The 115,343-nt window shown below is 60.7% G+C and carries 96 protein-coding genes and 2 pseudogenes (1 of these 98 running past the window's edge); 36 read left to right on the top strand and 62 right to left on the bottom strand.

From position 1 onward, the window contains the following. Positions 1-538: the 3' portion of a DUF3313 domain-containing protein gene (locus DXT77_RS00745; protein ID WP_119426232.1), read on the top strand. Its footprint begins 134 nt before the window's first position; the window shows 538 of its 672 coding nt (coding positions 135-672); its start codon lies beyond the left edge, outside the window; its stop codon occupies positions 536-538. 60 nt (positions 539-598) lie between these two features. On the opposite strand, the gene DXT77_RS00740 is transcribed toward DXT77_RS00745, so the two are convergent. Beyond that, the gene (locus tag DXT77_RS00740; protein ID WP_085708233.1) at positions 599-1,024 is read right to left on the bottom strand and encodes a YciI family protein; all 426 of its coding nucleotides are present in this window, start codon (positions 1,022-1,024) and stop codon (positions 599-601) included. A gap of 132 nt (positions 1,025-1,156) precedes the next feature. On the opposite strand from DXT77_RS00740, the gene DXT77_RS00735 reads away from it, so the two are divergent. The 8 genes from DXT77_RS00735 to DXT77_RS00700 all read left to right on the top strand — a co-directional run bounded on the left by DXT77_RS00735 (position 1,157) and on the right by DXT77_RS00700 (position 14,503). Further along, positions 1,157-1,600, top strand: coding sequence for an SRPBCC family protein (locus DXT77_RS00735; protein WP_119426231.1), 444 nt, complete (start codon positions 1,157-1,159; stop codon positions 1,598-1,600). 131 nt (positions 1,601-1,731) lie between these two features. Next, entirely contained in the window at positions 1,732-2,232 is a 501-nt protein-coding gene (gene tpx / locus DXT77_RS00730) for a thiol peroxidase (RefSeq protein ID WP_085708231.1), read from the top strand. Between the two features lie 175 nt (positions 2,233-2,407). Further along, positions 2,408-3,715, top strand: coding sequence for an MdtA/MuxA family multidrug efflux RND transporter periplasmic adaptor subunit (locus tag DXT77_RS00725; RefSeq protein ID WP_119426230.1), 1,308 nt, complete (start codon positions 2,408-2,410; stop codon positions 3,713-3,715). Next, entirely contained in the window at positions 3,712-6,816 is a 3,105-nt protein-coding gene (locus tag DXT77_RS00720; protein WP_119426229.1) for an MdtB/MuxB family multidrug efflux RND transporter permease subunit, read from the top strand. Before DXT77_RS00725 ends, DXT77_RS00720 begins: the two co-directional genes overlap by 4 nt. Beyond that, a complete protein-coding gene (locus DXT77_RS00715; protein ID WP_119426228.1) occupies positions 6,813-9,920 on the top strand; it encodes an efflux RND transporter permease subunit in 3,108 nt (1,035 codons plus the stop codon). The genes DXT77_RS00720 and DXT77_RS00715 overlap by 4 nt, the downstream gene beginning before the upstream one ends. Then, positions 9,917-11,386: an efflux transporter outer membrane subunit gene (locus tag DXT77_RS00710; RefSeq protein WP_119426227.1), complete on the top strand. Its 1,470-nt coding sequence runs from the start codon at positions 9,917-9,919 to the stop codon at positions 11,384-11,386. Before DXT77_RS00715 ends, DXT77_RS00710 begins: the two co-directional genes overlap by 4 nt. 205 nt (positions 11,387-11,591) lie before the next feature. Next, positions 11,592-13,673, top strand: a complete 2,082-nt coding sequence (locus DXT77_RS00705; RefSeq protein ID WP_119426226.1) for a bifunctional diguanylate cyclase/phosphodiesterase — start codon at positions 11,592-11,594, stop codon at positions 13,671-13,673. 83 nt (positions 13,674-13,756) lie between these two features. Further along, a complete protein-coding gene (locus DXT77_RS00700; protein WP_085708225.1) occupies positions 13,757-14,503 on the top strand; it encodes an SDR family oxidoreductase in 747 nt (248 codons plus the stop codon). 123 nt (positions 14,504-14,626) lie between these two features. Here DXT77_RS00700 and mapR read toward each other — a convergent pair whose 3' ends face one another. The 3 genes from mapR to DXT77_RS00685 all read right to left on the bottom strand — a co-directional run bounded on the left by mapR (position 14,627) and on the right by DXT77_RS00685 (position 18,028). Next, entirely contained in the window at positions 14,627-16,036 is a 1,410-nt protein-coding gene (gene mapR / locus DXT77_RS00695; protein WP_119426225.1) for a GntR family transcriptional regulator MpaR, read from the bottom strand. Positions 16,037-16,168: 132 nt separating this feature from the next. Further along, positions 16,169-17,599, bottom strand: coding sequence for a cytochrome c oxidase accessory protein CcoG (ccoG, locus tag DXT77_RS00690; RefSeq protein WP_119426224.1), 1,431 nt, complete (start codon positions 17,597-17,599; stop codon positions 16,169-16,171). 195 nt (positions 17,600-17,794) lie between these two features. Beyond that, entirely contained in the window at positions 17,795-18,028 is a 234-nt protein-coding gene (locus DXT77_RS00685; RefSeq protein ID WP_119426223.1) for a DUF3203 family protein, read from the bottom strand. Between the two features lie 122 nt (positions 18,029-18,150). On the opposite strand from DXT77_RS00685, the gene DXT77_RS00680 reads away from it, so the two are divergent. Next, positions 18,151-18,651: an MgtC/SapB family protein gene (locus DXT77_RS00680; protein WP_119426222.1), complete on the top strand. Its 501-nt coding sequence runs from the start codon at positions 18,151-18,153 to the stop codon at positions 18,649-18,651. On the opposite strand, the gene DXT77_RS29860 is transcribed toward DXT77_RS00680, so the two are convergent. After that, on the bottom strand, positions 18,652-18,810 hold the full coding sequence (locus DXT77_RS29860; protein WP_167443771.1) for a hypothetical protein: 159 nt from the start codon (positions 18,808-18,810) through the stop codon (positions 18,652-18,654). A gap of 218 nt (positions 18,811-19,028) precedes the next feature. On the opposite strand from DXT77_RS29860, the gene DXT77_RS00675 reads away from it, so the two are divergent. From DXT77_RS00675 to glgB, 3 genes are all read left to right on the top strand, one after another. Beyond that, positions 19,029-21,023 (top strand): alpha-1,4-glucan--maltose-1-phosphate maltosyltransferase, encoded by a 1,995-nt coding sequence (locus DXT77_RS00675; RefSeq protein ID WP_119426221.1) that lies wholly within the window; start codon positions 19,029-19,031, stop codon positions 21,021-21,023. A 169-nt stretch (positions 21,024-21,192) separates the two neighbouring features. Then, a complete protein-coding gene (gene treS / locus DXT77_RS00670; RefSeq protein WP_119426220.1) occupies positions 21,193-24,534 on the top strand; it encodes a maltose alpha-D-glucosyltransferase in 3,342 nt (1,113 codons plus the stop codon). Between the two features lie 2 nt (positions 24,535-24,536). Beyond that, positions 24,537-26,768 carry a 1,4-alpha-glucan branching protein GlgB gene (gene glgB / locus DXT77_RS00665; protein WP_119426219.1) on the top strand — a complete coding sequence of 744 codons (2,232 nt, stop codon included), beginning with the start codon at positions 24,537-24,539 and terminating at the stop codon, positions 26,766-26,768. Positions 26,769-26,813: 45 nt separating this feature from the next. On the opposite strand, the gene DXT77_RS00660 is transcribed toward glgB, so the two are convergent. The 19 genes and pseudogenes from DXT77_RS00660 to DXT77_RS30290 form a co-directional block, all read right to left on the bottom strand. After that, positions 26,814-27,884, bottom strand: a complete 1,071-nt coding sequence (locus DXT77_RS00660) for an autotransporter outer membrane beta-barrel domain-containing protein (protein ID WP_119426218.1) — start codon at positions 27,882-27,884, stop codon at positions 26,814-26,816. Positions 27,885-28,315: 431 nt separating this feature from the next. Continuing rightward, positions 28,316-29,098: an endonuclease/exonuclease/phosphatase family protein gene (locus tag DXT77_RS00655; protein WP_114882679.1), complete on the bottom strand. Its 783-nt coding sequence runs from the start codon at positions 29,096-29,098 to the stop codon at positions 28,316-28,318. Between the two features lie 87 nt (positions 29,099-29,185). Next, positions 29,186-29,947 (bottom strand): PIG-L deacetylase family protein, encoded by a 762-nt coding sequence (locus DXT77_RS00650; RefSeq protein WP_085708214.1) that lies wholly within the window; start codon positions 29,945-29,947, stop codon positions 29,186-29,188. Positions 29,948-30,120: 173 nt separating this feature from the next. Beyond that, a complete protein-coding gene (locus tag DXT77_RS00645; RefSeq protein ID WP_119426217.1) occupies positions 30,121-30,780 on the bottom strand; it encodes a glycosyltransferase family 2 protein in 660 nt (219 codons plus the stop codon). Further along, positions 30,777-31,376: an SAM-dependent methyltransferase gene (locus tag DXT77_RS00640; RefSeq protein WP_119426216.1), complete on the bottom strand. Its 600-nt coding sequence runs from the start codon at positions 31,374-31,376 to the stop codon at positions 30,777-30,779. The genes DXT77_RS00645 and DXT77_RS00640 overlap by 4 nt, the downstream gene beginning before the upstream one ends. Continuing rightward, positions 31,373-32,131, bottom strand: a complete 759-nt coding sequence (locus DXT77_RS00635) for a PIG-L deacetylase family protein (protein ID WP_119426215.1) — start codon at positions 32,129-32,131, stop codon at positions 31,373-31,375. The genes DXT77_RS00640 and DXT77_RS00635 overlap by 4 nt, the downstream gene beginning before the upstream one ends. Next, the gene (locus DXT77_RS00630) at positions 32,128-33,126 is read right to left on the bottom strand and encodes an acyl-CoA dehydrogenase family protein (RefSeq protein ID WP_119426214.1); all 999 of its coding nucleotides are present in this window, start codon (positions 33,124-33,126) and stop codon (positions 32,128-32,130) included. Before DXT77_RS00630 ends, DXT77_RS00635 begins: the two co-directional genes overlap by 4 nt. Before the next feature lies 1 nt (position 33,127). Next, complete coding sequence (gene glgX, locus DXT77_RS00625) at positions 33,128-35,287, bottom strand: glycogen debranching protein GlgX (RefSeq protein WP_119426213.1); 2,160 nt, start codon at positions 35,285-35,287, stop codon at positions 33,128-33,130. 103 nt (positions 35,288-35,390) lie between these two features. Next, positions 35,391-35,711, bottom strand: coding sequence for a DUF2934 domain-containing protein (locus tag DXT77_RS00620; protein ID WP_119426212.1), 321 nt, complete (start codon positions 35,709-35,711; stop codon positions 35,391-35,393). A 29-nt stretch (positions 35,712-35,740) separates the two neighbouring features. Next, positions 35,741-38,515 (bottom strand): malto-oligosyltrehalose synthase, encoded by a 2,775-nt coding sequence (locus DXT77_RS00615; RefSeq protein WP_119426211.1) that lies wholly within the window; start codon positions 38,513-38,515, stop codon positions 35,741-35,743. Beyond that, positions 38,512-40,590, bottom strand: a complete 2,079-nt coding sequence (malQ, locus tag DXT77_RS00610) for a 4-alpha-glucanotransferase (RefSeq protein ID WP_119426210.1) — start codon at positions 40,588-40,590, stop codon at positions 38,512-38,514. Before malQ ends, DXT77_RS00615 begins: the two co-directional genes overlap by 4 nt. Further along, entirely contained in the window at positions 40,587-42,389 is a 1,803-nt protein-coding gene (treZ, locus tag DXT77_RS00605) for a malto-oligosyltrehalose trehalohydrolase (RefSeq protein ID WP_119426209.1), read from the bottom strand. The genes malQ and treZ overlap by 4 nt, the downstream gene beginning before the upstream one ends. Before the next feature lie 18 nt (positions 42,390-42,407). Further along, positions 42,408-43,994 (bottom strand): glycogen synthase GlgA, encoded by a 1,587-nt coding sequence (gene glgA, locus DXT77_RS00600; RefSeq protein ID WP_119426208.1) that lies wholly within the window; start codon positions 43,992-43,994, stop codon positions 42,408-42,410. A 528-nt stretch (positions 43,995-44,522) separates the two neighbouring features. Beyond that, positions 44,523-45,476, bottom strand: a complete 954-nt coding sequence (locus tag DXT77_RS00595; RefSeq protein ID WP_119426207.1) for a D-2-hydroxyacid dehydrogenase family protein — start codon at positions 45,474-45,476, stop codon at positions 44,523-44,525. A gap of 13 nt (positions 45,477-45,489) precedes the next feature. Then, entirely contained in the window at positions 45,490-46,515 is a 1,026-nt protein-coding gene (locus tag DXT77_RS00590) for an alpha/beta fold hydrolase (RefSeq protein ID WP_119426206.1), read from the bottom strand. 85 nt (positions 46,516-46,600) lie between these two features. Continuing rightward, entirely contained in the window at positions 46,601-47,035 is a 435-nt protein-coding gene (locus DXT77_RS00585; protein ID WP_011333971.1) for a YqaA family protein, read from the bottom strand. Continuing rightward, positions 47,035-47,481, bottom strand: a complete 447-nt coding sequence (locus tag DXT77_RS00580) for a DUF411 domain-containing protein (protein WP_119426205.1) — start codon at positions 47,479-47,481, stop codon at positions 47,035-47,037. Before DXT77_RS00580 ends, DXT77_RS00585 begins: the two co-directional genes overlap by 1 nt. A 157-nt stretch (positions 47,482-47,638) precedes the next feature. Beyond that, positions 47,639-48,166 (bottom strand): annotated as a pseudogene (locus DXT77_RS30295) (methyl-accepting chemotaxis protein); the annotation flags it as partial. A 333-nt stretch (positions 48,167-48,499) separates the two neighbouring features. After that, positions 48,500-49,630 (bottom strand): annotated as a pseudogene (locus DXT77_RS30290) (cache domain-containing protein); the annotation flags it as partial. 375 nt (positions 49,631-50,005) lie between these two features. On the opposite strand from DXT77_RS30290, the gene DXT77_RS00570 reads away from it, so the two are divergent. Then, on the top strand, positions 50,006-50,539 hold the full coding sequence (locus DXT77_RS00570) for a hypothetical protein (RefSeq protein ID WP_085731120.1): 534 nt from the start codon (positions 50,006-50,008) through the stop codon (positions 50,537-50,539). A gap of 54 nt (positions 50,540-50,593) precedes the next feature. Here DXT77_RS00570 and DXT77_RS00565 read toward each other — a convergent pair whose 3' ends face one another. The 6 genes from DXT77_RS00565 to DXT77_RS29855 all read right to left on the bottom strand — a co-directional run bounded on the left by DXT77_RS00565 (position 50,594) and on the right by DXT77_RS29855 (position 58,016). Continuing rightward, entirely contained in the window at positions 50,594-51,496 is a 903-nt protein-coding gene (locus DXT77_RS00565; protein ID WP_119426203.1) for a GNAT family N-acetyltransferase, read from the bottom strand. Beyond that, the gene (locus tag DXT77_RS00560; RefSeq protein ID WP_119426202.1) at positions 51,496-52,785 is read right to left on the bottom strand and encodes a phenylacetate--CoA ligase family protein; all 1,290 of its coding nucleotides are present in this window, start codon (positions 52,783-52,785) and stop codon (positions 51,496-51,498) included. The genes DXT77_RS00565 and DXT77_RS00560 overlap by 1 nt, the downstream gene beginning before the upstream one ends. Next, positions 52,769-55,219 (bottom strand): acyl-CoA reductase, encoded by a 2,451-nt coding sequence (locus DXT77_RS00555; RefSeq protein ID WP_119426201.1) that lies wholly within the window; start codon positions 55,217-55,219, stop codon positions 52,769-52,771. Before DXT77_RS00555 ends, DXT77_RS00560 begins: the two co-directional genes overlap by 17 nt. Position 55,220: 1 nt before the next feature. Beyond that, the gene (locus DXT77_RS00550; protein WP_119426200.1) at positions 55,221-56,351 is read right to left on the bottom strand and encodes an acyl-protein synthase; all 1,131 of its coding nucleotides are present in this window, start codon (positions 56,349-56,351) and stop codon (positions 55,221-55,223) included. After that, positions 56,351-57,616 (bottom strand): MdfA family multidrug efflux MFS transporter, encoded by a 1,266-nt coding sequence (locus DXT77_RS00545; RefSeq protein ID WP_119426199.1) that lies wholly within the window; start codon positions 57,614-57,616, stop codon positions 56,351-56,353. The genes DXT77_RS00550 and DXT77_RS00545 overlap by 1 nt, the downstream gene beginning before the upstream one ends. Before the next feature lie 262 nt (positions 57,617-57,878). Beyond that, on the bottom strand, positions 57,879-58,016 hold the full coding sequence (locus DXT77_RS29855; RefSeq protein ID WP_167443772.1) for a hypothetical protein: 138 nt from the start codon (positions 58,014-58,016) through the stop codon (positions 57,879-57,881). A 157-nt stretch (positions 58,017-58,173) separates the two neighbouring features. Between DXT77_RS29855 and DXT77_RS00540 the strand changes: the two genes are divergently transcribed. Next, on the top strand, positions 58,174-58,362 hold the full coding sequence (locus DXT77_RS00540) for a hypothetical protein (RefSeq protein WP_119426198.1): 189 nt from the start codon (positions 58,174-58,176) through the stop codon (positions 58,360-58,362). Between the two features lie 18 nt (positions 58,363-58,380). Here DXT77_RS00540 and DXT77_RS00535 read toward each other — a convergent pair whose 3' ends face one another. Next, positions 58,381-58,758 carry a fe2+ zn2+ uptake regulation protein gene (locus DXT77_RS00535; RefSeq protein WP_119426197.1) on the bottom strand — a complete coding sequence of 126 codons (378 nt, stop codon included), beginning with the start codon at positions 58,756-58,758 and terminating at the stop codon, positions 58,381-58,383. Positions 58,759-59,056: 298 nt separating this feature from the next. On the opposite strand from DXT77_RS00535, the gene DXT77_RS00530 reads away from it, so the two are divergent. Beyond that, a complete protein-coding gene (locus tag DXT77_RS00530) occupies positions 59,057-61,399 on the top strand; it encodes an acylase (RefSeq protein WP_119426196.1) in 2,343 nt (780 codons plus the stop codon). Positions 61,400-61,456: 57 nt separating this feature from the next. On the opposite strand, the gene DXT77_RS00525 is transcribed toward DXT77_RS00530, so the two are convergent. Next, positions 61,457-62,458 (bottom strand): FecR family protein, encoded by a 1,002-nt coding sequence (locus DXT77_RS00525; RefSeq protein WP_119426195.1) that lies wholly within the window; start codon positions 62,456-62,458, stop codon positions 61,457-61,459. Positions 62,459-62,694: 236 nt separating this feature from the next. Beyond that, positions 62,695-67,470: a dermonecrotic toxin domain-containing protein gene (locus DXT77_RS00520; protein ID WP_119426194.1), complete on the bottom strand. Its 4,776-nt coding sequence runs from the start codon at positions 67,468-67,470 to the stop codon at positions 62,695-62,697. A 209-nt stretch (positions 67,471-67,679) separates the two neighbouring features. Here DXT77_RS00520 and DXT77_RS00515 point away from each other — a divergent pair, with 209 nt between their 5' ends. Further along, positions 67,680-68,711: an Ldh family oxidoreductase gene (locus tag DXT77_RS00515; protein ID WP_119426193.1), complete on the top strand. Its 1,032-nt coding sequence runs from the start codon at positions 67,680-67,682 to the stop codon at positions 68,709-68,711. Positions 68,712-68,766: 55 nt separating this feature from the next. On the opposite strand, the gene DXT77_RS00510 is transcribed toward DXT77_RS00515, so the two are convergent. After that, the gene (locus tag DXT77_RS00510) at positions 68,767-69,084 is read right to left on the bottom strand and encodes a YqjD family protein (RefSeq protein WP_016982860.1); all 318 of its coding nucleotides are present in this window, start codon (positions 69,082-69,084) and stop codon (positions 68,767-68,769) included. A 153-nt stretch (positions 69,085-69,237) separates the two neighbouring features. Between DXT77_RS00510 and DXT77_RS00505 the strand changes: the two genes are divergently transcribed. Continuing rightward, positions 69,238-69,492, top strand: coding sequence for a hypothetical protein (locus DXT77_RS00505; protein WP_119426192.1), 255 nt, complete (start codon positions 69,238-69,240; stop codon positions 69,490-69,492). Here the strand turns inward: DXT77_RS00505 and DXT77_RS00500 are convergent, their stop codons facing one another. Next, positions 69,493-70,407, bottom strand: coding sequence for a LysR family transcriptional regulator (locus DXT77_RS00500; RefSeq protein WP_119426191.1), 915 nt, complete (start codon positions 70,405-70,407; stop codon positions 69,493-69,495). Between the two features lie 84 nt (positions 70,408-70,491). Between DXT77_RS00500 and DXT77_RS00495 the strand changes: the two genes are divergently transcribed. After that, positions 70,492-71,415, top strand: coding sequence for a carbon-nitrogen hydrolase family protein (locus tag DXT77_RS00495; protein WP_119426190.1), 924 nt, complete (start codon positions 70,492-70,494; stop codon positions 71,413-71,415). On the opposite strand, the gene DXT77_RS00490 is transcribed toward DXT77_RS00495, so the two are convergent. From DXT77_RS00490 to DXT77_RS00475, 4 genes are all read right to left on the bottom strand, one after another. Continuing rightward, complete coding sequence (locus DXT77_RS00490) at positions 71,405-71,959, bottom strand: GNAT family N-acetyltransferase (protein ID WP_119426189.1); 555 nt, start codon at positions 71,957-71,959, stop codon at positions 71,405-71,407. The genes DXT77_RS00495 and DXT77_RS00490 overlap by 11 nt on opposite strands. Before the next feature lie 53 nt (positions 71,960-72,012). Then, positions 72,013-72,486, bottom strand: coding sequence for an LEA type 2 family protein (locus DXT77_RS00485; RefSeq protein ID WP_119426188.1), 474 nt, complete (start codon positions 72,484-72,486; stop codon positions 72,013-72,015). A gap of 70 nt (positions 72,487-72,556) precedes the next feature. Further along, positions 72,557-74,023, bottom strand: a complete 1,467-nt coding sequence (locus DXT77_RS00480; RefSeq protein ID WP_119426187.1) for a nucleobase:cation symporter-2 family protein — start codon at positions 74,021-74,023, stop codon at positions 72,557-72,559. A 99-nt stretch (positions 74,024-74,122) separates the two neighbouring features. After that, entirely contained in the window at positions 74,123-75,022 is a 900-nt protein-coding gene (locus tag DXT77_RS00475) for a LysR family transcriptional regulator (RefSeq protein WP_119426186.1), read from the bottom strand. A 99-nt stretch (positions 75,023-75,121) separates the two neighbouring features. Between DXT77_RS00475 and DXT77_RS00470 the strand changes: the two genes are divergently transcribed. The 6 genes from DXT77_RS00470 to DXT77_RS00445 all read left to right on the top strand — a co-directional run bounded on the left by DXT77_RS00470 (position 75,122) and on the right by DXT77_RS00445 (position 80,139). Continuing rightward, positions 75,122-76,213, top strand: coding sequence for a polyamine ABC transporter substrate-binding protein (locus DXT77_RS00470; RefSeq protein ID WP_119426185.1), 1,092 nt, complete (start codon positions 75,122-75,124; stop codon positions 76,211-76,213). Positions 76,214-76,242: 29 nt separating this feature from the next. After that, complete coding sequence (speB, locus tag DXT77_RS00465) at positions 76,243-77,202, top strand: agmatinase (protein WP_119426184.1); 960 nt, start codon at positions 76,243-76,245, stop codon at positions 77,200-77,202. Positions 77,203-77,289: 87 nt separating this feature from the next. After that, positions 77,290-78,006 (top strand): YafY family protein, encoded by a 717-nt coding sequence (locus tag DXT77_RS00460; protein ID WP_114882765.1) that lies wholly within the window; start codon positions 77,290-77,292, stop codon positions 78,004-78,006. A gap of 51 nt (positions 78,007-78,057) precedes the next feature. Next, positions 78,058-78,399, top strand: a complete 342-nt coding sequence (locus DXT77_RS00455; RefSeq protein ID WP_085708179.1) for a nuclear transport factor 2 family protein — start codon at positions 78,058-78,060, stop codon at positions 78,397-78,399. 22 nt (positions 78,400-78,421) lie between these two features. Next, positions 78,422-79,540: a cell division protein ZapE gene (gene zapE / locus DXT77_RS00450; RefSeq protein ID WP_119426183.1), complete on the top strand. Its 1,119-nt coding sequence runs from the start codon at positions 78,422-78,424 to the stop codon at positions 79,538-79,540. Between the two features lie 17 nt (positions 79,541-79,557). After that, entirely contained in the window at positions 79,558-80,139 is a 582-nt protein-coding gene (locus DXT77_RS00445; protein ID WP_119426182.1) for a DinB family protein, read from the top strand. A 104-nt stretch (positions 80,140-80,243) separates the two neighbouring features. Here the strand turns inward: DXT77_RS00445 and DXT77_RS00440 are convergent, their stop codons facing one another. Both DXT77_RS00440 and DXT77_RS00435 read right to left on the bottom strand, forming a co-directional pair. Continuing rightward, positions 80,244-80,450: a hypothetical protein gene (locus DXT77_RS00440; RefSeq protein WP_119426181.1), complete on the bottom strand. Its 207-nt coding sequence runs from the start codon at positions 80,448-80,450 to the stop codon at positions 80,244-80,246. Between the two features lie 185 nt (positions 80,451-80,635). Beyond that, complete coding sequence (locus DXT77_RS00435; RefSeq protein ID WP_119426180.1) at positions 80,636-82,882, bottom strand: TonB-dependent siderophore receptor; 2,247 nt, start codon at positions 82,880-82,882, stop codon at positions 80,636-80,638. On the opposite strand from DXT77_RS00435, the gene DXT77_RS29785 reads away from it, so the two are divergent. Continuing rightward, complete coding sequence (locus DXT77_RS29785; protein ID WP_158593083.1) at positions 82,869-83,039, top strand: hypothetical protein; 171 nt, start codon at positions 82,869-82,871, stop codon at positions 83,037-83,039. The genes DXT77_RS00435 and DXT77_RS29785 overlap by 14 nt on opposite strands. Here the strand turns inward: DXT77_RS29785 and DXT77_RS00430 are convergent. Next, the gene (locus tag DXT77_RS00430; RefSeq protein ID WP_119426179.1) at positions 83,029-84,777 is read right to left on the bottom strand and encodes a phosphoethanolamine transferase CptA; all 1,749 of its coding nucleotides are present in this window, start codon (positions 84,775-84,777) and stop codon (positions 83,029-83,031) included. The genes DXT77_RS29785 and DXT77_RS00430 overlap by 11 nt on opposite strands. A gap of 212 nt (positions 84,778-84,989) precedes the next feature. Next, positions 84,990-85,172, bottom strand: coding sequence for a DUF6026 family protein (locus DXT77_RS00425; RefSeq protein WP_085708173.1), 183 nt, complete (start codon positions 85,170-85,172; stop codon positions 84,990-84,992). 272 nt (positions 85,173-85,444) lie between these two features. Here DXT77_RS00425 and gnd point away from each other — a divergent pair, with 272 nt between their 5' ends. From gnd to DXT77_RS00410, 3 genes are read left to right on the top strand one after another with little or no spacing between them, the layout of a single operon-like run. Further along, the gene (gene gnd / locus DXT77_RS00420) at positions 85,445-86,425 is read left to right on the top strand and encodes a phosphogluconate dehydrogenase (NAD(+)-dependent, decarboxylating) (protein WP_119426178.1); all 981 of its coding nucleotides are present in this window, start codon (positions 85,445-85,447) and stop codon (positions 86,423-86,425) included. Then, positions 86,422-87,945: a glucose-6-phosphate dehydrogenase gene (gene zwf / locus DXT77_RS00415; RefSeq protein ID WP_119426177.1), complete on the top strand. Its 1,524-nt coding sequence runs from the start codon at positions 86,422-86,424 to the stop codon at positions 87,943-87,945. The genes gnd and zwf overlap by 4 nt, the downstream gene beginning before the upstream one ends. After that, positions 87,942-88,751: an HAD family hydrolase gene (locus DXT77_RS00410; protein ID WP_119426176.1), complete on the top strand. Its 810-nt coding sequence runs from the start codon at positions 87,942-87,944 to the stop codon at positions 88,749-88,751. Before zwf ends, DXT77_RS00410 begins: the two co-directional genes overlap by 4 nt. 45 nt (positions 88,752-88,796) lie before the next feature. On the opposite strand, the gene nhaB is transcribed toward DXT77_RS00410, so the two are convergent. From nhaB to DXT77_RS00395, 3 genes are all read right to left on the bottom strand, one after another. Beyond that, positions 88,797-90,299 (bottom strand): sodium/proton antiporter NhaB, encoded by a 1,503-nt coding sequence (nhaB, locus tag DXT77_RS00405; RefSeq protein ID WP_119426175.1) that lies wholly within the window; start codon positions 90,297-90,299, stop codon positions 88,797-88,799. Positions 90,300-90,373: 74 nt separating this feature from the next. After that, positions 90,374-91,663: a hypothetical protein gene (locus tag DXT77_RS00400; protein ID WP_119426174.1), complete on the bottom strand. Its 1,290-nt coding sequence runs from the start codon at positions 91,661-91,663 to the stop codon at positions 90,374-90,376. Between the two features lie 280 nt (positions 91,664-91,943). Next, positions 91,944-92,210: a hypothetical protein gene (locus DXT77_RS00395; protein WP_119426173.1), complete on the bottom strand. Its 267-nt coding sequence runs from the start codon at positions 92,208-92,210 to the stop codon at positions 91,944-91,946. Positions 92,211-92,553: 343 nt separating this feature from the next. On the opposite strand from DXT77_RS00395, the gene DXT77_RS00390 reads away from it, so the two are divergent. Further along, positions 92,554-93,879, top strand: coding sequence for a sigma-54 dependent transcriptional regulator (locus DXT77_RS00390; protein ID WP_119426172.1), 1,326 nt, complete (start codon positions 92,554-92,556; stop codon positions 93,877-93,879). A gap of 94 nt (positions 93,880-93,973) precedes the next feature. Here the strand turns inward: DXT77_RS00390 and DXT77_RS00385 are convergent, their stop codons facing one another. From DXT77_RS00385 to DXT77_RS00345, 9 genes are all read right to left on the bottom strand, one after another. Beyond that, positions 93,974-95,281 (bottom strand): transporter, encoded by a 1,308-nt coding sequence (locus DXT77_RS00385; RefSeq protein ID WP_085708165.1) that lies wholly within the window; start codon positions 95,279-95,281, stop codon positions 93,974-93,976. A 46-nt stretch (positions 95,282-95,327) separates the two neighbouring features. Further along, a complete protein-coding gene (locus DXT77_RS00380) occupies positions 95,328-96,074 on the bottom strand; it encodes a hypothetical protein (RefSeq protein ID WP_119426256.1) in 747 nt (248 codons plus the stop codon). A gap of 44 nt (positions 96,075-96,118) precedes the next feature. After that, on the bottom strand, positions 96,119-96,799 hold the full coding sequence (locus DXT77_RS00375; protein WP_119426171.1) for a C39 family peptidase: 681 nt from the start codon (positions 96,797-96,799) through the stop codon (positions 96,119-96,121). 63 nt (positions 96,800-96,862) lie between these two features. Further along, on the bottom strand, positions 96,863-97,852 hold the full coding sequence (locus DXT77_RS00370; RefSeq protein ID WP_119426170.1) for a heme utilization protein: 990 nt from the start codon (positions 97,850-97,852) through the stop codon (positions 96,863-96,865). 68 nt (positions 97,853-97,920) lie between these two features. Continuing rightward, entirely contained in the window at positions 97,921-98,490 is a 570-nt protein-coding gene (locus DXT77_RS00365; protein WP_119426169.1) for an adhesin, read from the bottom strand. A 1-nt stretch (position 98,491) separates the two neighbouring features. Continuing rightward, on the bottom strand, positions 98,492-98,941 hold the full coding sequence (locus tag DXT77_RS00360) for a hypothetical protein (protein ID WP_119426168.1): 450 nt from the start codon (positions 98,939-98,941) through the stop codon (positions 98,492-98,494). A gap of 357 nt (positions 98,942-99,298) precedes the next feature. Further along, on the bottom strand, positions 99,299-99,823 hold the full coding sequence (locus DXT77_RS00355; RefSeq protein ID WP_119426167.1) for an AAA family ATPase: 525 nt from the start codon (positions 99,821-99,823) through the stop codon (positions 99,299-99,301). Next, complete coding sequence (gene pnuC, locus DXT77_RS00350) at positions 99,820-100,383, bottom strand: nicotinamide riboside transporter PnuC (RefSeq protein ID WP_119426166.1); 564 nt, start codon at positions 100,381-100,383, stop codon at positions 99,820-99,822. Before pnuC ends, DXT77_RS00355 begins: the two co-directional genes overlap by 4 nt. Positions 100,384-100,464: 81 nt before the next feature. Beyond that, positions 100,465-102,099, bottom strand: a complete 1,635-nt coding sequence (locus DXT77_RS00345; protein WP_119426165.1) for a methyl-accepting chemotaxis protein — start codon at positions 102,097-102,099, stop codon at positions 100,465-100,467. 304 nt (positions 102,100-102,403) lie between these two features. Here DXT77_RS00345 and DXT77_RS00340 point away from each other — a divergent pair, with 304 nt between their 5' ends. Both DXT77_RS00340 and DXT77_RS00335 read left to right on the top strand, forming a co-directional pair. Then, the gene (locus tag DXT77_RS00340; RefSeq protein ID WP_119426164.1) at positions 102,404-103,234 is read left to right on the top strand and encodes an undecaprenyl-diphosphate phosphatase; all 831 of its coding nucleotides are present in this window, start codon (positions 102,404-102,406) and stop codon (positions 103,232-103,234) included. Then, entirely contained in the window at positions 103,231-103,659 is a 429-nt protein-coding gene (locus DXT77_RS00335; RefSeq protein WP_119426163.1) for a DUF1294 domain-containing protein, read from the top strand. Before DXT77_RS00340 ends, DXT77_RS00335 begins: the two co-directional genes overlap by 4 nt. A gap of 3 nt (positions 103,660-103,662) precedes the next feature. Here DXT77_RS00335 and DXT77_RS00330 read toward each other — a convergent pair whose 3' ends face one another. Further along, the gene (locus DXT77_RS00330; protein ID WP_119426162.1) at positions 103,663-104,022 is read right to left on the bottom strand and encodes an MmcQ/YjbR family DNA-binding protein; all 360 of its coding nucleotides are present in this window, start codon (positions 104,020-104,022) and stop codon (positions 103,663-103,665) included. Then, positions 104,019-104,927, bottom strand: coding sequence for a LysR substrate-binding domain-containing protein (locus DXT77_RS00325; RefSeq protein WP_119426161.1), 909 nt, complete (start codon positions 104,925-104,927; stop codon positions 104,019-104,021). Before DXT77_RS00325 ends, DXT77_RS00330 begins: the two co-directional genes overlap by 4 nt. A gap of 128 nt (positions 104,928-105,055) precedes the next feature. On the opposite strand from DXT77_RS00325, the gene DXT77_RS00320 reads away from it, so the two are divergent. Next, positions 105,056-105,667 (top strand): FMN-dependent NADH-azoreductase, encoded by a 612-nt coding sequence (locus DXT77_RS00320; RefSeq protein ID WP_085708152.1) that lies wholly within the window; start codon positions 105,056-105,058, stop codon positions 105,665-105,667. A 235-nt stretch (positions 105,668-105,902) separates the two neighbouring features. Beyond that, positions 105,903-106,940, top strand: coding sequence for a dienelactone hydrolase (locus DXT77_RS00315; RefSeq protein ID WP_114882809.1), 1,038 nt, complete (start codon positions 105,903-105,905; stop codon positions 106,938-106,940). Positions 106,941-106,943: 3 nt separating this feature from the next. Here DXT77_RS00315 and DXT77_RS00310 read toward each other — a convergent pair whose 3' ends face one another. The 4 genes from DXT77_RS00310 to DXT77_RS00295 form a co-directional block, all read right to left on the bottom strand. Continuing rightward, complete coding sequence (locus DXT77_RS00310) at positions 106,944-108,131, bottom strand: MFS transporter (protein ID WP_119426160.1); 1,188 nt, start codon at positions 108,129-108,131, stop codon at positions 106,944-106,946. A gap of 138 nt (positions 108,132-108,269) precedes the next feature. After that, positions 108,270-109,856 carry an ABC-F family ATPase gene (locus tag DXT77_RS00305; RefSeq protein WP_119426159.1) on the bottom strand — a complete coding sequence of 529 codons (1,587 nt, stop codon included), beginning with the start codon at positions 109,854-109,856 and terminating at the stop codon, positions 108,270-108,272. Between the two features lie 300 nt (positions 109,857-110,156). Beyond that, the gene (locus tag DXT77_RS00300; protein ID WP_158593082.1) at positions 110,157-111,191 is read right to left on the bottom strand and encodes an acyltransferase; all 1,035 of its coding nucleotides are present in this window, start codon (positions 111,189-111,191) and stop codon (positions 110,157-110,159) included. Positions 111,192-111,463: 272 nt separating this feature from the next. Then, the gene (locus DXT77_RS00295) at positions 111,464-112,507 is read right to left on the bottom strand and encodes an acyltransferase (protein WP_119426157.1); all 1,044 of its coding nucleotides are present in this window, start codon (positions 112,505-112,507) and stop codon (positions 111,464-111,466) included. A gap of 569 nt (positions 112,508-113,076) precedes the next feature. On the opposite strand from DXT77_RS00295, the gene lpxO reads away from it, so the two are divergent. After that, the gene (gene lpxO, locus DXT77_RS00290) at positions 113,077-113,976 is read left to right on the top strand and encodes a lipid A hydroxylase LpxO (protein ID WP_085708729.1); all 900 of its coding nucleotides are present in this window, start codon (positions 113,077-113,079) and stop codon (positions 113,974-113,976) included. Between the two features lie 54 nt (positions 113,977-114,030). Here lpxO and DXT77_RS00285 read toward each other — a convergent pair whose 3' ends face one another. Continuing rightward, entirely contained in the window at positions 114,031-114,891 is an 861-nt protein-coding gene (locus tag DXT77_RS00285) for a Ku protein (protein ID WP_119426156.1), read from the bottom strand. Between the two features lie 185 nt (positions 114,892-115,076). On the opposite strand from DXT77_RS00285, the gene DXT77_RS00280 reads away from it, so the two are divergent. After that, on the top strand, positions 115,077-115,343 hold a 267-nt coding region (locus tag DXT77_RS00280), incomplete at its 3' end, for a hypothetical protein (RefSeq protein ID WP_119426155.1).

Raw genomic sequence — 115,343 nt, 5'->3', positions numbered from 1 at the left:
ACCGTCCGGTGCCGAGGTGATGCGCTGGGTCGATCCCAAGCTCGATATCAACAAGTTCACCAGCGTCTATATCGAGCCAACCCAGCTCTATCCCAAGCCTCAGCCAACGGTAAAAATCCCGCAACAGACCCTCAACGGCATCACGGCTTACTATGATCAGGCGCTCAAGCGCGAAGTGGGAAAATCCCTGCCGCTGGCCAGCGGACCCGGCCCGGGTGTGATCGTGGTCCGCGCGGCCATCACCGCCGTCAGCAGCAAGACCGAAGGCCTGCATGCCTATGAAGTGATCCCGATCGCCCTGGTGGCGGCAGCGGTCACGACCGCCAGTGGCAGTCGCGATCAGGAAACCACCCTGGCCACCGAAGCGGTGTTCCTCGATGGCGGTAACAACAAGGTGGTGGCGCAGGTCGTGCGTAAAGGTACGGGTAAACCTCTGGAAAACGATTCTCAGGTCATGAAGGCCGATGACGTGAAAGCCGTGATCGATGGCTGGGCGTCGGACATGCACCAATCCTATCTGAAAATGAAGTCCAGATAAGGCGGGCCTGATGGCCTCCACGGCGTGAGTCGTGGAGGCCGGTTTGCGAGAACGGGGCTGTCAGTGTTTTTTCGCCTGCTCGCGAATCCGTTCTTCCTGCTCGCGCAGTTCCGGGGTGAACTCGGCGCCAAAGTCTTCCGGGCAGAATATCTGGCGAATCTCGATCTCGGCCTCGGTGCCCGGCATTGGATTGGGGCAGCGCTTGACCCACTCGATGGCTTCTTCCTTCGACTTCACGTCCCAGATCCAGTAACCGGCGATCAGCTCCTTGGTTTCGGCGAACGGACCGTCGATGACGCTGCGCTTTTCGCCGCTGAACCGTACCCGGGCGCCCTTGCTGCTCGGGTGCAGGCCATCGGCGGACACCAGAATGCCGGCCTTGGACAGTTCCTCGTTGTAGTTGCCCATGTCGGTCAGCAACTGTTCGCTGGGCATCACGCCGGCTTCGGAATCCTGGCTGGCTTTGACAATGATCATGAAGCGCATGGTGTTTCTCCGTGAGGAATGGGGGGATTCACTGCTTTGTCGAACGGCCAGGGCTTGAATCGACAGCTCGTTAAAGAAAAGATGCAGAACCGCGTTTTAACAAGCATCGCCTTCATACGGAATGTGTCCGCCATGCCCACCCTGGAACTCACCACGCTGATCCCCGATCGCACCCCGGAAGAAGTGCTCGATTTCTGTCTGGAGGGCGTCAATTTCCCGAAGATCTTCCCGGAGCGCGTTACGCCGCTGGGAGATATCGACCTGAACAACCTGCGCATCGAGGAGGGCCGGCAATTTCGTTTCCGGCACTGGATGTTCAACGTGATCCCGTCGAACTGGACGGTGACGATCCGCGAAGTCGGCGACACGCATTTCGTCGATGAAATGCTCAAGGGGCCGCTGCGTGCCTTTCGTCATGAACATCGGGTGGCAGCGGGCGAGGGCGGTACGCTGTACACCGACCGCGTGACTTATTCGGCGATTGGCGGGGCGTTCAGCGAAGGACTGCTGGTGAACGGTTACATGCGACGGATCTTCGAGGCCCGGCATCGCAACATGCTGCAATTGCTCGGTTAGCGCTCAGGGTTGTATCCAATCCTGCGAGTTACACATGACAATTTCAGTTCAGGCATAGGTCGTCGGACAATTTCGTGGTTAACTTCCGCCTCTTGCATGCTTTCCCAACAACGTTAAGAAGGACTCCGTTCATGGCTCAAGTCACTCTCAAAGGCAACCCGGTTCAAGTCAACGGCGAGCTGCCAAAAGCCGGTTCCAAGGCGCCAGCCTTTTCCCTGGTAGCCGGCAATCTGTCCGACGTCACCCTGAAAGACTTCGCCGGCAAGCGCAAAGTGCTGAACATCTTCCCAAGCGTCGACACTCCGACCTGCGCCACTTCCGTGCGCAAGTTCAACGCTCAGGCCAACGAACTGGCCAACACCGTGGTGCTGTGCATCTCGGCTGACCTGCCATTCGCCCAGGCCCGTTTCTGCGGCGCCGAAGGCCTGGAAAACGTACAGAACCTGTCGACCCTGCGTGGCGCCGAATTCATTCAGAACTACGGCGTGGCCATCGCTGACGGCCCGCTGAAAGGCCTGACTGCCCGTGCGGTGGTTGTTCTGGACGAAAACGACAACGTCCTGCACAGCGAACTGGTCAAGGAAATCGCTGAAGAGCCGAACTACGATGCAGCACTCGCCGTATTGAAATAAGCGCTTTTACAATTGTTAACGGCCTGGCTCTGTCCAGGCCGTTTTCATTTGTGTATCAGTGTTTTGGCTCACACCTTGAAACGTAAGTTGAAGGTAAATTGCCGGTAAAGCTGCTTTGCTTTACCCCCACCAGTGCTTATCGTTCAGCCTCCCGTAAAAGAAGCCCACGCGCCCAATGGTTAATCACTCCATGCAATCGTCTTCCCGAAACTCCCGTCGCTGGCTGCTGAGCCTGCTTGTCCTGCTGGTCATCGCCGGCCTGTGCTGGAAATTCTGGCCCGCCGGATCGACCCACAAGGAGGGCGGCGAGAAAGCCGCGGCCGGTCATACCGGTCGTTCGGGGATGATGCGACCGGGCTTCGGCGGGGCGGCAGGTCCGATCCCGGTGCGCGTGGCACCGGCGGTGACCGGTGACTTCCCGCTGTACTACAAGGCCCTGGGCACCGTGACCGCGCTCAACACCATCAACGTGCGCAGCCGGGTCGGCGGCGAGCTGGTGAAGATCTATTTCGAAGAAGGGCAGATGGTCAAGGCCGGTGACCTGCTGGCAGAGATCGACCCACGTCCGTACCAGAACGCCTTGCTCCAGGCTGAAGGCACCTTGCTGCAGAACCAGGCACAGCTGAAAAACGCTCAGGTCGATGTCGAGCGCTATCGTGGCCTGTATAAAGAGGACAGCATCGCCAAGCAAACCCTGGACACCGCCGAAGCACAGGTCGGCCAGTTCCTCGGTACCGTGAAAACCAATCAGGCGGCGGTCAACGACGCCAAACTCAATCTCGAATTCACCAAGATCCGCGCACCGATTGCCGGTCGCGTCGGTCTGCGTCAGCTCGACGTCGGCAACCTGGTGGCAGCGAACGACACTACCTTCCTCGCCGTCATCACCCAGACCCAGCCGATCAGCGTGGTCTTCACGCTGCCGGAAAATACCCTTGAAACCGTGCTGGCCCGCTACCACAGCGGCGCCAAACTGCCGGCCGAAGCCTGGGACCGTGGCGACACGAAAATTCAGGCCACGGGCGTGCTGCAAAGCCTCGACAACCAGATCGACGTGACCACCGGCACCCTGAAGTTCAAGGCGCGCTACGAAAACCGCGATCAGTCGCTGTTCCCCAACCAGTTCGTCAACGTCCACCTGCTGGCCGACACCCTCAAGGGCGTGGTGCTGGCACCTTCGGCCGCGATCCAGTTCGGCACCAACGGCACCTTCGTTTACGCGCTGGATGGCGACAAGAAAGTCACCATCCGCCAGTTGAAAATCGGTGCCAGCGACGGGCAGAACACCGTGATCACCGAAGGCCTGGCCGCCGGCGATCGCGTGGTGCTGGAAGGCACCGACCGCTTGAAGGAAGGCAGTGAAGTGGAAGTGGTCAACGACAGTCAGGATGTACCGACCACGCCGACCGGGCACCTGCAAGGCAAATCTGCCGCCAGTGCTCCTGATGCCGCCGTCACCGACAAGGCCAAGAAGGGCGCATGAACATTTCGCGCCTGTTCATCCTCCGCCCGGTCGCCACCACGCTGAGCATGCTGGCCATCGTGCTGGCCGGCCTGATCGCCTATCGCCTGCTGCCGGTTTCGGCCTTGCCGCAGGTGGATTACCCGACCATCCGGGTCATGACCTTGTACCCGGGCGCCAGTCCGGACGTGATGACCAGCGCCGTCACCGCGCCGCTTGAGCGCCAGTTCGGGCAGATGCCGGGCCTGACGCAAATGGCTTCGACCAGTTCCGGCGGCGCCTCGGTGCTGACCCTGCGTTTCAGTCTCGACATCAACATGGACGTCGCCGAACAGCAGGTGCAGGCCGCGATCAACGCCGCGACCAACCTGCTGCCGACCGATTTGCCGGCGCCGCCGGTGTACAACAAGGTCAACCCGGCGGACACCCCGGTGCTGACCCTGGCCATCACCTCCAAAACCATGCTGCTGCCCAAACTCAATGATCTGGTCGATACGCGCATGGCGCAGAAAATCGCCCAGATCAGCGGCGTCGGCATGGTCAGCATCGCCGGCGGCCAGCGTCAGGCTGTTCGGATCAAGGTCAACCCGGAGGCACTGGCGGCCAACGGCCTGAACCTGTCGGATGTGCGCACGCTGATCGGTGCGTCCAACGTCAACCAGCCCAAGGGTAACTTCGACGGCCCGACCCGGGTGTCGATGCTCGATGCCAACGACCAGCTGACTTCGCCCAAGGACTACGCCAACCTCATCCTGGCCTACAAGAACGGCGCGCCGCTGCGGCTCAAGGATGTCGCGCAGATCGTCGACGGCGCCGAGAACGAGCGTCTGGCGGCATGGGCCAACCAGAATCAGGCCGTGTTGCTGAACATCCAGCGTCAGCCGGGTGCCAACGTGATCGAGGTGGTCGACCGGATCAAGGCGCTGCTGCCGAGCATCACCGATAACCTGCCGGCCGGCCTCGAAGTGACCGTGCTGACCGACCGCACCCAGACCATCCGTGCCTCGGTCACCGACGTGCAGCACGAACTGCTGATCGCCATCGCGCTGGTGGTGATGGTGACGTTCCTGTTCCTGCGTCGCGCCAGTGCCACCATCATTCCGTCCGTGGCCGTGCCGCTGTCGCTGATCGGTACGTTCGGCGTGATGTACCTGGCCGGGTTCTCGGTCAACAACCTGACGTTGATGGCACTGACCATCGCCACCGGTTTTGTGGTCGACGATGCGATCGTGATGCTGGAGAACATCGCCCGCTTCATCGAAGAAGGCGACAGCCCGATGCAGGCCGCGCTCAAGGGCGCGAAGCAGATCGGCTTCACCCTGATTTCCCTGACCCTGTCGCTGATTGCGGTACTGATTCCGCTGCTGTTCATGGCCGACGTAGTAGGGCGGCTGTTCCGCGAGTTCGCCATCACCCTGGCAGTGGCGATCCTGATTTCCCTGGTGGTCTCGCTGACCCTGACGCCGATGATGTGCGCGCGTCTGCTCAAGCGTGAGCCGGAAGAACATGAGCAGGGCCGTTTCTACCGGGCCAGCGGCGCGTTCATCGACTGGATGATCGCCGCCTACGGGCGCAAATTGCAGTGGGTGCTCAAGCACCAGCCGCTGACCCTGCTGGTGGCCATCGGCACTCTGGCGCTGACCGTGTTCCTTTATATGGTGGTGCCCAAGGGCTTCTTCCCGGTGCAGGACACCGGGGTGATCCAGGGCATTTCCGAGGCGCCGCAGTCGATTTCCTTTGCCGCCATGGGCGAGCGTCAGCAGGCGTTGGCCAAAGTGATTCTCGAAGACCCGGCGGTGGAAAGCCTGTCGTCCTACATCGGCGTCGACGGTGACAACGCCACGCTCAACAGCGGTCGCCTGCTGATCAACCTCAAGCCTCACGGCCAGCGTGACCTGACGGCTGCCGAGGTAATCACTCGTCTGCAACCGCAACTGGACAAACTGGTGGGCATCCGCCTGTTCATGCAGCCGGTGCAGGACCTGACCATCGAAGACCGTGTCAGTCGCACCCAGTACCAGTTCAGCATGTCGTCGCCGGACGCCGAGCTGCTCAGCCTGTGGAGCGGACGTCTGGTCGAGGCACTGGCCCGGCGTCCCGAGCTGACCGACGTTGCCAGTGATTTGCAGGACAAGGGCCTGCAGGTGTTCCTGGTGATCGACCGTGACGCGGCTTCACGCCTCGGCGTGTCGGTGGCGAATATCACCGACGCACTGTACGACGCCTTCGGCCAGCGGCAGATCTCGACCATTTACACCCAGGCCAGCCAGTACCGCGTGGTGCTGCAGGCCCAGGCCGGGGAAAAGATCGGCCCGCAGGCGCTGGATCAGATTCACGTCAAGACCACCGATGGAGGACAGGTGCGTTTGTCGAGCCTGGCCCATGTCGAGGAGCGTCAGGCGCAACTGGCGATCACCCACATCGGCCAGTTCCCGGCGGTGATGATGTCCTTCAACCTCGCCCACGGCGTGGCGCTGGGGCATGCGGTAGACATCATCGAGCAGGTGCAGAAGGACATCGGCATGCCGATCGGCGTGCAGACCCAGTTCCAGGGCGCGGCCGAAGCGTTCCAGGCTTCGCTGTCGAGCACCTTGCTGCTGATCCTGGCGGCGGTGGTGACTATGTACATCGTGCTGGGCGTGCTCTACGAGAGCTACATCCATCCGATCACCATTCTCTCGACCTTGCCGTCGGCGGCGGTCGGTGCGTTGCTGGCGCTGCTGCTCAGCGGCAATGACCTGGGCATGATCGCAATCATCGGCATCATCCTGCTGATCGGTATCGTCAAGAAGAACGCGATCATGATGATCGACTTCGCCCTCGACGCCGAGCGCAACCAGGGCATGGCGCCGGAACAGGCGATCTATCAGGCGGCGCTGCTGCGCTTCCGGCCGATCCTGATGACCACGCTGGCGGCGCTGTTCGGTGCGGTGCCGCTGATGCTGGCCACCGGTTCCGGTGCTGAATTGCGTCAGCCGCTGGGTCTGGTGATGGTCGGCGGATTGCTGCTGAGCCAGATCCTGACGCTGTTCACCACGCCGGTGATCTATCTGTACTTCGACCGCCTCGGTCGGCGCTGGGGCCGTGCGCCTTCGGCCGTGGAGCCGGTAGAACAGCCATGAACCTGTCCGGTCCTTTCATCAAGCGCCCGGTGGCGACCATGCTCCTGAGCCTGGCGATCATGCTGCTGGGCGGCGTGAGTTTCGGCCTGCTGCCGGTGTCGCCGCTGCCGCAAATGGACTTCCCGGTGATCGTGGTCCAGGCGAGCCTGCCCGGCGCGAGCCCCGAGGTCATGGCGTCCACTGTGGCCACGCCGCTGGAGCGCTCGTTCGGCGCCATCGCCGGCGTCAACACCATGAGCAGCCGCTCCAGCCAGGGTTCGACCCGGGTCATTCTGCAATTCGACCTCGACCGCGACATCAATGGCGCGGCGCGGGAGGTGCAGGCAGCGATCAACGCTTCGCGCAACCTGTTGCCGAGCGGGATGCGCAGCATGCCGACCTACAAGAAGGTCAACCCGTCGCAGGCGCCGATCATGGTGCTGTCGCTGACTTCGGATGTGCTGGAAAAAGGTCAGCTCTACGATCTGGCCTCGACCATCCTGTCCCAGAGCCTGTCCCAGGTGCAGGGCGTGGGTGAAGTGCAGATCGGCGGCAGCTCCCTGCCGGCGGTACGCATCGAACTCGAACCCCAGGCGCTGAACCAGTACGGCGTGGCGCTGGACGATGTGCGCAAGACCATCGCCGGGGCCAACGTGCGCCGGCCGAAAGGCTCGGTCGAGGATGACCAGCGCCTGTGGCAGATCCAGGCCAATGACCAGCTGGAGAAAGCCAAGGACTACGAATCGCTGATCATCCATTACAACGGCGGTGCAGCCCTGCGTCTGAAGGACGTGGCCAAGGTCACCGACGGCGTGGAAGACCGCTACAACAGTGGTTTCTTCAACGATGACGCAGCGGTGCTGCTGGTGATCAACCGTCAGGCCGGCGCCAACATCATCGAGACGGTCAACGAGATCAAGGCTCAGTTGCCGGCATTGCAGGCCGTGCTGCCGGCCAGTGTGAAGCTGAATCTGGCGATGGATCGTTCGCCGGTGATCAAGGCCACGCTGCATGAAGCGGAGATGACCCTGCTGATCGCCGTGGCGCTGGTGATCCTGGTGGTGTTCCTGTTCCTCGGCAATTTCCGTGCTTCGCTGATCCCGACCCTGGCGGTGCCGGTGTCGCTGGTCGGCACTTTTGCGGTGATGTACCTCTACGGTTTCTCGCTGAACAACCTATCGCTGATGGCGCTGATTCTGGCCACCGGGCTGGTGGTGGACGACGCCATCGTGGTGCTGGAGAACATTTCCAGGCACATCGACGAAGGCGTCAAACCGATGAAGGCCGCGTACCTCGGGGCCAAGGAAGTCGGGTTCACCTTGCTGTCGATGAACGTGTCGCTGGTGGCGGTGTTCCTGTCGATCCTGTTCATGGGCGGGATCATCGAGAGTCTGTTCCGCGAATTCTCCATCACCCTGGCGGCGGCCATCGTGGTGTCGCTGGTGGTTTCCCTGACCCTGACGCCGATGCTCTGCGCCCGTTGGCTCAAGCCGCACACGCCGGGCCAGGAAAACCGCCTGCAACGCTGGAGCCGTCGTACCAACGACTGGATGGTCGGCAAGTACGCCGCCAGCCTCGACTGGGTATTGCGTCATCGGCGCCTGACGCTGTTGAGCCTGATCATCACGGTCGGGGTCAACGTCGCGCTGTACGTGGTGGTGCCGAAGACCTTCCTGCCGCAACAGGACACCGGCCAGTTGATCGGTTTCGTGCGCGGTGACGACGGCCTGTCGTTCAGCGTGATGCAGCCGAAAATGGAGACCTTCCGCCGCGCTGTGCTCAAGGACGAAGCGGTCGAGAGCGTTGCCGGGTTCATCGGTGGCAACAACGGCACCAACAACGCCTTCATGCTGGTGCGCCTGAAGCCGATCAAGGACCGCAATATTTCGGCGCAGAAAGTCATCGAGCGCCTGCGCAAGGAAATGCCCAAAGTGCCTGGCGCGCAATTGATGCTGATGGCCGACCAGGACCTGCAATTTGGCGGCGGACGTGAGCAGACTACCTCGCAGTACAGCTACATCCTGCAAAGCGGTGATCTGGGCGCTTTGCGCGAGTGGTACCCGAAAGTGGTCACCGCGTTGCGCGCCTTGCCGGAGCTGACCGCCATCGACGCCCGTGAGGGGCGCGGTGCGCAACAGGTGACGCTGATCGTTGACCGCGATCAGGCCAAGCGCCTGGGCGTGGACATGAACATGGTCACCGCCGTGCTGAACAACGCTTACAGCCAACGGCAGATTTCGACGATCTACGACAGCCTCAACCAGTATCAGGTGGTGATGGAGGTCAATCCGAAATACGCCCAGGACCCGGTCACCCTCAATCAGGTGCAAGTAATCACGGCCGATGGTGCGCGGATTCCGCTGTCGACCATCGCCCACTACGAAAGCAGCCTGGAAGACGACCGGGTCAGCCACGAAGGCCAGTTTGCCTCCGAAAGCATTTCGTTCGACATGGCCGAAGGCGTGACGGTGGAGCAGGGCAGTGCCGCCATCGAACGGGCGATTGCCAAGGTCGGTCTGCCGGAAGACGTCATCGCGAAAATGGCCGGCACCGCCGACGCCTTCGCGGCCACCCAGAAAAGCCAGCCGTTCATGATCCTCGGCGCGCTGCTGGCGGTGTATCTGGTGTTGGGCGTGCTGTATGAAAGCTACATTCACCCGCTGACGATTCTGTCGACACTGCCGTCGGCCGGGGTCGGTGCGTTGCTGTCGATCTATGTGCTGGGCGGCGAGTTCAGCCTGATCTCGCTGCTCGGGCTGTTCCTGCTGATCGGTGTGGTGAAGAAGAACGCGATTCTGATGATCGACCTGGCGCTGCAACTGGAACGTCATCAGGGCCTGGCGCCGCTGGAGTCGATCCGCAGTGCCTGTCTGCAACGTCTGCGGCCGATCCTGATGACCACGCTGGCAGCGATCCTCGGCGCCTTGCCGTTGCTGCTGAGCCGGGCCGAAGGCGCGGAAATGCGCCAGCCGCTGGGCCTGACCATCATCGGCGGGCTGATCTTCAGCCAGATCCTGACCCTTTACACAACACCTGTGGTTTACCTCTATCTCGACAAGGCCCGCCATCGCTTCAACAAATGGCGTGGCGTACGTACCGATGCCGCACTGGAAACTCCGCTATGAATGACCGTTCGCTTATCCAACTGGCCAGTGTTCGCGGTTCGCGTCTGCTGAGCCTGTCGCTGTGTGTGGCGATGCTCAGTGCGTGCGCCGTCGGCCCGGACTACCAGCGCCCGCAGACCGCCGAAGTCGCCCAATACAAAGAGGCCGAGGGTTGGCGTCAGGCCAGTCCTGCCGACTCCCTGGCCCGTGGCGCCTGGTGGGAACTGTACGGCGACCGTCAGCTCAACGAGTTGATCGAGAAACTCAACAGTTCCAACCAGACCGTCGCCCAGTCCGAGGCGCAGTACCGTCAGGCCCAGGCTTTGGTGCGCGATGCCCGTGGGGCGTTTTACCCGACGCTCGACCTGAGCCTGGGCAAGACGCGCTCCAGCCAGGGCACCGGCAGCAGCAGTTCGAGCCTGAGCAGTTCTTCCAGCGGTATTCGTGACACCTACAACGCCCAGTTGGGCGTGAGCTGGGAAGCCGATGTCTGGGGCAAGTTGCGTCGCGGTCTGGAAGCCAATGAAGCCACCGCTCAGGCCAGCTTCGCCGATCTGGCGGCGATGCGCCTGAGCCAGCAGTCGGAACTGGTGCAGAACTACTTGCAGTTGCGTGTGATTGATCAGCAGAAGCGTTTGCTGGAGTCAACGGTGGAGGCTTACGAGCGTTCGCTGAAAATGACCCGGAACCAGTACAACGCCGGAATTTCCGGTCGTGATGCCGTGGCGCAGGCACAGACCCAGCTCAAATCCACCCAGGGCGATCTGGTGGACCTGATCTGGCAACGGGCGCAGTTCGAAAACGCCATCGCGGTGCTCACCGGCCAGCCGCCGGCACAGTTCAAGATTGCTGAAACCCAGGATATCCCGAAGCTGCCGCAGATACCGTTGAGCCTGCCGTCGCAATTGCTGGAACGTCGCCCGGACATCGCCTCGGCAGAACGCTCGGTCATCGCAGCGAACGCCAATATCGGTGTCGCGAAAGCGGCGTATTACCCGGATTTCAGCCTGAGCATGAGCGGCGGCTATAGCAGCAGTACTTCGCGGGATCTGATCAGTCTGCCGAACCGATTCTGGTCGGTGGGGCCGAAAATGAGTCTGCCGCTGTTCGACGGCGGTCGCCGCTCGGCGGAAGTCGATCGCACCGAAGCGAAGTACGACGAGACCGTGGCCAAATACCGGCAGACCGTGCTCGACGGCTTCCGCGAGGTGGAAAATTACCTGGTGCAGTTGAAGGTGTACGAGGACGAGGCGGCGGTACGCCAGGAGGCGCTGGATGCGGCGCGGGATTCTCTGCGTCTGACCCAGAATCAGTACAAGGCCGGGCTGATTGCCTACATTGATGTGGTGGTGGTGCAGGCGACAGCGCTGAGCAACGAGCGCACCGTGCTCAACATCCTGCAAAGTCGATTGATTGCCAGCGTGCAATTGATCGCGGCTCTGGGCGGTGGCTGGGACGGGCAGCTGGAAACCAGCCAGAATCCCTGACGCTGAATTCCCACGCAAAACGTGGGAATGATCAGTGCCGTGACTGCCGGTCTAGAGCCTTGTCGAACGATCAAACAAGCGTTTCATCGGCTTGATGGCCATTTGATTACTTTGTCAGTGCGTTCTTCTGTGCAATCAGTACAATCGGCGCATTTGGCCCCGCTGAGAACGGAAGCAGTACGGCGGGGTGGTCACGAGAATTCCCATGCTCATCGGTAGTTATTCCTTCACGCTGGTTTTCATTTCGCTGTGTGTGGCGATCCTCGCGTCTTACACCGCGCTCGACCTCACCGGGCGCATCGCCACCGCCAAGGGTCGCGCCGTGCATTTATGGACGGCCGGCGGCGCCTTTGCCATGGGGGTTGGCGTCTGGTCGATGCACTTCATCGGCATGCTGGCATTCAAACTGCCGATCAGCCTGGGCTATGACATTTCGATCACCGCGCTTTCGCTGTTGATCGCGGTGCTGTCCTGCGGCTTTGCCTTGTGGCTGGTCAGCCAGCCGAAACTGCCGGCCTGGCAACTGGCCTTCGGTGCCTTGATCATGGGCGCCGGCATCAGCGCCATGCATTACACCGGTATGGCCGCCATGCGCATGCAGCCAGGCATCGATTACGACCCGACCCTGTTTGGCGCTTCGCTATTGATCGCGGTTGGCGCTTCGGCGGCGGCATTGTGGATTGCCTTCCGCCTGCGTCAGCAATCGCCTTATGTGCGCCTGTTTCGTGCCGGCGCTGCCATCGTCATGGGTATCGCGATTGTCGGCATGCACTACACCGGCATGGCGGCGGCGCGGTTTCCCGATGGCAGTTTCTGCGGTGCGGCGCTCAGCGGTCTGAATGGCAATGGCCTGGATAACCTGGTGCTGATCACCACGCTGGCGGTGCTGACCATTGCGCTGCTGACCTCGATTCTCGATGCCCGCCTCGAAGCGCGAACCGCCGATCTGGCCCATTCGTTGACCGTGGCCAACCGCGAACTCACCCAACTGGCCCTGCACGACACGTTGACCGGCCTGCCGAACCGCATGCTGCTGGACGACCGGATCAATCAGGCGATGAAAAAGGTCAACGAGCAGGGCGGCTGTTTTGCGCTGATGTTCATCGATCTGGACGGCTTCAAACCGGTCAACGACGCGTTCGGTCACCACATGGGCGACCAGTTGCTGAAACAAGTGGCGGTGCGCCTGCGCGAAGACTTGCGCAGTCTCGACACTTTGGCGCGGATTGGCGGTGATGAATTCGTGCTGCTGGTGCGTTTGAGCGAGCCCGACGATGCGCTGGGCCTGGCGGCGCGTCAGGTCGGCTTGATCGCGCAGTCGTTCCGGGTCGCCGAGCATGAGCTGCAGATTTCTGCCAGCGTCGGCATCGCGGTGTATCCGGGCAACGGCCAGAACGCCCAGGAACTGCTGATGAACGCCGACGCGGCGATGTACCACGCCAAGGGCGGCGGCAAGAACGGCTACAGCTTCTTCGACGCCTCGATGAACAGCAACGCCCGCAAGCAACTGCAACTGTTGCAGGACCTGCGCGCGGCGCTCGAACACAATCAGTTCAGCCTGCATTACCAGCCCAAGTTCCATGCTGCCGATGGTCATCCGGTCGGTGCCGAAGCGTTGCTGCGTTGGGAACACCCGCTCCACGGCATGCTGATGCCGGACAAGTTTATCGACCTCGCCGAGAAGACCGGGCTGATCATTCCGATCGGCGAATGGGTGCTCAACGAAGCGTGCCGGCAGATGCGCGAATGGTACGTGCTGGGTTACACCGACTGGCGCATCGCGGTGAACCTCTCGGCCTTGCAGTTCTGTCACACCGGACTGGTGCGCAGCGTGGCCAAGGCGTTGGCCACGCACCACTTGCCGGCCAACAGCCTGACCCTGGAAATCACCGAAACCACCGCCATGAGCGACGCCGACGCGAGCATGACGGTGCTGCAGGAACTGTCCGACATGGGCGTCGACCTGTCCATCGACGACTTCGGCACCGGTTATTCGAGCCTGATGTACCTCAAGCGCCTGCCGGCCAATGAGCTAAAGATCGATCGCGGTTTCGTCCGTGATCTGGAACACGACAGCGATGACGCGGCCATTGTCTCGGCGATTGTTGCGTTGGGTCAGGCACTGGGCCTGCGTATTGTGGCCGAAGGTGTGGAGACCGGCGTGCAGCAGGACTTCCTGACGCAACTGGGCTGCGATTCGCTGCAAGGCTATCTGCTGGGCCATCCGATGCCGGCCGATCGCTTCCTGCAGGATATCGAGCGCGGCAAACAATTGGCGGCGAGCTGAACGGCTGACGCAGGCCATGCAAAACCCCGCAATGACGGTTATTCTTGCCCCGACTGTTACGTGTGCATTGGGGGAAGGCCAGCATGGACAAAGTCATTGTGATCACCGGCGGCGGGCGCGGAATCGGGGCCGCCACGGCGCTGTTGGCTGCCGAGCAAGGCTATCGGATCTGCATCAATTATCAGTCTGACGAACAGGCGGCCCACCACGTACTCGATCAGGTACGCGAGCGCGGCGCCACCGCCATTGCCGTCCGCGCCGACGTCAGCATCGAAGACGAAGTGATCGGCCTGTTTCACCGGGTCGACACCGAGCTGGGCCGGGTCACCGCACTGGTGAACAACGCCGGCACCGTCGGGCACAAATCGCGGGTCGACGAGATGTCCGAATTCCGCATCCTCAAAATCATGAAAACCAACGTCCTGGCGCCGATCCTTTGCGCCAAGCACGCGATCCTGCGCATGTCGCCCAAGCACGGCGGGCAGGGTGGCAGCATCGTCAACGTGTCTTCGGTCGCCGCACGCCTGGGCTCGCCGAACGAGTACGTCGACTACGCCGCGTCCAAAGGCGCACTCGACACGTTCACCATCGGTCTGTCCAAGGAAGTGGCGGGCGAGGGGATTCGGGTCAACGCGGTGCGTCCGGGCTACATCTACACCGATTTCCACGCGCTGAGCGGCGATCCGGACCGGGTCAGCAAGCTGGAGTCGGCGATTCCGATGGCCCGAGGCGGGCGGCCGGACGAGGTGGCGGAGGCGATTGTGTGGTTGCTGTCGGACAAGGCTTCGTATGCCACCGGGACTTTTGTCGATCTTGGCGGCGGGCGCTAAGCTCGATCCTTCTAGTGCCCCGGCCGACCTGATCGCCAGCAGGCTGGCTCCCACAGGAAAATGGATTCCAAATGTGGGAGCCAGCCTGCTGGCGATTGCTATCGATCACGCAACATCTATCCCTCAAAACGACCGCACAATCCGCCCCAACGTCTCCATCGCCTTTTCCGACGCCTCGGTCCACGGGCTGCCGTAGTTCAAACGGATGCAATTCCTGAAGCGCTGGGTCGGCGAAAAAATCGGCCCCGGCGCAATGCTGATGCCCTGCGCCAGCGCCATCTGAAACAACTTCAACGAATCCATCTGCGGTGGTAGTTCCAGCCACAGGAAATAGCCACCCGCTGGTTGGCTCACGCGGGTCTGCGCCGGAAAGTAGCGGGCGATGGCCGCGAGCATGGCGCTTTGCTGTTCTTCGAGGGCGTAGCGCAATTTGCGTAAGTGACGGTCGTAGCCGCCGTGTTGCAGGTAATCGGCAATGGCCGCCTGGGCTGGCATCGAGGCGCACAGCGAGGTCATCAGTTTCAGGCGTTCGATCTTCTGCGCGTAGCGTCCGGCGGCGACCCAGCCGATGCGGTAGCCGGGGGCCAGACTCTTGGCGAACGAGCCGCAGTGCATCACCAGACCTTCGGTGTCGAAAGCCTTGGCCGGTTTCGGCGCCTGCTGGCCGTAATAGAGCTCGGCGTAGACATCGTCCTCGATCAGCGGCACTTGATGGCGTTTCAGCAGTTCCACCAGTTCCTGTTTCTTGGCCTCGGGCATGGTTGCGCCCATCGGGTTCTGGAAGCTGGTCATGCACCAACAGGCTTTGATCGGGTGCCGCTCAAGGGTCTGGGCGAGCACGCCGAGGTCGATGCCGTCGCGCGGGTGCACGGGGATTTCCACGGCTTTGAGCTTCAGCCGCTCCAGCACTTGCAGGCTGGCGTAGAACGCCGGGGCCTCGATGGCCACCAGATCGCCGGGTTCGGTCACCGCTTGCAGGCACAGGTTCAGCGCTTCGAGGGCGCCGTTGGTGATCAGCAGTTCTTCCATCGGCAGCATCAGCCCGCCGACCATGTAGCGCAGGGCGATCTGCCGGCGCAATTGCGGGTTGCCCGGCGACATGTCGGTGACCACCATGCGCGGGTCCATCTCCCGGGCGGCGCTGGCCAGCGAACGTGACAGACGTTGCAGCGGGAACAGTTCAGGGCTGGGGAAAGCAGAACCGAACGGTACGGTGCTCGGGTCCTTGATTGATTCCAGCACCGAGAACACCAGTTCACTGACGTCGACCTTGGTGGATTCGTTGACCGGGCTGCTGATCACCGGCTCCGAGAACGGGCTCGGGGCGTGGGTGTTGACGAAGTAACCGGAGCGCGGGCGGGCGCGGATCAGGCCGCGACGTTCCAGCAGGTAATAGGCCTGGAACACCGTGGACGGGCTGACGCCGTAGGTCTGGCTCGCGTAGCGCACCGACGGCACCCGCTGGCCGGGGCCAAGGACGCCGGAGCGGATCAGTTCAGCGATGTCGTCGGCGAATTTTTCGTAGCGTTTCATCTTGGGTCCGGATTGATTTCTTTCTGGAAGACCGTGTCGCCTTCATTCGCGAGCAAGCTCGCTCCCACAGTTGACCGTATTCCTCTGTGGGAGCGAGCTTGCTCGCGAATGGCCGCGCCGCAGTCTAAGGGATCATCGATTCATCGGCGCAACAAACCGGCTCTTCGCCACGCTATAAACCTCGGGCTCGTCACTGTCGGCAATCTTGAAGCTCAAGGTCTGCGAGCTGCTGGCCGGGCGTTCCGTGGTCATGGCCACCGACACCGGCACATCGACGATCTCGCCCGGGGCCAGGCTCAGTTCGGTCTTGCCTTGGAGCTGGAAGCCGTCGCCATGTACCAGCGTCAGGTTGTAGTCCTGGCGCTGCTGGGTCTTGTTGATGACTTTGAGGGTGTAGATGTTCTCGATCTGGCCCTGTCCGTTCTCGCGGAACAGGCCACGGTCCTTGGTCACGTCCAGCGAGACCATCGGCCGCTCGACCAGGGCCAGGGCGAGGGCGCCGATCATCACCACCAGCACTGCGACGTAGCCGATCAGTCGTGGGCGCAGAAGATGCGTCTTGCCTCCCTGCAACTCGCGCTCGGAGGTGTAGCGGATCAGGCCTCGCGCATAGTTCATCTTGTCCATGATCGAGTCGCAGGCGTCGATGCACGCTGCGCAGCCGATGCATTCCATTTGCAGGCCGTCGCGGATGTCGATACCGGTCGGGCAGACCTGCACGCACAACTGACAATCGATGCAATCGCCGAGACCGGCTTCGGCCGGCTTCACGTCGCGCTTGCGGGGGCCACGGTTTTCGCCACGGGCGGCGTCGTAGGAAATCGCCAGGGTGTCCTTGTCGAACATCACGCTCTGGAACCGCGCATACGGGCACATGTGCATGCACACCGCTTCGCGCAGCCAGCCGGCGTTGATGTAGGTGGCGGCGGTGAAGAACAGCACCCAGAACAGGCTGACACCGCCGATCTGCAAGGTCAGCAGCTCGTCGGCCAGCGGGCGGATCGGGGTGAAGTAACCCACAAAGGTCAGACCGGTCAGCACGCTGATCGCCAGCCACAGGGTGTGCTTGGCCGCACGCCGGGCCAGTTTGTTCAGGCTCCACGGCGCCGCTTGCAGCTTGATGCGCTGGTTACGTTCGCCCTCGGTGATCTTCTCGCACCACATGAAGATCCACGTCCACGAGCTCTGCGGGCAGGTGTAGCCGCACCAGACCCGGCCTGCGAACACGGTAATGGCGAACAGGCCGAACGCGGCGATGATCAGCAGCGCCGACAGCAAAATGAAATCCTGCGGCCAGAAGGTTGCGCCAAAGATGTGGAATTTGCTTTCGGAAAGGTCCCACAACACCGCCTGACGCCCGCCCCAGTTCAGCCACACCGTGCCGAAAAACAGCAGGAACAGAAATCCCGCGCCGCTCATGCGCAAGGTGCGGAACAGGCCGGTGAAGCTGCGGGTGAAAATCTGGTTGTCGCTGGTGGCGTGTTTCGCCTTCATTGGACGCGCCGGTACTTTTTTTATCTGGGGAGATGCTTCTACGGTTCGGACGGGGATTCGTTCGCTCATGGTCGTTCGCTCATCAGCCTCCATCAGGCCGGTGAACTATGAGCGCCGATCTGTTTGCATAACAGACTCAGGTATTTCAATAAAAAGCGTATCAGATGGGTTCTGCGTCCGGCCCTGCGACAACTTGAAGCAGTTGGTGGAGCGGGGCGCAGACGCCTATCCCGGACGGCTGCGCGGAATATTGACCGGGGTCAGTCAAATCACCGAATCACTGTCGGTGGCCTTGAGGTGTTTGCGCCCGTCCTTGGCGCCCGCGACGGTCAGGGCATCGGCTTCGGCCTCGGTGATGTAAATGCGCCGGCCTTCGATTTCCACGGCAGACATGGATTTATCGCTGTCGGTGATGACCGTCAGGTCGCCGCACAGGCGAATCTGTTCACCGTTTTCTGTGGCGAAAAAACAGGTCTGGTTTTCGATGCGCACGGTCATGGGGCTGTCCTTTTTCCAAGGTGTGTTGAAAGGTTAGGGCGCAGCTCCCGGTGATCGTTCTACGCAACCGATTAATGGTCGCTGCTGTCCACCTTCCATGATCCCTTCACAAGGACTGCACGATGAACGCCTGGTGGCATGAAGTGTGGGAAACCCTGCAAACGGAATTCGCCGACATAGGTGATGCGTCGCAACTGACACGGATTACCGTGCGCCTGTTGATGGCGGCAGTACTGGGCGGAATTCTCGGGTTCGAGCGTGAGCACAAAGGCAAGGCTGCCGGGGTGCGAACGCACATGCTGGTGGCCCTCGGCGCGGCGTTGTTTGTGCTGGTGCCGCAACTGTCCGGCTCACAGGCCGACGCCATGAGCCGTGTGGTGCAAGGGGTGATCGCCGGTATCGGCTTCCTCGGGGCCGGCACCATTTTGAAGAATCACGAAGGTGACGAAGGTCACGTCAAGGGGCTGACCACCGCTGCAGGTCTGTGGATGACCGCCGCCATCGGTGTCGCGGCCGGGCTAGGCCGCGAGGCGACGGCGGTGCTCAGTACGTTGTTGGCGCTCGGAATCTTCAATGTCATGCCGCGGATCGTCAAAGTCTTCGAAAGAGACCATGAGCCTTGATCAGACAATCACCGGCGGCATGGTCGACGGTGGCTCTTCCTTGGGCGGCGGCGTGGTGCCTGGCGGCTCCTGTTCCGGGATCGGTTGCGGCTCGGTTTCGGGCAGCACCGGTTTGTCGATGTTCGGATCGGGCGTTTCAGCAGGGATCGGAATCGTCATCAGATGAACCTCCGTGTGGCACATGGCGTGAGAAGTGCTTAAGTGGGTTGACCACTTCTGCGCGAAATCGATCCGATTTTGTGGCGGGGCAAATCCCTGTGAACTTTTGTCGCCGAGGTTCGCTCGGAACCTGAGAGCGTTCATGGTCGGGCACAGGTCCGGCCGTGAGTATCGAACAGGCAAACGAGCGTCCTTGGGGCGTTAAGGAGAGATGCTCAATGACTGCTGAAAAACCCTCCGAACAGAGCTACAACCCGCACATCCCGCTTTCGCAGGCGTTGCTGCTGCCGCGCATCGTCATTGAAAACACCCGGCCGACCCTCGATGGCGGGCAGTTTGCCGTCAAGGCGGTGGTCGGGCGCGAGATCGTGGTCACCAGCAAGATCTTCGCCGACGGTCACGACAAACTGGCGGTGCGCATCCGCTGGCGCGAGGAAGGCGAGGAAGTCTGGCAAAGCGAAGTCATGAGCGATCAGGGCAACAACGGCTGGGAAGGCCGGTTCCGGCCCCAGCGCATGGGCCGCTATCTGTACCTGATCGAAGCCTGGATCGACCAGTTCGCCAGTTTTCAGTACGAACTGGAGAAGAAACACCTGGCCGCCGTCCCGGTCAGCCTGGAGCTGCAAGAAGGCCGCACGATGGTGCAACAAGCGGCCGAACGCAGCGAAGGCCAACTCAGCGAACGGCTGGCGGCGTTGCACCACGAATTGTCCGGCCTGCTCGAAACCGAGCAGGTCACGCTGTTTCTGCACCCGCAAAGTGCGCAGTTGATGGCCGAGGCCGATCACCGCCCGTATCTGAGCATCAGCCCGGAATTTCCGCTGGACGTTGAACGGGAATTGGCCGAGTTCGCCGGTTGGTATGAGCTGTTTCCCCGCTCGATCACCGACGATCCCGCCCGCCACGGCACGTTCAATGATGTGCACTCGCGCCTGCCGATGATTCAGGACATGGGCTTCGACGTGTTGTATTTCACACCGATCCACCCGATCGGCCGCAGTCATCGCAAGGGCCGCAACAATTCCCTGACCGCCGGGCCCGACGATCCTGGCAGCCCTTACGCAATTGGCAGTGAGGAGGGCGGGCACGAAGCGATTCATTCGCAGCTCGGCACCCGCGAGGATTTTCGTCGACTGGTGGCGGCTGCCGCTGACCATGGTCTGGAAATCGCCCTCGATTTCGCCATCCAGTGTTCCCAGGATCACCCATGGCTCAAGCAGCACCCAGGCTGGTTCAACTGGCGGCCGGACGGCACGATCAAATACGCGGAAAACCCGCCGAAGAAATACCAGGACATCGTCAATGTCGACTTCTATGCGCCGGAAGCAATTCCGAGCCTGTGGGTCGAACTGCGCGACATCGTTGTCGGCTGGGTCGAGGAAGGCGTGAAGATCTTTCGCGTCGACAACCCGCACACCAAACCGCTGCCGTTCTGGCAATGGCTGATCGCCGACGTACGCACGTTGCACCCCGAAGTGATCTTCCTCGCCGAGGCGTTCACTACCCCGGCGATGATGGCGCGGCTGGGCAAGGTCGGTTACACCCAGAGCTACACCTATTTCACCTGGCGCAATACCAAGGCCGAACTGGCGAGTTACTTCAGCGAACTCAACGAATCGCCGTGGCGCGAATGCTACCGGCCGAATTTCTTCGTCAACACGCCGGACATCAACCCGGCGTTCCTGCATCAATCGGGGCGCCCGGGATTTCTCATCCGTGCGGCGCTGGCGACCATGGGCTCGGGCCTGTGGGGCATGTATTCGGGGTTCGAGCTGTGCGAATCGGCGCCGGTGCCGGGCAAGGAGGAATACCTCGATTCCGAGAAGTACGAAATCCGCGTCCGCGACTTCAACCAGCCCGGCAACATCATCGCCGAGATCGCCCAGCTCAACCGTATCCGCCGGCAGAACCCGGCGCTGCACAGTCATCTGGGCCTGAAGATCTACAACGCCTGGAACGACAACATTCTGTATTTCGGCAAGCGCAGCGCCGATGGCAGCAATTTCATTCTGGTGGCCGTCAGCCTCGATCCGCATCACCCGCAGGAGGCGAATTTCGAACTGCCGCTGTGGGAAATGGGCCTGCCGGACGACGCCACCACCCACGGCGAGGACCTGATGAACGGCCATCGCTGGGACTGGCACGGCAAGTACCAGTTCATGCGGATCGATCCGGCTTATCAGCCGTTCGGGATCTGGCGGATCACCGCCTGAACACAGATCCCCTGTGGGAGCGAGCCTGCTCGCGAATACGGGCCAACATTCAATACATATGTTGCCTGCCAAATCGAATTCGCGAGCAGGCTCGCTCCCACAGGTTGCTCATCGTTTGCGAGCCAAGTGATCGGCTCACCGTGTTTATAGAATTGAACAGGAGTTTCACATGGCGAAGAAACCCAAGGCAGCCACCTTCATCAAGGACCCGCTCTGGTACAAGGACGCGGTGATCTATCAGGTTCACGTCAAATCCTTTTTCGACTCCAACAATGACGGGATCGGCGATTTTCCCGGCCTGATCGCAAAACTCGATTACATCGCCGAACTCGGCGTCAACACCATCTGGCTGCTGCCGTTCTACCCGTCGCCACGGCGCGATGACGGTTACGACATTGCCGAGTACCGTGGCGTACACAGCGATTACGGGACGATGGCCGACGCCAAACGCTTCATCGCCGAAGCACACAAGCGCGGTTTGCGAGTCATTACCGAGCTGGTCATCAATCACACCTCGGACCAGCACCCGTGGTTCCAAAGGGCGCGCAAGGCCAAGCCCGGTTCGGCGGCCCGCGACTTTTATGTGTGGTCGGATGACGACCAGAAATACGACGGCACCCGGATCATTTTCCTCGACACTGAAAAGTCCAACTGGACCTGGGACCCGGTGGCCGGCCAATACTTCTGGCACCGTTTCTATTCGCACCAGCCGGATCTGAATTTCGATAATCCACAAGTCATGAAAGCCGTGCTGTCGGTGATGCGTTACTGGCTGGACATGGGCATCGACGGTCTGCGGCTGGACGCGATTCCGTACCTGATAGAACGCGATGGCACCAACAACGAAAACCTGCCGGAGACCCACGACGTCCTCAAGCAGATCCGTGCCGAAATCGACGCCAATTACCCGGACCGCATGCTGCTGGCCGAAGCCAACCAATGGCCGGAAGACACCCAGTTGTACTTCGGCGACACCGACGCCGAGGGCGTCAATGGCGACGAATGCCACATGGCGTTCCACTTCCCGCTGATGCCGCGCATGTACATGGCGCTGGCCCAGGAAGATCGCTTCCCGATCACCGACATCCTGCGCCAGACCCCGGAGATCCCGTCCAATTGCCAATGGGCGATCTTCCTGCGCAACCATGATGAACTGACTCTGGAGATGGTCACCGACAAGGAGCGCGACTACCTCTGGAATTACTACGCCGCCGACCGCCGTGCGCGGATCAACCTCGGCATCCGCCGGCGTCTGGCACCGTTGATGGAGCGCGACCGTCGGCGCATCGAACTGCTCAACAGCCTGCTGCTGTCGATGCCCGGCACGCCGACCCTGTATTACGGCGATGAGATCGGCATGGGCGACAACATCTATCTGGGCGACCGAGACGGCGTGCGCACGCCGATGCAATGGTCGATCGACCGCAACGGCGGCTTCTCCCGGGCCGACCCTGCCAGTCTGGTACTGCCGCCGATCATGGACCCGCAGTACGGCTTCCAGTCGGTCAACGTCGAAACCCAGGCCGGCGATCCGCATTCGCTGCTGAACTGGACCCGGCGTCTGCTGGCCGTGCGCAAGCAGTCCAAGGCGTTCGGTCGTGGCGCCTTGAAAATGCTCTCGCCGGCCAACCGCCGCGTGCTGGCCTACACCCGCGAATACACCGGGCCTGACGGCAAACACGAAATCATCCTCTGTGTGGCCAACGTTTCGCGCAGCGCCCAGGCGGTGGAGCTGGACCTGTCGGCCTACGTCGGCATGGTGCCGGTGGAGATGCTCGGCGGTAATGCATTTCCTCCCATCGGCCAGCTCAACTTTCTGCTGACCCTCGCGCCTTACGGTTTCTACTGGTTCGGCCTCGCGGCGGAAAATCAGATGCCGAGCTGGCACGTCGAACCGGCGCAGAGCCTGCCGGACTTCACCACGCTGGTGCTGAAAAAACGCATGGAAGAACTGCTGGAGGCGCCGTCCCGGGCCACCCTCGAACAGGACATCCTGCCGAACTGGTTGCAGAACCGCCGCTGGTTCGCCGGCAAGGACGCGGCCATCGAGCACGTCCGGCTGGCCTACGGCGTACGTTTCGGTGACGCGCAGCATCCGGTGTTGCTCAGCGAAATCGAAGTCAGCAGCGGCGGGCAGACCGGTCGTTATCAATTGCCGTTCGGCTTTATCTCGGAAGATCAGGTCGGGCCGGCCTTGCCGCAGCAACTGGCATTGTCCCGTGTGCGTCGGGTCCGGCAGGTCGGTCTGATCACCGATGCGTTCAGTCTCGAAGCCTTTATTCGTGCGGTTTTACAAGGCATGCAAAGTGGCACGGTGCTGGACTCCAGCGATGGCGAAATCCGTTTCGAGGCCACGCCGCAACTGGAAAGCCTGGGGCTCGGCGGCGAATCCGAAGTGCGCTACCTGTCCGCCGAGCAGTCCAACAGTTCAGTGGTGATCGGCAACAGTCTGGTGCTGAAACTTATCCGTAAAGTCGCTTCTGGCGTACACCCGGAACTGGAGATGAGCGCTTACCTGACCGCCGCCGGATTTGCCAATATTTCCCCGTTGTTGGGCTCGGTGATTCGCCGCGACGGGCAGGGTGAAGACAACCTGCTGATGATTGCCCAGGGCTATTTGAGCAACCAGGGCGACGCCTGGGAATGGACGCAGAACAACCTCGAACGGGCCTTGCGTGACGAGCTGGCGGACGCCGTGTCCGAACAGTCGCAGCACTACAACGCTCTCGGCGAGCTGAAGGACTTTGCCGGCATGTTGGGGCAGCGACTGGGGGAAATGCATCAGGTACTGGCGGCGCCCACCGACAACCCGGACTTCGCGCCACAGGTCAGTTCGGCCAAGGATGTGCAGGCCACCGGCAAGGACGTGGGCGCTCAGGTCGAGCACGCGCTCAAGCTGCTCAATCAGCATCAGGGCGAACTCGATGCGGCGGATCAGAAGCTTGTGAGTCGATTGCTCGACCACAAGAAAACCATCCTCGCCCACGTGCAGGAACTGGCGAAAAAATCCGCCGGTGGCTTGCGCATTCGGGTGCACGGCGACCTGCATCTGGGGCAGGTGCTGGTGATCAAGGGCGATGCGTACCTGATCGATTTCGAAGGCGAACCGGCGCGGCCACTGGCCGAGCGTCGCGGCAGGCACAGTCCGTACAAGGATGTCAGCGGTGTGCTGCGTTCCTTCGATTACGCCGCTGCGATGACTATCAACGTGCACAACGTCGATAACAGTCCCGAGGCCGAGGCGGCGCGTCGACGGGTTGCCGAGCGTTATCTGCGTGAGGCCCGCGAGGCATTTGTCGAGGCATATCAGCGAGCGGCAGCTAGTCTTGATCATGCCTGGCAGGATCCTGAAGGTGCCGACGCCGCACTGGCGTTGTTCGGTCTGGAGAAAGCGGCCTACGAAGTGGCCTATGAAGCCGAAAATCGCCCCACCTGGCTGCCCGTGCCGTTGCACGGTCTGTATGGGTTATTGACGGGGCTGGAACCCTTTTCCGATCTTGGTGGAGAGTAGTCATGAGTTTCTCGAACAAGGAACAGGGTCACGTTAAAGAGCGTTTGCTGCCCGGGGCCAGGGATATCGATGCCCTGGTGCGCGCAGAACATCAGGACCCGTTTTCCATTCTCGGGCCCCACGGCGATGGTGCCGGCGGGCAGTTCATCCGGGCGTATCTCCCCGGCGCATTGAGTGTCACGGTGCTGGACAAGGACAGCGGCGAAGAGCGCGGCCCGCTGGAGGCGACCGAGACGCCGGGGCTGTTTGTCGGCCATTTTGAGCATTCGCGGCCTTATCTGCTGCGTACGCGTTGGGCCGGTGGCGAACAGGTCGCGGAAGATCCCTACAGTTTTGGCCAGTTGCTCGGTGAAATGGATTTGTATCTGTTCGCCGAAGGCAATCACCGCGACCTCAGCAGCTGCCTCGGCGCGCAGTTGAAAACTGTGGATGGCGTCGACGGCGTGCGATTCGCCGTGTGGGCACCGAATGCCCGGCGGGTGTCGGTGGTCGGCGATTTCAACGTCTGGGACGGGCGCCGGCATCCGATGCGGCTGCGCCATCCGTCCGGGGTCTGGGAGCTGTTCATTCCGCGCCTGCAGGCGGGCGATCTGTACAAATACGAAATCCTCGGTGCCCACGGCATCCTGCCGCTCAAGGCCGACCCGATGGCCCTGGCCACCAGCCTGCCGCCGGACACCGCGTCGAAAGTCGCCGCGCCGTTGCAGGTCGACTGGCAGGATCAGGACTGGATGACCGGCCGCCGCGAGCGCCAGCAACACAATGCGCCGCTGTCGATCTACGAGCTGCATGCCGGATCCTGGCAATGCGAACTGGACGACCTGGGCGAAGTGGCCCGCCAGTACACCTGGCCGGAGCTGGCCGAGCGACTGATTCCCTACGTCAAGGAACTGGGCTTCACCCACATCGAACTGATGCCGATCATGGAGCACCCGTTCGGCGGCTCCTGGGGTTATCAGTTGCTGTCGCAATTCGCCCCGAGTGCGCGTTACGGCACGCCGGACGAGTTCGCGGCGTTCGTCAACGCCTGCCATCAGGCCGATATCGGGGTGATTCTCGACTGGGTGCCGGCGCATTTTCCGACCGATACCCATGGCTTGGCGCAATTCGACGGCACGGCGTTGTACGAATACGGCAACCCGCTGGAAGGCTTTCATCAGGACTGGGACACACTGATCTACAACCTCGGCCGCACTGAAGTGCACGGCTACATGCTGGCGTCGGCGCTGCACTGGCTGAAGCATTTCCATGTCGACGGGCTGCGGGTCGATGCGGTGGCGTCGATGCTCTATCGCGACTATTCACGCAAGGCCGGGGAGTGGGTGCCCAATCGCCATGGTGGACGGGAGAATCTGGAAGCCATCGACTTCCTTCGCCACCTCAACGATGTGGTGGCGCTGGAAGCGCCGGGCGCGCTGGTGATCGCCGAGGAATCCACGGCCTGGCCCGGCGTCAGTCAAAGCACCCAGCAGGGCGGCCTCGGCTTTGCCTATAAGTGGAACATGGGCTGGATGCACGATTCGCTGCATTACATCCAGCAGGATCCGGTTTACCGCGCACATCACCACAATGAGTTGAGTTTCGGCTTGGTGTACGCCTGGTCCGAGCGTTTCATTCTGCCGATCTCCCACGACGAGGTAGTGCACGGCAAGCATTCGCTGATCGACAAGATGCCCGGCGACCGCTGGCAGAAGTTCGCCAACCTGCGGGCCTATCTGAGCTTCATGTGGACCCATCCGGGCAAGAAGCTGCTGTTCATGGGTTGCGAGTTCGGGCAGTGGCGCGAGTGGAATCACGATCAGCAGCTGGACTGGTATCTGCTGCAGTATTCCGAGCACAAAGGTGTGCAGAAACTGGTTGGCGATCTGAATCGGTTGTACCGCGAAGAGCCGGCGCTGCACGAGCAGGACGATGCACCGCAAGGGTTCCAGTGGTTGATCGGTGACGATGCGATCAACAGCGTCTATGCGTGGCTGCGCTGGAGCAAGGAGGGGACGCCGGTGCTGGTGGTGGCCAACTTCACGCCGGTGCCGCGTCAGTCGTACCGGGTGGGCGTGCCGTTTGCCGGACGCTGGAAGGAGCTGCTCAACAGTGATGCCGACACCTATGCCGGTTCCAACTATGGCAACGGCGGCGGTGCGTTTACCGAAGACGTGGCCAGCCATGGTCAGGCCTTGTCGCTGGAGCTGAACCTGCCGCCGCTGGCGGTGTTGATCCTCAAGCCCGAGGGTTGATGATAAACCTGCGGGAGCAAACGGCTTGCTCCCGCAGGAGCGTGCTTACCAGCGCATCCGCACCCCGAGACTGCCGATTAACCCGTTCAGATCGTTGTCATCCACATCACTGCTGTAGTCGGCGCTGACGTACAGACTCACTGACGGCGTGACCTTCGCCACCAGACCCAGACCAAGTTCCACCGTCGAGGACTTGCGGCTGCTGCTGATCTTGTCCACTTGATCGAGCGTCACCGCGTTGCCGGTGTACACCGTGTGCCAGAGGTTGGTGCGCACGTAGGGTTCGACCGGCAGACCGCTCAGGTCGTAGCTGCCTTTCAGGCGGGCGCCGACCCGGCCGCTCCAGGACGAAATATCAGTCGATGAAGCGTTGCCCGAGCCCGCGTAAGGCGTGTCGAGGGTGATGCGCTGATTGATCAACTGCGCCTGTGGCTCGACTACCCAGTTTTCGCTCAGTCCGATCGGGAAACCGCCTTCCACCGAGAGGGTCATCGCGCTGCCTTCCGTGGCCAGGCGCGCACCCTGTTCATTGCGGCTGAAACCACTGACCCGGCCACCGCTGGCTGACAGGTCGACATGCCAGCCCTGGGCCCCGGTCAGGCTGTAATAGGCACCGAGGCTCTGGCCCTGCAGATTGAGGGTGTCGGTGGTCGGGTCGGCGAGGGCGCGGTTGACGATCAGGCCGCTGCCGTTGCCCTGGATCTGATTCAGGCCGCCGATCAGACCGATACGCTGGGTCTGGCCGCCACTGCCATGCAAGGTCAGCACCGCCGGCCCTTTAACTTCCCCCGAGCCGGGCACCGCAAACCCGGTGCCAAGGATGTCGGTCTGTGCCAGGCGAGAAGGCTGCCCGTAAAGCTGATCCCACTCCGAGGGGGCGAGATCCTCGGTGATCAGACGTGTGCCGCGCAGATCCGGGCGCGGGCTCAGGCGTTGCGAATCGGGCGTGATGACGGTCGCGGGCAGCGTCATGATCGGGACGTCCTGGCGATACCAGGGGGTAGTCTCATCCGCCACAGGACCCGCCTGCGCCTCCATGGATGAGCACAGCAAGATAGAACTTGAAACGGTGCAAAAGGTGATTTTGATCTCGTGTGGGGTGAGTGAAGTTTTCATGAAGGTCTACCTTGCTAGCGCATGCGGTATCTCGCCTTGGCGTCTCTCCTACCCCGAATGAGGGGCGACCGAATGGAGCGAGGCGAACCTGGGGCAGCCCGTTTTCACGAGTGTCCGAAGGCTCGCCCCGAGTAGTGGTTCCGGGGGTAGTAAGGTAGAGCTAAGAAGACCGCTGACATTGCGTCAAGAAAATGGACGATGAGCGGTATGGCTAAATCAAAGGTCGCAAGCGTTTGTTTTTCTGCACATATCTAAGTTGTTGTTTGCAGGGAGAAACACACCTTGAACCGCGAGACAGAGCGTTTGCTTAGTCTGCTATCGGCTTGCCAATTGATGCGATCGCCCCTGTTTCCTGCCAGTCCATGCAGGTCATTACTGTCAATATTGCTACTGTAATCGGCACTGGCGTAAACACTCACTGCTCGGTCGAGCTACAAATGCACCTCGACCGCCAACGGCAGATGGTCCGACAGATGCGTCCAGGGTTTGCTGCCAAGAATCTGCGGGTCATGACTGCTGGCATTGCGCAGGTAGACCCGGTCGAGCCGCAGCAGCGGAAAGCGCGCCGGGTAGGTCTTGGCCGGTCGCCCGTGATGGCGCTCGAACGCTTCGTGCAGGTAGTCGCGACGGGCGAGGGCGACATTGCCCTGCATCTGCCAGTCATTGAAGTCGCCGGCGATGATCACCGGTGCATCATCCGGCAGGGATTCGAGCAACTGGCAGAGCAGCTGCAACTGCAATTGCCGGTGGCTTTCCAGCAGGCTCAGGTGTACGCAGATCGCATGGACTTCGGCATGCCCCGGTACGTCCAGTACGCAATGCAGCAGGCCCCGTCGTTCGGGGCCGGTGATCGAAACGTCGAGGTTGCGGTATTCGCGGATCGGGTACTTCGACAGCAGCGCATTGCCGTGGTGGCCGTCGGGGTAGACGGCGTTGCGCCCGTAGGCGAAATCGCTCCACATGCTGTCGGCGAGAAATTCGTATTGCGAGGTTTGCGGCCACTCGTTGTAACGGTTCGAGTGCCGTTCGTGTTCACCCACCACTTCCTGAAGAAACACCAGATCGGCGCTGGTGCTGCGTACCGCTTCACGCAGCTCCGGGAGGATGAAACGCCGATTGAGTGCGGTGAAACCCTTGTGTGTATTGACCGTCAACACCCGCAGGCGATGAATGGCGGACACGTCGATGGCATGACGCTTGGGATCGCTGGACACGGTCGCTCCTATGAATCATGACTGCCTCTTCTTGCGACTGATCCGGGCGCGGGCAGTTCACATTGAGTGACTGCCCGCGCCCGCCTGTCAGTCAACGAAGACAATTTCATAAGGCAGACGCATGCGCTCCAGAATAGCCTTGGGCAGCAGCGGCGCAATGCCGATGGCCGGCTCGCCGTTCAACTGGCTGGCGTAGGCGTGTGTGGCGTGGCTCTTGCGTGCGACGGTCCAGGTGTCGAGGCGCAGCTTGCGGGCGCGGTGCCACGGGATCTGTGCCTGATCCCGCTCCGGCCAGTGCCAGGCCCAGACCGGCACATCGTGGTACGTGGCGCCGGCCTGTCGGGCGGCTTTGGCGCTGGCGCGGCCGACCACTTCATGATCGGCGCTGCCGTCCTCGCACCAGGTGCTGAACACCACGTCGCCGGGGCGCAGGTAGCGGGAAATGAATTCCGTCAGCTGGGTTTCCTGATCGAGCAGGGCATTGTCGGTGAAACCGCCGCGCACCCATTTCAGGCTGTGCATCGGCAGGCCCAGACGGCGCAGGGCCTCGACGCTTTCCTGGGGACGGAAAACGCTCAGGCGTTTTTCTGACCACTGACGCGAGCCGGGGTGACTGGCGCTGCCATCGGTGATCGAGAGCAATTGCAGGGGATGGCCGAGGGCCGACAACAGTTGCAGCAGGCCGCCGCAGGTCACCACTTCATCGCCGGGATGGGGCGCAATGACCACCGCACGGGCACCGGGCGGCACGAGACTGTGGGTGTTGATGACCGGAATGTTGTCGAGTTGCGCGGCGCTGTTCCATATTTGCGCCGGCAGGCCGCTTTCGTTGAGAGATAACGGTTTCATGGGCAGGACGTCCTTGTTGTGTCTGGCCTTCAGTCGCACACGACCACGCGTGATTGACCCCTGAAGACTGGTTGATTACCCGGCAGCGCTCCGAACCCTGGATTGCCGCGATGCAGAGTATTGCTCAAGAAGGACGGTTCGTCGCGTCGCAGATCAATCTGCTCCGCTTTTTTTTATTCAGTCTGTGCCAAGTGTCGCAGATAGTCGCCAAAACCACCGCGCGCGCGACTGTCCAGGCGTGCGCTGGTAATGACCTGCGGGCGATGGCTCCAGGCGATGCTGGCCCCGCAACGCTCCAGTTGCCGGACCAGTTGCACATCCTCATCACAGGACAACGGCTCGAAACCGCCAGCGCGGACGTAGGCCTGCGCACTGACACCCAGATTGGCGCCATGGATGTGCCGGTGTCCCTCGCAGGCCTGGTAATCACGGTGATAGCGAATCTGCGCCGCTTCATCGAACGATTCATGCCAGCGTTCGACCGTCACCGTGCCGCACACGGCATCCATGCCCAGCCCCAGTTGTGCCACCAGCCAGTCTTCGGCGACCCGGCTGTCGGCGTCCGAGCAGGAAATCCAGCGCGCACCGCGTTCAAGCAGTTGTTGTGCGCCAATGGCGCGAGCCTGCCCGACATTGCGCGCGTCGATGCTCAGCGCCAGCACCGGGTACTGGCTGACGATGTGCGCCGAACGATCGGTGCAACTGTCGAGCACCACCAGGATTTCCACCGCTTCACCCGCCAGCAAAGGATGGTCACCCGCGCGCAGGGCGGCGCAGAGGCAGTCGTCGAGCCACTCTTCTTCGTTGTGTGCAGGAATCAGGATGCCAATCATCGCAACCCCTCCAGTGCGGCCACCGAGCGGGGCTCGCGACTCCAGACTTCGAGCAGGAAATCCGCTTCCTGATGCAGAACCAGTCGCGGCAGGTGCAACTGTTCGTGAATCAGATCGTGAACCTGACGGGCATTGAGCGGGCAACCTTCGATAGGCGGCCGCCAGTGGCAGGCGAGCAATTGCCCGTCTGCCGTCAGTGAATCGCTGATGCGGCGGATGACCTCTGTCAGATCCTGTCGATGGAGGTAGTAGCCGATTTCGCTGAAGACAATCAGGTCGAACTTTTCCTCAGGCCAGTCGCCCGGCAATCGACTGTGACGCACCTCGGCGTGGTCGAACAGGCTCAGTCGGGTACGCGCCAGATTGACCGCAGCGGTAGATGTGTCGCAGCACACCAATCGATCGCAGCGCTCGGCCAGTGCCGCACTCAGTTCACCGTTGGCGCATCCCGGTTCAAAGATTGCCCGGTAGTGCGGGCGGGGCAGGGCCGCCAGGGTCACGAGGCGTTTGCGCTGCTCGTACCAGCGCTGGCGGAATCCCCAGGGGTCGTTATTGCCCGCGAACAGGCCTTCGAAGTAGCGATTCTCGACGCTCACAGGAAGACCACCTCGAACGGTTGCAGCAGTCGATCGATGACATAGGGCGCGAGCACCGGTGGCAGGCCCGCGTCGGGATCGCACTCCAGTTGACTGGCAAACGCATGCACCGCATGACGCTTGCGCGCGACCTGCGCCGGGCTGAGCAGGATTTTGCGTGCCCGTTCCCAGGGCACGATGGCGTCTTCCGGGGTTGCCCAGTGCCAGGTCCAGACCGGCAGTTCGTGGCAAATCGCACCGACGCGCCGGGCCGCTTCGATGCTGGCGCGGCCGACGGCTTCATGGTCGCTGTGGCCGTCCTCGCGCCAGGTGGTGAAGATCACGTCGTCGGGTTGCAGGTAGTGAATCAGGTATTCGCACAGCATCGACTCGCGCGCGGCGACTTGCGTGTCGGGGAAGCCACCACGCAACCATTGCAACTGGTGCATGGGTAGGCCGAGGCGGCGCAGGGCTTCTGCGGATTCCTGCGGTCGCACCACACTCAGGCGCTCCACCGGCCAGCGATCCGAGCCGGGATGACTGGCGCTGCCATCCGTGACCGAAATCAGTTGAATTGTGCGCCCCGCCGCAGCGAGCAACTGCAGCAGTCCGCCGCATCCCAGGATCTCGTCGTCCGGGTGCGGGGCAATCACCACCGCCCTCGATCCCGGCGGCACCAGGTCGAGGATGTCGATGCTGTCCACCGCCGCCAGATGCCGTGAGCCCTGCCATTCATGCAGGGAGGTTCCCTCGCCGACGATCGGGTTGCGTTTCATAATGCCCAGCCCCCGCGTGGTTGTTGCGCAATCAATTGGCCAAGTGCCGCCAGATCCCGTTCGGCGTGGCTCTGGCGCAGGTAAACCGGCAGGTCGGCCGCCAGTCGGGCAAAGTGCGGATCCTTGCAGAACGGCCCGGCCCCGAGTGCTCGTCCGGTCTCGCGGATGACCTGTTCGGCGGCATCTTCGACGACTGCGCGAACGCGGCGGGCCAGCAGTTCGGCGTTGGCGTGGGGATTGCTGTCGATGTCCAGAGCGCTGACACGCAGCACTTGAGATGCAGCGTGCAAGGCGCTGTCGACGACGCCGAGACTGGCCAGCGCGTGTGGCTCTTCTCGTCGCGCACATTGCTGGCGCAAGCGTTCGCCGATCTCTTTCGCGGCGCCGTACCAGCACGCGGCGATCCCGATCCCGCCGTGCCAGAAACCCGGACGTTGCAGGTAATCGCCGGGGTCGCCGATCGCCTGGGCCTCCACATCATCGAACAGCACCTCGACGCTGCCGGTGGTGGCCATGCCGACGGCTTGCCAGCCCTGATCGGTCACGCGTACACCCGGTTGATCGAGCGCCACGGCCACCAGTTGCTGCCGATCCTCCTCATCCCACGCCGTGAGCAGGGCATGACTGAGCACCGCCGCCCCGGAACACCAGGCCTTGCGCCCGTTCAACCGCACCAGTTGCCCCGAACGGCTGACACGGACCCGCGCCTGTGGTGGTTCGGCCGCCCACATGCCCCACGTACTGTCGGGTGTCGGTGTGCCGCCGAGCTGCTCGATGATCGCCAAGGCATCGGTATGACCTTCGTAGAGTTTGCACAAACCCAGATCATGGCCGCCGACTTCGGACAGTCGTTGCCAGCGCTCCAGCGTGCGACCGCTGCCGGGCAACGGCAGTCGGTCCAGTCCGGCCTCGACCATTTCCCGCAGGCACCGCCCCAGCGCTGCGCTATCCCGGTAGTCCGGCGTGTGACGCGAGAAATAGCCCGAAAGATCCATCTCAGTCTTCCTCGTCGCGTTGCAGTTCGAACAACAGCAGCGAGCGTCCGGTGACCGAGTATTGATGGCCGAAATCGAAGCGTTCCTGACCCCGGATCGACGGTTGATTGGTGTCGACCATGCAGGTCCAGAAACTGCCTTCAGGCACTTCCGGCAAGGTGAAGTTGACGATGTCGTGGTGGGCGTTGACCACCAGCAGCAATGTGGCGTCAGCGCCCTTGCGGCGGATGCCGGTTTCCTGTGCACGGCCATCGAGCAGCATGCCCAGGCAACGGTTGTGTGCATCGTGCCAGTGCTCGGTGGTCATCTCTGTGGCGTCCGGTGCCAGCCAGGTCACGTCCTTGACCCCGATGTCTTCGTTGTACTCGCCCACCAGAAAACGCCCGCGTCGCAGGATCGGGTAGGTCAGCCGCAACTTGATCAGGCGTTTGACGAATTTCAGCAGCGCCTTGCCGTCCTCGCTCAGGTCCCAGTTGACCCAACCGATCTCGCTGTCCTGGCAGTAGGCGTTGTTGTTGCCGTCCTGGGTGCGGGCGAATTCGTCGCCGGCAACGATCATCGGCGTGCCTTGGGCCAGCAACAGGGTGGCGAAGAAATTGCGCATCTGCCGGTGACGCAGCGCGTTGATTTCCGGATCGTCGGTGGGCCCTTCGACGCCGTGGTTCCAGGACAGGTTGTTGTTGCTGCCGTCCTGATTGTTTTCGTCGTTGGCCTCGTTGTGCTTGTCGTTGTAGGACACCAGATCGTTGAGGGTGAAACCGTCGTGGGCGGTGACGAAGTTCACCGATGAATAAGGGCGTCGACCACGCTGATTGAACATCTCGCCGGAAGCGGTCATGCGGCTGGCGAAATCGGCGAGCTGACCGTCATCGCCTTTCCAGAAGGCGCGCACGGTATCGCGAAACTTGTCGTTCCACTCGACCCAGCCCGGCGGGAAGTTGCCGACCTGATAGCCGCCGGGGCCGCAGTCCCAGGGTTCGGCGATCAGCTTCACCTGACGCAGCACCGGGTCCTGACGGCAGGCGACGAGGAAACTGTGGCGTTCGTCGAAACCGTCGTGATAGCGCCCGAGGATGGTCGCCAGATCGAAGCGGAAACCGTCGACGTGCATTTCGCTGGCCCAGTAGCGCAACGAGTCGGTGACCATCTGCAGCACGCACGGGTGACTCAGGTCCAGGGTGTTGCCGGTGCCGGAGTCGTTGATATAGAAGCGCTTGTCGTCCGGCATCAACCGGTAGTACGAGGCGTTGTCGATCCCGCGCATCGACAGGGTCGGGCCCTGTTCGTTGCCCTCGGCGGTGTGGTTGTAGACCACATCGAGGATCACTTCGAGATTGGCTTCGTGCAGGTGCGCGACCATCTCCTTGAACTCGGCGATCTTGCCGCTGGCCAGGTAACGCGGGTCCGGGGCGAAGAAGGCGATGCTGTTGTAGCCCCAGTAATTGGTCATGCCCTTGTGCAGCAGGTGCTGGTCATTGACGAAAGCGTGAATGGGCAGCAGCTCAACGGTCGACACGCCAAGCTTGCGGATGTGTTCCAGCACATCGTCGACCATCAGCCCGGCAAACGTGCCGCGTACGTTATCCGGCACGGCGGGGTGGCGCATGCTGATGCCGCGTACATGGGTCTCGTAAATGATGGTCTTGTCCCACGGCACGCTGACGCGGTGGTCGTTGCCCCAGGTATGCGCCGGGTCGATGACCTTGCATTTGGGCACGAACGGCGCGCTGTCGCGCTCGTCGAAACTGAGGTCGGCGTCGGGGTGGCCGATGGTGTAGCCGAACAGTGCTTCGGACCATTTCAACTGGCCGACCAGTTGCTTGGCGTAAGGGTCGATCAGCAACTTGTTGTGGTTGAAGCGGTGGCCGTTCGCCGGATCGTAGGGACCGTAGACGCGGTAGCCATAGATCAGCCCCGGATGGGCATCGGGTAAATAGCCGTGGAAAATCTCGTCGGTGTATTCCGGCAGTTCGATGCGTTCGAGTTCGACTTCGCCGGCATCGTCGAAGATGCACAGTTCGACGCGGGTGGCGTTGGCGGAAAACAGCGCAAAGTTCACCCCCAGCCCATCCCAGGTGGCGCCGAGCGGGAAGGGCAGACCCTCGCGGATTCGCGTGGGTTCGGCATGTGCGGCGGGCTCGGCTTTCTTTGGATGAGTCATGATTGCTCCTGCAAATCGGGGTGGGCATTTTTAAAGGGCGAGTGAACCCACTGTGGCGAGCGAACCCGCCACACGGTCATTCAGTTCTATGGTTGGAAAAGCCTCAGATGGCCGGGGGCTTGCGCGGCGCGCGGGGCTTTTTCTCGGCGGCTTTTTCGCCCGGGGGAATCACTTTGGCGGCGCTGGCTGGCTTGGCTTTTGCCGTCGTGGCTTTGGGCTTGGCCGCTGTTGTCTTGGGGGCAGAGGCCTTGGTGCTCGCCGTTTTGGCGGCGGCAGCCTTCGGCGATTTCTTTGGAGCCAGTGCCTCGGCCTCGGCCAGTTTGCGTGCCATCTCCCAGTGGCGGGCTTCATGACCTTCGGGCTTACCTTCCGATTCCCAGATCTGATAGGCGAATTCGCGGATGCGTTTATCGTCGGTACTCATCGCAATGCTCCTGAACTGAACTCATGCTTCTAGAAGTGTTGGATAAACAGATTGACCGGGAAGTCCCCCAGCGCAGCGCTGACCTCCAGCTCCCTGTTTTTTGTGACTGCGGTGCTTGAAAAAAGTCCCTTCAGATTTTCGTCGGAGGCGGCGAACGGTAATTCCACCCGCGTATCGCCCCAACGCAGCGCATCGACCTGCGGGACGGCACCGTTTTCCAGCAGGGTCGCGCAACGGATCGGCACGATGACGATGGCCCGTTTCCCCTCGTGCTCGCGGGCAAACGCAAGCACGTTGTGCGCCTGGCTGCCCAGCACCTCCAGGGCCTGGTACGAGCCTCGGCGAAACAGCTCGGTGTGCTCGGCGCGCAGGTTCAGTACTTGCGCGATCAATGCTTGTTTGATGCGCCCGTCGCGCCAGTTCGACAGCAGTTCCGCTACGGGCGCGGGTTTCACGGATTGCTCTCGCAAGTCGTAGTCCACCGGCCGGCGGTTGTCCGGATCCACCAGGCTGAAATCCCAGTACTCGTTGCCCTGATACAGATCCGGCACCCCCGGCACGGTCATGTGCAGCAAGGTTTGCGCCAGACTGTTGAGGGCGCCGGCAGCAGCGATGCTGTTGACGCTCTTGGCCAGTGCCCCGCGCAGCAGCTCACCTTCGGGCGCCAGCAACAGTTGCTCGGTGAATGACTGGGCGGCGTTTTCGTAGGCTTCGTTCGGCGCACTCCAACTGCTTTGCAGCTTGGCTTCGCGCAGGGCTTTCTGCTGCCATTGCCAGATGCGTCTGGCGTAGTCGGTGAATCCGGCCTGATCGTCGTTGTGCAGCTCCAGCGGCCAACTGCCGAGCAGTGCCTGATACAGGATCAATTCGTCAGCGGGCGACGGCATCTGGTCGTCATTACGCAATGGCCGGGCGAGGGCACGCCACAGCTCGACCTGTTCGGCGTACCAGTGGCTGCGCTCGCTGAGCACGGCCAGCCGTGCACGGGTGTCTTCGCCGCGTTTGTGGTCGTGTGTGGCGGTGGCCAGCAGGTTGTCGGGGAATGTCGTCAGACGTTGCTGGTTGGTCGCATGAAAGTCGCTTACCGGGGCGCTGAACTGTTCGGTGTTGTAGCCCACGTCATTGCGCGACAGCAGCACCGCCGAGCGATACAGAGCGGTGTCCTCCACGGCTTTGGCGGCGGCGGGCGAGGTCAGTTGCTGAAAGCGTACGCAGGCGTGGCGCAGGATCTTGCGCGAACGCCCACGGGGCTTGCGCCGCCATGGCTGGCCGCCGAGCCAGCCGGCGACGGACTCAAGCACCGGCCAGTCGCTTTCGCTCAGTGTCTGCCGCGCACCTTCCATGGCCTGCTGGAAAAACACCTCGTCCTGCGCCGAGCGGCCCATCGCGCTGATGTAGGTGCGATACACCGGGAAGTGCACGATCAGCGCCTGCAGCACCCGGCGGATCGAGCCGAGCGTGAGGTCGCGAGTCATCAGGTCGTCCCGCGCCACTTGCAGCAGCGCCTGGGCAACGCTTTCGCAATCGCTGGCCAGCGAACCATTGAGAATCTGTTGACGCGCCAGCCGTGCCTCCTCGATAAACGCGGCGGGGCGCTCGGTACGGCGTTGCCACAGGTCGCCGAGCACATGCTCGCCGGCCGGGTCGTGTTGCAGCAGCGACAGCTGATTCATGAACTCGTAACCGGTGCTGCCATCCACCGCCCAGTCGGTGCGCAGGGTTTCGCCGTCGCCGAGAATCTTCTCGACGTAGATCGGCAAATGTCGCCCAGGTGCGAGAAAGTCGAGGCGTCGCCGCAGCTTGCGGCAGTAACCCCGTGGGTCGGCGAGGCCGTCGATGTGGTCGATGCGCAAACCGTCGATCAGGCCTTCTTCGATCAACTGGAAGATCTTGCCGTGGGTCGCCTCGAACACGGCGGGTCGCTCGACCCGCAGGCCGCCGAGTTCGTTGATGTCGAAGAAGCGCCGCCAGTTAATGTCATCCGCTGCGGTGCGCCAACTGGCCAGACGATAGCTTTGCCGCTCCAGCAGTTGATGCAGGCGCTGGAAACCGTCTTCGGTCTTCGAGTCGTAATGCGTCAGGTTGTGCTGAATGGCTTGCAGGATGTGCGGGTCGCTTGCCAGTTGCTGGAGTTCTTCCTTGAGCGGGACGGCCAGCGAGCGGGCATCGGTCTGGTAGCTGAGGCTGCTGAAGCGATCGGCCAGCGACTTCAGCGCTTCGTTCGCCGGCTCGTCGGTTTTTAGCAGTTCGCCGTAATCCCCGGGGCAGATCGGGAAGTGATGCTCGTAATGCTCGACATGGAAGGTGCCGGACTCGGCGTTGAACACCAGCGGCAGCGTGCCGTCCTGCAATGCAATGCCGTAATCGCTGCCAAGAAAGGGCAGCAACAGCTGGCCTTCCATCAACGGATCAGGCGAGTGCCATTGAATGTCGAAGAACTCGCCATAGGGACTGAGCCGGCCCCATTCCAGCAGGTCGAGCCACCACGGATTATCACCGCCGCCCACCGCCATGTGATTGGAGACGATGTCGAGGATCAGTCCCATGCCGTGCTCACGCAGAGCCGCGACCAGCCGGCGCAATGCCGGTTCGCCGCCAAGTTCCGGGTTGACCCGGGTCGGGTCGACCACGTCGTAGCCGTGCATGGAGCCTGCACGGGCCGCGAGCAGCGGTGAGGCGTAAACATGGCTGATGCCGAGCCGGGAAAAGTACGCCACCAGCGGCACGGCCTCATCGAGGGTGAAGCCCTTGTGAAACTGCAGACGCACCGTGGCGCGCAAGGTCAGGTTTTGCACTGTACTCATTGGTCACGCTCGGCGGCCTGAAGGCGGGCGCAGGCGAGCAGTTCCAGACGCCGCGCGGCATCGACGCCATCCAGCAAGGTGTCACTGGTGCCCGGCAGGCGCCGCGACCAGTTCGGATGAGTGTCGATGGTGCCGGGCAGGTTGGCCTGTTCGTCCAGGCCCAGCGCGTCCTCCAGCGGCAGCAGCACCAGCGGTGCGCGGGTATGGCCAAGGAAGCGGACACTGGCGTCGACCACCTGATCGGCTTCGTGGGACTCCTCGCGAAAGTTCTGCGGATCCTGGCTCAGGGCATTGCGTAACCCGTCGCGCTCGCGCTCGCGATAGCGGCGCCAGTCGATTTCGCCGTTGGCGTCGATCAGCCCGAGTCGTGCATTCCAGTCGATGTCCCGGCCATGCCACCAGCCGTTGAGCGTCGGCAGATCGTGGGTGCTGGTGGTGGCCAAAGCGTTGTCCGGCCAGTCGAGGATCGGTTTGAACCAGGTGTTGTCCTGTTCGAACAACAGCACGCGCATCCCGAGCATGGCGCGGGCGATCAGTTTTTCCCGCAGCCCGTCGGGCACGGTGCCGAGGTCTTCGCCCAGCACGATCGCTTGATGGCGGTGGGATTCGAGGGTCAGCAGACGCAGCAGGTCGTCCACCGGGTAATACAAGTACGCGCCGTCCGCCGGGGCTGCGCCGTTGGGAATCACCCACAGCCGTTGCAGGCCCATGACATGGTCGATACGCAGCCCGCCGGCGTGGGCGAAGTTGGCGCGCAGCATGTCGATGAACGCCCGAAAACCATTGCGCACCAGACCCTCCGGGGAGAACGCCGAGATGCCCCAGCCCTGGCCGGAGCGGTTGAGAATGTCCGGTGGCGCACCGACCGTCAGTGACGCCAGCAATTCGTCCTGAAAACTCCAGGCCTGGCTACCGGCACCGTCGGCACCCACCGCGAGGTCGGCGATCAGACCGATGCCCATGCCGGCGCTGCGGGCGGCGTTTTGCGCGCGTTCCAGGCAGCGGTGAATCAACCACTGGCAAAACGCGAAGTAGCCGATGCGTTCGGCGTATTCCTCGGCAAATGCACTGAGTGCCGCGCCGCGCGGGTCGTGCCAGTGTTCGGGCCATTCGCGCCAGTCGAGGTTCTCGCCACGGGCTGCGCGCATTTCCTGGATCGCTTCGAAGCGGCAGTGGTTTTCCAGCGCTTCGCCACCCGCGTCGCGGTAACTGGAGAAATCCGCCTGCAGCGGATGCTCGCCACGGATGAAACCTTCGTACAGCGCTTGCAGGAGTTTTTGCTTGGCGTCGGCGGCGCTGGGCCAGTCGATCAGTTTCAGGTTCTCCAGTTGCTCGAACTGATCGTTGAGGCCGGCCGCGTCGATGGCATCGCGCAGGGCGCGCTCGCCGAGAATGGTCCCCGGCGAGGCATACAAGGAATTGAGGAACAGGCGGCTGGACGGTGAATAAGGGCTGTAGCGCCCGGTGTCGGCGCTGAACATTGCGTGCAGCGGGCTGATTGCCAGTGCGTCGGCCCCGCGTTCGCCGGCGCTGCGGGCCAGTTCTTCCAGAGCCTGGGTGTCGCCGAAACCGCCGTCGCCGGGGCGGCGCAGGCTGTAAAGCTGCACGCTCAGACCCCAGGCGCGGGGGATCGGGTTGTCCACGGCATCGCCCACGCTGTAGCAACGCTCGGGGGCCACGGCGAGGGTGAAATGTTGATCGGCGATGTGGATTTGCTGATATCCGACTGGAATTTCACCGGGCAGCACCGCATCGGCATCGAGTTTGAGCGACAGTCGCGTGCCGTCCTCCAAATGAATCTCACAGGGGCTTCCGGGTTCGAAGTAACGCGCCAGATCGAGGCCCACGCCGACATCGGCGGTCAGCAGCGGCGGCAATTGGCGGTCCTGTTGCACTTGTTGCAGTTCCAGCAGGCTGGCGTCGATTTCCTGGGCCGAGCCGGCCGGGTGACCGAGCCCGGTGAGGACATTGCGCAGCACTGCCGGGGCGACTTTTTGCTGACGGCCATTGGCGTCGATCCAGTCGACCGCAAGGCCGGCTCGGCTGGCGAGAATTTCCAGTTGCGCATCGCTCATAGGCGCTCTCCATCCAGGGGTGGCAAAGGGGTTGCGGCCGTGAGGCTGACGAGCGCGCAATACGCGGGCAGTTGCCCTTCATCTGTCAGGTCGGCAGCGGGCGGCTGGCGCAGCAGCCACACCGATTCGGCCTGTGGTGGGTTGACCACCGGGCTGTCGCCGAGGTTCAGGTCGATTCGCAGCTCGCTGCCATTGCCCAGACGCCAGCGCGCGCTGACGGCGCCAGGCCCCAGCACTTGAGCGCCGAGCGCCTGGGTTCCGGGCAAGTGCGGAATGATGTGTTGATGGCGCAGTTGCAACAGGTGCCGATACAGCGCCAGGGTGGCCTGCTGCTTCGGTGTGCCGCTACCGATCAGCCGCGGTTGCGAGGCGTGGAACGTCTGTTCGGCGTTGGGATCGGGAATCTGCTCGCGGCGCTGTGGATCGGCAAACGCACTGAACGCGGCGAACTCGTTGCGCCGGCCTTCGCGCACCAATTTGGCGAGTTCGCCGTGGTGGCTGGTGAAAAACAGAAAGGGTTGCTCGGCGGCGTATTCGTCGCCCATGAACATCAACGGAATCATCGGTGACAACAGCAACAACACGGTGGCGGCCTGCAGGGCGCGAGGATCGGCCAGTTGATGCAGGCGTTCGCCGAAGGCGCGGTTGCCGATCTGGTCGTGGTTCTGCAGGAACAGCACAAACGCGGTGGACGGCAGATGTTCGCTCGGCTCGCCACGGGGCGTGCCGTGGCGGGTCAGTTGGCCCTGAAACACAAAACCCTGGCTCAGGCAGCGGGCCAGTTGTTCGGTGGGATGTTCGGCGTAGTCGGCGTAATAGGCATCGGTTTCACCGGTCAGCAGAACGTGCAGGGCATTGTGGCCGTCGTCGTTCCACTGGGCATCGTAGGCGTCTTCCAGCAGGCTGGCCTGATTGTGCTCGTTCTCCACGGTCAGCCAGACATGCCTCGCCGGGTCGATCTGCTGCCGGATGCGTTGCGCCAGTTCTTGCAGGAAATCCGGGTCTTCGATGGCATGCACCGCGTCCAGGCGCAGGCCGTCGAAACGGTATTCCAGCAGCCACATCAGCGCATTTTCGACGAAGAAGTCCCGCACTTCGCGGCGACGGAAATCAATGGCCGCGCCCCAGGGCGTGTGTTTGTCCTCGCGAAAAAAGCCCTTGGCGTAGCGATGCAGGTAATTGCCGTCCGGGCCGAAGTGGTTGTAGACCACGTCGAGAATCACCGCCAGGCCATAATCGTGAGCACTGTCGATCAGGTGTTTGAGCTGTTCCGGCGTGCCATAGGAAGCTTGCGGCGCGAAGTGCAGCACGCCGTCGTAACCCCAGTTGCGAGCGCCGGGAAACTGCGCGATCGGCATCAGCTCGATGGCGGTGATGCCCAGCCCGGCCAGTCGTGCCAGATGTTGTTCGACTTCGGCAAAACCGCCGAGGGCGCCGACGTGCAGTTCGTAGATCACCGCTTCGTTCCATGGCCGGCCTTGCCATGTACTGTGTCGCCAGTGATAAGCGTGCGGATCGACCACCACGCTGTGACGGTCGAGGTCGCTGTCCTGCGCCCTGGAGGCCGGGTCGGGCACCTCCAGTTCGCCGTCGATGTTATAGCGGTAGCGACGGCCGGCGGGGCAGTGGCTTTTGATTACGAACCAGCCATCGCCCTGCGGCAGCATCGGCAGGGACTGGCCGTTGTCCAGCTCGACGCTGACGTAAAACGCATCCGGCGCCCACAACGCGAATTGCGTGTGGTCGGCATCCAGCATGATCGCGCCGTGGGGCCAGGTTTCAGGGGACCGTGACGGCATCGTTGAAAACCTCCCTGGTTATTTGTGGTGCGTTTTACCCAGCGCCTTGGCCACCAGTTGTTCGTAGAGTTCGGCGTAGGGTTCGACGGCCTGGCACCAGTTGAACGGCGCGGCCATCGCCCGGCAACGCATGGCGTGCAGCAGATCCGGAAAGGCAAACACCTTGAACGCGCGGCTCAGGGCTTCGCGGTAGCTGTCGGCCGTGGACTCGTTGAACAGGAACCCGGTAACGCCGTTTTCGATGGTGTCGGCCAGCCCGCCGGTGTTGCGCGCCACCGGCAGCGAGCCGAAACGCTGGGCGTACATCTGGCTCAAGCCGCAAGGTTCGTAACGCGACGGCATCAGCAGGAAATCGCTGCCGGCGAACATCCGTCGGGCGTCGGTTTCATTGAAGCCGATGCGCACACCGATCTGGCCGGGGAAACGCAGGGCCAGGTCGCGCATGGCCTGTTCTTCTTCCGGTTCGCCGCGACCGATGATCGCGATCTGGCCACCGTTCTGCACGATGTACTCGGAGACCGCTTCGGTCAGGTCCAGGCCTTTTTGATAGACCAGCCGTGACACCACGGCAAACAGCGGACCTTCGGAGTCTTTCAGGCCAAACAGCTCGCGCACATGGGCGGCGTTGATCGCTTTGCCTTCCCAGTCACCGATGGCAAACGGCGCGAACAGGTGTGGATCGGTGGCGGCGTCCCAGCTCTCGTCGATGCCGTTGGGGATGCCGCTGAGCAAGCCTTGCTGGGTCTTGGCGGCGAGAAAACCGTCGAGACCGCAGCCGAAATCAGGGGTGGTGATTTCCTGCGCGTAGGTGGCGCTGACCGTGGTGATGTGGCTCGAATAGGCCATGCCGGCCTTGAGGAACGACATCTTGCCGTAGAACTCCATGCCTTCCTGTTGCAGGGCATGGGCGGGAATCCCGAGTTCCGGGCACGAACCGAGGCTGGTCACGCCTTGATAGGCGAGGTTGTGAATGGTGAACAGGGTTGGCGTGCGCTGCCCGCGCCAGTGCATGTAGGCAGGCGCCAGCCCGGCCGGCCAGTCGTGGGCGTGCACCAGATCCGGGCACCAGTGGATTTGTGCGAGGTTGGCGGCGATATCGGCGGCGGCAAGGCCCAGGCGGGCGAAACGGATGTGGTTGTCCGGCCAGTCGCGACCGTTGTTGGCACCGTAGGGGCCACCGTCGCGGGCGTAGAGTTCAGGGCAGATCAACACATAAATGACCAGACCGTCAGGCATGTCCATGCGCCCGATCTTGCAGGGCGGCAGTGCGGCATGGCCGCCCAGTTCACCGATGATATGGATCGGATTCTCGCTGTTCATCACTTGCGGGTAACCGGGGATCAGTACCCGGACATCATGCAGATGCGCCATGGCGCGGGGCAGGGCGGCAGAAACGTCACCAAGACCGCCGGTCTTCACCAGATCGGCGATTTCCGAGGTCACGAACAACACTTTCTTCTTGTTGGGATTCTGACTGGCTACCGGTGCCAGGGTTTTTGTACCCGGGACGTTGATCGACCGGCTGCCGGGAACGCTCGCGGTGCTCGAATCGCCGACCGGCTGGTGAGCGCGCTCTCCCTGAATATCCAATGCCGCACTGATCATATGAATCTCCCGTTTTGTTGATCTGATTCTTGTCTTGAACAAGCGATGTCCATGGCCAAATCCTGTGGCCGGGCGCAAACGCGCCACGCATCGGTGAGCAAACGCTACCCAACACGCGCAAGCAGAATGGGTGAAGAGGCCGTTGCAAGGAATGAACCAGTCGCTTTGGCCCTGTCTTTCAGATGACCCGGCGCGATCAGCAAAAGTTTCGAATAATTTTCCGCTTTGTGACCGGTCGGTTTCGCCGCGCGAAAATCAGTCTAGGCCAGATCCTAGAGCGGGCCAGGGCGATCGGACGAATTGTTCGACAATGTGTTTCAGGGCCACGGAAACCGCGGATTTGAGCGGGGCATCGCACCGACGAAGTGCATGTTTGAAGGGGCGGATGGTGCAAAACGGTGACCGGACGGTCACGTTTTCGGGCGCAAGGAACGTGCGGATGCACTGTTGCGGTGCGGACAGTTATGTTGGCAGGCGGTCAGCGGGTGCTGCTTCACGGGCATGGGCTGCCCGCGAAGCAGGCGTGGATCAATTCAGCAGACGGATCGGTTCTCCCGCCGACCAGGCCTGAATGTCCTCGATCATCTGCGAAAAGAATTGTTCATAGTTCTGTCGGCTGACATACCCGACATGAGGTGTGGCCAGCACATTGTCCAGCGTGCGAAACGGGTGCAGCGCCGGCAGCGGTTCTTCATCAAACACATCCAGGGCTGCACCACCGATGCGCTGTTTCTGCAAAGCCTTGATCAGCGCCGCTTCGTCGACAATCGGCCCGCGTGCCGTGTTGACCAGCAGGGCGGTCGGCTTCATCCAGTCCAGCGCTCGGGCATCGACCAATCCACGGCTGCGGTCGCTGAGCACCAGGTGCACCGACAGCACGTCGGCCTGTTCGAACAATTGCTGCTTGCTGACATAGGTGACGCCGGCCTGTTCGGCGCGCTCGGCGGTGAGGTTTTCACTCCACGCAATGACGCGCATGCCGAACACCTGTCCGAACTGCGCCACCCGCTGACCGATGCTGCCGAGCCCGAGAATACCGAGGGTCTTGCCGTGCAGGTCGCCACCCAGACCCTGCTGCCACTGGCCGGCGCGCAACGCGTTGGCTTCGTTCACCAGATTGCGGGTGGCGGCCATGATCAGCGCCCAGGTCAGTTCCGGTGCGGCATGTTTGTAGCTGTCGGTGCCGCAGACCTTGATCCCGAGGCGGGCGGCGGCGGGCATGTCCAGCGCTGCGTTGCGCATGCCGCCGGTGACCAGCAATTTGAGGTTCGGCAAACGCTTGAGCAGGTCTTCATCGAAGCGCGTGCGTTCGCGCATCACGCAAATCACCTCGAACCGGCCCAGTCGTTCGGCCAGCGTGGCGTTGTCCGCCGGGTACTCATGGACGAAGGTCACTTCACCGAGACTGTCCAGCACCGACCAGTCGACCACGTCCCGCGCCACGTCCTGCCAGTCATCGATCACTGCAATCTGCACCGCCATCAGCCTTGACTCCTCAACGAACGGGATTGGTTTTGTTCAGCCAGCCAAGCAGCGCCTTGTGGAACTGCGCCGGTTCTTCCATCTGCGGGGCATGGCCCAGGCCGGGGAATTCCACCAGCGTGGATTGCGGAATCAGCTTCGCGACCTGCTTGCCCAGCACTTCGTAGTGGCCGATTTTCGCTTTGATTTCGGGTGGCGCAATGTCCTTGCCGATGGCCGTGGTGTCGGACGTACCGATCAGCAACAGGGTCGGCATCTTCAGGTCCTTGAACTCGTAGTACACCGGCTGGGTGAAGATCATGTCGTAGATCAGCGCCGAGTTCCATGCGACCTGAGTCTTGCCCGGGCCATTGCTCAGGCCGGCGAGCATCTCTACCCAACGGTCGAATTCGGGTTTCCAGCGACCGTCGTAATAAGTGTTGCGCTCATAGTCACGGATGCCCTGGGCGGTAACTTTCAGTTCGCGCTGATACCACTGGTCCACGCTGCGATACGGCACGCCGAGGGCTTTCCAGTCTTCCAGGCCGATCGGGTTGACCAGCGCCAGTTGCTCGACCTGATCCGGGTATTGCAGGGCGTAACGGGTGGCGAGCATGCCGCCGGTGGAGTGGCCCAGCAGGGTGGCTTTCTGGATGCCCAGCGCCTTGAGCAATTGCTGGGTATTGGCCGCCAGTTGCTGGAACGTGTACTGGTAATGATCGGGTTTGCTGGAGGTACAGAAACCGATCTGATCCGGGGCGACCACCCGGTAACCGGCCTCGCTCAGGGCCTGGATCGAACTGTCCCAGGTCGCGCCGCAAAAGTTCTTGCCGTGCATCAGCACCACGGTGCGCCCGTTGGCCTTGCCGTGGGCGGCGACGTCCATGTAACCCATTTGCAGAGACTGGCCCTGGGACTGAAAAGCAAAGTGCTTGAGGGTGTAGGGATAATCGAAACCTTGTAGCTCCGGGCCGTATTGAGGGCCTTCGGCGTGAGCCAGCAGGGGCAGGGCAGCGGTCAACAGCAGGCCGGGCAGCCAGCGGGTCAGCGACACAGACATGAGACAACTCCACAGGAAATCGGCCGATGCTGGAACGGCCGGATTAGGGCGACGTTAAACACAGGCAATGCCCGCGCCCGATCGTTCAACCGAGCCAACCTAGGGTGAGCATCGCCAGCACGCCGTAACGGGCGCCTTTGGCGAGGGTGACGATCAACAGGAATCGCCCGAGCGGTTCGCGCATGACCCCGGCAATCAGCGTCAGGGGATCACCGATGACCGGCAGCCAGCTGAGCAGCAGCGACCAGTGACCATAACGCTGATAGTGAACACGGGCACGGGCCATGTGCTTCGGGCTGACCGGAAACCAGCGTCGATCCTGAAACCGCTCCAGTCCGCGTCCCAGCCACCAGTTCACCAGCGAGCCAAGGACGTTGCCCAGCGTCGCCACGGCCAGCAGTCCCCAAAGCCAGTAACGATCGCTGACCAGCAGCCCGACCAGCACGGCTTCCGATTGCAGCGGCAACAAGGTCGCCGCGCCAAACGCGGCAAGGAACAGCCCGAGATAACCCGCCGTCATCAATGGGCCGGGTAATCCGCCACCACCACGTCGGCACCGTCCTTCTTGAGGCCGATCACCTGATAGGCATCGCTCATGCCGTCCATTTCCATGCCCGGCGAGCCCATCGGCATGCCCGGAGCAGCCACGCCAAGCAGATCGTCACGTTTGCTCAGGGCCAGCACCTGCTCTGCAGGCACGTGGCCTTCGACGAATTTGCCGTTGATGATTGCCGTGTGGCAGGACGCCAGGCGAGGGGGCACACCGTGTTGTTGCTTGAAGCTGCTCATGTCGCTTTCGACGTGATCTTCGACCTTGAAGCCGTTGGCCTCCAGGTGGCTGATCCATTTTTTGCAGCAGCCGCAGTTGGCGTCGCGGTGGACTTCGATCGGAATGAGGTCGGCGGCTTGCGCCAGGGAGGAAAGGAGCAGGGCGCTCAGGGCGGCCAGACGCAGAGGGTTTTTCATGCAGGGTTCTCGACTCGGGTGACGGTCAAAAAGAACGCATTTTGACCGGTTTTTCCTGCCCAGCATCAACGGAGTGTTTCCAGTTGATACAAGGCAGGCCGTCAGCATGATCGTAGATCAAAGCTGACAGCCTCCTGAGTGCGAGATGACAAATCCGTCAGCTGACCTTGAACCGCCCCATGATCGCACTCACCCGGCTGTTGGCTTCCAGCAACTGGCGGGTATTGGTTTCACTGGCCTGGCCACTTTGTACCAGCTCATCCACCATGTGGCGGATCTGCACCATGCTGCGGTTGATCTCCTCGGTGACGGCGCTCTGCTGCTCGGCGGCCGTGGCAATCTGGGCACTGAGGCTGTTGATATGGCTGACGGAACCGGCCATGTCATCGAGACCTGTGGTAACGCGTGCGGTGGCGTCGGCGGCAGACTGGCAACTGGCCTGGGTGTTTTCCATGGCGCTGACCGACGAGCTCACGCCTTGGGTCAGACGGGCCAGCATTTCGTTGATTTCCGAGGTGCTGGCCTGGGTGCGGGCGGCGAGGGCGCGTACCTCATCGGCGACCACGGCGAAACCGCGGCCCTGTTCACCGGCGCGGGCGGCTTCGATGGCGGCGTTCAGTGCCAGCAGGTTGGTCTGGCCGGCGATGGCACCGATCACACCGAGGATTTCGGTAATGCGCTGGGCGTCCTGCTGCATGTTTTCGACTTTGTGGGTGGCGCTGGCCACTTCATCGATCAGCGCGACGACGCTGCTGGTGGCTTCGCCCACCACGACCCGAGAGCGATCGGCATTTTCGTTGGCACGCTGGGTAAACGCAGCGGTTTCGGCAGCGTTCTGTGCAACGCTTTCGGCGGTCGAACTCATCTCGTTGATGGCGGTGACGGTCTGGTCGGTTTCCGAGGCATGGCGTAACAGGATCTGGCTGGTATGTGCCGACGTGCGCTGCAGGTTGTCGAGGCTCGAAGCCATGGCGCCGGTGGCCTGGGTGACTTCGCCGATCATGTTCTGCAAATAGGCGATGAAGGTGTTGACCGAGTGACCGATCGCGCCGAGCTCGTCTTCGGCGCGGATGGTGATGCGGCGGGTCAGGTCGGCATCGCCGCTGGACAGCGAATCGATGTTGGCTTTGAGCGCTTTCATGCGCGCAACCAGTTGGCGAATCGCGTAGACCTGCAACAGCACCAGCAGGATCACCAGCGGAATCTGCAACAGGCTCAGGCTGCTGAGCACGTCGTCACGTTGCGCGGTGAGCATTTTGGTCGGCAGCGCGGTGGCGAGGAACCACGGGGTGCCTTCGATCGGACGCATGAAGAACGTGCTGGCTTCACCGTTGTTGTCGAATTCGACGCGCTGCGCCTGTTCGCGGTTTTGCAGTCCGGCCTTGACCTGGCTGGCGAAGGTCGAGCCGGCGGCCAGCTCGTTGATGTTCTTCAGCACGATCGGGCCGTTGATGCGCGAGCTGTTGCTGATGATCTTGCCGTCGGCCTCGACGATCAGCATTTCGGCGTTGAGGTCTTTTTCCTTGCGGGCCACCAGGTCGTTGAAAAAGCCCAGGGTCACGTCGATGGTCGATACGCCCCAGGTCGTGCCGTTCTTCTGAATGGCCATGGCGCAGTTGGTGCGCGGCTCGGCGCTGGCATCGTCTTTATAGGCCGCGGCCCAGGCGCATTGGCCACGCGGGGTCTGCAGGCCGCCCTTGTACCAGCTCTGGTCGTAGTAGTTGGGGGCTGCGTCGCTGTTCCAGAACGTGTTCACGGCGAGTTTGCCGGAGCTGTCGCGGTGCCAGAAGGTGCTGAACTTGTTACGTCCCGCCTCACGCTGGCCGGGCAATGGCCAGATACCACCGCCGAACACTTTCAGTTCGCCGTACTGATCCACCAGCCCCGGCAGCACGGTATCGATGGCCGCGCTGTCGAGCAGCGGGATGGTCTGGGTGATGCTGCGCTGCTGCGACTGAACCTTGTTCAGTTCGCCCTGGATCTGCTCGGCGACCTCGGCGATACGGTTAAGTACAACCTGCTCTTCGGTATGGCGCAGTTTGGGCGCGACCAGTTGGCTGATGCCGACCACCGTCAACACTGACAGCAACAGAATGAAAAGAACCAGAAACAGCGTATAGCGAGCCTGAATGGTACGGAATGCGGGCATGGAGACCGGTCCTTCGTTTCTTGTTAGGGGCGAGGAGCAAAACAGTAGGGGTATCCCTTACGTATCGTCGCGGCGCGAGGAAGCTTTAGGTACTCACGTGCTAAAAAGTCTTGAAGCGCTGGCCGGCAAGTAACAATTCCGACACATGCAAACTAACCAGCCCGTTCGTTAGAGTAAAAAACCGGTTTTCGCCGGACTGATCAGATGGCTGTGGACCAACTTCTGCGGGGCTTGCGGTGCTTTGTATCGAGAATGTACGAAATTTGTAAAAAAGTGAAAAACAGATTGGTACCTTCAGTTTGCCGGCCGATACTCCGGACAACTCAAGACGTTCCACAAGGATATTTTCATGTTCTTTTCGCAAGGAGCACGCTCATGACCGTTGGTTATACCGGCGCGTGGCAGCCCAAGGCAGGTTTGCTGGTTCGAGATGCAGGGAGCTCGGGCAAACCGGTTTCTCAAAGCGTAAAGGTCAAGCAGATGCTGGCCCTGGTCGGCAACGACCCCACCGTTCTCAATACGGCGGAAATGGACAAGCAGCGTTTGCACAAGAACATCAAGGGATTCGATCCGGAAAACGTCTCTCCCAAGCAGTTGGGCAAACTGGCGGATTTCCTGCGCAGTCGGGGCCTTATTTCCGAAGTGACCTCGATGACACTGCTCAACGCCGGTGACAAGTTCGATCGCTTCGGCATTCAGAAAGACCCGGATGCCAAGTTCAATGCGCTGGAATATTTCGCTACGCAACTGGACACCATCAACAACAACAGCCTCAAGGGCAACAAGTACGCCAATACATTGATCCCGGAGTACAAGAAAGCCATTTATGTGCTGCAGAGCCTGAAAACCTACGGACAGGGCGGTGAACGTGCGCCTCCGACCGACAAAGGCGTCAGCGCCAAGGCATGATCCTGCAACGACAAGCCCCCGATAAGGGGGCTTGTCGTTATTGCGCCACGCTTGCTATTTCCCTTGCAGGTCATCGTGCAGCCGCTGCATCCGCGGGCAAATCAACGTCAGCGAGGGAGGTTTTGCGCCGCGATGAAACAACGCCAGCCATCCTGCGCCTCGTTCATCCGGCGCCAGTCCGGTGAACACGAAACCCGCCCTCGTCAGCGCGTATAACGCGCTATCAAAACCCTTCGCCAGCCTCAGCCTGATTGAAATGAGCCAATGAGCCGGCAGTTCCTGCAACTGCTTGAGCAAACAACCATCCAGTGCCCTTAAAGTCCCTTCATATCGACCCCACCGCTGTTCAAGATGCACCGGTTCGCCCACCCATGGCGCAGCCTTTTCCTGCGTTCCGAACACACTGCACATTTGCTGCATGAAGTCCCGACAGCTATCGGGCCATGCCAGTGCCGGAAGCGGACGCCGGTGTCCGTCAATGGGCAGGTAGCCGATGACGAGCGACTCCCGTGCCGAGGCATCGTGCGGAGACGGGACACCGTCGGGCAGCCATCCCGTATTGTGAAAGCCGAGGCCGGCTGCCATGCGCTGGGTGTAGGGGTGACAGGTCACCTGTCTGATCGTCACGCCCCGGCATCCCAGCGCCTGGGCATGGATCAACAGTCGGTGGCCCAGACGGGTGGCAATACTCTGACCCCGGGTTTGCGGGTCAACCACGCTGAGTGCCAATTCTGCGAGGCGTGAGTCTTTGGCGCGAATCAATGTCGCGTGTCCCACTACATTATTTTCGGCTACCGCCACCAGCGAGTGCCAATGGCCTTGCGCATGGTTGCGGTCAATCATGCAGGGCAGATAGACGTGGGCCTGGGCATAGAGATCGCCATAGATTTTGCGAAACAGCCTGCTCACGGCTTTTGCGTCGCTGTTGCGGTAGTTCCGCAGCGTTACGCGCTCCATCAGCGAAGATCCGCACGGGGGCTGTTGTAGACACGCAGGTCCAGCACACGCTGGCGCTTGCCGGAGCGTGGGTGGCGTGTCAGGTCTTGAACAGTGCAACAGTCAATCCGTAAATCCAGCAGATGATCGGCGTTCAATTGCGAAATCAACGGATAAAGCTCGATAAATGCGCTGCGCAGCATCTGCTCTGATTCCGCCGACGCGGGTCGCACGGCATCCGGAGCCCATCTCAGTGTCAGGATGTCCTTTGTTCCGGTCTGTTCGATCATCAGTTGCCAGTCGTCACTGTGGGTGATGCGTTGCACGGCATTGCCGATTTCATCAGGCAGTAACGTCAGAATGCCCACCCGGACTCGCTGGCTGTCGGCGCAACGGCCCATCAATGCGAATTTGCGTGCGGGGGTTTGCTCAACTTCACGCCAACACGCGCGGTCGCCGACCGGGTAGCGAATCAACGGCATCAATCGCCGGGTGAGATTGGTCATCACCAGACGTCCGGTGCGATCGCACTCCTCGATCACTTCGCCGGTCTGCTCGTCGAGGATTTCCAGCACGCTGTGGCCCTGGGGCATTCGATGTTCACCCAAGGCGCAGTCGGGATGGCTGGCGCCGATGAAGCCGGCGTCGACACTGGCGTACCCCAAGGAGGCAACGCGCACATTGGGGAATACCCGGCCGAGCAGTTGCAACTGCGCCGGGAACAGGCTTTCACCTGCGTAGAGCAGGGATTCGACGCACTCCAGCCGCCGTCCCTGGCGCTCCAGCCATGCGGCAAAGGACAGCAAATGCGCGGGTAAACCTGCCAGCGCATTGATCCGGTGCCGGAAAATCGCCTCTGCCAGGACGGCCGGATCGACGTGGCCGGTGAAAGGAAACTCCACGATGCCCGGCTGTACGTGGGCCAGGGCGTCGTGTGTGAAGATGAAACTGGCGTACAGATCACCGACGAAAAACAGGTTGGCGACCCGGTCGCCCTTGTTCAACCGACCCTTGAGGCTGCCTGCGAAATCTTCCACCAGCGTTTGCCATTCACGGCGCTCGAAAACCGACAATTTGCCATCGCCGGTCGTCCCGCCGGTCTTGAAGACCAGTGCGTTATCCAGGCCTGCGGTCAGCACCGGCCAGTGGTCGAGGTCGTGGCTGTCTTTCCAGTACTGCGCAGGGTCAATGACCGGCAGTTCGGCGAGCGACATTACCTGCTCGGGCACCTCGCTGAAGTGGCTGGCGTAAAAGCTTGAATGCTGACGCGCAAAAGCCACCAGCTCCTGTAATTCAATGCTTGGGTTCACGGTTTGCTCCTTGCAGAACGGAGGAGGGAGCAGCTCCCCGGTTATCGATCAACAGCGGCGTCTTGCCGCTGTGTCTGTTTCGGGTGAACCGGTCGATGGCGCACGTTTGTGCCTCTACTGTCAGCAGCCCGGTTTGCACGAGGGTGGCCAGCGTCGGGTAGCCCTGCAATCGTTCATGTACCTCGCGGGGTTCGAGTGCACTTCGGAATTTCATGCATTCGAGTCCGTCGGGGGCATGTTCGAGGATCACCTGGAATTCGGTCTGCAGGTGCTGCGCCAGCTGCGACAGACAGATGAAATCGGTGCCGATGCGCACCAGCCTGCCGTGGCGCTGAAGCAATTCGAACCGGGGCGTCGTCAGGCCGCACTCACACTGTCCGGGTACCCAGCGACCGCTGTCGCCGACGTCATAACGCTGGACGTTCTGACCTTGCCGTTCGATGGAGGTGAACACCAGGCGGCCGGTTTCGGTGCCATGGACGGGATGATCGGCTTCGAACGCGACAATTTCCAGGTGCTGGATATCGCTCAAAAGATGAAAAACACCATCGTCGGTGGCCGGGCACGCATGGCCGAGCGGGCCGGCATCGACACTGCCGTAGATCGCCGAGCGGATCAGCGTGACGCCGCAATCCTGCATCAACTGGCGGCTCTGTTCGCCGAGGTGCTCGCCGCCTAGGAATACCTTTTCGATCCCGCCATAGGCACGTAAACGTGTTTGTTCGTTGAGAAACAATCGATGCAAAGTGCTCGGCATGCCGATGAGCGTGTTTACCCGCTGATCGACGATCAATTGCGCAATCTCCCGGTAATCATCATCGGCCGGGGCGCCCATCGGCAGATGAGTGACGTCCAGTTGCTCCAGTACTTTGGAGAAGCTGAAAAAGCCGCCATACAGACCACCGCTGAAAAACAGGTTCATCACCCGGTCCCGGCACGGATCGAGTCCGGCTGCGAACAGACCGTCGGCCGTAGCGCGCATCTGCCGGTGGAAGTCGCGATAACTGAAACCCGAGAGCGCCGGTACGCCGCTGCTGCCACCGGAGCGGAAATACAGCTGGGCCACCGGGTTGATCGGCCGTGCGATGAAATCTTCCTTGCTCATGATCGGCAGGTTCGTCACGCAGGGCGCGATGGCTGAGCCGTCGAGCGACGCGAGGGAGGGCAACTGTGTCGGCGACAGGCTTACCGAGACTCGCCGGCTCAGGCGTTGCAAGGCATAGACACCGTCATGGGGCTCGCCTTCGTAGCCATCATGAATTGCCGACACCGGGGCAATCCGGGTGACACCGGCGGCGAGCAGGTTCCGTGAAATCGCTGCAATCTGCTGTTCCGGGCAGATCAGGGCACAGCTTTGCAGCACGTTTCGCCATGGCAGCAACGTTTCCATCAGCCGTGCGTGCGGCAGTGGCTTGAGCAGCAGACTGCGAAACAACGGTGAAGGCTGCAATGACTGGTCGTGGGTCCAGATCACCCGCCAGCCCGGTGTTGCCCAGACCTCGCCAGCCACCTCGGTGAAGCTGTGTGCGAGCCGGGCCATGGTCGTATCGGTGGTGATTTGCGAGGCTTCCTGAAGAGTTGGCGGCAATGGCGGCCAGTGCTCCGCACGGCGTTCGAATGCGTCGCACAGCCGTAAACCGATTTCGCGCAGTACGGCCGGGTCGTCGCTGTCCACCAGCAACCATTGCGGGCTGGAGCAGGCTTGCTGATCGAGTCGGCAGACTTCATCCACCACACCATCCAGTATCTGTGGCGAGACGGCGTCCGGGGTCAGATAAACGAAACTGATGCGATGTCCCCAATCGATCCAGCGGCAGCCGGCGGGAATCTGTTCACGGATCGCTTGCAGCGCCGATTCACCACCCCAGGCCGAAACGCCGTTGGCCCATCGGCACAACTGGCCGATTTGTGCGGTGCTCGCCGGAACGACAGCGACGTGCCCGGCCAGTTGGCCGCTGGGGTCGCATCGCGTCAGCGCATGGAGCAATTGCGCGGTCAGGCCGTCGTCGCTGCTGCTGGGGCGCAGCCAGTTGACGTTGCCGGCCAACAGACTCTCGATCACCGCGCAGAACGCCAGCAGTGCCGCGTTGCCGGGAGTGATGTGAACCACCAGGCCCAAGGGGCTCCAGCGCTCAAAGCGCGGTTGGCGATAATCGGGGCGGCGCAGCGCAGCGGGTTGATCGCCCAGCTCACGTTCGAGCTTGCGCAACAGCCCTTGCGGTTGGCAGAACTCGATCAGCGACTGGCGTTGTCCGGCGTCGAGTGGCAGAGCCAGCGTGCTGTCGCTCAACCGGACGGCAAACGCGACCGCTGCCTGGATGACCGTATCGCTGTGCAAGGGCAGGCTCAGGTGTAATGGCAGCGTCTGACGCAGTTGATCAAGCGCGGCATCAAGGCTGAGCTCATCGTGAAGGTGTCCATTGATCAAGTACATATCAGTGCCTCCCCAGCAGTTCGGAAGCCGCCATGGCGCAGCTTCTGCCGGCGGTGGTGGCGGCACGGCCATGCAGTTCGAACCAGTCGCTGTCCAGACCGCAGTCGCAGCTCGCGCCGGGGTGCAGGGTGACCAGGTCGCTCATGACGACGGCATGGGCCGGGCTTGAGGAAATGTAGGGCGAGACCGCACTCAGCAGCCCCGGCCGGCCGTAAGGCAGAACGGAGAGGTCGGATGGGTTGCGCACAAACACCTTTGAATAGACGGCAACATGGAAATGATGGTGAGCGCACTCGAAGTAAGGCACCGGGTGCTCTACCGCGCCGTAGCCGTCGCGACAACAGGACAGATCGACCCCGAGTTGCCGATGGATACGCGCGTACAAATGCTGGCGAGGGATTTCCTGCGCAGCACGGGTTTTCCAGCCGCCGCCAAACAGCACCAGTGAATCTGTTGCCAATTGCAGGTTCGCCACGCCAGTGGCCTGCATGCGTTGCAAGGTCTGCCAGAGAAATGCCGGGAAACCGATGATCCGTACCGGCAGACCTTCTTCGGCAAATGACTGCAAGGCCGAGATGACGCCGAAGCCGTCGAACTCATGGCCGCCACCGGTCCGGCGCAAGGCATACGCCACACGGTTGACCGGCGCGAACCGGCACAGGAACTGATCGGTGAACGACGTGCCCAGGGTGATGCTGGCTTCGGGCTCGTAGCTCAGCAGCAAGTAGTTGCACGGGGTTTGCGGACTGTCCCAGCCATAGTGGTGGAAGATCCGTTCGACCATGTATTGAGCGGCGGCCAGACTGCGTTCGTCATAACGCATGCGGCTTTTTTGGCCGCTGGTGCCGGACGATGTCAGTTCCAGTGCGTCTGCGCCGGTCGGGCTGAGCAGTTGTTGCTGCTTGAAAAAACTGGCGAAGATCGGCGGCAGTCGCGACCAGTCGTCGAGGCTGTCCAGGTCTGCCACGGCCAACCCGTTGGCCTTCAGCCAGTGTTCATAACCGGGTGTGTGCTCGCTGTGAAACCGACTGATTTCGGCCATGGCCTGGTCGAAAAGCCCTGCCGGCACGGATTCCGGACAATAGGGTTGCGTCAACGCACAGAGTGCGTCGCTATGGGGGAAATGGAACATCAGGCGTCCTTGTTATTGATGTGGCGAGGAAGCGGTTCTGCCGAAACGTTTCGAAGAAACCGGTACAAGAGGGGCAGGCTCGACAGCCCGCCTACGGCCGCCCAGAGGGCGAAGGATTGGAGGCGGGCACCGCCGCCGATGGCTGCGATGAGTGAGCCGCCGACACCCATCACGGCAATCGAGATCATGCCCACGGCTGCCGAGACCAGCCCCTTGCTGTCATCGCTGGAAAACAGCGCCAGCCGATACAGCACGGCATTGCTCATGCCCAGGCCGACGGCATAGAGCACGAGGCCGGCAATCAGCACACCGAGGGATACGCCGATCAGCGCGCCACCCAGCAAGGTCAGCAGCCCAAGGCAAAACGGCCAGAGTGCGAGGCGGATCAATTGCGGCAGTTCGCGCGAGGCGAGCAACCGGTCAAGGATCAGATTGCCGACAATGACCGCTGAAAAGATGGGGATCTGCCACAACGCGTACTCTCGCGTCGACAAGCCAAGCCACTGGATCAGCAACAGTGGCGCGAGCCCGATCCAGGCAATCAGCGGCAGGCTCATCAGCCCGAGTGCAAGGCTTGCTCCAATGAACTCGGGGTTGCGCAGCAGCGCCAGGTAGCGACAACGGGTCTTTCGCCAGGACAGCGGAACGGGGGGCTGTTGGCCGCCATCGCGGCGAACCACTCCGATGGTTTCCGGCAGGCAGGTGTAGAGCCCGATCCACGCGATGGCGGCAGCCAGCCCCATGGCCAGAAACAGGTCGCGCCAGTTCATCCACTCCAGCAACAGGCTGCCGAGCAGCGGCCCCAGCAACGGTGACAGCAGTGCGATATTGCCGAGCAGCGCCATAAGCCGCACGGCATCGGCTTCAGAGAAGACTTCCTGGAGCACGGGATAACTGACAGCAACCACGAACCCCAGTCCCATGCCTTGCAGCAGTCGTAACACGTTGAAGACTTCAATGCCGGGGGTGACGATCGCCGCAACGCAGGTTACTGCGAAGAGCGCACAGCCGACGAGCAACACGGGGCGCCGGCCAAACCGGTCGGACAGCGGCCCGATCAGCCATTGCAGGCAGACGCCTCCGATCAGATACAGGTTGAACGCATTGGGAATATGGCGTGGGTCGGCGCCGAGGTCCTCGGTGACGCTCAGCATGGCCGGCATGATCATGTCGCTGGCCATATAGGTCAGCCACTCGAACAGCGTGATGGCCAGACAGAAGCCAAGGGTTTTTAGCGTGGGGATATCGATGAGTGTTCTTTGCATGCGCTTCCATGGCCTTCAAAGGGGAGAGCGCAAAGGGTAGGGCGAGGGGTGGCGTGTTCCTACGTCATTGCTGCGACGTTGTATGTCGCAGGTTTGCGGGATATTGCCGAAGGAGGGTTACCTGCGGATGCTGGCGAAAATTCCGACATTTTGAGGACGGGATATACGGAAAATGCCCACATCCTCGTGGGCATTTTTCACAGGCATTCAATCAAATGTTGCATTTGAAGAGACGATAGTCGGCGCTCTTCCGATGTCGGATTTACCGATGTTGGTAGTAACCAGGGCCTCCGCCGTAGTAGCGATGATCGCCATGCCAGCCGCCGTGGGGGAAAATGATGCAGCCGCTCAGTGTGAGCAGTGCCAGAACTGGAATCAGCCAGGTGATTCGACGCAGCATTTCAAAAGTCCTCATGGTTAACGCCGTATGGAGTCAAAACTCTTCATCGGCTGTAACATGTGACCTCGTTTGCAGCGGCGCATCCCCGTGACACGGTATGCCCATGGCATGAAAGCCGATACAAACCCGATACATTTCAAAGTTTCAGGAACTCGCAATGACTCAGTCGCAACGTTTGAAATACTCGATTCTGATCGCCCTTACCGTGCTGGCGATCATGTTCGGCCTGTCCTGGCTGCAAAACGCCGGGATTATCAGCCAAAAAGTGTTCCAGTACATCGCCATTGGCGTGGCGGTGGTCGTGGTGGTGATCAACGGTGTGATGCGCCGCAAGGTCAAACCCTGACGGCGCTCGAGAAGGGAATCAATCGCTGTTGAGGACGGCGGCAGCCTGTGGATGCAGGCTGTAGCTCTTGTCGGCGTTGAAGGTGATCACACCTTCGGCGCACAGGCGCTTCAACACTTCACGCACGCTGAGAAAGGACAGCGGAATGCCCAGTTCCAGCAATTGGCTGTGGACACCGCGCACACCCAGGCTGCGCTCGCTCTCGGCGGCGACCAGCAGGGCATCGATGACTTTCAGGCGAATCAGGCTGGTGCGCAGGCCGAAGCTCTTGAGCAGCAGGCGAATACGTTCATTGCCGTGGCGCTCGACTCGTGGTCCGAATACGCCGGCGTGCGAACCCATGGAAGCTCCTTGTGGTGCCTGGCTACCGTCCGATGGTAGTTGCGGGTTGTACATGCGATTACTCCTTTTCAGAGCCTGATCAGGAAGGGTTACGGGTGCTCTCTCTAAACAAGACGTATCAGCCCGACAAATCATGAAGCGAAAAATGTAGAAAATTTGTCGTTGATTCGTCTTTTCTCCGTGATCCGGGCTCGAAACGGCCTGGTAATCCCCTAAATTTTTTTTCATCGGTTTCGTTTCCCGGTCAGGCTCATTGCGCGTGGACGCGTGGGTGATTTCAGGGCGGGGCTGCCGCGCATGGCTTTTCGAACACGGCGCGCTCCGCTCTCAGGCATTTCGATCAGGAGCGAGCGTGATTATTTTCAGGCAGTTAACCGGGCTGACCCTTGCCGGCATGTTTCTAGGGCTGAGTCTGTCGGCGCAGGCGTTCAGTCCTTCCACCCAGACCGGGGCCGACATCCGTCGCACGGGGTTTGGCGTGCCGCATATCCGCGCGGAAAACGAACGCGGCCTCGGGTTCGGCATCGGTTACGCCTATGCGCAGGACAATCTGTGCCTGCTGGCCAACGAAATCGTCACGGTCAATGGCGAGCGGTCGCGCTACTTCGGGCCGGATCAGCTCACCGTCGAAGAGCGTGAGAATCGCGTCAGTGACGTGTTCTTCCAATGGCTCAATACCCCTCAAGCGGTCGGTGCCTTCTGGCAAGCGCAGCCGGTCGAAGTGCGTGATCTGGTGGAGGGTTATGCCGCCGGCTACAACCGGTATCTGGCCGAGCGTCGCCAGCAAGGGCTGCCGCAGCAGTGTCAGGGCGAATGGGTGCGTGATATTGCGGCCGAGGACCTGGTGAAGCTGACGCGTCGGCTGCTGGTCGAGGGCGGCGTCGGTCAGTTCGCCGAGGCACTGGCCGGCGCCACGCCGCCGCAAGCCACTGCGCAAAACCAAAGCCATGCCCGCGCCTATGATCTGGCGGCCACGCGCCTGCAACGTTTCGCCCTGGACCGCGGCAGTAACGCGGTGGCCGTAGGCAGCGAACGTTCGTTCAACGGACGTGGAATGCTGCTGGCGAACCCGCATTTTCCGTGGGTCGGCGGCATGCGTTTTTATCAGATGCACCTGACCATTCCCGGCAAACTGGATGTGATGGGCGCGGCGCTGCCGGGGCTGCCGATGATCAACATCGGTTTCAACCAGCACCTGGCCTGGACCCATACCGTTGACTCGTCCAAACACTTCACCCTGTATCGCCTGCAACTCGATCCGAAGGACCCGACCCGTTACCTGCTCGATGGCCAATCGTTGCCGCTGAACAAGCAGACGGTGACGGTGCAGGTCAAACAGGCGGACGGGCAGGTGAAGCCGGTATCGCGCGCTATCTACAGTTCGCAGTTCGGCCCGATCGTGCAGTGGCCGGGCAAGCTCGACTGGGACAACCAGTACGCCTACAGCCTGCGCGATGCCAACCTCGACAATGATCGCGTGCTGACGCAGTGGTACTCGATGAACCGCGCCGCCAACCTCAAGGATCTGCAGGATTCGGTGCACAAGATCCAGGGCATTCCGTGGGTCAACACCCTGGCGGTGGATGACAAGGGGCAGACGCTGTACATGAACCTGTCAGTGGTGCCGAACGTCAGCGCCGACAAACTGGCCAAGTGCAGCGACCCGCGTATCGGCCTGCAAATGATTGTCCTCGACGGCTCCAACAGCGCATGCGCCTGGGACATCGATCCGCAGGCGGCGCAGCAGGGCATTTATGCGTCCAGCCAGTTGCCGCAGCTGTTGCGCAAGGATTTCGTCCAGCACTCCAACGATTCGGCCTGGCTGGCCAACCCGGCGCAACCGCTGACCGGTTTCTCGCCGCTGATCAGTCAGGAAGGCCAGCCACTGGGGCTGCGCTCGCGTTTTGCGCTGGATCGCCTCGCGACCCTGAGCAAAAAAGGTTCGGTGTCGGTGCAGGACCTGCAACACATGGTCATGGATGATCAGGTGTTTCTGGCCGCTCAGGTGCTGCCGGATCTGCTGAAGTTCTGTGCATCGTCAACCGGCGCCGAGGTCGCTTTGACATCGGTGTGCTCCAGCGTCAAGGCCTGGGACGGTCGGGCGAACCTGGATTCGGAAATGGGCCTGGTGCATTTCCAGAACATCATGCAGGCCTTGCAGGAATCTCCGGATGTCTGGCGGGTCGCATTCGATCCGAAAGACGCGCAGCACACCCCGCGAGGGCTCGCGACTGAGAAGCCCGACGTGGCCAAGGCTTTGCGCGAAGCGATGCTGGCGTCAGCCGAGTCGGCGGGCAAAATGGGTCTGACCGCACAAACCCGTTGGGGCGATGTTCAGGTGGTCAGCAGTGGTGGTCAGCAGACGCCGATCCATGGCGGCCCGGGTACGCTGGGTATCTACAACGCGATCCAGAGCGTGCCGCGTGAGGACGGCAAACTCGAAGTGGTCAGCGGAACGAGTTATCTGCAGGTGGTGACGTTCGACGACAAGGGGCCGCACGCTCAGGGCCTGCTCGCGTTCTCGCTGTCCAGCGATCCGGCGTCGAAGTACTCGCGGGATCAGACCGAAGCCTTCTCGAAGAAGCAGTGGAGCGTGTTGCCGTTCACCGAACAGCAGATCAAGGCCGATCCGCAGTATCAGGTGCAAAGCGTGCGTGAAGAACTGGATAAGACGGGGAAGGTGGCGGCGCAGTAATCAATCGTCACGATGTCACAGCAAACACTGAAGGCTGCTCCCGCAAAGGGGCGGCCTTCAGTTTTTTGGCGGTTGCTGCGGCATCGGATTGATCACCGGGTTGCCGTCCTGGTTGCGGGTGATGAACACCGGCAGGACTTTGGGCATCGAGCCGGCGAAGCTGTTCAGTTCCTTGATGTTGTAGATGCCGCCGACCCGGATCGCCCCGGTGGCGCTATCGGCCAGCATCAGCGGTTTGTCCAGATAACGGTTGATCAGCGGCAAAGCTTCGTTCAACGCCAGGTTGTCGAGGATCAGCTTGCCGCTACGCCAGGCCAGCGAGGTGTCGCTGGTATAGGTCTGGCTGATTTGCGGCATGTAGTCGCCATGCTTGTAGCGAGCCTGCATCGAAGGCCCCAGACGCAGGCCATCACCGGACAACTGAGTGTTGCTGGTGACCAGCACGGAACCCTCGACCAGGTTGACCTTCACTTGGTCTTCATACATCCAGACGTTGAAACGGGTGCCGGTGACGCGAATTTTGCCTTCGGCCGCCTTCACGATGAACGGGTGGCTCAGGTCGTGGCTGACTTCAAAGAAAGCCTCGCCCTTTTTCAGGGTGACCCGACGCTCGTCCTTGTAATTGCTGAAGGTCAGATCGGTATTGAGGTTCAGCTCGACCTGGCTGCCATCGCTCAAGGTGACGTGGCGGACGTTGTCGGTGGCCGCGAAATGCTGATAGCTGTCGGGCAGCCAGCCAAGGTTCCATCCGGTCCAGGCCGCCAGTGGCAGCGCCAGCGCGCAAACGGAAGCTGCTACCGCATATTGACGCCAGGTCCGGGCCGGTGGGCGGATCGGTACGATCACCGCAGGCTCCGGGCGCGGCAGGTGTTCGGCGACATCCCAGATTTCCAGCATGGCCTCATATTCGAACGCGTGCAGCGGGTGCGCGTCGCGCCATTGCTCGAAAGCCAGCCGTTCCTCGGCGGTGCAATCGACGGCGTGCAGGCGCATGCACCAATGCGCAGCGGCATCGGTGATCGCATCGTATTCGGCTTCGGAAAGGGTGTTCTGGGTCATTGACTCGTCCTGATTTGCTGCATTCTAACCTTGACGGGAAGGTGGCGAGAACCGTGGTCATGGCGATTTCCCATCAATGGGGCCATTTTCCCTGTCAATCCCCTTAAAACAGGGTGTATTGAGAGCAGTATTCATAAACCGAGTGAAAAAATGATCAAAAGCGCACAGTTCGCATTTACAGTCGCCAGAGGCTGTTCTCAAGGAAGGCGCGGGAATCGACCCCGCGTCTTTCCATTTCAAGGGGACTGAACCGGATCCAGCTGTCGGCCAATTTCGCAGATCAGGCGGGCGATGCAGTCGGCGTTGCGCAGGATGACGTCGACTCGTACGTCTGGCGATTGCTGATCGAGAAAGGCATTACGCGCTTCCTGAATGGTCTTGCTGCCCGTCAGTTTGAGAACTTCCTCGGAAATGAGCTGCATGTCCGGGACCCTGTCGATGTCGACCCAAGTCTTGAGTACCGTGTTCCACTCCGCAAACAGTTGTGCCCTTGGAGTGTTCAATGACAATGCAGACGTCTGATCGAACTCGAGCTCCTGAACCAGTAACGCGCCGGGGGCTGTGATGGTCGAAATCAGGTCGCTGAATGGCTCACGTGCTCTCAACGATGCGATATCCAGTGCCTTGCTGAACTGGTGGGCAAACTCATGAATCAGTGTCGAGGCTTGTGCATGGCCATCGACATCGAACGGCTCCAGCAAATAGGTTTTGAACTGGTCCAGTTGCTGGTCAAAGAAATGCTCAGTGAAATGCACCAGCTTTTTTGCGTCACCATCCAGTACGAACGCAATGACATCGGGCAGGAACTTGTTTGATCCGACGACGAAGCGATCGGTATCGAGCAGTTCATCGGCAGGGTCCACCAGTGCCTGGCAGATCGGCTGGATCGTCGCGCTGATCTTGGCCAGGATTGCGCCGGTGATGCGAGGTGCATCAAAAAAACTCTCAAGGAAGCGAGTTACCCTGGGATTTTCTATTCCGCGACCGAGCGGTGCCAGGTTATGCAGGCAATAGAACGCATATCGTCGGGCTATGTCGATGGCGTTCACCAGGGTCCGGGCTTTGTCCGGGTACTTCAGGCGGATTTGATCCATGCCGCGAGCCTCGATGTTCAACATCGTTCGTCGCAGGCGAGAGATGGTGTTGCGCTCGGCCAGTTTTCTGAAAGCCTGGCCGTAGTGAACAGTTTGCCGAGTCGGGATCTGAACCATTGCCAGACCACTTTTCTGAAACAGCGGGCCGTATTTCCCCGCATCTGCCAGTTGCCATGCCTGCTCACGTTTTTTGACCTGGTAGACCTTGCCATCGATGGCGGCATATTCACGATTGGAGTCTGGTTGTCGGTAAGTGCCTGTGATCGAGCCGTATACAAGGTCCTTCAGCGCAACGTCGGTGGCTTCCGATGATTGCATCTGGGTGCGCATCGGCGAGGTCGGCTCGACTTCACTGGTGTCGGAGATGGCGGCTTCCTGTTCGACTGTGGCGCCTGCGCCCGATATTTCCGGTAGCAGCGCCATCTGGATCATTTGCACGCCACCGTCAATAAAGGACTGCAAAGCCCGTTTCCAGTGGTGGTTCTGCAAGGCATCGGCCGAGTCTTTGAAGCCGTCATAGGCACGCCAGAGAAACGGCACGAAGGCCAGCTTGCCCTGCAGGGTTGCCGACACTTGCCTGATACCCTGGCTGAACAGGGTCTTGGCGGTTTCCCAGTCAGACTGCGCTTCACGCTCGGTCTGTGATTCAAGCTGCTGTTGCAATAGCTTGAGGTTATCGTCGTAAAACCGTTCCAGCAGGTTGCCTTCAACTGGAAGGCTGGCCAGAGTCATTTCGCTGGTCTCGTCCACGGTATCTGCCAACAGGCTGCGGAAGACGGCCTGGCGCCCGGCCGGCAAGCGACGTAGCAACAGATTCTGTAGAGACCCCGGCGTATTCAGCGCCGCGATCAATGCCTTTTCGTCCTTGAATTCGTGAAACGGCTGTTGGGAATAGGGCGCGTAAAGCACCAGCGGGCCCTTGTGACTCTGACCCGGAGCAAAAACGTAAAGCCCCAGTACGGTCTCTGCGTTGGCGCCGGCCGTCTTGATCAGTGCCAGCGGGCTGACAACCACATTGACACCCGGCACAGTGGTTCGGGCATAGCCATCGGGCATGTCCAGTCCCTGACTGATCTGCTCGTAGGCTTTTGTGGACAGATGCTGCTGCATCTTCAAAGCATGGGCGTGCTGCATCAGTTGCCAGGGAATCTGCTGGAAAAAACGCTTTTTGCGTTCACGACCTTCAACCGTTTGCGTCGATAGTGCCGCGGCCACCTTTCGACCATAGGTATCCGGGATCTCCAGCGACAGCAGCAATTGATCGACGGTTTTGCGATCCAGTCCGGGAGGCAGGGTCTCGGCGGTTTTCGATACCACCCTGTACCCCGTGCCCTGGAGTACGTTGACGTGATTCAGGGCAAACTCGACCAGGTCGCGGGGCGGGCCAGCGAGTGCCAGATCGGGAATGATCTCGATCTGCCGGGGATCGAGATGTTCGTTCGGAAAACGAAGGCCGAGCGCAGTTTTCAATGCTTGTTCGACATGCTCGGCCAGTGGCGTAACGCCCGTCAGGTAATCCTTGTCTTCGATGACACTCTGGTTCCATCGCTCAAGCAGTTCGACATGTCGCTTCTGGTCCCTGACCGGAGCCATGCTCAGCCAGGCAGGAAACGTCTGCTGGTTCTCGATGGCCCTGGCATGCTCGCCGGCAAGGCGCAGGTTGGTTTGAGGTGGCATCTTGCGCAGCGCTGACAATGCCTTTTCTCGCCGGGCCCCGTCATCCACTCGCTGACGCACTTGTTCGCAACGTGCGAGATAGTGCTCGATGCCCGATTGCATGCGCTCATGCAATACGTTGCGATGGATGATGCGAAACCGTCCAAGGGTATAGCGCTGATGGGGGCGGTATTGATCGGGAACGATATTTTCCAGCAGTGAGAGGCACTGAACGTTGTCGAGCAAGCGCCGGCTCAGTGCCTGTCGGGCAATGGCAATGTTATCGAAGACCTCCAGCCCCAGCGCCGGCGTCCACAGCACGGTGCGCCCGGAATGCTGGGTGTCGAGGCCTCCGCGCTCGGTCATCAAAACGCAATGGGCCAGGGGCCAGACGGTCCTGCCGTCGGGAGACTCAAGGGCAAGGACATAACCATCGGGCCGGAAACCGTTGAGCGCCCGACGTTCCAGGCGACTGGGGCGCTCGGCATTGATGACGGTTTCGACGACCGCCCGTGCCCAGTCAGGCAGGCTGCCGCTCGATACCCTGAGTCGGGCTTCACCGTTCACGCCGACGAACCAGGCATGGCCCAGATCCGCCTTCATGTTTTCAAGCCAGGCTCGTTGAGCATCCCGGGTTGTCATGGGCTGCTTGTCGAGGCTCTCCAGAAGAGGAGACTCCACGGAATGAAAGGTCTTGATGGCCCCATGAGCTTTGTCGGCCAGGACGATCGAAGGCTGCTGACTGCCGGACCAGACCGGTTGTGTGCTCCAGCGTCCCTGCGCGTCGAGTTGTTGCAAGCGCTCGTGAATCATCGAGCGGATATCCAGGCTCTTGTCGAACAACGCGTGGAGGTTCACCGCGCCGTCGCTGAGACGAAACACTTGCAGGGCATACTCGATGTTCTGTCGTTGCTTGGTGATGATCGATTCGCACAGGAAGCGGAACACTTCGCCGGCCACCCGGTCTCCCGACACCTGAGGCTGATCGAAGCCCAGGAAGCGGCTGCGCTCGTCCAGGCTGAGCAAAGCGTAGAGTTCGTCTTCGTGGCCCTCTGCGATGAATTTGTCCTGCAGGGTCGCTTTCAGGTCCTGATAGTCCTTGAGCTGCTGCAAACCCTGAGAAGGCGTGTAGAGAAAAGCATCGGCGCCACTGATCATCAGCGAGCCGGCAAGCTCCACATAATTGGCCGGGTTTTCCCAGAGGCGCACGGTCTCGGCTATGGGGGCGGAGCGACCATCGGCATCGGGAAGGATCAGCTTATGCAGCATGTCAAACTGGTCTGCATCGAGAATTCCGGCTTCGCGCTTGAGCATCCAGTCGACGCGAGCCTGGTCTTCCAGCACCCGGGCGAGAAATGTGCGGCGTGTCGATCCCAAGACTGCCACGCCGCTCCAGTACTGTTCCATCTGGCGGTACAGCAGGGCCGGCAACATGCTCGATGCCTGGGTGACGGCATTTCTCCATTGGTCCTGATCGTGTATGTCCGGAGTCCTGCCAGGATGGGAAAACTCCGGCAGGCGAGCACCCGGCCAGCGCTGGTGGCGGTAATGCACCAGCACCGCTTCACTCAGACTCAGGGCGGCCCTGGGGACATCCCCGGTGGGGACCTGATTGCTTTCTCCGTCGCTAGCTGTGTAAACGCGGACGCTTGTACGGTTTTGTTGCAGCGTCCCGAAATGAGGCTTGAGCAACTCGTTCAATGCGCTGTCCAGCATTTGCGTAAGCGTCGGCAGCTTCTTGAGTTCGTCCAGCATGGCCTGGGCGTTGAGCAACGGCCCTTGTCTGAGCGTTTCGTCGCGATCCTCGAACACATCCCCCTCGATGATCGAAAACGTCACCGAAATACGCTCGGCATCCTGTAGGCGTCTCTGGTGCGACAAAGGTAGAAATGCCAGCAATGTGTCCTGATCGGCGGATGTTCTGAGGCGCTCCTCCAACTGAGCCGTCAGGTTCGCGCGACTGTGGTATTTGCGGATGCCTTCGTACGGGGTGTAGAGGATCTGGCCCATGTCGTATGGCGTTTTACTCAGAACAAATGCACCCGGCAATGGAGTGGGGTTCTGACTGTCGGCATTGAGCAAGACACGTTCGGCCAACATGGGCGGTTTTTGCTCGCGTCGCAGGGCGTCGGACGCCAGCCTGACGTCGGCCAGCCAATTGAAATCCTTTTCTGCCAGGCCATGGGTTTTGCCCAACCCGGGCCATAGGCCCGGTGAGTCGAGGGCTTCGGGGAAGAGTAATGGAGAGGTGGGTACAGACATCGTCAAGTCTCGAAAAAATAGAAAGTGCGGTGAGGTTCGAGACAGGAAGTTAAAAGCGCGCAGACGGACGAAGGTGGTACCGGGGTATTGCGCGGGAAACCCTCGCTGCGTGCATTGCAGGGTTGACAGGCCACCGGCTGCCCGTGGTTAATCCGGAGGCGTCAGTTCGTACGCTGTTGTTCCCTCCAATAATTATTCTGGAGCTTCAGATGTCTGCGCCACACGATCTTGCGGTCTCGTCCACGGTGTCCCTGGACGAGCTGACTCAACTGCTGGAAACGATCTTCATCCGTCACGGCACCTCGGCCGAGGTGGCCGCAACGCTGGCCGCCAATTGCGCCAACGCCGAGCGGGACGGTGCCCACAGTCATGGTGTATTCCGGATCCCGGGATATGTCTCGACCCTCAACAGCGGTTGGGTCAACGGCAAGGCCGTGCCAACGGTCGAGGACGTCGCATCAGGGTTTGTCAGCGTCGATGCCGGCAACGGATTTGCCCAGCCTGCACTGGCGGCGGCGCGCCCATTGCTGGTGGAAAAGGCGCGCAGTGCCGGGATCGCGATATTGGCGATCCGCAATTCCCATCACTTTGCCGCGTTGTGGCCGGACGTCGAGCCGTTCGCCGACGAAGGACTGGTGGCGCTGAGCGTGGTCAACAGCATGACTTGCGTGGTGCCCCACGGTGCCGACCGACCACTGTTCGGCACCAACCCGATCGCCTTCGCCGCGCCTCGGGCCGACGGGGCGCCGATCGTGTTCGACCTGGCCACCAGCGCCATCGCCCACGGCGACGTGCAGATCGCCGCACGCAAAGGCGAGAAGTTGCCGGCGGGCATGGGCGTGGACAGCCTCGGCCAGCCGACCTGCGATCCGAAGGCGATTCTCGAAGGCGGCGCGTTGCTGCCGTTTGGCGGACACAAGGGTTCGGCGCTGTCGATGATGGTGGAGTTATTGGCGGCAGCGCTGACTGGTGGCAACTTCTCGTTCGAATTCGACTGGAAGAACCATCCCGGGGCCAAGACCCCGTGGACCGGTCAGTTGCTGATCGTGATCGACCCGAGCAAAACTTCCGGGCAGGGTTTTGCCGAGCGCAGCCAGGAACTGGTCAGGCAGATGCATGGGGTAGGGCTCAAGCGTTTGCCGGGTGATCGGCGGCATTTGCAGCGGGCCAGATCATTGGCCGAGGGGATTGTGCTGGACGAGCAAACCCTGGCGCAGTTGCGTGAACTGGCGGGCGAATGACAATTGAGCGGACATGAAAAAGGCGAGCCTGATGGCTCGCCTTTTTTGTTCTCGCTCAGCGGCGGCCGAGCAACAGACCGACCACCAGACCGAAACCGGCCGAGATCGCCACGGTCTGCCATGGGTGGCCGCCGATGTAGCTTTCGGTGGCATCCACCGCCGGTTTGGTGCGGTCACGGACACTGGACACCGAATCCAGTGCCTGCTGCAGTTTCAGGGCGATTTGTCCGCGCAGGGTTTCCGCTTCCTCGCCGACCAGTGAGGCACTGCTTTTGAGCAGTTTGTCCGACTCTTCGATCAGAGCCTGAAGTTCGCTGAACGCTTGATCCTTGATTTGGTCTTCAGCGGCTTGTACGGCGCTTTTGCGGGCCATTGGGTGACTCCTTGCAGGTGAATGGACAGTGAACAATGGAGTGTGGCGCGGCTTGAAAAGTTGCAGTGAATTTCCGTCAGGAAGAAAAACCAGCGCCGGAGATTTCCTTCCAGCGTGTAAGATGTCGCCATTTCATGCAGCAGGTAATTCCCCATGAGTTTCAATCTGGCCGAAAAATCCCTCGCAGAGCGCGTCGCGCTGGAAGACGAGAAATCCCGACTGTTCGAACTCTGGCAGAACAATCTGGGCAAAGCCAAGGGCGAGGCCGCGCGATTGTTCGGCGAGCGCTCCAAGCGCAAGGGCAAATGGGCCGAGTTCGTTCGCGCTGAACTGGACGGCATGTCGCCGCCGGAGTTCGCCAACATGGTGCGCAGTGAAGTCAACCGGCTGATGGCGGCCAACAAGTAATCATTCGGTCTTGAAACTGGCGACAATCGCTTCGCGCACTTTCAGCACCACCGGATCGATCTGGGTATTGGTGCGCCAGCCCAGTTCGACCGGATAACGCGGCAAGGCCAGCGGGCAGGGCAGCAGGGCCAGCCCGCTCAGTGACGCAATGGCCTGCGCCGCGTGGGTCGGAATGGTCGCCACGGCCGAACTGCCCTTGAGCAGATGCGGCAACGCCGCGAAATGCGTGGTCGAGGCGCACACCCGGCGACTCAAGCCGAGTGCCGCCAGCCCCTCATCGGTGATCCCGATAAAACCGCCCGACGACACCAGAATGTGCTCCCGGGCGACAAACTCTTCCAGACCGATCTTCTGCTGGCCGGGCACAAGGCTCGCCGGATCCACCAGGCACGCGTAACCCCCTTCACCCAACACCTGACGGCTGAGCAGCCGCTCGGCGAAGCCGCCGGCGGTGATCGCCAGGTCGATGCTGCGCTCCATCAGGGCCCGGGCGACGATCTGGCTGTGGGTCTGGCGGTAGATCAGACGCAGCTTCGGCGCCCTTCGACCGATTTCTTCGATCAGACGCCGTCCGTAGGCGATTTCGAAATCATCCGACAGCCCGACACTGACCGAGCGCCCGTCGTACTGATTGGCCGCCGGATCGACCATCGCCAGGCTCTGGCGGCACTTGTTCAGGGCATCGCTGACCACCGGTTTCAACTGATTGGCCTTGAGGGTCGGCGCCAGGCCCCGGCCGGTGCGCACGAACAATTGATCGCCGTACACCTCACGCAACCGGCGCAACGCCGCGCTGACTGCCGATTGCGTCACGCCCAGACGCAACGCTGCACGGCTGGCGCTGGACTCTTCATGCAGCGCTTCAAAGACTTTCAGCAGGTTGAGATCGATGGTTGCGATATTCATTTGGCTCATATCATTCAGCAGTGAGTCGGGCTTTATTCATGATCCCGTGGCGCCGGAGAATGAGCAACAACTGAACTTCACGGAGTGACCGCCATGCCCAAATCAATCGTTGCCGCCCTGCAGATCGGCGCCTTGCCCGGTGGCAAGGGTGAAACCCTGGAACAGATTCTGAGCTGGGAAGGCGCCATCATCGAATCCGGCGCCGCGTTGGTCGTGATGCCCGAAGCGCTGCTCGGCGGTTATCCGAAAGGCGAGGGCTTCGGCACGCAACTGGGTTACCGCTTGCCTGAAGGCCGCGAGGCCTACGCCCGTTACTTCGCCAACGCCATCGATGTGCCGGGCGCGGAAACCGAAGCGCTGGCCGGGCTGTCGGCGCGCACCGGGGCCAATTTGGTGATCGGTGTGATCGAACGGGCCGGCAGCACCTTGCATTGCACCGCCCTGTATTTCGATCCGCAGGCAGGGCTGGTGGCCAGACACCGCAAACTCATGCCCACCGGCACCGAACGACTGATCTGGGGCAAGGGCGACGGCTCGACCCTGCCGGTGCTCGAAACCCAGGTCGGCAAACTCGGCGCAGTCATCTGCTGGGAGAACATGATGCCGCTACTGCGTACGGCGATGTACGCCAAGGGCATTGAGGTCTGGTGCGCGCCGACCGTGGACGAGCGCGAGATGTGGCAGGTCAGCATGCGCCACATCGCCCATGAAGGGCGCTGCTTCGTGGTCAGCGCCTGTCAGGTGCAGGCCTCGCCGAATGAGTTGGGCGTGGAGGTCGCCAACTGGCCGGGGGATCGACCACTGATCGCCGGTGGCAGTGTGATCGTCGGGCCGATGGGCGATGTGCTGGCCGGGCCGCTTCGGGGCGAGGCCGGGCTGCTCACCGCCGAGATCGACACCGATGAACTGGTGCGGGCCCGCTACGACTACGACGTGGTCGGCCACTATGCACGGCCGGATGTATTCGAATTGAGCGTGGACGAGCGCGCCAAACCCGGTGTGCGCTTCACCGCTTGAGGCGCTGTTGTTGCCACTCCTCGCGGGTGATTTCCCAGATTTCCCGTGGGAAACGGCCGCTGACGAAGTCATCCTCGTCGGTGCGGATCAAGCGCATGCCGGTGCGCTCCGAAAGCTTGCGCGAGCCAAGGTTCGGCGCGGCTTTCGGCACGCGCATCAGCGGCTGATCGAGGGTTTCGAACCAGTAGCGGGTCACGGCTTCGCTGGCTTCGGTCATCAAACCCTGGCCTTGCCAGGCCGGGGCGAGCCAGAACCCGCGATGGTTGTCCGGCTCGTCCATCAGGCTGATGTTGCCGATCAATTGCTCAGGTGCCGACTTGAGACGAATCGTCCAGTGCCACTCTTTGCCCGCCGCAATCGCCGGCAGTGCAATGTCCCGCAGGTAGGTGAGGGCGCCATCGTCCGGATAAGGCCAAGGCACCAAAGCGTTCAGGTAACGCACCACTTCCCACTGCGCAAACTGCTGCTGGATGGCCTCGGCGTCCGCCAGTTCCAGCGGGCGCAGAATCAGCCGTTCGGTGTACAGCGTGGGCGTGTCTTCCATAATCCAGCGGCTTCCATGTTTTCTGACAGTGAGCGGAGCAGGCTACCGCATCTCTACCAGGTTGCGGCACTGGCTCGCGGCAGGCTGAGCTTGCCGCTGTCGACAAAACGCATGGTGCCAAACACACCGCCCGCCAGTTTGCCGCGCAGCACATAAGGCAGGTTGTCGAGGGATTGCGTCTGGCTCAGGCCCAGGGTCTGGCGCAACACCGAGAATGCCGAAATGCTCACCGGGACACTGACGATGGCTTCGGAGAACCGTGGAATGGAACCGCTCTGATCGCTGACACCGGACGCAAACGAATGCCCGTTCACGTCAAGATCCAGCGCAATGCCGTTGTAGTCGATGGCGGTTTCGTTAGGGTTCTGTACCCGCAACTTGATGGCGAAGCGCACTTCCAGATCCTGGCTCGGCAGCGGTTCGACGCCGACCACGTTGATGTTCACCGAGTCGCGGTTGGGGAACAGCGCACAGGCGCTGAGGGAGAGCAGAAGAAGGGACAGGATGACGGCTTGGAGACGACGCATTGATGCTCTCTCATTGAAAAAGGGCTGAACCGTTGCCGGTATCAGCCCTTTTTTCATCGAGCGGACAGGATCAACGGTTCAACTGTGCGACAGCGGCCTGGGAGGCAGGTTCACCTTTGGCCGGTACGTCGGGGTTTTCCATGACCTGAAGGATAGAGGCTTCCGGGTCGAAGTCATCCTCTTCCAGTTCGATGAATTCTTCCGGCAGGAAGATGTTCAGCACGATCGCACACAGCGCACCGACGGTGATCGGCGACTCGAAAATATTGCGCAGCGCCTGCGGCAGTTCACGCAGCACTTCCGGCACGGCGGCGATGCCCAGGCCCATGCCGACGGAAATCGCCACGATCAGCATGTTGCGTCGATGCAGGCCGGCCTCGGCGAGGATCTTGATCCCGGCCACGGCCACGGTGCCGAACATCACCAGCTCCGCGCCGCCCAGTACCGGTTTCGGCATCAGTTGCAGCACCGCGCCGATCATCGGGAACAGGCCCAGCAGCACCAGCAGACCGGCAATGAAGAACGCCACGTAGCGGCTGGCCACGCCGGTGAGCTGAATCACCCCGTTGTTCTGGGCGAACGTCACCATCGGCATGCTGTTGAACACGGCCGCCATGGCCGAGTTGAGGCCGTCCGCCAGCAGCCCGGACTTGATCCGGCGGATGTACAGCGGACCTTTGACCGGTTGCCGGGAAATCATCGAGTTGGCCGTCAGGTCGCCGGCGGCTTCCAGCGGCGATACCAGGAAAATCACCGCCACCGGCACGAACGCCACCCAGTCGAAGTTGAAACCGTACTTGAACGGCACCGGAACACTGACCACCGGCACTTCGGGCAGGTTGGCGAAATCCACGGTGCCCATCAGCCACGCCACCACGTAGCCGAGGGTCAGGCCGATGACAATCGCGCCCAGGCGCAGAAACGGCACGTCGACCCGGTTCAATACCACGATTGTGGCCAGTACCAGCGCCGCCAGAAACACGTGGCTGCCCGCGCCCAGATCCGCCGCGCCGAAACCGCCGGCAATGTCGGTCATCGCCACTTTGATCAGCGACAGGCCCATCAGCGTGATGATTGTGCCGGTCACCACCGGGGTGATCAGCATGCGCAATTTGCCGATGAACTGGCTCAGCACCACTTCGATGAAGGCGGCAAAGAAACACACGCCGAAGATCGTCGACAGGATCTCATCGGTGCCGCCGCCCCGGGCCTTGACCATGAAACCGGCGCTGAGAATCACGCTGATAAAGGAAAAACTGGTGCCTTGCAGGCAGAGCAGCCCCGAGCCGACCGGGCCGAAACGCTTGGCCTGGACGAAGGTGCCGAGGCCCGAAACGAACAGCGCCATGCTGATCAGGTACGGGATTTCGCTTTGCAGACCGAGGGCGCCGCCCATGATCAGGGTCGGGGTGATGATGCCGACGAAGCTGGCCAGCACGTGTTGCAGCGCGGCAAACACCGTCGCGGTGAAGTGCGGACGGTCGTTGAGACCGTAGATGAGATCGTTGTTGCGCGGGGCTTTTTCAGAGACGGTCATGGTGGTTTGCGTGCCGCAATGCGGGGCCGGGTCGGAAAATGGGTGCGCAGGATGCCGCAAGCGGGGAGCGAGGGCAACGCATTAAAACTGCCCAAAAGGTCAGGTTCGACCAAAGGCTGACAGCAGATCTTCTTCAAACGCCTTCTGCGCATCCCCCGGCACCTGTGCCCGATGCCGGGCCAGATGGAACGCTACTTCGAAGCTCAGCTCGTCTTCCAGCACCGGACGCAGCAGTCCTTTATCCTGCCATTGACGGGCGTAATGGCTGGGCAGGTAACCGAGGTGTTTGCCGGACAGAACGAAGGCGAGGGTGCCTTCGACCTGTTCCGAGCGCGCCGAGCAGACCTTGCCCTGAAAAGGTTCGTCGCTGCGCAGAAAACGGTACGGATGATCGACCCGGTCACACGCCTGCAACGCCGCTTCATCGGGGGCATCGTTGGTGAACAGCGGATGCCCGGGCGCGCAATACAGATGCTGGGTTTCGCTGAACAATTCGCGGTAATCAAAGGCGCTCTGCACCTGGGAGAAATAACCGATGGCCAGGTCCAGCCGCTGTTGCAGCAGCAGGCGCTCCATTTCACCGGGCATGGCGCTGATCAGCTCGATGCGCACCGATTCGTCTCGTTCGCGAAAGCGCCGGATCGCCTCGGCCACCCGTTGCAGCACCGATTGATCGACCGCTTCCGACAGGCCCAGCCGCACTTCGCCGATCAGGCGTCCGGCGACGCCGTTGGATTGATGGCGGAAGGTTTCGATGGAGTCGAACAGGCTTCGGGCAGCAATCAGCAGTTGCTCGCCTTTGGGAGTGAGGCTGAAACCACCCTTGCCACGGTTGCAGACCCGATAGCCGAGACGGGTTTCCAGCTTGGCCATTTGCTGGCTGATGCTCGACTGGCTCAGCCCCAGCTCTCCCTGAGCAGCGCTGAAACCATTGGACTCGACCACCCCGAGAAACAGGCGCAGCAACTGCAAATCGACATCGTGGAGCTGACTGAGCATCACATTACTCCGACATAAAGTCAGGTTAACAAACTTGATATTTTTGCAATGTATCCGAGGGCGCATCCTGCCACCACTTCCTCTGGTCAGGTGTTCGTCATGGCTCCCTTGTTCAAGTTGTGTTTGCCCGCGCTGTTGCTCTCCGTCTCCATTGCCGCTCAGGCCGAGGACAAGACGCTCAACCTCTACAGCTGGGCCGATTACGTGGCGCCGGAAACGCTACAGCGCTTCGAAAAGGAAACCGGCATTCACGTGCGCTACGACACCTTCGATACCTCCGAGGTGCTGGAAACCAAGTTGCTCACCGGCGGCAGCGGCTACGACGTGGTGGTGCCGTCGTCCAGCGTGTTGGCCCGTGGGTTGGCCGCCGGCGCATTGAAGGAGATTCCTCACGACGGGCTCAAGGGTTACGCCAATCTCGATCCGGATCTGTTGAAAAAGCTGGCGGCGGTCGATCCCGGCAATCGCTACGGCGTGCCTTACACCTGGGGCACCCTTGGCCTGGGCATGAATGTCGAGGCGGTCAAGCAGCGCCTGCCGGACGTGCCGCTCAACGGCCTCGATCTGCTGTTCAAGCCCGAATACGCCAGCAAGCTCAAGGATTGCGGGATCGCCATTCTCGATTCGCCGCAGGAAGTGATCGGTCTGGCGCTGCACTACCTCGGCAAGGATCCCTACAGCACCGACAAGAACGATCTGGCCGCCGCCGAAGCCTTGCTGCAGAAGTTGCAGCCCTCGGTGCTCTACGTCGCCACGGGCCGGCAGATCAGCGATCTGGCCAACGGTAGCGTGTGCCTGGCGCTGACCTATAACGGCGACGCGAGCATGGCCGCCGATCAGGCACGCAAGGCCAACAAGCCGTTCGAGGTCGCCTACCGGATCCCGAAAGAGGGCACGCTGGTGTGGCAGGACAACCTCGCCATCCCCAAAGACGCGCCGCACCCGGAAGCTGCGCGTGCCTTCATCGAATTCATGTTGCGCCCTGAATCCGTGGCGGCGCTGACCAACTCACTGTTCTTCGCTACCGCCAACCAGGCCGCCACGCCGCTGGTGGACGAAGCGGTGCGCAACGACCCGGACATTTATCCGAAACCCGAAGTGCGCGAGCGGCTGTACGCCGACCGCAGCATGAGCCTCAAGGACATGCGGCAGCGCACGCGCCTGTGGACCACTTTCCGTAGCCATCAATAACGCTGGATAAAAACCAAAGGAGCACATCGATGGACGTGCCAATGCAAAACGATCAGGCCCTGACCCGCCACAGCCTTTACGGCACCGCTGCCGAAAGCACCTACGCCGGGATCACCAGTTTCATGCGCCGGCGCTACAGCCGTGACCTGCGCGGAGTGGACGTGGTTGTCAGCGGCGTGCCGTTCGACACCGCCACCAGCAACCGTCCGGGCGCCCGTTTCGGGCCGCGCGGGATTCGTGCGGCGTCCACCGGGATCGCCTGGGAACGGCACTGGCCATGGGCTTTCGACCCGTTCGATCATCTGGCAGTGATCGACTACGGCGATTGCGACTTCGATTACGGCTCGCCGCACACCATCCCGGAAAACATCGAAGCCCACGCCGAGCACATCCTCAGCTCCGGCAGCGCGATGCTCACCTTCGGCGGCGATCACTTCATCAGCTACCCGCTGCTCAAGGCCCACGCGCGCAAGCACGGCAGGCTGTCGTTGATCCACTTCGACGCCCACAGCGACACCTGGCCAGACGATGGCGGCAAACGGGTCGACCACGGCACCATGTTCTGGCACGCAGCGCGGGAAGGGCTGGTGGATCCGGCGCGTTCGGTGCAGATCGGTTTGCGCACCACCAATGACGATCACCAGGGCTTTCAGGTGCTCGACGCACGGCAGGTGCATCGGCGTGGCTGCGAAGCGATTGTCGAGGCCATTCGCGCGCGGGTCGGAGACAACCCGGTGTACCTGACGTTCGACATCGACTGCCTGGATCCGGCGTTTGCTCCTGGCACCGGGACGCCGGTCTGCGGCGGGTTGAGCACGGTGCAGGCACTGGAAATCCTTGGCGGTCTGCGCGGGATCAATCTGGTGGGCATGGACGTGGTGGAAGTGGCGCCGGCCTATGACCATGCGGACGTGACGTCGCTGGCGGCGGCAACGCTGGCGATGGAGATGCTGTGTCTGTACGCGGCGAGGCATAAAGTCGACGCGTAATCGGCTCTGGGCCTGGTGAAAGCTCCTGACAATTTCTGACACCAGGCTCTGCTAAGCTCCGGCAAATTTCTGCCCGGAGCTTATACCGTGTCGCGCACCACTCGCCTGTTGACCCTGCTGCAAGTGCTTCGCGGCAAAAAGCGCCCGGTCACCGCGGCGACGCTGGCCTCCGAGCTGGAAATCTCCGAACGCACCCTCTATCGCGACATCGCCGAACTGACGGCGCTCGGCGCGCCGATCCACGGCGAGGCGGGCATCGGTTATGTGCTGCGCAGCGGTTTGTTTCTGCCGCCCTTGATGCTCAACGCCGATGAGACCGAGGCCATTGTGCTGGGCTTGCGTTACGTCGATCAGCGCGGCGACGAGGTCCTGAGCAAAGCTGCCGCCGACGCGCTGGCGAAAATCGCAGCGGTGCTGGATCCCCAGGCCCAGGAGGCGATGCGCAATCCGACGGTGATGCCCGGGCCGCCCGGTTACGGGTTTCCGCAGAACGTGGTGCCGTTGAATGTGTTTCGTCAGGCGATCCGCGATCAGGCCAAACTGCACATCGATTACGCCGACGCACAGCAGGTGCCGAGCCAACGGCTCATCTGGCCTTTGGCGCTGGGGTTTCTCAACGAGGTGCGGATCATCGTGGCGTGGTGCGAGTTGCGCAGTGCGTATCGGACGTTTCGCACCGACCGGATTGCCGCTGCCAGCCTGCAGGGCGAGCGTTATCCGGGACGTCGCAGCGACCTGCTGCGAACCTGGCAGCGGCAGATGCAACTGGATGACAACGGGCGTTTCACTCCTGACAAAAACTGACGCAGGGCTGTTTTAGGATGGCGTCAGAACCGAAAACAAGGAGTTGCACTCATGTTCCATCCCACCTCGATACTCGCCCCGGCCATCGTTGAGTACATCAACGCCGCCAATGCTCGCGATACGTCCCGGGTTGGCAGTTTTTTCGCCGAGGATGCCCATGTGTTTGATGAGGGCCGGCATCAGGTCGGCCCGCAGGCCATCGCCGACTGGATGCAAGACACCGCCCAACGCTATCAGCCGCGGGTCGAGGTGCTGGGTGTCCAGCAGCGCACCGGCAAAGTGCTGGTGCAAGGGCTGATTTCCGGGACGTTCCCCGGTAGCCCGCTGGAGCTGCGCTATACCTTTCGCCTCAACGAGCAGGGCAAAATCGCACGGCTGGATATTTCCGTGTAGCCATCGTGGCATACTGCCGCGCATGACTTTCGACTCCCCCTTAAGCGCCTGGCAACATGCCGTCGAGCACAAGGGCTTCATCCAGGATGAAGCCCAGGAGCACGCGGTCTGGGCGTTGCAAAAATGCCATGAAGCCCTGCACGCCGGTGCCCGTTCGGTCACCGGCGTCTACCTGTGGGGGCCGGTCGGGCGCGGCAAGACCTGGCTGATGGACCAGTTCCATCAAAGCCTGCGGGTGCCGGCACGGCGACAGCACTTTCATCACTTCATGGGCTGGGTACACCAGCGTTCCTTTCAGTTGACCGGGATCGCCGATCCATTGCGGGCATTGGCCCGGGAACTGGCGGCCGAAGTGCGGGTGCTGTGCTTCGATGAACTGTTCGTCAATGACATCGGCGATGCGATCATCCTCGGGCGGTTGTTTCAGGTGATGTTCGACGAAGGCGTGGTGGTGGTCTGTACCTCCAACCTGCCGCCGGATCAACTGTATGCGGACGGGTTCAACCGCGACCGCTTCCTGCCGGCGATCACAGCGATCAAGCAGCACATGCAAGTGGTCGCGGTGAACGGCTCCGAAGATCATCGATTGCATCCGGGGGCCATCGAACAACGCTATTGGGTTGCATCACCGGGGCAGGGTCGCGCGCTAAATCAGGTGTTCGACGCATTGGCCGCCGGGCAAACCGCCAGCGACGAACCGGTGCCGGTCGGCTACCGTGCCTTGAATGTGGTGAAGGCCAGCGAGTCCGTGTTGTGGTGTCGTTACGCCGACCTGTGCGAGCAACCGTTCGCGGCGATGGACTTCATCGCGCTGTGCGACACCTACCGGGCTATTCTGTTGAGCGAGGTGCCGAACCTGAGCGCGCAAAAGCGTGAAGGGCGGATCGCCCGTGGCACCGAAGACGGCGCGGAGCGTGTCGTGGCCGGCGACCGCGAATTGCCGCAACTGTCGGTTCACGATGACGGCGTACGGCGCTTCATTGCGCTGGTCGACGAATGCTACGACCGCAAGGTGCCGTTGTACATCGAGGCCGAGGTACCGATGGACGCGCTGTACACCGAGGGTTATCTGGAGTTCCCGTTCCGCCGGACCCTCAGCCGTTTGCAGGAGATGCAGCTGCAACGCTTTGCCGACACTTGATGCACGGAGGGCGCGACATGCCTCAGCCACTGTCCCATCACTTGCTGACCCTGGCCTATCAGAACGCCTGGGCCAACCATCGACTGGCCAAGGCCTGGCTGCAGCTCGACGACACGGAGCTGGCAGCGCCACGGGTCAGTTTCTTCCCGAGCATTCGCCTGACCCTCAATCACATCCTCACGTGCGACTGGTTCTACGTCGATGCGCTGGAACGCGAGTTGCGCGGTGACGAACCGCATCCCGACTGCTACGTGTTCTTCAATGCAGACGAACCCTTCACCGAGGCCCAGGCCTTGCGCCGCGAACAGGCCCATGTCGATCGTCGCTTGATCGCCTATTGCGAACAACTGCGCGATGCCGATCTGGGGCGCATCGTCACCATTGCCCGGGACACGCCGCAGCACGACAGCCGTCTGCGGATGATTTCGCACCTGTTCGAACATCAGATCCACCATCGTGGCCAGGTTCACGCCATGCTCAGCGGTACGCCGGTGAAACCGCCGCAACTGGATGAATTTTTCTGTGCCTGTGAATCCGGGTTGCGGGCCGAGGACTTTGCCGAGCTGGGCTGGACGGAGGCGCTCATCTGGGGGCACTGAGTCGACATCGTGCAGGCATAAAAAAGGCGCCCGCAAGGGCGCCCAACTGTCATCTGCGAAGCCAGAGCGGAGCCATCGCAGGTCCATCGGTAAACCGTGTTACATCACGGACGGTAATGCTCAGTGACCTGTGCGGTCTGGTCGTCCGGAACGCGGAATTCGTTGGTTTTGGTGTCAGCCTGTTGGCTTTGGGCGGTGTGGACCGGGAAGTTTTCCCAGTGATAGCGCATCCGCTCGGCACCGCCCTCGGCGAAAGCGCTGGCGGATGCAAGTGTGATCAGACCGGCAAGGAGTGCAGTCGTGGTTTTCATGGTTGTCTCCTACGAAAAAATGTCGGAGCCGTTCGTCCATGAATCAGTGCCTCGGGGCGCAGTGTCAGCCAGGGGTATTAACCTGGGGTTAACGCGCGTTCCGTGCAGGTTTTACCGATTGTTTCCAAGGAGTGCCGGACGCAGGCTGCACGCGCCGCTGACGCGTGCAGATCGCAGGGAAGGGCTTAGAGTTTCCAGTCGAGGCTCAGTGTCACGGTGCGCGGATCGCCCCAGAACACGCCGTTGTAGAAGCCGACGTTGTCGTAATACTTCTTGTCGAACAGGTTGTCGACGTTCAGGGAAGCCGACAGATGTTTGTCGAACTCATAACGCGACATCAGCTTGACCACGGTGTACGCCTCCTGACGAATGCGCGCTGGCTCAGTGATGAACCGGCCGTTGGCGCTACGCCCGATCGGCCGTTTGGCGTTGCCGTAGACATCGCTCTGCCAGTTGAGCGCACCGCCGACGGTCAGCGCATGCCAGTTGCCCGGCAGGCGATAGGCGGTGGAGAGGCGGAACAGGTTCAGCGGCTGATTGGTGTTGCTGCGTTGCTTTTCACCGTTGGCCGAGTGGGTGTAGGTGTAACCGGCGGTCATGTTCCAGCCATCATGAATCTCGCCGGAGACTTCGGCTTCGAAGCCATTGACCTTGTTGCCCTTGCCGCCGGACTTGTAAAACTGCTCGCCCGTGTCCGGATCGGGCAGCGCCGATTCATCGAGCTCGGCGACGTTGTCCTGCTTGCTCCAGAACACTGCGGTGGAAAGGTTCAGGCGCTCCTCCAGCAAACTGCCTTTGAGCCCCACCTCATAGTTGCTGCCGACCACCGGATCGATGTAATTGCGGCTGGCGTCACGCACGCCCTGTGGTTTGAAAATGTCGGTGTAGCTGACATACGCGGTGTATTCCGGCGTCAGGTCGTAGAGCAGACCGGCATACGGCGTCCACATGTCGTTGTGTTGCTGGCTGCTGGCATCGACGCCAGTCAGTTGCAGGTTCTGATCGTAGGCGTAGGTCTTGCTGGAGGCCTCCCAACTGCCGTAGCGACTGCCCAGCACCGCGTGCAATTCGTCGGTCAGGCTCAGGCGCGTGGCAAGGTAGCCTGCCTTTTGCCGGGTGCTGTCCTTGAAGCTCGGCAGGCGGGTGGTGGTGTCGGGGTATTTGTTGATGCCGCCCATGTATTTCCAGTCGCGCACGCTTTCGTAATCGGATGCGCGCGGGCCATCAACGTTGAACGGATCTCTCGAGCGGCGCTCGGCTTCGCCGTAGCCGAACATCAATTCGTGTTCACGGCCAAACAGCGAGTAAGGGCCGGCCAGATTGAGGTCGTAGGCGCGCATGCTCTGGTCGCCGATCATGTGGCCGATGGTCGCGGTCATGCCGCTGCGGTCGGGTTCCGGGTAACCGGAGCCGGCGTAGTAGACCTTGCCGTCACCGTCGCTCTTGCGGTGGGTGTAGGCCGCCTTCAAATGCCAGCCAGCCGCCAGTTGCTGATCGAGGGTGGCGAACGCGGTCTTGTCGCGCAACGGCCACGAGCTCCACGAAGTCGCCATGTTGGTCGAGCGACCGAGGCCGGCCTTGCTGCCGTCGGCATTCCAGTACGGCGTGGTGCCCCACGAGGTGCCTTGCACCTGTTTGTCCTGGTAGTCATAACCGACTGCAAGCACGGTCGAATCGGTGAGGTCGGCTTCGAGGATGCCGTAGCCGACTTCCCGTTGCAGGGCATACTTGTCGCGGAACGAACCGCTGTCGCGATAGGCCAGTACACTGCGGCCACGCAGGCGCCCGTCGAATGCCAGCGGTCCGCCGACGTCGACGTAACTGTAGTAATCGTCGTAGCTGCCGCCGCTGACGCCAGCCAATGCCTGCAGTTGCGAGGTCGGGCGCTTGCGTACCATGTTGATCGTGGCCGAGGGATCGCCGGCGCCGGTGGTCAGACCGGTGGCGCCGCGTACCACTTCAATGCGGTCGTAGATGATGGTGTCGGCGTCAGACTTCATGTAGCTGAAGGTGTTGAGCATCCCGTCGATCTGGAAGTTGTTGATCGAGTACCCGCGAGACGAATAACTGACCCGATCCGAATCGTTGTGCTGCACCACGATGCCGGTGGTCTGGCTCATGGCCTCCGACAATGTACCGAGCTTGAAATCATCCATTTGCTGACGGGTGACCACGGACACCGATTGCGGGGTTTCCTTGATCGACAGGTTCAGCCTGGTCGAGGTGTTCATCGCGCCGGTGGTGTAGGACTCCGTGTTCTCGGTGTTGCTGCCCAAGCCTTGGGCGGTGACGCTGGTCGAGGCAAGTTCGAGGGCCGTGGCAGCGGGCTCCGGTTGCTTGTCGGCGTCGGTTTCGGCCAGCAGGTCAGAGCTCAGGGCCACGCTGCACAGGCCGAGGGTGAGGGTCATGGAACGGGTGATGGGCGCGAACATCGCAGCCGACTCCTTGTCTTCGAGGGAAAATTTCCTTTGGTTCAAAGACGAAGCGGGAGAGGGCGATTTAGTGACAAACGAGAAATATTGTCATTTCGAGGTGTTGCGACAGAATGAAAAAAGGGCCGTTTCCGGCCCTTTTCAGGTTATTGCTTGACCACTTCCTTCGGTGCGTCCTCGGGCTTTTTCGGCTTCATCAGACTGAAGTCGATCAGTGCTCGCTGTTCACGCTCGTAAGGGTTGCCGATCAACAGCGGACGCTGTTTGAAGCTGTCGCTGACGATGCTTTTGCTGCGGTCCAGTTCATCGAAGCTCAGACCGGCCAGGTCCGCCCAGGTGTGGATCAGGTGGGCGCTGCTATACGGCCGGCTCAGATCCGCGGCGAAACTCCAGTCGTGGTTTTCACGCCACTTCGGCGACGCCCAGGCCATGAACGGAATGGTGTACATCGGCGCGGTCGGTTTGTTTTCGTTACGACCCAGGGTGGTGTGGCCCGCCGAGTCGAACACGTCTTCACCGTGGTCGGAGAGGTACAGCAGGAAACCGTTCGGATCGGACTTGGCGTAGTCCTTGATCAGGCTCGAGACCACGAAGTCGTTGTACAGCACCGCGTTGTCGTAGCTGTTGTAGGTCGGCACCTGATCGTCACGCACGCCGGCCGGGACGCCAGTGCGGTCCTGGAACTTGTCGTAGCTCGGCGGATAACGGTACTGGTAGCTCATGTGCGTACCGAGCAGATGCACGACGATCAGCTTGCGCGGTGCCGGGTCGGTCAGGGCCTTGTTGAACGGCTCGATCACATCGCCGTCGTACTGCGCGGCGTTCTGGTTGCGGTTGTTGTTCAGGTACACCTGCTCGTCGGCCTGTTCGGAGAAGGTCGTGAGCATGGTGTTGCGCTTGGTCATGGTCTGCTGGTTGGTGATCCAGAACGTCTTGTAGCCCGCCTGTTTCATCATGCTGACCAGCGACGGCGTGGACAGGTACAGATCCGGATTTTCTTCGTCGGCGAAAGTCAGCACCTGCTGCAGGGCTTCGATGGTGTACGGGCGCGGGGTGACGACATTATCGAAGACCGACAGTTGGTCCTTGAGCTTGTCCAGTTCCGGCGTGGTCTTGCGCTGATAGCCATAGAGGCTCATGCGCTGGCGGTTGGTGGACTCGCCGATCACCAGCACCAGGGTCGCAGGCTGATTGGCGCCGGCATCCTTGAGGTTGTGCAGCGGCGGAATCTTGCTCGCGCTGTGGAGCATGCCCTGCATCTCGCCCAGGGTTTCCAGGTAGCGGTGATAGGCCACGGCCATCTGCCATGGCACGGCGGGTTCGATGCGGGTTTCGAATTTCTCGAAACCGCCGGCGAAGCTGCCGGTGCGCTGGGTCTGCTTGATCAGCGGATAACCAACCACCGCGATCAGGATCGCCATGGCGGCCACGAAGGCCCGGCCACGCGGCATGTAGACCGGACGCAGGCGCGTCCACAGGAAGTAGGCGAACGCGGTGTGAGCGAGGAACGCAGGAATCATCCACCAGGCGAAGTACTGGGTGATGTACTCGCCGGCCTCCGACACGTTCGACTCGAACATGATGAAGATGACGCTCTGGGAGAATTCCTGCTGATAGATGAAGAAGTAGCCCAGGCTGGCCATCGAGCACGCCCACAGCACCACGCCGATCACGGCGGCAAGCAGGCGGGTGCGTTTGGGGAACAGCAGCATCGGCGCGAGCCAGACTGCGCTCATCACGAACGCCTGACGGAATCCGGTGAAGCCTGAGGTGCCGGTCAGCTGGATGAGCAGTTGAGTGATACCGGAGAAGTACCAGAAGAACACAAACAGCCAGATGAAACCGGCCCAGTCAAAACCTGCCGCAGCTGTCTTGCTGCGTTTAAACCATGCCATTCAGCACTCCAACTCAATCACCATTGCCACCGTCGGGACGTTTCATGAAATCGGGAGCATGAAACCGACGAACGGAAGCCGCGCGCAGACACGCACGGCAGAATGGGCCGGAGTATCAACAAGCCAATGTGAAAACTTCGTTAGTTGCGGCGAATGGCAGAGGGGGATCATGTCGGGAACGGCTGGGCAGCGGTTCCCGATCAGGAGGGCGGTCAGGCGTGGGGTGAGCGCTGGACGCGTGGCAGAGGCTTTGGCTCGACGCCTTGGGTCATCAGACGAAGTTGTGCCAGCTCTTGTTTAAGCTGGTCGCGCTCGTCCTTCAATTGACGCAGTTCATCGCGGCGGATCGTGACGTACAGGGTTTGTGGCGGCATTGCTGTGTGTACTGTGCCCATTGCTCACCTCGCAAATGGCGTGTCTCAACTGCAGATCGCTCCCGATAACGGGCGCTGATCTGCTATCGGCGCCGATTCTGGTTTCTTTTGCTCGTGAATGGAACTTTTTTATTTTTCATGGTCGTTGTGTCTTCACCACCTTTCCCGACGTTATCAGTCTGGATCGGGCACAATGCCCGGAAACTTCACACCGACGCTCTGGACTAACCTCCATGAGAGCGTTGGGCTATAACCTTTGACACACTTTTATTTGTAGTAAGGAGCATCAGCACATGCAACTCGGGATTATTGGACTGGGCCGCATGGGCGGCAATATTGCACGGCGTCTGATGCTCAACGGTCACACCACCGTTGTTTACGACCGCAATACCGCCTTTGTCGACACCCTGGCCGCCGAGGGCTCTACCGGCGTTGCCGATCTGCCTGCGCTGGTCGCAGGCCTGGCCAAGCCGCGTGCCGTGTGGGTCATGCTGCCGGCCGGCGCGCCGACCGAAGACACCATCGAAACCCTGAGCACGCTGCTCGAGGCGGGCGATACCATCATCGATGGCGGCAACACCAACTATAAGGACGACATCCGCCGGGCCAAGACCCTGGCCGAGAAGGGCCTGCATTACATCGACGTCGGCACCTCCGGTGGCGTCTGGGGGCTGGAGCGCGGCTACTGCATGATGATCGGCGGTGATGCCGAGACCGTTAAGCGTCTGGACCCGCTGTTCGCCGCACTGGCCCCGGGCATGGGCGACATTCCGCGCACCAAGGACCGCAAGTCCGACGATCACCGTGCCGAGCACGGCTACATCCACGCCGGTCCCGCCGGTACCGGTCACTTCGTGAAGATGATTCACAACGGTATCGAGTACGGCATGATGGCGGCCTTCGCCGAAGGCTTCGACATCCTCAAGACCAAGTCCAGCGAACTTCTGCCGGAAGATCAGCGTTTCGACCTGAACGTGGCCGACATCGCCGAAGTCTGGCGTCGTGGCAGCGTGGTGTCGTCGTGGCTGCTCGATTTGACCGCCGATGCCCTGGCGGTCGACCCGAAACTCGACGGCTTTTCCGGTTCCGTGGCCGACAGCGGCGAAGGTCAATGGACCATCGAAGCGGCAATGGAACAAAAGGTGCCGGTACCGGTGCTGTCCAACTCGCTGTTCTCGCGCTACCGCTCCCGCGGTCAGGGCACGTTCGGTGACAAGATCCTCTCGGCCCAGCGCTTCGGCTTCGGCGGCCACGTAGAGACTGCGAAGAAATGACCCATACGATCCGCAGAAAATCCAAGGCAGAACCCGCACCACCGACCACGCTGTTTTTGTTCGGTGCCCACGGCGACCTGGTCAAGCGCTTGCTGATGCCGGCGCTGTACAACCTCAGTCGCGACGGCTTGCTTGACGAAAATCTGCGGATCGTTGGCGTTGACCACAACGCCATCACGGATGAAGCCTTCGCCCAAAAGCTCGAAGACTTCATCCGCACCGAAGTGGCAGCGAAGGTCGGCAAGGGCGATCAGATGCTTGATCCAGCTTTGTGGGCCAAGCTCGCCAAAGGTATCAGCTACGTCCAGGGCGACTTCCTGGACGACAGCACCTATTCCGCGCTGGCGGCGAAAATCGCCGACAGCGGCACCGGCAATGCGGTGTTCTACCTGGCCACCGCGCCACGTTTCTTCAGCGAAGTGGTGCGCCGACTCGGCGCCGCGAAACTGCTGGAAGAAACCCCGGAAGCGTTCAGAAGGGTGGTGATCGAAAAGCCGTTCGGCTCCGACCTGCAAACCGCCGAGGCGTTGAACGCCTGCCTGCTCAAGGTGATGTCGGAAAAGCAGATCTACCGGATCGATCACTATCTGGGCAAGGAAACCGTACAGAACATTCTGGTCAGCCGGTTCTCCAACAGCCTGTTCGAGGCCTTCTGGAACAACCACTACATCGACCACGTGCAGATCACCGCCGCCGAAACCGTCGGCGTCGAGACCCGTGGCAGTTTCTACGAACACACCGGCGCCCTGCGGGACATGGTGCCCAATCACCTGTTCCAGCTGCTGGCCATGGTGGCGATGGAGCCGCCGGCCGCGTTCGGCGCCGATGCGGTGCGGGGCGAGAAGGCCAAGGTGGTCGGCGCGATCCGTCCGTGGACCACCGAAGAAGCGCGGGCCAATTCGGTGCGCGGCCAGTACGGTGCTGGCGAAATCGACGGCAAGCCGCTGGCCGGTTATCGCGAAGAAGCCAACGTGTCGCCCGACAGCACCACCGAAACCTACGTGGCGCTCAAGGTGATGATCGACAACTGGCGCTGGGTCGGCGTGCCGTTCTACCTGCGCACCGGCAAGCGCATGAGCGTGCGCGACACCGAGATCGTCATCTGCTTCAAACCGGCGCCGTATGCGCAGTTCCGCGACACCGAGGTCGACGAGCTGCAGCCGACCTACCTGCGCATCCAGATCCAGCCCAACGAAGGCATGTGGTTCGACCTGCTGGCCAAGCGGCCGGGGCCGGCGCTGAACATGGCCAACATCGAGCTGGGGTTTGCCTACAAGGATTTCTTCGAAATGCAGCCGTCCACCGGCTACGAAACCCTGATCTACGACTGCCTGACCGGTGACCAGACGCTGTTCCAGCGCGCTGACAACATCGAGAACGGCTGGAGAGCGGTGCAACCGTTCCTCGATGCCTGGCAACAGGACGCGAGCGTTCAGCCTTATGCCGCCGGCGAAGACGGGCCGCAGGCTGCCGATGATCTGCTGACTCGCGATGGTCGCGTCTGGCATGGTCTCGGATGAGTGAGCCTATCCGTTTTCTGCTGAGCGACATGGACGGCACGCTGTTGCTGCCCGATCACAGCCTGAGCCAGCGCACCATAGATGCCGTTCGTGCGCTGCGTGAAGCGGGCGTGCTGTTCAGCCTCGCCACCGGGCGACCGCCAAAGGCCATGCTGCAGCAGATCGAGGCGCTTGGCGTCGATATGCCGACCGCTGCGTTCAACGGCGGCACGATCGTCAATCCGGACGGCAGCATTCTGGTCGCTCACTACCTGCCAGCCACTGCGGCATTGACGGCACTGGCGTTGTTTGCCGATCAGCCGGAGGTCGAGATCTGGGTGTTCAGCGGTGGTGACTGGCTGCTCAAGGATCCGCACGGGCCGATGGTCCCGCGCGAGCAGCATGGACTGGGTTATCCGCCGGTGGTGGTCGACAGTTTCGAGCCGTATCTGGAGTGTATCGACAAGATCGTCGCGACCAGCAACAACACCGACCTGTTGATCGAGCTGGAGGCGCGTTTGCTGCCGAAGGTCGAGGGCATGGCGCAGGTCTCGCGTTCACAGCCGGTGTATCTGGACGTGACGGCACTCGAAGCTAACAAGGGCGCTGCACTGACGACTCTGGCCAAGCATCTCGGCGTGCCGCTGGCGCAGACCGCAGCGATTGGCGATGGCGGCAATGATCCGGCGATGTTTCATGTCGCCGGCCTGTCGATCGCCATGGGTCAGGCGGAAGACGCCGTGAAGCGTCAGGCGGACGTGGTGACCGGGCCGAACACCGAGGATGGTGTGGCGCAGGCCATCGGCAAGTACATTTTGCCGCGTTGATCGATGCATGAAAAAACGGGAGCCCAAAGGCTCCCGTTGTTGTTTCTACAGCCAGTAACTCACGGCATACCAGCCCAGCAACCCCATCACCACGGTGTAGGGCAGCGCCATCCACACCATCCGCCCGTAGGACAACCGCACCAGTGGTGCAATCGCCGACGTCAGCAGAAACAGGAACGCGGCCTGACCATTGGGCGTCGCAACGCTCGGCAGGTTGGTGCCGGTGTTGATCGCAATCGCCAGGGTTTCGAAATGTTCGCGGCTCATGTGGCCGGAGAGGAATGCCTGTTTTACTTCGGTGATGTAGATCGTCGCTACGAAAACGTTGTCACTGATCGCCGACAACAGACCGTTGGCGATGAACAGCATTCCCGGTTGCTGCTCGGCAGGCAGTGCCAGTACCCACTGGATCAACGGCGCGAACAGTTGCTGATCATGGATCACCGCCACCACGGCAAAAAACACCACCAGCAATGCAGTGAACGGCATGGCGTCCTTGAACGCGCTGCCCAGACGATGCTCGTCGGTGATGCCGGTAAAAGCAGTGATCAGGACAATCACCATCAGACCGATCAGGCCCACTTCGGCGACATGGAACGCCAGCCCGGCAATCAGGATCAATGCGGCCGCGCCTTGCACCAACAGCGCGGCGCGCTGGCGAGGCGTGCGTTCGGCATCGTCTTCACGGGCGTAATCGGCCAGTACCGCACGGACATTGTCCGGCAGCAAGGTGCCGTAGCCGAACCAGCGCAGCTTCTCCAGCAGCATGCAGGTCAACAGACCGGCCGCCAGCACCGGCAGGGACACCGGCGCGACCTTGAGGAAGAATTCGGCGAAGTGCCAGCCCATCTCGTGGCCGATCAGCAGGTTCTGCGGCTCGCCAACCAGTGTGCAGACCCCGCCCAGCGCAGTCCCGACCGCACCGTGCATCAGCAGGCTGCGCAGGAAGGCACGGAACTGCTCCAGATCCTCGTGATGCAGCTTCGGCAAATGCTGATCGTCGCTGAATTCGCTGTCCTGACGCGGATCGTTGCCGGAGGCGACCCGGTGATAGACCGAATAGAAGCCGACGGCGGCGCTGATGATCACGGCGGTCACGGTCAATGCGTCAAGAAAGGCTGAAAGAAACGCCGACAAAAAGCAGAACATCAACGCCAGCAGCATCTTCGAACGCATGCCCAACAGCAGGCGCGAGAACAGGAACAGCAGCAGATCCTTCATGAAGTAGATCCCTGCGACCATGAACATCAACAGCAGGATCACCGGGAAGTTGTGCTGTAACTCTTCATACAACGCCTGGGGCGTGGTCATCTTCAGCAGCAGCGCTTCGATCAGCAGCAGACCGCCGGGCATCAGCGGGTAGCATTTGAGCGCCATGGCCAGGGTGAAAATGAATTCGATCACCAACAGCCAGCCGGCGGCGACAGGACCTGCCGACCACAGCACCACGGCGTTGAGAATCAGGAACCCGACGACGCACGCCTTGTACCAGCGGGGCGAATGCCCGAGAAAGTTTTGCGCGAACGCCTGGGCCATCGAACCGGACATCGGTTGCTCCTTGCTTTAAGAAGCGCGCAAGGTGCCGCAAGCGTTGAGCAAGATCAAGTGTGGGAAGTTTCTGTTCATGGGTTCAGATAGCGCGCCACCACGGCGCGGTAGTTGCCATCCAGCGAATAGCCGCCGACCAGAATCCCGCCTTCCGGTTGCACTGCCAGCGATGTAGCGGTATCGAGACTGCGGCCCAGTCGCGTACGCAACCAGCCGCGGCCGGCGCCGAAGCTATGGTCGAGGCGACCGTCGGCCAGATAGCGCGCAACGATGAAATCGGCCTCGAACCCGCCAATCGTCGCGCCTGCCGCGATAAGCCGGCCGTCCGGCATGCGTTGTGCGGCGCTCCACTGGCAGCCGCTGGGGCCGATGTCCAGCAGGGTGGGTTGACCGTTGTTGCAGTGCAGGTCGGGGCGACCATTGCTGTGAACAGACAGCGCCATGCAACGTATCGGGTCGCGGCTGCTGCCAAAGCAATGCAGGTGCTGGCCCGATTCGATGACCTGGGTCGCCAGAGCGCTGTGTCCCTGAGCCTTGAACGAGAGAAAACCGTCCACCGCAAACCGGCTATCGAGCTGCCCGTCCGGCAGGTAGCGGGCGAGCAGGCCTTCCTGGGGAAAGTCAATCGCGCCCGCCACCACGATTCGCCCGTCGGTCTGCAGCGACAAGCCACCGAGCCAGGTATTGAGCAGCAAGTGCCGGACCATCACAAAACCGCGGCCATTGAAGGTTTCGTCCAGATTACCGTCGGGCTTGACGCGGATCAGCATGCCGACATGGTCGGCCAGCGAGCAGTGATGATTGGCAATCAGCAGAATGTGTCCATCGTTCTGGACAGCAAAATCACAGGCTTCCGCTCCCGGAACACCTGGCGGCAGCCACGTATCGCGGGTCCCCATGGACAGATCGCCGGGCAGACGCACGATCTTGACGCCGTTATCACCGAAGTCCGCCGAGGGCCGGCCATGCTCATCGAACAGTGCCAGGGCGGGAAAGGTACGGTGTTCGGACTCGTAATGCAGGCCTGCCAGCAGAATTCGCCCGTCAGGCAAGACCTGGACCTTGCTGCCCGAGGCTTCGAAGCCAATGGCGAACCAGCCGATCACACTGCCTTGAAAGCCGAAGCCCAGATCCGCCGAGCCGTCTTCGAGCAATCGGGCCAGACCGAACCGATAGCCCAGGGGCGTACCGACTTTGGCTGCCACCAGGATGCGTCCCCGCGGATCGAGTGCCACGTGCTGAGTCAGACTGCAGAGGCTGCCGGCAAAATAAACCTGAGTCACACCGCTGCTGGCAAACGCCTTGTCGAGTTGCCCGGCGTTATTCCTGAGTGTCGGCAGCGCAATAGCGGTGTGAGTTGACATGCCTGCTTCTCCTTGCGGTCGACCCGAATCCGTGAGAGCGGTCGGTGACGGCATGGCGAAACATTCAATCCCTGAACAGTCGCAAGTACAACTGACAGAACTAACAGGTGGAGGGTCGCACTGTGCCAGAACAGTGACTTTTGGAACCAGTCGCAAGCCTGACAAGTATTCAGGCACGAAAGTATCGAAAAGAGTTATACAAAGAAAATGAAGTTAATAAGGATTCGGCAACTAATGGAAGAGGGCGGATGACTTGAAAGTCATCCGCATAGTCCTCGAATCAATGTGGCATCGACCAGGATTGCAGGGCGTAGCCTTCATCGCTCAGTTCGGCGCGAGCTTGTTGCAAGAGGTGCTCGAGTTGGGCCGGGTCGGAATAGGCGCTGCTAGGAATACGGGTGCGGCCGATCTGCGAATTGGTGCGGTCGATAACGGTCAGGCTCAGTTCGCCATTGCCGTCTTGTGGGGCCCAGGCCACGCATTGGAAAGGTTTAAATGCGTGGTTGGCAATCAAAAGAGCTTCGTTGATACGGAGCGGGGCGGTCATGGGGTCTTCTCTCTGTAGTGCCCAATCAAGTGATGTGCCGTCGGTTGGGCTTACCGTTCGGCGAGTTACTTGTACTGATGCACGCAACCCGCTGGCAGGTCACACAGGATTTGAAGAAATTTCGACTTTCTTTCATACAATCTCTGTTACGGCGTTTTTTGAAAGCTGGGTGAAAGATTCGAGTCGATAGCTAACTAATAAAACAGGTTCTTATAACTGCTTCGCTTGTACGCCTATAAGCAATCGATACAAGGCGCCGTCAAATTCTTGCTAATGTTACAGCCAGGTCTGCCAAATGACTGTTTTTACAATCATTTCCTATATTTGGCGCCAAGGAACAGTCATGAGCGAAGCGCCTGCGTTACGACGTTTATTGGTAGTCGACCCTTGTGACGACTGTCACCGATTGTTGCCCGGTTTACGTGCCGTAGGCTGGGATGTTGACAGCTGTAGCCTGGAAAATGCCGCCGACCGCAGTTGCGATGTCGGCTTGCTGCGTTTGCAGCCCTTTCACCTGGAACGTCCCGAAGCCGTTAAAGAGTTGATCAGCCACAGCGGCACCGAGTGGATTGCCGTGCTGAATCAGGAAGTGCTGCGCCTGCAGAACGTCGGGGATTTCGTTTGTGAATGGTTTTTCGACTTTCATACTTTGCCGTTCGACGTGTCGCGGGTCCAGGTCACCCTCGGCCGGGCGTTCGGTATGGCGCGTTTGCGCGGCCAGGGCAATGTTCATGTGGATCAGCCGGAGCACGAGCTGCTCGGTGACAGCAAACCGATCCGCGAACTGCGCAAGCTCCTGAGCAAACTGGCTCCCACCGAGTCGCCGGTTCTGATTCGCGGGGAAAGCGGGACCGGTAAGGAACTGGTCGCCCGTACTTTGCATCGACAATCGCAACGGCACAGCAAACCATTCGTGGCCATCAACTGCGGGGCGATTCCCGAACACTTGATCCAGTCCGAGCTGTTCGGTCACGAAAAAGGCGCGTTCACCGGCGCCCATCAACGCAAGGTCGGACGTATCGAGGCGGCCAACGGCGGCACATTGTTTCTCGATGAAATCGGCGATCTGCCGCTGGAGTTGCAAGCCAATCTGCTGCGCTTTCTTCAGGAGAAACACATTGAACGAGTAGGCGGCAGTCAGCCGATTCCGGTGGATGTCCGGGTGCTGGCAGCCACCCACGTCGACCTTGAAGCGGCGATCGAGAAAAAGCGCTTTCGCGAGGATCTGTACTACCGGCTCAATGTGCTGCAAGTCGTGACCGCGCCGTTGCGAGAGCGGCATGGCGATCTGTCGATGCTGGCCAACCATTTTTCCCATTTCTACAGCCACGAAACCGGCCGCCGGCCGCGCAGCTTCAGTGAAGATGCGCTGATCGCCATGGGCAAGCACGACTGGCCGGGCAATGTCCGTGAGCTGGCCAACCGCGTGCGTCGCGGACTGGTGCTGGCCGAGGGGCGGCAGATCGAGGCGCGTGATCTGGGGCTGATCAGTCAGCAGTCGCTGGCCACCCCGATGGGCACCCTCGAAGACTACAAGACTCGGGCCGAACGTCAGGCATTGTGCGATGTGCTCAATCGGCACAGCGACAACCTCAGCGTGGCTGCCAAGGTGCTGGGGGTTTCCCGGCCGACGTTCTACCGTTTGTTGCACAAACACCAGATCCGCTAGGGCGCGGTGCTTCTTCGGGGAAGAAGCGGAAAAGGCCCGCTGCGAGTGCATCGCAGCGGGCCTTTTTATGATGTTGCGTTCATGGTGTGGCAGGTTAGAAGTAGTACGGGAATTTCAGGCTGAAGGAAAAGTCCGGGGCATCGTCGGTCATGCCGATGGACAGGTTGGGCACGATGGTCAGGTTGTCGGTGGCCGCAATGGTCATGCCGACGTTGAAGTAACCGGCGTTGGCGTCACTGGACACCACCGATTCCCAGTCTCCGCCATCCTGTTTCAGCTTGCTCTTGCGTTGTACAAGGTCAGAGACCGAGAACGACATACTCATTTTTTCATTGAGTGCGAAGGCTATGCCTGCGCCGATCTGGAAGCTGTCGCCGATGCGGACCTTGCCCGGAGTTTTCTGGTTGACCGTGGAACTGATGTCGTCAAACGACTCCTCCAGGTTGTGGGTGTAGGACAAACTGCCGAACAGCACGGCCGGGTCAAACGTCTTGACCAGCGAGATACCGGGGGTGATCGACCAGACGCCGTTACCGGTCGGCAGGGTGTCAGGCACGAACAGGTTGGTGTTGGCGTCGGTCTGGCGCAGTTTGATGCCGAACGGGTCCTTGCCAGTTGGGGCCTTGACTCGCAGCGTGACCACCGCGTCCGGGGTGTTCACCGACTCGTCCAGGAACTTGTAGGCGATACCGAAGTTGACGTCGCCAAGGGTCGGATCCCGCGAGACATCCTGTTCCGTGGTGACGTTGGCTGCGCCCTGATTGCCGCCGCCCGACTGATAAGTCGAATCGCGATACACCACAGGCACGTTCACATCGAACTGCCAGCGGTTATCGAAGTTGTAGCGGCCCGTCAGGTCGAGGGTCCAGGTGTCGGCCTTGATCCGGTCGAGGTTGATGTTGCCCAGAAAGATCGAGTCCAGTGCCAGGAAGCCGTTGAGAATGAGCTGGCGAGTGTCATAACGCGAATAGGTTATGCCGGTTTCCAGGCTGAACTTGCCGCCGCCGAAGAAGCCGCTGGCCTCGTCGTACAGGTTGGACACACTCTGTGCCGGTTGTGAATCGTCGGCCAGCGACTGGCCATAGGATGCGCCACTGCCCCCGGCGGCGCCCCCCGACGCTGCTGCAGCCCCGGTACCGGTGGCCACTTTGGGATTGCCTTTCATGTCGGCTGGCGACTTGGCCAGACGTTTTGGTGGTGGAGAAGCCGGTTGATCTTCGACCTGGCGGACGCGTTGCTCGAGCACCGCCAGGGCTTTCTGTTGCACTTCGTATCGTTGCTTAAGCTCCAGAAGTTCCTGTTTCAAGGTCTCCACATCCGCATCGGGTGCTGCTTGCAGCATCGCCGCGGGTAGAAGAGTACTCAAACATACAGCGGCACGCAGTGATACTGATCGATACATGAATAAGCCGTCCCTTTAAGCCCAATGGATCGAGACTCAGCGTAGTTCAATATCCGATATTGCGTAGTGCTCTGAGTTGACTCAAATTGCAGTCCAGTGCGCCGGCGCTCATGCCGTTATTGTTAAGGACAACATTGAGTTGCGTCAGGTTGTTGACGACGTTTGCATTTCCGAGCAAGCGGGTGTTTTGCAGCAGACCTCCTTGAGCCACTTGTTGCAGGGCCGTGCCCTGATTGCCTGCGGCCTGGATGGCCATTTGCACACCACCGCCGGTGGCCGAAACCGCGACACTGCCAGCGGCATTACTGCCGGAAATCGTTTGTCCGGCCATCAAGGCTTGCCCTTGGGCCGGTACCAGTGCGGGGGGCTGGTTGGCTTCGGAAACATTGATTGCCACGTTGTTGTAGGCCGTGTTGCCGTCGCCGGCGGCGCGAACGCTTTGCGTCACGCCCTGGGAACTGTTGAGTCCTGCGCCACCAATGACCGAGCCGGTACCCGTTTGCGGGGTGCTGCCGTTGCCGGTTTCCTTGATGGTCGAGACATAGAATTCGGGTTTTACGGTTGCTGCCTGCAATTGCATCGAGGTCGCAGCCCCGATCAGATCACCGCTGGCGTTGCGCCAGGTACTGCTCATGACGATGCCGAAGCTGATGATCCGCCCCGGCATGACATAACGACCGCGAAGCTGTGACAGCTCCGAATCCTGGATTTCTATGGGTTTGAATCCTGCATTGGCATAGCCTGACGCACTCGCTGCCAGGCAGGCGGCGGCCAGCCAGTATGAGGTTTTCATCTGCTGCTCCCGGGACATCCAGCCCCACTCTTTATAATCGGCGATTAAAAGAAGTCGCTCTGTATGAACCCGAAGTCCATCAATTCAGCATCTTTGACGGGGTTGAAGGTATCCAGCTTGTTCTTGGCGGTCAGCGGTGCCGGAGGACTGCGTAATGCATTGGTCTTGTCGTATCCGGGGCCGACGATGGCAAAGACAATGCCGTTCCAACCTTTGACAAAGTCATCATGGGCGTAGCGTTTGTGTCCTAGAACCGGGTCTCCGATGTAGACCCAATCCTTGTCTGCCCGCTGCAGCACCACGAAATGCTTGTAGCCGCGAATTTCCATCAGTACCACCACCGGGATAGTGACCGCGTCGAGTTTTTCCGGCGGGATCTTGTAGCCCCTGGCGCGCATGCCGATGCTTTCTATGTAGCGCTTCATGTCCAGCATGGAAAAACCTTGAGTACGGACAAGGTCCTGGTCGGAGTTGACCAGCATGCCTTTGATGATGTGCTCCTCATCGACGTCGAGCCAATAGGCCTGGCGCAGTACCGTCGCCAGTGCGGCGGCGCCGCAGCTGAAATCGGTTTTTTGTTCGACGATGTCGGAAAACTTGCGCTCACGAATGCTTTGCACGTTCTTGTAGACGAGTGTGCCACCCGGCAGGGCAGCCACAGGCATCTGGGCGGCCTGGGCGAGGCCGGAGAGGCAAAGCAGGGCGAGGAGGGTCGTCTTACGCATGATCGATACGCCTATGCGGACTGAGGAAAAGCCCCGTTTCCGGGGCTTTCGTTTCGATCGCGATTACATGCAGGCTTTGCAACCTGCAGCGATGGACAGCGAGTTGCTTTGTTGGTTGCCAACGCCGGCTGCGTTGTTGAAGCCACCGTTGCCGGACCAGCTGTTGCCTACGTTGACCATGTTGGCATTGTTGGTGACAGGGTTTTTCCAGCCGTCTGGGGTCAGCACTTGTTGAGTGGTCACGCCAGCCAGACCGAAGACACCCACGGCAACGAAATCAGATTTCTGATCTTTGCCGCCGTGGCCACGGTCGTTATTGCCGTAGCCGCCACCATAACCACCATGACCGTGATCATCGTCTTTGGTGGTTGCAGTGCCTGCGGCCACGAATGCGCCGCCTGCGGTGAACGTGCCAGTAAGGGTATCTTTTTTGTAGGTCTGGGTGCCGTTGTTGCCGACTTGCAGACCGGTGGTGCTTTGGTTGGCGGCGGCAGCGGCTTGCGCTACACGACCACCGGATACAGCGATTGCCAGGTTGTTTTTCTGTTGGTTGAAGTTGCCGGCAGCGTTGTTCACGCCGATGTTACCCGAGCCACTGTTGCCGACGTTGTTCATGCCGGCACTGTTGGTGCTGGAGTAGTTGGCAACCGTGTTGTTGGAGTTGACTTGAGTTGCGCTCGAAGCGGACACCGCAGAGCCGAAAATGAAGCTTTCGTCGGCGGTTGCCAGAGCAGCGGCGTTGTCTTGTTGGTTACCGTCGCCGGCAACGTTGTTGGCGCCGATGTTACCGTTGGAGTTATTGAGCGAGCCACTGATACCAGCGCCGTTCTGAGTGCCTTGGTTCAGTACGGTGTTGCCCGAGTTGTTTTGTGTATCGAGTACTGCAGCACCAGCTCCCGCACCGATTTGCAGCAGTTCTTCAAGGGTTGGGCCTTTTGGGCCGTGATCGTGACCATGACCGTGATTGTCATCACGACCGCCTGCCTGTGCTGCGATTGCCATCACTGCTGCGAGTGCGAAAACCAGTGGTTTGAGGGCCATTGTAGGTTTCATGGTGTTTCTCCGTCGTGCTTATTAGTTGGTTAAGTGTTGGTACTTTCTAATTGCACTGCTTGTTTGGGTCAGTCAGCGACCCGGATGCTCAGGGTGTTAGCCATTCGGTTCCCCACCCCGGCACTCTGGTTCACCTGGATTACCCCTCGACTGCCGGTGAAGGCCTGATCACTTGTCGTGACCTGGCGACTGCCGGGGGTGCCAGTTGCTCCTGAGCTCGGTAACAACGCCACGTTCTGTTGGGAAAGGGCGCTATCGTCAACGCTCTGCGGAGCAGCACTGATGCTGATGCGCATGGCGTTGGCCATCTGGTTGTTGGCCCCGGAACCCTGGTTCACGCCCAGTGCGCCGTTGCCGTTACTGAATGAGGTGCCGCCGATGGTCGAGCTCGCGTTGATCGAGCGGTCGGCGGGGGTGTCGAGTTTCTGGTGAATGGTGGTGGTGGCGCTGGCCGACGTGCCGATGGCAATCGACTTGACGTTGGTCTGTTGCTGTTGGTCGCCGGCGGCCTGGTTGACGTTGAAATTACCGTTGTACTGCGCCCCGGAATTCTGAATGTTGGCGCTGTCCACGGCGCTTGGGTCGGCCATCACGCTGGTGCAGCCGAGGAGTGCCAAAAGGAGCAGGGAACGATTCATCTTATTGGCCTCCGGCCATGCGGGTCAGCGGAGCCAGTCCCGTGCTGAGGGAGCGGTTGATGGTGTTGGAAATCGTGCCGCCACCGCCACCGCCGTGACCGGCACTCATGCCGGGCAGACCATTGGGGTTGGTCAGGACGTTCATTCCGGGCATGCTGTTGTCGACAGAGATGTTGCCGCGGATCGACGAGCCGCTGGCGATGCTGGCAAAGTCACCGTCACTGAGTTCGGTATTGGTCATTGCCTGGTCGATGCGAGCGGACGGGTTGGCATTCACGGTGGTCGGGTAAGGATCTTTGCCGAAAGCGCTACGCCCGATCGGAATGGGCTGGACGTCGCGATTGAGTACGATCACGCCATTGCCTTCGGCCTGAACGTTGAAACTGAGGAATGTGCTGGCTGCTGATCCGATCAGCAGAAGGCAAGTGAAGGCTTTGTTGATATTTCCCACGGCGGCAATTCCTTCTTCAGTGGGCTGGCCCAAGTCAGCGTTGTGAAGGAGAGAGCGAAAGCTGTGCCGGTTTTTAAATGTTCTTGGTTTTCAATGGTTTGGATCGAAGGTGTGCAGGGCTGATACAACAGCTGTTTCAACGTTGAAACAGACCTCCGCCGATTCTGCAGGGCAAAGCCGTTGCAATGCTCTGGGACAAGGGTTTGTAGAAGGGTGTTTCAGCGATGTAACAAGTCGGGTGACAAAGCGATGAAGACCGTTGAGACGGGGACTTTGCAGGAGAGGGAGTGTTTCAGGATCGGACACATTTACCCCGAATCGGGGGAAATGCACGGGTCAGTCAACGCGAAAACCGGGTCAATCTGCCAGCAGGTTTCGTACGGCGTCGAAGGCTTGAGCCTGCCGCTCGGCCCAGTCGCCGTGAATAATCTGCAAAGGTTGCCGATGCTGTTCCAGCCAGGTCTTGGTGGAATCATAGAAGGCAAGCCGTTCGCGGAGCGCTGGCTGGCTGCGCTGGCCATCGTCCGTCCAGTCGATCTGTTCCGGAGACAGCAGCAGGTGCAGGTCGTAATGACGCGCCAGCAGCTCCGGTTCCAGCCAGTCGGGACAGTCGCCGAACAGCGTCTGGCTCCAGAGAATATTGCTCAACAAATGAGTGTCGAGAATCAGCAACGAAGGCTGCTGCGCTCGCGCCTCGTCTTCCCACTGCAATTGGCCGCGAGCAATCTCGGGGATATCGGCAAGGCACGTATCCCGGGGATTCTGCTCGATGAACCAGCGCACGTACTCATCCACCCGCAAACCGCCGAACCGTTGCTGCAGCCCGGCAGCCAGCCAGCTCTTGCCGGTGGATTCCGGCCCGGTCAGAACAACGACTTTCATGCGCGCAACGCCGGATCGGCGCGCCATTCCCGCCAGCCCTGCACCGCGATCAGGGTGAACAGGGCGTACAACGCAGCGGTGAGGTAAAGGCCCTTATAAAGGAACAGGCCGACGAAGATCACATCCAGCACGAACCACAGCGCCCAGCATTGCAGGCGCTTGTGCGCCATCCAGAATTGCGCAACCAGGCTGAAAGCGGTCAGCGCCGCGTCGAGCCAGGGCTGCGCGGCATCGGTCCAGTGCGCCATGGCCGCGCCCAATAGCAGGCTACCGGCGGCGCCGATGGCCAGCCCTTGCAGAATCGAACGGGAGTCGAGCCGGCTGACCTCACGCCCGTCATGCATCGTCCCGGCCCGAGTCCATTGCCACCAGCCGTAGACTTGCAGCGCGGCGTAAACCACTTGCAGCAACATGTCCGAATACAGCTTCACCTCGAAGAAGATCCAGCTGTAGAGCAGCACCATGACCAGCCCGATCGGCCAGCACCAGGGGTTCTGTTTAACTGTCAGCCAGACGGCGATCACACCGAGGGCGGCGGCGAACAGTTCGAGCCCGGACATGCAAGTTCCTTGGAGGGATTAAAAGAGGGAGCGGATTGTACCCAAAAACCGGTGGGAATGAGCTCCCACCGGTGACCGGGATCAGACGCGGAACTGGCGCAGCAATCCGTTCAGTTGCTCGCTCAACTGGCCGAGTCGCACGCTGGCGGCGCTCGATTGCTCGGCAGCCAATGCGGTGCTGTGCGACAGGCCGGCAGCCTGGGTGACGTTCTGGTTGATGTCCTCGACCACATGCGCCTGTTGCAGGGTCGCACTGGCGATCGAGGCGTTCAGGCCGTTGAGGTTGCGCAGCGCCTGGCCGATGGCATTGAGGCTCGCACCGGCCAGTCCGGCCTGCTCGATAGTCAGTTGCGACGCCTTGCTGCTGTCGCCGATCACTTTCACCGCCGCTTCGGAATGATTTTGCAGGCGCTCGATCATCGACTGGATTTCCGCCGTGGATTTCTGCGTGCGTTGCGCCAGCAAACGAACTTCATCGGCCACCACGGCAAAACCACGGCCCTGTTCGCCGGCCCGGGCGGCTTCGATGGCGGCGTTGAGTGCCAGCAGGTTGGTCTGCTCGGCAATCGAACGGATCACTTCCAGAACACTGCCAATCTGCGTGCTTTCGGTTGCCAGCGTACGAATCACTTCGACGGCCTGATCGATGGTGCCTGACAACTTGTCGATCTGTTGCAGGCTGCCGTCGATGTTGATCTGGCCTTGCTGCGCCTGGGCTTCGGCATCGCGCATCTCGTTAGCAGCATGCTCGGCGTTCTTCGCCACATCCTGCACGCCGTAGGTGACTTCGTTGATGGCCGTCGCCACGAGCTCCATTTGCTGTGATTGTTGCTGACTGCGCTGTTGGGCCTGACTCGCGTCATTGCCCAGTTCAGTGGAGGACTGGCCCAGCGCGCTGGCCGACACCTGCAAATCACCGATCACCCGGCGCAGTTTGGCGGTGAAGGCATTGAAGTGATGGGCCAGTTGCGTGACTTCGTCCTGGCCATGGGTATCGAGGCTGCGGGTCAAATCACTTTCGCCGCTGGCAATGTTGGCCATGGCGTTCACGGTTTCCTGCAAGGGGCGGACGATGCTGCGGGCAATCAGAATCACCAGCACGCCCATGATCAGTGCGATGACCAGGCCTACGACGGACGCCTTGATCACCTGGCCCTGAAATTCGGCCTGCACATCGTCGATGTACACGCCTGAACCCAGCACCCAGCCCCACGGCTCGAACAGTTTCACGTAGGAGGTCTTGGCCACTGGCTCGCTGGCACCGGGTTTCGGCCAACGGTAATCGACCATGCCGGCGCCCTTGGCCTTGGCGATGGCAACCATTTCGTTGAACACCGCAAAACCGTCCGGGTCGCGGATCGCCGAGAGGTTCTGGCCTTCGAGCTTGGGATTGGTCGGGTGCATGACCATCACGGGCGTGAGGTCGTTGATCCAGAAGTAATCGTTCTGGTCGTAGCGCAGGCCGCGAATCGCGGTCAGTGCCTGTTTCTGGGCGGCGTCGCGGGTCAGGGTTCCGGCCGCTTCCAGGCCCTGGTAGTAGGTCAGCAAACCACTGGCGGTCTGCACCACATGCTGGGTTTTCTGGGCCTTGGCGTGATACAGGTCATCGTGGATCTGCTTGAGCATCAACAGGCCCAGGGTCAGCAGCATGACCACCGCCACAATCAAGATGAGCCACAAGCGTCGGCTGATCGACACACTGCGCAAGCTGTTCATAACGCTGTCACTCCGGTTTCTTTTTCTTGTAATAAATCACCGCAAGCATCCAACCACGTTTCTATGGCCGGGCATACGCGACCCAAGTCGTAGAGCGCGACAGCGCGATTACGGCTTGTCTGTTAGGATTTCGGCCCCGTGGGTGAAAACCTGAACCCAAGTTGCCATTTCACGGAATTTTGACCGTTTCATGTGGATCCTTGGCACGCGGAATCGGTACAGCAACAAACCGCTACGCTGATCGCAGTGAACGTAAAAAAATACTATCGGGGCATGCCTGAACGCATCGCTCTTTGGGGGATTGATGGACCTTTGGACCGCCTTGCAGGCACTGATTCTTGGAGTTGTAGAAGGGCTGACGGAGTTTTTGCCCATTTCCAGTACCGGACACCAGATCATCGTCGCCGACCTGCTGAATTTCGGCGGCGAACGCGCCATGGCGTTCAACATCATCATTCAACTCGGCGCGATTCTCGCGGTGGTCTGGGAGTTTCGCCGCAAGATTCTCGACGTGGTCATCGGCTTGCCGACCCAGCCGAGTTCCCGGCGCTTTACCGCCAACCTGCTGATCGCCTTCCTGCCCGCCGTGGTGCTGGGCGTGATCTTTGCCGATCTGATTCACAAATACCTGTTCAACCCGATCACCGTGGCGACGGCGCTGGTGGTGGGCGGTTTCATCATGTTGTGGGCCGAGCGCAGGCAGCATGAAGTGCACGCCGAGACCGTGGACGAGATCACCTGGAAGGATGCGCTGAAGGTTGGCTTCGCCCAATGTCTGGCGATGATCCCGGGCACCTCGCGCTCCGGCTCGACGATCATTGGCGGCCTGTTGTTCGGTCTGTCGCGCAAGACTGCCACCGAATTCTCGTTTTTCCTGGCGATGCCGACCATGGTCGGTGCGGCAGTGTATTCGGGCTACAAGTACCGCGCGCTGTTCGTGCCCGCGGACTTCCCGGTGTTTGCCATCGGTTTTGTCACCGCATTCGTCTTCGCCATGATCGCCGTGCGCGGTTTGCTGAAGTTCATCGCCAGCCACAGTTACGCGGCATTCGCCTGGTACCGGATCGTGTTCGGCCTGCTGATTCTGGCAACCTGGCAGTTCGGCTGGGTGGACTGGGCGGCGGCCAAGGCATGAGTGACTCCCGCGCACGCCGCCCGGATCGCGGCCCGTCCGGTGGCAACATTCAGCATCTGAAGTTGAAGCTGGTGGTGTTGCTGATCGTCTGCGCGTTGCCGCTGTTCGGCTCCCTGTCGATGTGGCTGCGCGGAATCTCATTGGTGCCGTTGATGGCCTACGGGATTGTCAGCGTGCTGGCGTTCTTCCTGTACTGGGCCGACAAGCGCAAGGCCCGCGCCGACGCCTGGCGCACGCCGGAAAACGTCCTGCACGCCGTGGAACTGGCGGGCGGCTGGCCGGGCGCGTTGATCGCCCAGCAAGTCTTCCGGCACAAGACGCGCAAGGTGTCGTTTCAGATTCTGTTCTGGGTGATCGTTGCACTGCACCAGGTGTTCTGGATCGACCAGCTGTTCCTCGGTTCGAACCTGTTGGCGCTGGGGTAGGGATTACAGCAGCAAACCCACCCGGGTTTTCTTCGGCAATTTGCTCACCACCAGTTGATGAGAGCGTTGCAGCAATCCTTGCAGTTCCTCGGCGCCCAAGGGGTAGGGCGGGTGCATGATGATCCACTGCGCCCGCGCCAGGTATGGCGCCGGGTGAATGCCCGGCCGGTCGCAATGGCCGAGAAACAGATCCTTGTCGACCTTGAACGCCAGCGACTCACCGCGCAGCCCCTGCAAGGCGAACATCTTGTTGCCGGCAATCGAGAACACCCGCACACCGCCCCATTTGTAGTCTTCCCGGGCGCCGGGTAATGTCAGGCAGAAATCCGCGACATCCTTCTCGCTCATCTTTCCTTGTTTCATAAGAGCCGCTCTCCACAGGCATTGAACGATTCGACCAGATGATCGATCCAGGCGCGCACCGCCGGCATCACTCCACGCCGATGCGGATACACCGCTTGCAGCCAGCCGCCGGGCAATGACCAGTCCGGCAGTAACTGCACCAGCGTGCCGTTGTTCAGCTCCGCTTCGCAATACATCATCGGCAACAGGGTGAAACCCTGGCCGGCCAGCACACACGCCTTGCGCACAATGAAGTCGTCGATGCCCAGCCGTGCTTCCAGCGCCAGATCGCAACTCTTGCCGTGCTGATCCAGCAGGCGCACATGCACCATGCGATCGGCTTCCAGCGCGCCGAGCACCGGCAGGGTTTTCAAGTCCTGCGGATGATTGATTTCCACCCCCTGTATAAAGGAAGGGCTCGCGACCACCACCATCTGCGCCTGACGCAAGCGACGGGTCACCAGCATCGGTTCTTCGTCGCCGTGTTCGCGCACCCGCAGGGCGACGTCGATGCCTTCGGTGATCAGATCGACCCGGCGATTGATCAAGGTGACTTCCAGTTGCACCTGCGGGTATTTGCCGAGGAAGTTGCTGATTACCACCGGCAGCATTTCATGGGCCAGCCCGGTGGGGCTCGACACCCGCAGGCGGCCACGGGGTTCGCTGGACATGCTGGCCACCGTCTCGTCGGCCATTTCCGCTTCCAGCAGCATCGCCTGGCAGTGGCGCAAATAGCGTTCGCCGACTGCGGTCAGCTTCAACTGACGGGTAGTGCGTTGCAGCAAGCGCGCACCGAGGCGTTCTTCCAGCTCTGCAATCCGCCGCGAAAGGCGTGACTTGGGAATGCCCAGCAAGCGACCGGCAGCGGCGAATCCGCCGGCCTCGACCACTTTGGCGAAATAGTAGAGATCGTTGAGGTCTTGCATGGGGAATTCCGACTGTTCTATCAGTGGGACAAACTATCGCATTGTTGCCGTCTAATCAGCTATTGGTTTCGTAGGTAGGATTGTCTCCATTCCGTCGCCACCGGCGATTCTTTCCAGGAGATTCCACTATGAAACTGCTGCACATCGATTCGAGCATTCTGGGCGACAACTCCGCTTCCCGTCAGCTGAGCACCGAAGTCGTCAAAGCCTGGCAAGCCGCCGAGCCAAGCGCTGTCGTGACCTACCGCGACCTGGCCGCCGACGCCATCAGCCACTTCTCGTCGACCACTCTGGTGGCCGCCGGCACCACCGCTGAACTGCGCAACGCCGCACAACAGCACGAAGCCGAGCTGAGCGCCAACACCCTGGCCGAATTCATCGCTGCTGACGCCATTGTCGTTGCCGCGCCGATGTACAACTTCACCGTGCCAACCCAGCTCAAGGCCTGGATCGACCGCATCGCCGTCGCCGGCCAGACTTTCCGCTACACCGAAGCCGGCCCTGAAGGCCTGTGCGGTGGCAAGAAGGTGATCATCGTATCGACTTCGGGCGGCATCCACGCCGGTCAGGCTTCGGGCGTAGCTCACGAAGACTACCTGAAACTGGTCTTCGGCTTCCTTGGCATCACCGATATCGAAATCGTCCGTGCCGAAGGCCTGGCCTACGGTGAGGAAGTTCGCAACAACGCCATGAGCGCGGCCCACGCCCGCATCAGCGAGCAACTGTTCGCCGCAGCGTAAGGCTTTCGTAAAGAACAGCTCTCGTTCAGGCAACACCCAAAAAACTCTGTATTCTGGTTCTGCAAGGGCCAGATACGGAGTTTTTTGTGTCCGACTGTTACATAATCTGGCCCGGGTTATGCAGTCTTACGATCAACGTCTGAGTGCAACGCCGCGCCGGATCACCGAACCACGGAGTTTCGGGCGTCGAACACAACGGATCTTTCGATTGAGTAACAACAGGGTGGGGCATCCCATGATGCGTCTTTGTGCAACGTTACTGATTTGCCTGCTCGGCAGCCTGAATTCAGTGCACGCAGCCCCCGGCCAGCACCCACGCTGGAGCGTCGGTTATCACGAGATGACGTTCCTCGATCCGCTCGACCTGCAACCGATGCGTGCCATCGCGTTCTATCCCTCCAGCGACCGCGAGCACATGAGCCTGCTCGAGGGCTATTCGGTCGAAGCCGGTGAAGACACCAAAATCGCCCTCGGCCGCTTTCCGATGCTGATGCTGTCCCACGGCAACACCGGCACGCCGCTGGCCCTGCACGACCTCGCCACATCGCTGGCTCGCAAGGGCTTTGTGGTGGTGGCAGTGATTCATCCCGGCGACAACTCCAGGGACCACAGCCGCCTCGGCACCTTGAGCAACCTCTATGGGCGCCCGATCCAGATTTCCGAAGCCATTACCGCCACGCTTGGCGACCGCATGCTTGCGCCGTTCGTGAACGCCGATCAGGTCGGTGTCATTGGTTATTCAGCAGGGGGCGAGACCGCGTTGATTCTTTCAGGCGCTCAGCCTGACCTGGATCGTCTGCGCCGCTACTGCCAGGAACGTCCGGACGACCGCGATGCCTGCAACACCCAGGGCGAACTGATCGTCGATCGCGATGACCTGCAACCGGTGGCCGACCCGAGAGTCCACGCCTTGCTGTTAATGGCGCCGCTGAGTCTGAAATTCGGCCGGCACACCCTGGCCGACGTACATGTGCCGGTGCTGCTGTACAGCGGCGATGGCGACAAACTGGTGGCCTTTGACAAGAACGCCGCCGCCCTGGCGCGCAAACTGCCGACCGCGCCGGACTTCAAGTTGCTGGCCGGGGCAGGGCACTTCGTGTTTATGGCTCCGTGCAATGAAGAACAGATCCGTGCGATGCCGGCGCTGTGCACCGATGCTGACGGGGTGGATCGCGAAGACATCCATCGCAACCTGATTTCTGAAGCCGGGCGGTTCTTCTCCCATGCGCTGGGCAAGCCTTCCCGGGCAGGGATGCAGACGGCGGATCAGTAAGCGTCAGGCCATCGCCCGACGCTTGAGCCACAAGGTCAGCGCCAGTCCGGTCACGGACAACAGCGCTGCGCCGAGGAAAATCCACGAATAGCCCAGATTCAACGCCACCGCGCCCATCAACGGCCCGGCAATCGCGAGTGCCAGATCGAAAAACACTGCGTAAGCACTCAACCCGGCACCACGGCTGGAGTTGGGCACCTGCTTGATGGCTTCAACCCCCAGCGCCGGGTACACCAGCGACAGCCCGAACCCTGCCAGCCCTGCACCGATCAGTGCGTAACCGGTGGATGGTGCGAGCCACAGCAACAACAGCCCGACGGTTTCGATGCTCATGCAGGCGATGGCCGAAGCAAAGCCGCCGAATCGGGCGATGGCGGAAATGAACAACAGCCGCGACAGGATGAAGCACACGCCGAACACCGTCAGGCAGTAGGCCGCGCCGGTCCAGCCGCGATTGAGGTAATAAAGGGTGATGAACGTGGTCAGGGTGCCGTAACCGATCGAGGCCAGGCTCAAACTGGCGCCAAATGGAGCAATTCGCCCGAACACCGCCCAGAACGGCAGACGCTCACCGCGCACTACCGGCACGGAAGGCTTGTTGCGAATCAGCAGCAGAGCGCCGGCGGCCAATACCGACAGCGCAATGCCGAGGCTGGTAAAACCGTAATCGGCCACCATCAGCACGCCCAGTGGTGCGCCGATAGCGATGGCGCCGTAAGAAGCGATGCCGTTCCAGCCGATGGATCGGGCAGTATGTTCGGCGCCGACCTGGCCCATGCACCAGCTGATGGTGCCGACACCGATCAAACCTTGCGCGATCCCGAGCAGCAAACGCCCGGCGATCAGAATGATCAGGCTTGGCAGCGGGAAGTCCTGAAGCAGGGTCGATATGAATGTCAGCACACCGCTGAGGACGATTCCCAGCAAGCCGTAAACGATGGCGCGTTTGGTGCCGACGGTATCCGACATGCGCCCGGCCATGGGACGGCTGAGCAGGGTGGCCAGGTATTGTGACCCGATCACCAGACCCGCAACGACGGCACTGAAGCCCAGTTGTTCGTGCACATAGCCGGGCAGCACCGCTATCGGCAGACCGATGCAGAGGAAGGCGATAAAGGTGTAGAAAACGATGGAGACGATCTGCAGGGTGATCGCCATGGAGCTTTGCGGTGGCTGTTGCTGCGCAGACATGAGGGCTCGTTCGCGGGCGGCGGTGGGAGAGTCCGCATCATGGCTTGGCGGTGAAATAAAAGAAAGCAGGCTAACTATCTTTCCCGGACGCAATAAAAAGCCCCGCCATGGGGCGGGGCTTTCGACGCGAGGCCGCTATCAGAACACGACGCCCTGGCTGCGCAGGTAATCGTCGTAGGTACCGCTGAAGTCGGTCACGCCGTTCGGACTCAGCTCGATGATGCGCGTGGCCAGGGACGATACGAACTCACGGTCGTGGCTGACGAAAATCAGCGTGCCCGGGTAGTTTTCCAGCGCCAGGTTCAGCGCCTCGATCGATTCCATGTCCAGGTGGTTGGTCGGTTCGTCCATCACCAGTACGTTCGGCTTTTGCAGGATCAGCTTGCCGAACAGCATGCGACCTTGCTCACCACCGGAAATGACCTTCACCGATTTCAGGATCTCATCGTTGGAGAACAGCATGCGACCGAGGGTGCCACGGATCATCTGCTCGCCCTGGGTCCACTGACCCATCCAGTCGAACAGGCTCACATCGTCTTCGAAGTCGTGGGCGTGGTCTTGAGCGTAGTAGCCCAGCTCCGCGCTTTCGGTCCACTTCACCGAACCTGCGTCCGGGGTCAGCTCACCCATCAGGGTGCGCAGCAGGGTGGTCTTGCCGATACCGTTCGGGCCGATGATCGCCACGCGTTCGCCGGCTTCAACGGTGAAGCTGAAGTTCTTGAACAGGGTCTTGCCGTCGAAACCCTTGGACATCTGCTCGATGGTCACGGCCTGGCGGTGCAATTTCTTGGTCTGTTCGAAACGGATGAACGGGCTCACGCGGCTCGATGGCTTGACCTCAGCCAGCTGGATCTTGTCGATCTGCTTGGCACGGGAAGTCGCCTGCTTGGCTTTCGAGGCGTTGGCCGAGAAGCGGCTGACGAACGTCTGCAGTTCGGCAATCTGGGCTTTCTTCTTGGCGTTGTCCGACAGCAATTGCTCGCGGGACTGGGTCGCCGCGGTCATGTATTCGTCGTAGTTGCCCGGGAACAGACGCAGCTCGCCGTAGTCCAGGTCGGCCATGTGGGTGCAGACGCTGTTCAGGAAGTGACGGTCGTGGGAAATGATGATCATGGTGCTGTTACGCGCCGTCAAAATCGTTTCCAGCCAGCGAATGGTGTTGATGTCCAGGTGGTTGGTCGGTTCGTCGAGCAACAGCACTTCCGGATCGGAGAACAGTGCCTGAGCCAGCAGGACACGCAGTTTCCAGCCCGGCGCGACTTCGGTCATCGGGCCGAAATGCTGTTCCAGCGGAATGCCCAGGCCCAGCAGCAGTTCACCGGCGCGGGATTCGGCGGTGTAGCCGTCCATCTCGGCGAACTCGGTTTCCAGCTCGGCCACGGCCATACCGTCTTCTTCGCTCATTTCCGGCAGCGAATAGATGCGATCGCGCTCGGCCTTGACCTTCCACAGCTCTTCGTGACCCATGATCACGGTGTCGATCACGGTGAATTCTTCGTAGGCGAACTGATCCTGACGCAGTTTACCGAGGCGCACGTTCGGCTCGAGCATCACCTGGCCGGCAGACGGCTCCAGGTCGCCACCGAGGATTTTCATGAACGTCGACTTGCCGCAACCGTTGGCGCCGATCAGGCCATAACGGTTGCCGTTGTTGAATTTCACCGAAACGTTTTCGAACAGCGGCTTTGCGCCGAACTGCATGGTGATGTTAGCTGTGGAGATCAATTACCTTACCTATCAATGGGTTAGAGCTGGTTTTTTTGCCTGATACCGACGAGATACCATTCTGGAGCCTTTCCAGCTCCCCCCCAGTCTGAGCTTGAGTTAAGTCAACGGGCATGCGTCGCCAGCAACAATTGGACGCGGTGGCCAAGCTGCTGAGCGATGAATGCGGGTTCATGTTGGACATTGCGCATATTGTCGCATAACTATGACAGCAGTAGTACGGCGCGCATGCTTTGTTGCTGATGGATAGGCAAGCCTCTCAGGTGAGCGATCCGGGAGGCTTTCTTGCAAGGCGCTGGGTCAGCTTGGAGCCTTTAGCAGGAGGAACGGCTTTTCAACAAATCGCCAGCTGAGCGCTGCGATTGCTACGGTGGTGATCGCGGACAGCAGTGGATGTAAAAAAGGATGGCTCAGTTGTGGCAGGTAATTCGCCATGCAGAACCCCACCATCAGGTGATAGAGATAGATGCCATAGCTGATCTGGCCAATGTATTGAATGACAGGTGTGGTCAACAGGAATTTCTTTGCATTGCGCTCGTTCAACCATGAAATCATCCAGACGGAAAGTCCGGCAAATGATGTTGCCAGAAAAATGGTTTCGGCGAATGCGATGGTTTGGCTGCTCAGGTAGAGGATGACGAGAAGAAGCATTGCAGATAAAGCACCTGTTAATCCGGTCACTTTTTTCAATGCCGATGCTGGCATCTTCGTTTCGAGTATTGCAAGTAGTGAGCCGGCAGCCAGGCAGTCAAGATTTGCTGGTAACGAAAAAATTGCCGCTAAAGGAATCTGTATATCAGCGTAATACCACCTGGCTACAGGTGACAAGATAATCATTAGCAAGCAAATCATCCAAAGTCTTGATCTCATGAATACTAAGAGCAGAGGCCAAAAAAGATAATATTGCTGTTCAATTGAAAGAGACCAGAAGTGTATTGGGAATAGTGTCGCCCCGGGCGAGCTGAAAAGAAAGTTTGAAAGAAACAATGCGTGCCACGCGACATCTTCCTGCTTGAAACCCGGCCATATGAAATAAAGGAGCACGATGATCAGGAAGTAGGCGGGCCATATGCGCAGTGCCCGATTTTTGAAAAAACGCTTCAAGCTTATTCTGCCACTATTTCGCGCTTGCTCCTTTAGCAGTCCGCGCGTAATGACATAGCCGCTGATCACAAAAAACAAATACACCCCGGCGAGCCCCCAGTTGACCGGGAAAGTAAACCCGATTATCCAATGGCTGCACAGTACGGCTATAACTGCCAATGCCCTCAGGCCGTCAATTTCCGGGCGGAACGTTGAGCTTTTTGTGTTTGTTTCCTTTGTCGGACCAGCCATGGCCGATCCGTGTCCTTCAATAATCATTGTTCAGGCCCATACCCATCTGAATTTCTTAATGCTTGACGCCAACGGGCAAATCCAAGTACCTGCATCGATGCAACCGACGCAGGTACTTGCTGTCGAGTTCAAAAAGAACAGTTTTTGCGCGGTCAAATAGTCGAGCTCCGCCAACGACGAGTGATTGCTCGTGTTGGCGACACGGGGTGATTGCACCCAAGGTTGGTAACGCAGCCTAAATCAGGCTCTGGAGCACAGAGATCAGGACGCTCTTATGAAGTGGCGATCTGGGATTGCGTTTTTCTTCGTGACATGGCTCGCTTTCTGAAGCGCTCCACGGGCAATTCGATGGCATAAACCGCCACTAGTGTACCAACGATTATCGACGCAACATAAGTGTATGTGTTTGCTTCAAAAAGTCCGAGCCAGCGAACAATAATCGTCACAGGGATATGCGTGATATACAGGGGGTAGGAAAGGTCTCCAAACCACTTATCAATTTTGCTGTTCTTGGTTTTAAGAAATAAGATGGGCGATAACGCAGCCAAGGCAACAAGTGTGAATGCCTCTTGGGTCCTGTGCATTGTACAGCTCGCTACAAGTACCAATACGAGGGCGTACAGCATCGCCATTTTCTTGAGGTCACCTGCATATAATTTATGCAGCCAGTACGCGCCGGCTCCCAGCGAGAAATAGAGGGCCGGACCTGGGTAGTAAAGATCGGTCCGCAGCGGAGTGGAAGTTGTTGCAGTGAATATTTTTGCGGCCAGTGCGTATATGATTGCCATGATGAAAAAAGCAAGTGTTTTTTTCTGGCTTCGCAAGATAAAAGGCGCAACAAGGTAAAACAAAATCTCAATCGATAGCGTCCAGGCGGGCAGGTTAATGATGTTCTGCGCACCATTATGATTTTTATCTATACCGTATTCGGAAAATACGATATTGCCATCTACGGAACTAACGTGCAGGAGAAGGTCCGAGCCGAGCATGAATATGTTCGAGAATACTGCAACTATCTGAATCAATAACGGTTGCTGGGATATTGTGTGCGCGACACTCTCTATCATTCCTGTAGGAATCAGGATAAGAATTGAAAACAGATACACTGGCCAGAGTCTCAAAACCCGCCCCATGTAAAACTCAGTATTCATGCTGGGTTTCGTGTAGCGCTCATTCAGACCGATTGCAATGTAAAAACCAGACAACAAATAGAAGCACTGGACGGCAAATCCGGCAGGAGCTAGAGGGAACCAAGTGACCGCTCCGATGTGCGTGAGCATAACGGATAGCGCGAGAAATATTCTAATGAGTCCCATCTAGGATCCTTTCCTGATCATTTGTACGTAGCTGGATACAAAAGCGCGACATCCTATTCCACGAATGGCCTTATGTCATCTAAACCGTGTCGTAAGCTCCGATTGAGCTTGCGAGGGGGGGCACGCTGGCGCTGAGGAACACTCTATACGTTCGCCATAGAAGCGTTCTATGCCGTGTGTTTCTCAAGCTGGAATTGCCCAGGCAGAGGTAACCACCTGTTTAAAAGCGGAGATTCTGGAAGGGCGAAGGTAGGACGATAGCGGGGATTTCTGAGCCAAAGATACGGCCTGGAAGCTTCTTGCAAACGCTGCCTGGCATTCCAATCCTGGAGGCTCAGGAGGTCTGGGAGCTGATTGGCGCAATCGCGGGACAGTTTTTCACAGATGAAGGTTCACTATTGGTTACAAACTGTGGCTAAAATGCCATCCATTCACCCAATGCCCTTGCCCGGCATGGGCTCAAGGATGTGCCACCGAGACGCTGTTTTGTATCCAGACCACTGCTACAGACCTATGGCCACAGCCAGAAAGGCGCGCAGTTTGTTCACTTTTGACGTGTGACGATTTCCGTGAAACTCATCATTGCTGCTATTTATGTCATTTCCATTGCATACGTTCACCTGCGTGGCCGTGTGCGTCACAAACTGGGCCGTCAGTTGAGCGATCACTCGACGTTTCTTGCGCCGATCAACTGCTTCCTTTATCTGTTTTCGAAGAAACCGAACAAACCCTACCTTGATCCGAAGGACTTTCCCGATCTGAGCCCGTTGCAGGCCCATTGGGAAGAAATCCGCGAGGAAGGTCAGAATCTGCTGCGTGCCGGTGCGATCAAGCGCTCGGACCAGTACGACGACGTCGGTTTCAACTCGTTCTTCAAGACCGGCTGGAAACGCTTTTATCTGAAATGGTACGGCGACAGCCACCCGTCGGCGCTGCAACTGTGCCCGCGCACCACTGAACTGGTGCAGAGCATCGGTTCGATCAAGGCGGCGATGTTCGCCGAACTGCCACCGGGCTCGAAACTGGTGCGTCACCGTGACCCGTACGCCGGTTCCTACCGTTATCACCTGGGTCTGGAAACGCCGAACGATGCTGGTTGCTACATCAACGTCGATGGCGAGAACTATCACTGGCGCGACGGCGAAGCGGTGATGTTCGACGAGACCTACATTCACTACGCGGAAAACACCACCGACAAGAACCGCATCATCCTGTTCTGCGACGTCGAGCGCCCGATGAAGTACCGCTGGGCAGCCGCGTTCAACGGCTGGTTCAGCCGTACCGTGATGTCGGCGGCGGGCGCTCCGAACGACGCGGGCGACCGCACCGGCGGTATCAACCGTTTGTTTACCAAAATCTACAAGATCCGCCTGCGCGGCAAGGAGCTGAAAAAGCGCAATCGCGCGCGCTATTATCTGGAAAAATGGGCGATCTTCGGTGGCCTGCTGGCAATCTTCATTCTGATCTGAAAACTGATCTGATAAATCGGGCGACTGTTGAAAGACAGTCGCCCGATTTCATTTTCACGACGCTTTTTTGGCCTTTTTCGCCGGGGTGGCCTTGCTCGCGGCCTTCTTCGCCGGTTTGGCCGGTGATTTCCCGCCAAGACTGCGTTTGAGCAATTCGGTCAAGTCGATCACATCCGCCGACTTGCGTTCTTCTTCGCCGTCAACGGTCTCAACGTCCTCGATTTTGCCTTCATGGGCCTTCTTGTCCACCAGGGCCATGATCTTGTCTTCGAATTCGTCGGTGTAATCTTCTGGCTTCCAGTCAGCGCTCATGTCTTCAACAAGCCGTTTGGCCATATCTAACTCGGCTTTCGCCAGTTGCGGCTTGGTCACTTCGCTGCCCAGCGCCAGTTCATCGAGGCTGCGCACTTCCTGCGGCCAGCGCAGTTTCACCAACACCAGTGCCGACTCCAGCGGCATCAGCGCCGCCAAGTACTGACGCGTGTGTAAAACCACACGGGCGAGGGCGACTTTTTTGGTTTTGCTCAGGGTTTCGCGCAGCAATGCGTAAACCTTGCCGCCGCGTTTGTCCGGGGCCAGGTAGTAGGGCGTGTCGATGTTTTGCAGCGGAATCTGTTCACTGTCAACGAAGGCAAAGATGTCGATGGTCTGGGTCGACACCGGGTGGGCCGAACGGATTTCCTCCTCGCTGAGCACCACATATCGGCCTTTTTCGAACTGCACGCCTTTGACGATGTGCTCCTTGGTGACTTCCTTTCCGGTGACCTTGTTGACCCGTTTATAGCCGACCGGGTCCATGCTGCGGCTGTCCAGCCAGTCGAAGTCCACGCCCTGGGACGAAGTCGCCGAGACCAGCGCCACGGGGATGTGCACCAGACCGAAACTGATTGCGCCTTTCCAGATTGCCCGAGCCATGGTGCCGTTCTCCGCGTGATGTTCGGGTGACCCGTCGGCATGCGTGAAAGTTTCCGTTGTCAGCCGACGGGCAACTGGTCAAACGGTGTTACACCTTGTTTAGCGATGACGGGTTAACAAATCCGAACCCTCGGCGTAGCGTGGACTCGAAGGCTCTATTCCAAGTGCATCGAGAGAGGCCGTCCATGAACCGTTTTCTGCTTGGCATCGCATCGCTCGCCCTCAGTGGCGGGCTGGTTCACGCCGATGCCCTGTTGCTGGCGCAAAGTCCGACCGGCAACAGCAGCAACCCCTACAACAGCCCGATTCACCGGGCCAATCCCAACAGCATGCAGGGCACGCAGCCCGCCAATCCGGTGATCCGCGGGCCGAGTACGGTGCCCGCGCCTCGCCAGCCCACCGTCGAGAACGGCGGCATCGGCAATGGCCAGCCCCTGCGTTCGGTGCCGAGC

Origin of the sequence: Pseudomonas sp. 91RF (assembly GCF_003576265.1) — a bacterium.
In the GTDB taxonomy this organism is placed as follows: Bacteria; Pseudomonadota; Gammaproteobacteria; order Pseudomonadales; family Pseudomonadaceae; genus Aquipseudomonas; species Aquipseudomonas kribbensis.
This window is presented reverse-complemented; position numbering and strand designations above follow the sequence as displayed.

Coding starts and splice junctions, on each gene's coding strand:
- DXT77_RS00740 (WP_085708233.1), bottom strand. CDS start 1,024: ATGCGCTTCATGATCATTGTCAAAGCCAGCCAGGATTCCGAAGCCGGC.
- DXT77_RS00735 (WP_119426231.1), top strand. CDS start 1,157: ATGCCCACCCTGGAACTCACCACGCTGATCCCCGATCGCACCCCGGAA.
- tpx (WP_085708231.1), top strand. CDS start 1,732: ATGGCTCAAGTCACTCTCAAAGGCAACCCGGTTCAAGTCAACGGCGAG.
- DXT77_RS00725 (WP_119426230.1), top strand. CDS start 2,408: ATGGTTAATCACTCCATGCAATCGTCTTCCCGAAACTCCCGTCGCTGG.
- DXT77_RS00720 (WP_119426229.1), top strand. CDS start 3,712: ATGAACATTTCGCGCCTGTTCATCCTCCGCCCGGTCGCCACCACGCTG.
- DXT77_RS00715 (WP_119426228.1), top strand. CDS start 6,813: ATGAACCTGTCCGGTCCTTTCATCAAGCGCCCGGTGGCGACCATGCTC.
- DXT77_RS00710 (WP_119426227.1), top strand. CDS start 9,917: ATGAATGACCGTTCGCTTATCCAACTGGCCAGTGTTCGCGGTTCGCGT.
- DXT77_RS00705 (WP_119426226.1), top strand. CDS start 11,592: ATGCTCATCGGTAGTTATTCCTTCACGCTGGTTTTCATTTCGCTGTGT.
- DXT77_RS00700 (WP_085708225.1), top strand. CDS start 13,757: ATGGACAAAGTCATTGTGATCACCGGCGGCGGGCGCGGAATCGGGGCC.
- mapR (WP_119426225.1), bottom strand. CDS start 16,036: ATGAAACGCTACGAAAAATTCGCCGACGACATCGCTGAACTGATCCGC.
- ccoG (WP_119426224.1), bottom strand. CDS start 17,599: ATGAGCGAACGAATCCCCGTCCGAACCGTAGAAGCATCTCCCCAGATA.
- DXT77_RS00685 (WP_119426223.1), bottom strand. CDS start 18,028: ATGACCGTGCGCATCGAAAACCAGACCTGTTTTTTCGCCACAGAAAAC.
- DXT77_RS00680 (WP_119426222.1), top strand. CDS start 18,151: ATGAACGCCTGGTGGCATGAAGTGTGGGAAACCCTGCAAACGGAATTC.
- DXT77_RS29860 (WP_167443771.1), bottom strand. CDS start 18,810: ATGACGATTCCGATCCCTGCTGAAACGCCCGATCCGAACATCGACAAA.
- DXT77_RS00675 (WP_119426221.1), top strand. CDS start 19,029: ATGACTGCTGAAAAACCCTCCGAACAGAGCTACAACCCGCACATCCCG.
- treS (WP_119426220.1), top strand. CDS start 21,193: ATGGCGAAGAAACCCAAGGCAGCCACCTTCATCAAGGACCCGCTCTGG.
- glgB (WP_119426219.1), top strand. CDS start 24,537: ATGAGTTTCTCGAACAAGGAACAGGGTCACGTTAAAGAGCGTTTGCTG.
- DXT77_RS00660 (WP_119426218.1), bottom strand. CDS start 27,884: ATGAAAACTTCACTCACCCCACACGAGATCAAAATCACCTTTTGCACC.
- DXT77_RS00650 (WP_085708214.1), bottom strand. CDS start 29,947: ATGAAACCGTTATCTCTCAACGAAAGCGGCCTGCCGGCGCAAATATGG.
- DXT77_RS00645 (WP_119426217.1), bottom strand. CDS start 30,780: ATGATTGGCATCCTGATTCCTGCACACAACGAAGAAGAGTGGCTCGAC.
- DXT77_RS00635 (WP_119426215.1), bottom strand. CDS start 32,131: ATGAAACGCAACCCGATCGTCGGCGAGGGAACCTCCCTGCATGAATGG.
- DXT77_RS00630 (WP_119426214.1), bottom strand. CDS start 33,126: ATGGATCTTTCGGGCTATTTCTCGCGTCACACGCCGGACTACCGGGAT.
- glgX (WP_119426213.1), bottom strand. CDS start 35,287: ATGACTCATCCAAAGAAAGCCGAGCCCGCCGCACATGCCGAACCCACG.
- DXT77_RS00620 (WP_119426212.1), bottom strand. CDS start 35,711: ATGAGTACCGACGATAAACGCATCCGCGAATTCGCCTATCAGATCTGG.
- DXT77_RS00615 (WP_119426211.1), bottom strand. CDS start 38,515: ATGAGTACAGTGCAAAACCTGACCTTGCGCGCCACGGTGCGTCTGCAG.
- malQ (WP_119426210.1), bottom strand. CDS start 40,590: ATGAGCGATGCGCAACTGGAAATTCTCGCCAGCCGAGCCGGCCTTGCG.
- treZ (WP_119426209.1), bottom strand. CDS start 42,389: ATGCCGTCACGGTCCCCTGAAACCTGGCCCCACGGCGCGATCATGCTG.
- glgA (WP_119426208.1), bottom strand. CDS start 43,994: ATGATCAGTGCGGCATTGGATATTCAGGGAGAGCGCGCTCACCAGCCG.
- DXT77_RS00595 (WP_119426207.1), bottom strand. CDS start 45,476: ATGGCGGTGCAGATTGCAGTGATCGATGACTGGCAGGACGTGGCGCGG.
- DXT77_RS00590 (WP_119426206.1), bottom strand. CDS start 46,515: ATGTCTGTGTCGCTGACCCGCTGGCTGCCCGGCCTGCTGTTGACCGCT.
- DXT77_RS00585 (WP_011333971.1), bottom strand. CDS start 47,035: ATGACGGCGGGTTATCTCGGGCTGTTCCTTGCCGCGTTTGGCGCGGCG.
- DXT77_RS00580 (WP_119426205.1), bottom strand. CDS start 47,481: ATGAAAAACCCTCTGCGTCTGGCCGCCCTGAGCGCCCTGCTCCTTTCC.
- DXT77_RS00570 (WP_085731120.1), top strand. CDS start 50,006: ATGACCGTTGGTTATACCGGCGCGTGGCAGCCCAAGGCAGGTTTGCTG.
- DXT77_RS00565 (WP_119426203.1), bottom strand. CDS start 51,496: ATGGAGCGCGTAACGCTGCGGAACTACCGCAACAGCGACGCAAAAGCC.
- DXT77_RS00555 (WP_119426201.1), bottom strand. CDS start 55,219: ATGTACTTGATCAATGGACACCTTCACGATGAGCTCAGCCTTGATGCC.
- DXT77_RS00550 (WP_119426200.1), bottom strand. CDS start 56,351: ATGTTCCATTTCCCCCATAGCGACGCACTCTGTGCGTTGACGCAACCC.
- DXT77_RS00545 (WP_119426199.1), bottom strand. CDS start 57,616: ATGCAAAGAACACTCATCGATATCCCCACGCTAAAAACCCTTGGCTTC.
- DXT77_RS29855 (WP_167443772.1), bottom strand. CDS start 58,016: ATGCTGCGTCGAATCACCTGGCTGATTCCAGTTCTGGCACTGCTCACA.
- DXT77_RS00540 (WP_119426198.1), top strand. CDS start 58,174: ATGACTCAGTCGCAACGTTTGAAATACTCGATTCTGATCGCCCTTACC.
- DXT77_RS00535 (WP_119426197.1), bottom strand. CDS start 58,758: ATGTACAACCCGCAACTACCATCGGACGGTAGCCAGGCACCACAAGGA.
- DXT77_RS00525 (WP_119426195.1), bottom strand. CDS start 62,458: ATGACCCAGAACACCCTTTCCGAAGCCGAATACGATGCGATCACCGAT.
- DXT77_RS00520 (WP_119426194.1), bottom strand. CDS start 67,470: ATGTCTGTACCCACCTCTCCATTACTCTTCCCCGAAGCCCTCGACTCA.
- DXT77_RS00515 (WP_119426193.1), top strand. CDS start 67,680: ATGTCTGCGCCACACGATCTTGCGGTCTCGTCCACGGTGTCCCTGGAC.
- DXT77_RS00510 (WP_016982860.1), bottom strand. CDS start 69,084: ATGGCCCGCAAAAGCGCCGTACAAGCCGCTGAAGACCAAATCAAGGAT.
- DXT77_RS00505 (WP_119426192.1), top strand. CDS start 69,238: ATGAGTTTCAATCTGGCCGAAAAATCCCTCGCAGAGCGCGTCGCGCTG.
- DXT77_RS00500 (WP_119426191.1), bottom strand. CDS start 70,407: ATGAGCCAAATGAATATCGCAACCATCGATCTCAACCTGCTGAAAGTC.
- DXT77_RS00495 (WP_119426190.1), top strand. CDS start 70,492: ATGCCCAAATCAATCGTTGCCGCCCTGCAGATCGGCGCCTTGCCCGGT.
- DXT77_RS00490 (WP_119426189.1), bottom strand. CDS start 71,959: ATGGAAGACACGCCCACGCTGTACACCGAACGGCTGATTCTGCGCCCG.
- DXT77_RS00485 (WP_119426188.1), bottom strand. CDS start 72,486: ATGCGTCGTCTCCAAGCCGTCATCCTGTCCCTTCTTCTGCTCTCCCTC.
- DXT77_RS00480 (WP_119426187.1), bottom strand. CDS start 74,023: ATGACCGTCTCTGAAAAAGCCCCGCGCAACAACGATCTCATCTACGGT.
- DXT77_RS00475 (WP_119426186.1), bottom strand. CDS start 75,022: ATGCTCAGTCAGCTCCACGATGTCGATTTGCAGTTGCTGCGCCTGTTT.
- DXT77_RS00470 (WP_119426185.1), top strand. CDS start 75,122: ATGGCTCCCTTGTTCAAGTTGTGTTTGCCCGCGCTGTTGCTCTCCGTC.
- speB (WP_119426184.1), top strand. CDS start 76,243: ATGGACGTGCCAATGCAAAACGATCAGGCCCTGACCCGCCACAGCCTT.
- DXT77_RS00455 (WP_085708179.1), top strand. CDS start 78,058: ATGTTCCATCCCACCTCGATACTCGCCCCGGCCATCGTTGAGTACATC.
- zapE (WP_119426183.1), top strand. CDS start 78,422: ATGACTTTCGACTCCCCCTTAAGCGCCTGGCAACATGCCGTCGAGCAC.
- DXT77_RS00445 (WP_119426182.1), top strand. CDS start 79,558: ATGCCTCAGCCACTGTCCCATCACTTGCTGACCCTGGCCTATCAGAAC.
- DXT77_RS00440 (WP_119426181.1), bottom strand. CDS start 80,450: ATGAAAACCACGACTGCACTCCTTGCCGGTCTGATCACACTTGCATCC.
- DXT77_RS29785 (WP_158593083.1), top strand. CDS start 82,869: ATGGGCGCGAACATCGCAGCCGACTCCTTGTCTTCGAGGGAAAATTTC.
- DXT77_RS00435 (WP_119426180.1), bottom strand. CDS start 82,882: ATGTTCGCGCCCATCACCCGTTCCATGACCCTCACCCTCGGCCTGTGC.
- DXT77_RS00430 (WP_119426179.1), bottom strand. CDS start 84,777: ATGGCATGGTTTAAACGCAGCAAGACAGCTGCGGCAGGTTTTGACTGG.
- DXT77_RS00425 (WP_085708173.1), bottom strand. CDS start 85,172: ATGGGCACAGTACACACAGCAATGCCGCCACAAACCCTGTACGTCACG.
- gnd (WP_119426178.1), top strand. CDS start 85,445: ATGCAACTCGGGATTATTGGACTGGGCCGCATGGGCGGCAATATTGCA.
- zwf (WP_119426177.1), top strand. CDS start 86,422: ATGACCCATACGATCCGCAGAAAATCCAAGGCAGAACCCGCACCACCG.
- DXT77_RS00410 (WP_119426176.1), top strand. CDS start 87,942: ATGAGTGAGCCTATCCGTTTTCTGCTGAGCGACATGGACGGCACGCTG.
- nhaB (WP_119426175.1), bottom strand. CDS start 90,299: ATGTCCGGTTCGATGGCCCAGGCGTTCGCGCAAAACTTTCTCGGGCAT.
- DXT77_RS00400 (WP_119426174.1), bottom strand. CDS start 91,663: ATGTCAACTCACACCGCTATTGCGCTGCCGACACTCAGGAATAACGCC.
- DXT77_RS00395 (WP_119426173.1), bottom strand. CDS start 92,210: ATGACCGCCCCGCTCCGTATCAACGAAGCTCTTTTGATTGCCAACCAC.
- DXT77_RS00390 (WP_119426172.1), top strand. CDS start 92,554: ATGAGCGAAGCGCCTGCGTTACGACGTTTATTGGTAGTCGACCCTTGT.
- DXT77_RS00385 (WP_085708165.1), bottom strand. CDS start 95,281: ATGTATCGATCAGTATCACTGCGTGCCGCTGTATGTTTGAGTACTCTT.
- DXT77_RS00380 (WP_119426256.1), bottom strand. CDS start 96,074: ATGAAAACCTCATACTGGCTGGCCGCCGCCTGCCTGGCAGCGAGTGCG.
- DXT77_RS00375 (WP_119426171.1), bottom strand. CDS start 96,799: ATGCGTAAGACGACCCTCCTCGCCCTGCTTTGCCTCTCCGGCCTCGCC.
- DXT77_RS00370 (WP_119426170.1), bottom strand. CDS start 97,852: ATGAAACCTACAATGGCCCTCAAACCACTGGTTTTCGCACTCGCAGCA.
- DXT77_RS00365 (WP_119426169.1), bottom strand. CDS start 98,490: ATGAATCGTTCCCTGCTCCTTTTGGCACTCCTCGGCTGCACCAGCGTG.
- DXT77_RS00355 (WP_119426167.1), bottom strand. CDS start 99,823: ATGAAAGTCGTTGTTCTGACCGGGCCGGAATCCACCGGCAAGAGCTGG.
- pnuC (WP_119426166.1), bottom strand. CDS start 100,383: ATGTCCGGGCTCGAACTGTTCGCCGCCGCCCTCGGTGTGATCGCCGTC.
- DXT77_RS00345 (WP_119426165.1), bottom strand. CDS start 102,099: ATGAACAGCTTGCGCAGTGTGTCGATCAGCCGACGCTTGTGGCTCATC.
- DXT77_RS00340 (WP_119426164.1), top strand. CDS start 102,404: ATGGACCTTTGGACCGCCTTGCAGGCACTGATTCTTGGAGTTGTAGAA.
- DXT77_RS00335 (WP_119426163.1), top strand. CDS start 103,231: ATGAGTGACTCCCGCGCACGCCGCCCGGATCGCGGCCCGTCCGGTGGC.
- DXT77_RS00330 (WP_119426162.1), bottom strand. CDS start 104,022: ATGAAACAAGGAAAGATGAGCGAGAAGGATGTCGCGGATTTCTGCCTG.
- DXT77_RS00325 (WP_119426161.1), bottom strand. CDS start 104,927: ATGCAAGACCTCAACGATCTCTACTATTTCGCCAAAGTGGTCGAGGCC.
- DXT77_RS00320 (WP_085708152.1), top strand. CDS start 105,056: ATGAAACTGCTGCACATCGATTCGAGCATTCTGGGCGACAACTCCGCT.
- DXT77_RS00315 (WP_114882809.1), top strand. CDS start 105,903: ATGATGCGTCTTTGTGCAACGTTACTGATTTGCCTGCTCGGCAGCCTG.
- DXT77_RS00310 (WP_119426160.1), bottom strand. CDS start 108,131: ATGTCTGCGCAGCAACAGCCACCGCAAAGCTCCATGGCGATCACCCTG.
- DXT77_RS00300 (WP_158593082.1), bottom strand. CDS start 111,191: ATGGCTGGTCCGACAAAGGAAACAAACACAAAAAGCTCAACGTTCCGC.
- DXT77_RS00295 (WP_119426157.1), bottom strand. CDS start 112,507: ATGGGACTCATTAGAATATTTCTCGCGCTATCCGTTATGCTCACGCAC.
- DXT77_RS00285 (WP_119426156.1), bottom strand. CDS start 114,891: ATGGCTCGGGCAATCTGGAAAGGCGCAATCAGTTTCGGTCTGGTGCAC.